Origin of the sequence: Novosphingobium sp. BW1 (assembly GCF_008107685.1) — a bacterium.
Taxonomy (GTDB): Bacteria; Pseudomonadota; Alphaproteobacteria; order Sphingomonadales; family Sphingomonadaceae; genus Novosphingobium.
The window spans coordinates 280,626-381,409 of record NZ_VIRF01000041.1 but is presented as its reverse complement, the minus strand read 5'-3'; the positions used below and the strand labels follow the sequence as shown (position 1 = coordinate 381,409).

Sequence of the window (100,784 nt, the reverse complement as noted above, 5' to 3'; positions counted from 1 at the left end):
GGCAGCCATCAACCGCTTCATCAAAGAGCACAACGAGGATCCGCGTCCCTTCGTCTGGAAAGCCGACCCCCACGACATCATCGCCGCTGTCAGGCGCGGGCACCAAACGTTGGAATCAATCCACTAGCTGAAATAGCGCAATCGAAAAGCGTCGAGCGCGTGACGGGGGTGTCGTTCGCCAAGCCGAAGTAGTGCCCGATTCTGTCGCTGTAGACCTGCCCTTCCTCCATGTGAACGTCCCCTTCGCGCGAGACCGTACGTCAAAAGAATGCAGTGAAAAGCCCCTCATTTGAGGGAGTATGGTCGTTTCTTGCGCGAATCGAGCGCCCGCGCCGCGTTAATCCCGGTTTTGTTCAAGCCATTTGAGCATTGTTGGCTGATCTTGCTCATATGGTTTCCTTCTTGCAAATCTTGGATCCGAAGGCTTGTCGGCACAAGGGGCTCATGCGTTCAGTCGCTCCCGCTGGCGGCACGGCTTGGACTTGCCGGACGCTCACTCGAATATTCAAGTCGATCCGTTCGACCCTTGGGCAAGTCCTTGAGCTCAAGGATGTTGAGATGGCGCCGATCCGCAGCCCGGGGGCATCCGCTGCGTGTACGCCTGTTAGTCCGCGCCGGCTGGTGGCTAGCGTTCTTGCGCGCCTTGAACGCGAGGGATATCACGGTTTCGAGGCGATCGATCTTGGTGTCTCTCCCGAGCTTCCCTTCGTTCTCGTCGGCAAACGGGAACTTGAGCATGCCTTTTTCGGGGTGCTCGCTTCCTTGGCGAATGAGCCGGGGTGGGGGGAGGACGTCTCGATTGATGCTTGGGATAGCGAAGAGGACGTGGCGCTTGGCATATGTATAAACGCTGCGGTTCTGAGCGGAGGTTTGACCTTACTTCGCAAGGCCGTCGAGGCGCATGGAGGAGGTATGCTCTGCCAAAGCGAGAATGCGCGACGATATCAGATCACACTTGTCTTGCCGGCGGTTCGGCACAGTCGCATCTCGATCGCGCGCCAAAGCTGGACGCGATTGACCGTCTCAGCTTGCGGGCGGGAACGCGAACTGCAGGATTGAAAGATCGTCCGGGGCAGACGATATCTCTGCTCGCTTGAGTATCCGGACCAGCAGGTCGTTGGCCAACCGGACATCCGTGAGAGGTTGGCAATGGTGGGGGCGGGAGGTCCATGTCGGAACGCGCATGAGTGTCTCCGTGGGACCAACCGCCATTAGGGCCTTGGTGTAGCGTGATCAGAACCGCCAAGGTGACGGGTTCGATTGTGCTTGCAGAGGTCTGTGATTTCCCCGTCGACAGCATATCGCGGTACGCCAAGCGGTGAGTGAAAGCGCGATTGGCCTCGCGCGGACTTGCCATTTTGATATCGGTTATCTGCTTCCCTTGCGCCGTGTGGATTGCAGGGCCGCGCAGTATGAAACAGCTCAGCCTTGCTACTGATCCCGGTGTCGGGACGGCAGCGCGAACGAACAGTCTAAGTTAGGGCGTTGTTCGAACGGACTGAATGCTTGCTGAGCGAGGAGGTCTAGCAAGCTGGCGTGGCGTGAACATGCCAAGGACCTACGCGTTCATCGGGAGGGCTACCCTGTTTCGGCTACGGCGTCTTATGAGCTGGTTCAGTCGCAGAAATAGAACAGGCCTCATCTTGCGCTCGATCAACGATCCGATAGAACGATCCGATAGACTGAATTTACATCGAAATTCGATGTCGAGGCGTGAGATCCTCGCTTGAGATACTTTCAGCCCGCTTCCTGATGCGGCCGGTTCGCCTCGCCTCGCCTCGCAGTCGGGGATCGGCTGATGATCGCGAGAATTCCATCTGCGGACGGGCAGGGTGGCATAACCACGCCGAAGCTCGGGGCGATCTACACCCCTCTCGAATGGATCGCGCTGAAGGCATCATGGGGGGCGTTCGTTTCGTGCGCCAAGCTTTTACGATTTGTACGGCGTTCAGGCTGCGAACCTCAATCCGATATCCCGGTTCGGGGGTGAGGGCTATGCGCCGGACGCCACGGCACTGCTCGTTTCGGGGGGCAATGCGGGTCTCAAGCCCGAACGCGCCGAGAGCTGGTCGGCCGGTGTCGACATCCGTCCGCAAGCGCTTCCAGGTTTCGGGCTGGAACTGAGCTATTTCGAAACACACTACACCAACCGCGTGGTCACGCCGATCACGCTGACGGCGCAGGCGCTGACGAATTTCGCCTACGCCGCACAACTGACCTATTCGCCCGATGCCAGCCTACTCGAAGACGTCCTTGCCGGAGCCGATACCTTCGTCAACGCCACATCCAGTCCCTATGATCCCGCCAATGTCGCGGTTCTCATCGATAACCGGAATACTGCGCCTTCGTCCCCTCGTGAGGTGCCAGCCTCCGATGTCCAGCATGCCGATGAAGCCGCGGGGCTGAAGATGCCGGGAAGCGAACCTGCCGTCGCATCCGGCAAGGAAGGCTTTGCGCGCCAGCTCGAGACGCGAAGTAGCCGCAATGCCCAGGTCCTCGAGCCTGCGGCCTCGTCGCGTGTTCTCATGGCGGGCAGCGTCATTGCGGCCAGCCTTGTGATTGGCATAAATTCGGACCTTCCCGGCATGGTGATTGCTCAGGTCACCCGCAATGTCTTCGACAGCATCACGGGCCGGGTCCTGCTCATCCCACAAGGATCGCGCCTCATTGGCAACTACGATTCGCAAGTGTCCTATGGGCAAAGTCGGGTCCTGCTGGTCTGGCAGCGTCTGGTCTTGCCTGATGGGCGTTCTCTGCGCCTTGATAACATGCCAGCGAGCGACCCGCAGGGTTTCGCCGGGCTCGAAGACAAGCTGAACGCGCATACCGGCCGGCTGTTGAAGGGGGCTGCGATTGCCACGCTGCTGAGCGTTGGAACCGAATTGAGCCTGAGCGGCGACAGCGATCTTGTCGATGCGATCCGGCAAGGCACGCAAGGCAGTGTCAGTCGGGCTGGCGACAGCATTACCCGGCGCAATCTCGACGTCGCCCCGACGATCGAAGTGCGGCCCGGCGCGCCGGTTCGCCTGCTCGTGCGCCAGGACCTTGTTCTTGGACCCTGGATAAAGGAGAACGCGCAATGAGCGCAATACGCCTCGCCAAGCTTCCCGAAACGACGCCAGTCAAGATTGTGATCCGCATCCTTCCCGATCTTCATCGCGACTTGGAAGACTACGCGAAAGCCTATGCGCAGGCTTATGGCAAACCGATCGAGCTTGCCGAACTCATCCCCGCCATGCTTGCCGGTTATCTCGATGCCGACCGCGCCTTTCGCCAAGGGCAGAAGTCAAAATGATGGCCAAGAGGCGCATATTCGAACCAGAGCCGATCGAGGACGAAGAGCTTTGCCCGGCGCCCGCGCCCAAGCCCGAACGTTTCCTGCGTCTTCACGCGGTGATGGAACGCACCGGGCTCGCGCGAGCAACGCTTTACAGGAGGATCCAGGCCGGCGCCTTCCCGGCTCAGGTCAAGATCTATGCGCGTTGCTCGGCCTGGCGTGAATCCGAGATCGAGGCGTGGATGCGCGACCCCTTCGGCTTTGCGAATTCTCCCCACGACGATGCTTGAGGCGACCTGCGAGATTAGGCTCGTCTGCGCGTCCTGAGCGGGGGGAATGTCTCGAGCGCGGTCGAGCCAAAAGGGCTGGTTACGTTCCCGCGTTCAGACATTCCTCGTGCTTCGGCCTTGTCGAGATAGTCGGCCCACCACTGCATCATCTGACGGCGGTGGGTGAGATATTGCGCGGCGTTGTAGGCTGCGCGCACCCCGCGCGGCTGATGGGCGAGCTGCATTTCAATCCAGTCGGGCTGAAAGCGCCCGCTCTCGTTGAGAACGGTGCTGGCAAGGCCCGAAAACCGTGGACCGTCGCTTTGCCGGGCAGGGCAATCCTGTACATGATGTCGAGCATGCGGTTCTCGCTGATCACCATGCTGCGCGTCCCTGCGACCGGGAACAGGAAGCGGCCATGCCGGGGATTTCCCGCCTTTCGAAAGATGTTTAGCTCGTGGATTTCTTCCAGCAGCGGGATAGCCTGCCGGGGCAGGGGGATGAGGTGCTCGCTGCGCATTTTCATGCGATCGGCACCGATACGCCATAGCGGCTCGGGTCCATCGAGATCCTCGAATTCAGCCCATTGGGCGAATCGGGTCTCTTGCGTGCGCACCATCGTCAGGATCGTCCAGCGAAGGGCCAGGTGGCTCAGTCTGGCACCATCATCACCGTTGAGCCGGGCATAGAAGGCGGGCAGGTCGCGCGCCGAAACCTTCGGGCGGTGACGTGTTGGCGGAGGCTTTCGCAAGGCGGGGCCGATGTCGCGGCATGGATCGCTTTCACAGCGTCCGTCGGGTATCGCGTAGCGAAAGATTTCGCTGCAATGGTTCTTTAGCCTGTGGGCGATTTCCACAGCGCCCCGGTCCTCGATCCGGCGGATCGCCTCAAGGATTTCACGCGGGCGAATGTGCGCGATGTTGCATTTTCCAATGACGGGGAAGATGTCGCTTTCGAGCCGCCCGGTGACGAGATCGGCATAACGCGGCCTCCAGGCGAGGGAACGTGTTTCCAGTCACTCGCGCGCGACATGTTCAAAAGTGTTCGTCACGTCACCGCGCGCCCTGATCCTGGCTTCACGCGGCTCGTGGCAACGTTCCTCCGATGGATCGAGGCCCAACTCCAGTAGCTTCTTCATCTCGTCGCGCCAGGCTCGGGCGGCCAGAAGCGAAACCTTCGGATAGGGACCGGCCGAGATCGTCTTCTGCTTGTCGCCGAAACGGTAGGCTAGATACCAGATTTTCGAGCCGGTGGGATTGACCGCGATGTAGAGCCCTGCCGCATCGGAGCGCTTGTAGGTTTTGTCCTTCGGCTTGAAAGCCTTGATGGCAATGTTGGTGAGCATTGTTGGCAACTCCCGCCGAAGTCACAGGTTCGAATCCTGAGACGCGTTCCGGTGTTGGAAATGGGTGATTTTGTACCAACAAATTGACCAACTAGGGGCCGAGCTGCAAGGCCCCCTCCCGGGACGTAGAGGGACGCGAAGGCCTGGGTAAATGGCGGAATTTCGCCATTTCGGAGAGCCGTCCCTGGACGGCTTGAGAGGTGGTGAGAATCGAGAATGGCTGGGGCGGCAGGATTCGAACCTGCGCATGGCGGTACCAAAAACCGTTTTAGGTTGGCCTCCCGAGCCCGGCTCGCTGCGGAAAGTTCCGATTTTCCACAAGCATGAATCAATAACTTACCAAGAAATTGCGGAACGAAACCGGCGTTCGGCGGTGGCGATTTTCGACGCCGCGTGCGCTTCGTTCGCCTGGCTCACCGTTGCTTATATGCGGCTGTGGGGAGGGCGCGCATGAGCCGCGACTTCTCTCACATCTGCACCTTCCACGACGGCTATTACCGGGCTCATTCGCCCAGTGGGAAGCACAGCGTGCTGTTCGAGGATAGCGACCGCTTCGGTCCGTCACGCGTCAGCTCGCGCACGGGCGATCCGCTCGATGGGAACCTGTGCGTGATCTCGCCTCGGCTGCGCTGGTTCTGGGACTGGTATAGCGATTGGCGCGAGCAGGGACGGGCGCATCACTCGACTCTCCAGAGCCCCTTCGGGCCGATCCACAACGTCTACATCGGGAGGAGTGGCTGATGGCTACCGGCATCCATGTCCCAGAATCCAATTTAACCCTCCGTGCACCGACGCCCGAGGACGCAGCGGCGGGCACAGTCTATGATCTGCAGGTCCACCGCTATCGCGATCTTGACGGCAATCCCAACGTCATCAGCAAGTGGAAGTTCACGCCCGATGAGTTGGCTGATGTCGTGGCGAACGGCGGAGTGTTCTGGTTTAACTGCTGGGGGCACACGCATCCGCCGATCTGCATAACCGGGCACAGCCCGTTTGCGCGCGCCGCAGCCGCTGTAGAGGTCGAGCATCTCGCCATCGACCAAGACAAGCGACGCGAGGCGCTCATCGAGCGGATTGGCGCCATCGCTGATCTTGCCTGCAGCAAGCCGTTGGAGGGCGAACTGGGCGACATCGCCTATGAGCTTCTTCGCCAAGCGGCAGCCCAGATCTCGAGCGACCGCTTGCGCCTGGAAGCGGAGGTCGAACGGCAAGAGGGCCTCGTGAAGGTCTATCGTCAGGCCCAGCTGACAGCCGAGGAGAAGGTCGCGGGGTTGGTGGAGGATGCAGGGCGTTACCGCTGGCTCCGAGATTATAGTTGCCCGCCGCACAATTTCTACATCGGCGTTCCGGACGAGTTCCAAGGGGTTCGCTACGCGCCGCGCGAGGTGGACGCCTATATTGATGAAGCCAGAGCCGCCCTCGCCAAGCACAAAGAGGCCCCCAATGACTGACCAGACCTGGAAACCCAACATCGTCATCTATCACGACAAGTGCGCCGACGGCATCGTCGCGGCCTGGGCGTGCTGGCGCCGGTGGGGCGATGAGCCCGAGTACATCGCCTGCAACTACGGCTTTGCGCCGCCTGCGGATCTGGCCAGCAAGAACGTCCTGATGGTCGACTTCTCGTTCCCGGCCGACGTGCTCGAGGGAATGGCAGAGGCAGGCGCGCGCTCGATTGTGATCCTTGATCACCACAAGACTGCGATGGCAGATTTGCTTGCCTTCACCTTGGACGAGGAAGGCTGGCCGCTGCAGATCAAGGCGGGCAACGTCGACTTCGCGCTGCGGCAGCTCGAGATGGCATGCTGCCCTCCTATAGTCGGTCTCTTCGACATGGACCGGAGCGGAGCGCGCATGGCGTGGGATTTCGCCATGGGCACCGAGCCGGGCCGCCTCGTCGAGCTGGCTGAGCGATACGACCTCTGGCGTTTCCAGCCGGGCACCGGGGATGATGCCGAGGCGCTGCACGTCGAGATTTAGGCGGGCGACATGACCATCGCGCGCATGGAGGCGTTGGACGGGGAGCTGGACCGGCACGACCTGCCGATCGAGCGCGGCCGGGCCATCCTGCGCTGGCGTGATCGGCTCGTGAAGGAGATTGCCGAGCGGGCCCACCGCCGGACCGTTGCTGGCGTCGAGAACGTTATCGCGGTCGAGTGTCCGTATTCGCTCGTCTCGTCGGTAGGGCATTACCTGCTCGACCAGCATCCGGACGCACCGTTCGCTGCGATGGCCGTGAGCGGCGCCACGGCGGTGACCTGGTCACTGCGCAGCCGGGACGATCGAATCGACGTTGGCGTGGTCGCCAAGAGCATGGGCGGGGGAGGGCACCGCAACGCCGCAGGCTTCCGGCGCGCAGCAATGGATCTGAGCCATGCGGTCGAGAGCATGGCCCTTGCTGGACAAAAGCTCCGCGAGGCTTTCAGGCGACCGGAGGTGCAGGCCTGATGGGTTATGAAGTCGAAATCCGCTGCGACGCGCACTGTGGCAATCCGCTGAAGAAAAAACGCTGCCTGTCCGACGCGCAGGCCCGGGTTCCGCCAATGAGGCATGAAGCCCGGACCAGCCGAGAAGCGATCTACGCCGTGGAGAAAAAGGCCCGGAACGCGGGGTGGACCCGTCTGCGCGGCGCTGAGCGACCGAACAGGTGGATTTGTCCTGTGTGCCAGGAGGCGCATGGAGCTGCGTGAGAATTAGCCGGGCGTGGTAATTGGGAGCCGAAGCGCCAAATCGGGCCCAGGTGCGAAGGAACGTGGTCAAGCGCGTCCGGCAACAAAAGAGCCCCGGTGGCTTTAGCTGCCGGGGCTCTCCTGCGCTCGTGCGTGTCTCACCCGCGCAGTTCAGCGCGGCACTCGGCCTGTCGCAAACATTCAATGGCACTGGAACTGATGCCCGATATGGCGGTTCTAACTAAGTCGCTGCGATCTTTACTTTCCGCGAGATAAAGCGATCCGTAGACGCGCCTCCCCTCTGAGGTTTTCCGTGCAGTCAGGGCCGCTGCTGTGTCGAAAGGCCCGCCAACTTTAAACGGCGAAGCGAAATTCAGACTGCATGTGTTGAGGCGGCCTGTCGTGTCATTATGGGGAAAGATCAGGGGCGCTAGCACTCTTGCGATGTGCGCACACTCCAAACGCGACTCGCAGGGCTTTTGATGATTTGTCAGCGACCTTTTTACTGCCTGCGACCTCCTGTGGGCGCTGGTATTTTTTTGCACCGCACAGCGCCCAGCAAAAGGAGAAAACCAACCTTTCAATGGCTCTGCACAGTCAATCGTATTTTAAAGCTTCGCTCATTGCTGTGAGCGCGAAAAGGGATTGCAGAATTTTAATTTGGCGTGAGATAAGAAGTTGAGAACAATTCTCAAGTAAGGTTATTCCGTTGCCCCTCATCCCCAGCATTGCCTGCATTTTTGGGCGACACAGCCCAGTCCGCCATAAGGTAGTTTGGGATGGCATGCAGTTCATTGGCAGCTGCAAGCATTGTGGCACCCCGATCCGGCGGCTACGCAAAGGAAAGTGGCGAACGGACGACAGGAACCTCGCGTCCTAACTTTGGGCGCGTGTGATTAGGGGAGCCGACTGTAGATCGTGACTGAAGACCCTCAATGGCATTACGATATGCTTTGCGAACTGGATGGGCCGGAGACTGTCCGCGAGCGACTGGTCGAGGGGGACTACCCCCGACGGGAATTGCCATATCGGAAGGCTTGGCTGCGCAAAAAAGACGCAGAGATGGTTGCCGGGCTGCGACGTGATGAGCTAATCCGAATGGAGCATTCGGCACGGATTGCGCGCGTCTCCCTGACGGTGAGCCTCGTCGCAGCGGTCACTTCGGTTTTCTCGGCATGCGCAGCTCTCGTGATGGCTCTCACGATGATCAGGTGAGGGGCCGGACGCGGACGCCGTACGCCTCTGTAACGACGCCCGCGTCCAACCAACCGGGGGCGAGCAGCCAGAGGTCAAGAGCCCGCCCTGGCTTCACGCTGGACAGTTGAGGTCTGCGCCTTGGGCGTCGAAGAAGCGGCATAGGCGAGCGCCTGCCGCATGTATCCTGTCACCCCATCCCTCGATCGCTGCATTGTGCCGCGCTGATGCGTTCGGGTCGGTCAGGATCTCAGGCCCGGGCGTGGGCTTGGGCTCGACCAGCGCCTCGATGTCGGCGCGCGCGGGCGTGCTGACAGGATCGTGGGCGCAGGCGGAGAGGGCCGCCGCCAAGGCAACCGTCAAGCAAAACATGACAGTTCGTTTCATCGGCAAAGTTCCTTGTAGGCGGGGCTATCGGTCAACTTGACCTGCTTGAGCCGGGCGCAGTTCAGTGCAATTTCCTGAGGCGATAGCCCTGCGCGTTTTTCGGGCTCCTTGGCCGCCTCGCTCGCTTCGGCTTTCGCAATGGCGGCTTCGCGCTCCTGTTCGGCAATCAGGTTGGTCACCGCGTCCTGGGCCCGGTCCTCGGCCGAGCGTTCGCGCGCGTCGTTGGCCCTGGCCTCGATCTGGCGTTCGTAGTTCTCGATCGCGGCCTGGTTGTCGAAGTGGTTCCAGGTAAAGAAGGCGGCCACGATCAGGACTATTCCGATCGCATACCAGGCCCACTCGGGAAGGGCTTTGAGCCATGCTGCTGCGCCCTTGAATGCGGCGGGGATAGCAAGTGCGGGGCTCATGGCTGTGGTCCTTCCATTTCGACGTGAACCGGATCGCCAGGCCTGCCGGTCGCCTGGTCGCTCAACTCGATACCGTGCCGATCCACATCGATCTTCACGCGCCGGCCGAGCGCCCAGCCAAGCGCGGTCATTCCTACCAGCACCTGGATCTCCGCGCAGATCGCGAGCCAGAAGATGAAACCGGGCTGGTTACGGAGCTGGTACATGCTGGCGACGATGATCGCGGTGAACGTGATCGCGCCGCCCCAGATCGCGAGGAAAGCCCACGCCTTCCGCCCGCCTTCGCTGTCAAAGGACGGAAGCCTCACCGCACATACTCTCCGAAGACCCATCGCCCGGGCGCGATCGAGATCCACTCGCGGCGGCGCTCCAGGATCGGCACGCTCTGCCCGCGCGAAAGCCCGCCGACGACCGGATATGTCGTGCTAGGCCCGCTGCGCACGTTGAGGCTCGAAGCCGTCACCGTGCCGCGCTCCGGCGCGCTGTCGCCGCCGACCTGACCGAGCACCGCCTTGCGGAACGCGGCCATGTCGAAAGCCGGACCCGGGTCCAGCTTACGCGCGGGAGCAATGTCGTCGTGCCCCACGATTTCGTCGATGGGGTGATAGGCCGCGATGGCACGGGCCACCGCCTCGGCCGCGGCGATCTGCGCAGCCGGGTAGACCTCCCACTTGCGCACCGGGCCGCCGTTCTTGTGCGCCGCCTCGATGTAGTCGACCGCCTTGCCTGCCGCCGTGGTGCCGTCGTTGCGCAGCGGTCCCCAGTTCGCCAGTTCGATCCCGATCGAGTAGCTGTTGAGGTTGGTGAGCTCACCCCACTGCGACTTGCCCGCATGCCAGGCGCGCCGATCGACGCTCACACACTGAATCACGGTTCCATCGCGGCAGATCACGAAGTGCGCCGAGGCCCCGGCGTTCGGATTGGCCAGCCATGCCGCGGAACCAGATCCCGATCCGCCGGCGGTGTAGTGCATCACCAACTTGGTCGGCTTGACGCGGTAGGCTCCCGAGACGTTCGGGCTGGGCACCTGGTGCACGGCTGCCCCGTTCAATTCCAAGGTGCCATTGCGAATTGCGTAGCTCATGGTTCAGTCCTCCTCGCGCCGCCGGCGCGCCTGGTAGATCTCTTCCGCGCGCTCCTCGATGAGGCGCTGCTGTGCATCGGCCTGGAGAAGCGAGTTGTTCTGAGTGGTCGCCTCGGTGTTCGCCTCGAGCGCCGCGATGAGCCGGTTGATGAGCGGCTTGTCTCCGACCAGCGTGGCCGAGACGACGGCAACATCCTTGCTTGGGTCCGGCTTGGGCTTGCGCAGGTATTGAACGGCCGCCGCGATCGCGAGGCCGATTCCCACTGCGATACTCGAAACCCAATTGGCGACCTCAGGCACTTCACTTCCGCTTGCCACAGATCGTTGTCCCCGCTTTGAAATTCTCATCAGATCGCCGCGCATCCCGGATCGCGACCAGCATGTTTCGGGTGCTGAAAACGAACAGCCACGGGTAGATCGCCCAGCCCGTATTCGGCAGGCCGGTCGCGAATATCCCGAGGCAGACCTGAAACCAGAACAGCGTCCCGACGCCCGAACAGAAGGCGCGCAGGTGGGGGCTGCGCCGGCGGGTACCGTTCACGTAGAGCGAGGTGAGATGCGCGGCCCCGGCGATGAAAGCGATCCAGCCCCAGGCGCTTTCGTTGCCGATCTGGCGCATCGCGCTCATGAACTGGTTGTTGAAGGCGCCCACGTGCATCAGGAGGATCAGCCCCCAGCTCGTCTTCATCGAGGCCAGCAACCATTCGGTCGCGCGAACGGGAAAGTGATCGGGCCAGCGCAAGTAGATCACGGCAACTGGCCCGGGATGGCAGAGGGACGGGTAGCCACGCTCATAGCCCCGCCACCTCGCTGAGCCAGGACACAACAAGGTTTGCGATCAAGTCGGTAGCGTAGCCGCTGAGATCCTTGTGCGGGTGAAGGCCGTCGAGCAGGAAACGTTCGCGCCGGGTGATGGTCTGCAAAGGCCCTCCGGAAGCGACCCACAGCCCGGTGCCTTCATTCCAATAGCCATTGGTCTGCATGGTGATCTGCGACCAGCCCGTCTTCTCCCAGAGCGCGTGCAACGGGAAGAGGTATTCGTCGGCCATCGCCTGCTGAAGCTGGACGATGTAAGGGCGATACTGGTCGGTGTAGTGGCCGTTGAGCGCGATGCGCAGGGCATCGTTCGCCTTCCAGACCTCCCGGATCAACCAGCGCAGGGCACCGATCGCCGTTGTGCGGTCAAAGGCGCTCGTCGTCGGCTCTGCGATCAGCTCCGCCGCGTGGCCACCTTGCGCGCTGTCGTTGTAGCCCCAGTCGATCACGAGAAGATCGGCACTCGCCATGGTGCCGTCGATGTAGGGCAGAAGCAGGTTTTCGTAGGCCGCGCCCTCGATGGTCGCAATGTCGCTGGCACTGAGCGTGGCAGGCTTGCTGCCCGCGCTGGCTTCGCTGAGTAGGTCCCGGTATTTCGTTTCCCACTTTGCGACCAGCTCGTTGGTCTTGAACCAGGCCGAATGGGTGAGCGACTTGACCGTACGCTCCCAGTCGAGCCCGGTCAGGCCCCAGGGATCGTCGCCGAGGAATATTTCCTCGGAGGCCGAGGTCTGGCTGTCCGCCACGGTCCAGGACGAACCGCTGCCTGCGATGATCGTCGTAGGTGTGCCGATGTTCGGGCCGTAGACGTCCATGCCGACTTCGATCATGCCGGTCTGGAGTTCATCCACGGTCAGAGTCGTGCCGCTGATCGAGCCCACGATGATCGCGCCATCGACGTTCGACGAGACACCGCCACGATACGGCGACTGGCCCAGCGCCTGGTTGTGCATCGTACAGCCGCTCTGGGCCGCAATCTTGTCGGGATAGTTGTTCGCGCCAGAACCGGCAGGTATCGACGTGCCGGACCACAGAACCACCTTGCCCGCAAGGCGGCTGCTTCCGTTCTCCTGAAGGCTGACGATGTCCTGCTTGGCCTGCGACATGTCCTCTCCAAGCATCTCGTTAGGCACGAGGAAGTCGAGTTCGATCGTATCGGCGCTGAGCCCGACAATCGCGATGTAGGCGGCTCCAGCCGGGATCGCGGTTTTGGAGTTGCTCCGCGTCCACTCGACTTCATTCGCCGTCCCGTTGACGTTGATCGCAGGCGCGATGAAGCTGGCAGATCCTGCTCCGAAATTCGGATCCTCTGCGAAGGCCACCGCCATGGGGCACACAGCGCCGCGCGTGGTGGTCACACAGCGAAAGTGCGTGGCGCTCGCCGGGATCTGGAACACCTTGTTGCCGAGCAGCGAACTGGTCGCATAGCCGCCCGTCGAGTTGTAGTAGTTCCCCGCATCAAGCGTTGCTGCAGCTTCTTCCCACCCCTTGATGGCTGCCAGTGCCGTTTGTACGTCGCTCGGAATCGAAGGCGACATGTCGAAGACCTCCGCTGAGGCCGTACCGGCCGAGATGTAGCTGATGATCGCCAGCTCGTAGCAGAAGGCCGGAACGGTGAACTCGTAGTCGGTGAAGACTACGCTGGCACCGGTGCCGGCAGTCGCGCTGTCCGAACGAAGATAGGCTCCGTCGCGATCAAACAGAGTGATAAGGCTGGTCGCCGTTGCACGGGCAACGCCGCTGATCCGCACAACCATACCAGGGCGAACTGGGAAGCGAATGCCGGCGTACGACGAACTCGACACCAGGGTGCCGCCGCTCGTCCCACCTGAGTTACTGTAGTAGCCCGGGATCAGCGTGACATCAGGCGTGAACCATTCGCGCAGAGCTTCGACGCTGCCATCGGTGAAGGCGAGGCTGTCGCCAAGGTTTCCCGATGCCAGGCTCTCGAGAACACAGGCCTTGCCATTGCGACCGTTGACGACAACCTGTGTGGCGCCTGCGGGCGCTATCGCAATGCCACTGTAGGCGACGTCATTACCGGTTGCCCCGACGCCGATCACATCACCAACGATGTTCTCGTCATCGTCCATGAACTGGACGGCGTTGGCCTGAATGCCGCTGATCCATGTCGAATAGCGAACGAAGTCCCCCGGGGAGACGGCAAGCAGTTTATAGCGGAAGTTGGCTCCGGCGGTGAGGACGCTGGGCGCTGCGTTGGAGTAGAAGTAGCCTGTCGCCGCAGTCTGGCTGGCCGAAGCAGCAAAGGCCATGCCTTCCTTGACGTTGAGCGCGGCCGCTTGTGCCTGTCCAGCCGCCTCCTGAGCATCTTCCGACGAGTTCTGGGCGGCGGTGGCGAAGTTGCGCGCGAGCGCGGTGTTCTCGCCATAGCTGACCAGGATCGTCTGGCCACCGAACGATACGTTGATGTCGGTCACTGCGTTACGCTCCCGAGCAGAGGCAGAACCCCTCCGAAAAGAATCTCTTCAGAGCCCCCGGAAGGCGTGAGGAGGACATCGACGGCGAAGCGCTCAACACCATCGAGATCGGCATCACTCGGAAATGCCCCGGTCGAATCCGCACCGGATCCCGCGGCGAGCGAAAGCGTCCAGGTCGAGAGATCGCCGTCGAGAATCGGGCCCACGACAGCAAACGTCGCAATCGGATCGCCGGCGGCATCGGGATATAGACGCGCTTCGGCCCGCATGGTCGCCCCCGTCCAGTCGCCCGGAAGGCTGACCGTCACCGAGAATTCCCGGCCTCGCGTTGCCCCTAAAAAGGACACAGGTCCTTTCTTGGCTACGGCCAATTGCCGCAACCACATATCGAAAGACGTCGCCATGTTGGTTTCCTATTCGGCGGGAATTTGGAGCCAGACCTTTTTTCGCTGACCGCTCGGAGCCCTGGTTTAGGTGCCGGAGATGGCGGTGATGATGCCGCCAACGGTGGTGATTGTGACGCTGCCCACAATGTGGTCGCCGTCGGCGATGGGCGTGGCACCTGCGATCGCGTCGAGATTGGCGCTGGAGGGCTGCCTGCCACCGACCTCGCTCTCGAGGCCCGCTATAGCCGCGTACAGCTCGGCATCATTGGCGTTGATCTTGGCGCCTGCTGCGCGCAAATCATCGCCGGTGCCGTCGTTTGCCGAAGCTCCCAGGTTGATCTCTTGCTGTGCCATTTAGCCCTCGTCGAAGGTAAAGGTGGTCGCGTCGAACTTGACGACGCTGCTGTCGAAGCTTTCGCCACCGGGCCACGCATCTCCATCGGCCTCGCCGGGCGGGACAAGGGTTGGCGGCGGTGGCGCGGTGCCGGTCATGGCGAGCGCCAAGGCGTGTTTGGCCGTCGTCTCGCTCTCGAATGTCAGCGTGACAGTGGCCGTCGCGATGTCCTTGCTGATCGCCGCCACCACGCATAGGTGGTCGAGACCGGTCTCCGGATCGGTCAGCTGATAAGCTTCGCCGAGCCGCGCGTACCAGAGGCGCGTTTTGAGCGGGTAGGAGATGCCGGACAGCTCCCGGCGGTTGAAGAGCTCGTAGGCCGTCAGCTGGGCGGCCTGGTCTTTGCCGGTCACCAGCTCGCAGAGGAACTCTTCTTCCTTCTCCTCTCCGCGATCAAGATCGACGTATTCCTGAAAACGGATCGCCTCCGACTGGACGTATTCCCACTTGTTCGCCTCGGAGCGGTACTTGGGCACCATCGTGTTCACGCGGGCCTGGAAGGTCCGCATGCCCGGCGCCACCCGCTCTCCGGCTGCGAAGTCCTCCACGGCAATCGTGTCGAGCGCGACCTTGGGTGATTGGAACCGGACCGAGAGCAGGCCCCCGGAGATGACGGGTACCGCCGCGCCCGCCGCGCAGATGCGCTTCAGGTTGTCCCACAGGCTGATACCCGGCCCGTCGAAAACATGCCCGTCGCAGTTCCAGCCGTTCGCCTCGCAGGTGTTGGCGAAGGCCACCCATTGGGGCCAGTCGAAGCTGTCATAGGGGAAGCCGCAACCGTTGACGCGGATCGTCTGCTCGCCTGTCTCCGGATCGATCGCGTATCGCCCGCGCGCGTAGGTGATCGCATTCAGGGCAACGTTGCGGTCGAAGGTGTAGGTGTCCTCGTCGTCAAAGCGATGCGCACCGGCGCCGCCTGGGAATGTGTCGTCCTCGCGCGGATCGTAAACCCGGGCCCACCGGCCAATTACGCCGAAAGCCGGGATGCCATTGGCCCAGACCTTGTTGTCGCGGTCGAAGCGGAAGCCAAACATCGTGGCTGCCATGCCCGATAGTTTGTGGGCCGCGCTCCAGTCCGGGATCGCCCCCCAAGGCCCGGTCAGAGCGGTGGGCTCCGGTCGAGCGCCCAGCTGGTGCCGAGCGTAGAGCCAGCTGTTGTAGTAGCCCAGCGCCGAGGTGCCCACAAAGCCGACCGGCTGCCAGTCCATCAGCACCGTCTCGATGCCGTCGATCGGCCCGCCGCCGCTCCAGATGAAGACCTTGGTCAGGTACGGATTCTTCGTCTTGCCGACCTTGCCGCCGTAGCCGACATCATGGATCTGGCTGCCTGCGTAAAAGCTGCGCCCCATCCCATAGGGGATCGCCATGTTAGCGCCGATCGTCACTTCGTTGACGGAGCCCTGCAGGCCAGGCTTCTTCACAAGCGCCTGTGCGCCAAGCGATGCGGCCGCCGCGACCCCTGACGCCACCGTAGCGATCGTTGTCGTGGAGACGCTGGCCGAGATGGCAGCGGTCCCTGCCACAGCTCCGACACCCGTTGCTGCCAGCGCGACGACGCCCGCGATCATGGCAACCGTCCCCAACGCCTTTGCCATCAGACCCTCCAGGCCGCCTTGATAGCTCGAAGCTCCATGTTCACCGGCTCGTTGGCATCCTCGTGCCAGCCGAACACCTTGTGCCCCAGACACAGGACCGCGCAGTCCATGTCGTCGGTGCCCTCGACCAAGGCGATGTCGCCGGGCCACATACGGGCGTAGGGGATGCGCGGCAGGAAGGTGTCGAGCACTGTGTCGATGCCGCCAACGGCCTTCACCGCGCGCCGCGCGCCGATGAAGGACTGGTACCGGGGTAGGACAGGGGGCTTGTGTCCCATCTGCAGTAAGTGAAACCGGATCATGCGGACGCAATCGGCGGTGCGGTAATCCAGCGGACGATGGCGGTATTTGGCCAGCGTGGCTTCTAGCGCGACACGGCGCCGCTCAAGCTCGTTCATGTGTTGGGCGTCGCCGCGCCCCAGGCGGTGGAGCGGGGCATTCCCGTCGCGTTCGCCATGCCAAGTTCTCCGGGATAACAGGACTGGTGGAAGCGATCATTCAGCGCGTTGCCGCGCAGGACCATGAAGAGGCGCTTGGCCGCGCTCTCGAATTCGATGTCGACCGACCGCGTGCCGTTCACCTTGACCGTGGCCGTGTCGATCGAGAGATCTGCCGTCAGGTCGGGAGTGCCGACCACGTGCCCCGTCATCGGATCGTATTCGCCCAGCCAGAAGCGCATGCGCGCGCCCTGGAAGGCAGGGTTTGCCAGCGCTGCGCCCGCCGATGCCGAGGGCGGCAGGAACGTCAGCTTGCCGCCGGGCGCCTCGTCGCCGGTCTTCTCCTCGAAGCTCTCGGCGCCGCCGATGGTGCCGAACAGGCCGTCGAAGCAATCGTATAGGTCGCCGTCCCAGTAGACGAACCCGCCATCGGACATCCGCACGTCGCGGCCCGGCAACTCGATGAGCATCAGCGCCACGAGGTGCAGGAACCTTCCGGTAAAGGCCATGTCAGCGGCTTTCGCGGATCTCGAAGGACAGGCCGATGCAGCGGTTGAGCGCGATCTCCCAGGACACCGGGTCGCCCATCACGAAGCCTTCGATCATGGGCTTTGCGATATGAAGCACCGCGCCATCGGGCGGCGGCTTGCGCAGCATCTGCGTCAGCTGGATCGTGACCGAACCCGCCGCATCGGCAATGGCGTTCTCCGCGATGAAGTCGAGGTAGTGCTGGCCTTCGATCTCCAGGCTGAAAGGCTGTCCTTCGCGGAAGGCATAGTGGGGCGTGAGGTTGCGGATCACCAGGAACTTGCCTGCCTGACCGGCCCCGTCGACTACCACCGGGCTACCATCCGAGCGGTTCGGCGTGCCGGGGTAGAAGTCGAGCAGGGGGTAGGGCATCAGAACGCCCTGGCTCAGGCCTTTCAAGAGGCGGTTCAGCCAGACCCGCCCTTCCTGATCGTTATCGAGAGGGGGGAGGGAGACCGCGATGGCATAGCGGTTGCCCAGCTGGTTCGCGCGCTGTGTCTGAGCACCGGCTGCGCCCTCGAGGAAACCACCGAAGTCGATAACCCGCGCGGTGACCGATGTTGGTCCAGGGTATGAGGGAAGGGCGATAACACTCATGGGATCGTTCTGCTTCCCTTACGCGCAAGCGCGACCTGGGCGCCGGTGCTGCCCGCGACAGCAGCTCTGCTTGCCATGGGCGATGCGACGGCTGCTGCGCGGCCAGTTACTTCGCTCCAGAAGGCGTCAGCACCTGGGCCATAGAAATTGTTCGTAGTTCCGCTGTTCGGCCCATTGTCATTGCCCGGCCGCTCGATATTCACGATTTCACCGGCGGTGGCGCGAAACGAGATCAGGTTGGCGTCGATGCCCGATCGGCCGGCAACCTTGAATGAACCGCCTGTCTTGAACCCAGGCGCCTTCTTCGAACCGAAGATGCCCCCGACGAGCGAGCCGATAGCGCCGACGAGGCCGCCCCCCCCTCCGGATGCGGAACCACTACCAACTTTCGAGAATAAGTTCGAGATCAGGTCGGCGAGGCTGTTCAGGGCCTCTTCCATCCCCTTTGCCACGCGATCCTTCCACCAGTCCTTGATCCATCCCTTAAGGTCGCCGTCCATAGCGGCGCGGACACCGTCCTTGAACGTGTCGCGGAAGACGCCGGCCTGACGGGCCTTCTCCATCTCGTCCCACTCGCGCGAGGCTTGTTCCTGCGCATCTTGCGGGCTCATCTGGAAATCGCGTTCCAACTCGCGCTGACGGTCGCGAATATCGATCTCGCGCTGCAGCTGGCGAATGCGCTCCTCGCTGTCACCGCGCATTTTCGCCAGGGCCAGTTGCCGGTCCTGTTCGTCCTCCGCCAGAAGGCGTTCGCGTATCTGTGAGCGCGCGGCGTCAATCTCAAGCTGCTGGCGCATCGCGCGAGCCGTCGCTTCTTCAAGGGACAGCCCGTCCCGCTGGAAGCTCAGGATGCGATCTTTCAGCTCTTCCTGACGCTCGAGCGTTTCCTCTAAGGTCCGATTCTCGGTGATCCTGGCAAGGTCGATTTGGTGGGCGGCCTCATCCCGCAGGAGATCCTTTTCCAGCCCTTCGCGTCGCGCGGCTTCCAGTACCGCCATATCACGCTTCGCAGCGGCGGTTGCCGCTTCCAACGAGAGGCCAGTGCGTTGATAGGCCGTGATCTGGTCGAGAAGGTCGAGGCGGGCTCGAATAGCCTTCTCAGCCTCTTTGTCTCCGCGGAGACGTGCTGCCTCGAGTTCAATGCTGTTCCGCATCTGCTCGCGCTCGCGTGCATCGGCAGCCGCGTCACGGCCTTTCTTCTTTCGGCCACTGCCCTCCTCATCGAAGTTCACCGATGTCTTCGGCGCTGGCGCAGGTTGCTCGCCGGGTTTCGGCTCCGGGGGGGCTTCGGGGCCATTGTCGTTGGACGCCTCGCCGAGCCCCAGCCGCTTCTTTAGCGCCGCATACTTGTCGCCGATCCATTTCGCGGCATTGCCGATCCAGCGCATCAGCGCGCCAAACTTGTCGACGAGCCAGCCCTTCACGCCCTGGTAGACGCTCTTCGCGGCTGTCACGACATTGGGGAACGCACTCGCTACGAATTCCACGCCGGACTGCACCCATCCGGTGAACCAGCCCACGATAGCCTTAAAGCCATCGGCCAGCCACTTCTTTGCCTCGGTCCAGGCCTGCTGGAGCGGCGCCGAGATCTCGGGAACAAACGCGGCGATGATGTTGATGATCGTGTCGAAAACGGCTTCGACGACGCGGCCTGCGGCCTCCCAGGCGCCGGAGAAATCGCCACTTAGAAGCGCGCTGACTACATCGACGACACCGCTGATAATGTCCACCGCGCCAGAGAATGCCGCAACAACAGCGGAGAGCGCACGCTCGATCACTTCCCCGGCTTCCATGATTACGCCCACGAGCAGCGTGCCTACGACATCGGCCAGACCATCAAGCAGGCTCATCAGGCCTTCGATTGCAGATCCGACCGGACCACCGGTGAGCTTTTCAAACAGCGCGCTCAGCTTCGCGAACAGGGCCTCAATCGGCGGGCCCAGCGTTTCGGTGAGCCGCTTCCAGACTGCCTCCAAGGCGAAGATGATCTCGTCCTTGAAGAGCAGGAAGGCGCTGATGACGAGGCCGACTGGGCCAAGGAGAGCGACGAACCGCGATCCGGCCAACGTCAGTGCCCGGACCAGCCCGGCTTCGCCCAACATCCCGACAAGCGTTGAGATGGGCGAGATAACGAGGGCCAGTGCACGGCCGATCAAGCCGAACTTGGAGGCTGCAAAGTTGGCAAGGATAACTGCGCCAACATGACCGACGATGAATAGCAGCGGGCCAATCGCGGCGCCCAGGGCCGAGAAGGCTGCGCCGATCTTCAGGAAGACGGGCGGCGCCTTGGCGATGGCTTCGAGCATCGTCGCAAAGCCATTCTTGATGGCCGTTACGATATCGAGAAGCCCGGTGTCGACGCCAAGCGCGACCTTCACACTCTCCCAGGCAACAGAGATGCGCTTGCCAGCCGCTTCCGAGCCTTCCAGCCGCTTCGCGATCTTGGCCTCGACGTCGCCACCGGCGATAGCCTCCTGCAGCTTGTTGAAGCCTTCAGCGCCCTGCTCCATGAGGCCGATAGCAGTACGCGAGGCGTCGGATCCAAAGATCGTTTTGAGCGCTTCTGTCTTGCTCTCGTCGGTCAGGTTGCCCAGAGCTTTGCGCAGTATTTCAGACTGCTCGGAAAGTGGCTTCATCTGTCCATTGGCATTGAAGAAAGAGATGCCCAGCTTTTGCATCGCTTGCTTTGCCTGCTTGCTGTTGCCAACCAGGCTCTGGAGATACGTCTTGAACGACGTGCCCGCGTCGGAACCGCTGCTGAACTGGGCACTCGTCGCCGCGACCGCCGTCGAAAAGTCGAGGAAGCTCACGCCCGCTGAGGCCGCAACGCCGCCACCCTGCGCCAGCGCTAGCTGGAAGTCCGCGAAACCGAACTTCGAGGCATCCATGGCGCCGACGACATTGCCGACCACGTCGGGTAGGTCAGCTGTCGAGCGCTTGAACTGGACCATGACGTCGGTGACGAGGTCAGCAGCCGGCGCCAACTCGGTAGCGCCAGCAGCGGCGAGTTCGAGCGAGGATTTAAGGGCTCCTCCCATGATCTGAGCGGCGTTGAGGCCGTTGCGGGCCAGCATTTCGATACCACTCGCGGCTTCAGATGCGCCTTTGCCGACTTCTGGCCCGAAGGTTCGCGCCTGGCCGGAAAGCTGCTTGAGCTCATCGCCGCTGATGCCGGCGAGCGCAGCTTCGACCTTCTTCATCTGCATCTCGAAAGAGCCGGCGCCCTTGTCGACTGCACGGACCATCGCGGCAAACGGCACCGTGATGCCCAGCGTCATGCCTGTGCCGATGGACTTGAGGCGCTGCTCAACCATCTGGAACTTCTCGACCAGGCGGCCAAGGGCGCCCTCGATACCCTTGGCCCCCGCATCGAAATCCGAGGTATCGGCGCCGAATACGACGCGCGCGGCGCCAATCACTGCGGTGTTCATGCAGTGGTCCCCTCAGATGCGATCGCGCCGCGTTCTGCGGCCCAGGAGGCGGCAACGGCGTACATGGTTTGCCAGTTCTGGCGCGTGCGCTTGACCGGCTTGGACAGCAGGAAGTGCTTTAACGGCGGGATCTTCTTCGCTCGCCCAAGCGTGCCTGCCGTCCATGACGCCTGCATCGCCAGATCATGCTTGCTTCTCGCGGCGCGCGCCGCGCCTTCCAGGACGCGCGCCAGTTCACGTGGGGTTTGTCCCCAGTATTGGTCAGGGCTTAAGCCTGCTTCGCACCACGTGATGTGGAGGTCCGACCAGTCCCACGGGCGCCCTTCGCTTTGGGCGCCCGCTTCGGAGGGCTGCCGGTGCCGCCGCGGGCCGCCTCCGGGAAGGCGGTTTCGACGGCGCGCATGATGAGCTCGAGCGAGGGCTCAAGGCCGCCGACTGCTTCCATGATCTGGCCGGCCTCGAGGTCGCTCATCTCCGGGTGGCAATCGGTAAGGCCGATCCGGAACAGCTTGCGGATCGTGCGCAGCGACGGAGAGTCGCTGAGCACCGTTTCGAGCTGGCTGATGTCCTTGAGGTCGAATTCCTCTTCCACGACGCACAGTGCGTTCGTGGTGAAGGCAAAGACCCAGTTCTCGCCGCCGACCTCGAAGCCGAGCTGGCCGCGCTGCGGATTCGCGCTTGTCATACTCAGGCCGCCGGCGTCAGCACGGGCTTGCCCGAGACCTTGAAGGTCGCGGAACCGGTCATCTTGTCGTCCATCGGGGTGGCGCGGCCATGAGCCGTCGCAAAGCCGTTGAATGCGAGAACAGCGCCATTGGGAAAGCGGATTTCCCAGGGCTCGACGACGCGGCTGCCGAGGTGCGTTCCGATCACCGCGTCGTCGAGAAGGCCAGGAACGAGGTTGTAAACGATACTGACTTCACCGGCATCGGTCAGGCCAGGCTTGAACTCGCGGTGCGCATCCGGACTGCCATGGTGGGTGAACTCGACGCTGTCGCGCGACAGTTCCGGGGGATTGAGCTCGGTGACCTCGGCGAAGGCCTCCCAGCCGGCACCGGAGCCTTTGCCGAACGTGGTCAGAAGACCAATGTCGGTATCTTCATGCGTTGCTGCCATTGCGGTTACTCCTTATTGGCGCGACGCGCGCCCTTGGTGGCACTGGGGGCCGCGACCGGCGCGGCCATCTTTTCCAACCCGTCAGGCTCGGCCAGTTCGGCCAGCTTGAGGGCGATGAGCTGGCCGCCACGCTTGGCGGTCACGGTCAATTGTTTGCCGACAAGCACGCGCGCGTCCTTCGGATCGTCGGCTTCCCTGTCGATGAATTCTCGTGTGGCTCTGATCCGCATCAGGCTCTCCTGTTCAGTCTGTGGTGCGGTGCCAGATCATTACGTCCACGCTCGCGCGGTGGACCGGCCCCTTACTGTCAGTGTCGCTGTCGGATCGGCGCCCGATGATGAAGGTTCGCAGCTGCACACCAAGGTTCACGCCGCGATACCCCACCAACAGGCCGCCATCCCCCGCCAGCATGTTCGCCAGATTCCGGGCGGCGAAAAACGTGCCCCCCCAACATTCGAACTGGGCAAGATCGCGGTACCAGCCGCTGGCTCCGCGAAGGTGCATGTCCACCCTGCCGCTGATCTGGTGAATCGTGAGCGCCGGGAGCGGCGCGCCCTGGACGCGCACACCCCAGTCAACGCGCTGGCCCACCAGCCCGGAGATCGGCCCATGGCTGAGCAACAGGTTGCGGATTGCCTCTTCCACGGCTCAGCCCTTCATGATGCGGTTGAATTCCTTGCGCAGGCGGTCGACCGCGACTTCGGTCGCCTCCTCGGCTTTCTGGTCGAATGCCGGTCGAATGAAGGGCTGGGGCGGGGAGTGTACCGTTCCGAATTCGACCATATGGCCGTAGAAGCCGTCGTGCGGCTGCCCCTTGCCCTGACGTGCCCCCACAAAGACTTCGTAGCTTCCTCGTCCGAGCCGACCCGACGCATAATTCAGCGCCTGTGTGCTGACGTCGATGCTGTCGCGCAGGTTGCCTGTGCGCGCGGGCACCAGGATGCGCGCCTCTTCGGCGATCACTTCGGCACCTTCAGTGATTGCCTCTTCCACAACTTCGCGGCGGCTGACCCGCGAGAGCTTCTTCAGGTTGCGCTCCAGATCGCGGGATACGACCAGCTTGACGCTCGGCTTCATGGCAGCGTGTCAGGCCGGGCCGAAGTCGTAATCTCGATCTCGTCCTCGCGCTCAGAGCGCTCCTTGGTACCCGTCACTTCATAGGTAACGCCCTTGTGCTGCAGCACATCCCCGCCCGCGATTGTGCGCGTCAGGCTGTCTGATCGAACGGTCCATCTGGTGGTGAGATCCTGAGCATACTCGGCAGCCTGCATGCGCTCGCCATCGCTGATGTCCGCCTTTTTCGCCCACCGCTTGCCGATTTCGGCCGGCGGGCCTTTTACGGTCGCGGTCCCGTCGTCCACGAGCGCGCTGCGCCAGATCGAGATCCGCCTATCGTATTGAGTGGCTGAGGATCGCGTCATCAGCGATAAACCCGGAACGGCTGAAGAAGCTTTTCGGCGGTCGTTGACATAGGGATCTTCGAAACTGCCTGATCGCTCACCGTCTCGGGAAAGCGGTACATATCGCCCACCATCAAGAGCAGCGCCGCGCGCACAGGCGCCGGCAGTGTCGCGTAGCCAGCAATCCAACGGATCCGCACGGTTTCGCCATCCGCACCGCGCCACGATGCGGCGGGGAAAGTGCCTGGCCATGCAGGGCGCAGCAAATTCCCGGTTAGCTCGTACCCAGAAGGATCAAGTGTGGTGGTGCCCCCATCCGCGTCGATATACTCGATGCTTTCGATCGCTGTAGCCGGAGGGTATGGCAGCTCAATCGCACCGCAAGTGCCGAACGAGGGAAGCCTCGCCTCCAGAGTTTGAACGGCAAATGCTCGGCCGAGCCAACCGTCCGGCCCATCGATGTGCCCGAACGCTGCATCAATATAGCCCTGGATTAGCTGGTCCTGGTCATCATGCTCGACGCGCAGGTGCGCCTTGACGTCCTCAAGTGAGGGCTTGGAGGCAGGCGCTGGCGGCATGATGACGAAAACGCGCATCACGTTAAACCGCGTCAAACGTCCGCTGGATGAGTGCAGGCACGTCAACAACAGCCATGTTCAACCCTCCTTGAGCGCTTTGGTTACAGCCTCGCGAGCCGATAGGGCGGGGTCGTTGAACTGCGGGGAGGGTTGGGTTCGCTTGGAGGTGAGCGCGACCTTCTCATCCTTCTCGTCGGTCTTGGTCTTGGCGACGGCCTTTTTCGCGATGGTCATTGATACACTCCTTCTTCACCCCTCCATGCGCCCGCATCGGCGGGGGCGTGAAGGAGGGCGGGCAGATTGAGCTGCCCGCCGAACCATCAGGCCATCTTGAGCGCCTTCATGAATTCGGGATTCTGCACCCCACCGCCTACGCGCTTGGTGGTGTAGAAGTGCACGAAGGGCTTGTTGGTGTAGGGATCGCGCAGGATCCGAGTACCCACTCGATCGATGACCAGGTACGTCATGCGCATGTCGCCGAAGAGCATCGGAATGGCGCCAGTAGCAGCATCGGGCATGCCCTCGATTTCGGTGGTCGCGTAGCCCAAGATGCGACCCGGCTCGCCATCCTGATAGCCAGGCTGCCAGAGGTAGTTGCCTTCGCCGTCCTTGAGCTTTCGGACCGAGCTCATAGTGCCGTTGTTCATGAAGAACCTGGCACCGGCGCGCCGCGAACTGGGAAGGCTATAGACCAAGTCGACGAGTTCATCGGCGGCAATGTCGGTTGCCGATGTCGCGGCCTTGGCGGTGATGGCACCGAAGGGATGTTTCGCCGCGTTGGCTTCGCCGGTGACGTAGGTCAGGATGCCGAATGGCTTGTTCGTCCCGTTACCACTCAGGAATGCAATGCCTTCCTGATAGGCGAATTCGGTATTGACCTCATCGGCCAGCCATCGCTCGACGTTGACCGCTGCGTCATCGATGAATGCCTGCGTGGCGGCCGGGTTCGCGTAGATTTCGCCGTGGCCGAAGGTCAGTTCCGAGACCCCAGGCGTGGCGGTCTCGGGGCGAGCCGCGGTCTCGCCAACCCAACCAGAGCCGATGGTGCGATCCGAGTACAGCCGTTTGAAGCCAGCCGTGCTGGTAGTGATCACCTGTGCGTGCTGACGGATGGGGGAGATTTCCTTGAGCGCACCCGTGATGGTGCGGTCCCACTCGACAGGGGCGAGATATCCGCCTTCAGCATCAGTCCCGACAGACAGGGCGGCAGAGACATCACCCTTACGGAAGTGCGCATTGAAGGCTGCGCGATATTCCGGGTCGGTCGGCTCCATGTCGCCAGGGAGGCTGTCGCCGAGGCGAGCCGCCGCGAGTTCGGTATTCGCCTTGGTGATTGCTTCCTCGATCTTGCTGATCTCGGCGTTGATACGGTCGACCTGCTCATTCAGCACGGAGTCGTCGACCTTGGATGCGAGAGCCTGCTCGTGCTTGCTGCGCATTTCCGTTACGGCAGCATTCAGCTGGGCGAAGAGGGCCCTGGTGTCATCGCCTTCGGCGCGCACGAGACCGCACAGGGCGCGGGGAGCCGCGCCGATCAAGTGAATCGGCTTCATGTAAGTATCCTTGATTAAGCCCGCAGGCTGTTCAAAAGAGCGGATGCCTCAAGCATCCAGTCGGTTGAGCCAGCGCCAGGCGTGGCGTCGTCGCGGGCAGCGCCAGGCGTACCCTTGATTTTATTGATGCGCTCGCGCGCTTGAGTGCGGGTCGCTCCGGCGTGCACCAATGTGAGCTCCATGGCGCGCAGTTCGTTTACAGAACGATCTGCAGCCTTCGTGGCCTCATCAACCTTCATGGCATCGGCAGGAAGAAGAGCGTCGGCAAAGCCACGCTCGATCGCTTGAGCGCCGGACATGTAAGTCTCTTTGTCCATCCACGCGGCGACCTGAGCGGCATCGTTGCCGGTACGCTCTGTATAGAGTGAGGCCATTGCGGAATCGAACGGCTCGAGCCAGTCGGCGAGGTCGCGCATGTCGTTGCGGTTTCCCATCGCCAGGACCCAGCAATTGTGGATCATCATGAACGATGCGGCACCGATCTCGATCTTGTCACCAGCCATGGCGATGATGCTGGCTGCGCTAGCTGCCATGCCCATCACCTGCACGGTGATGTCCTGCGGGTGTTCTCGCAGCACATTGTAGACGGCGATCCCTTCAAACATGTCGCCGCCGGGCGAATTGATCTGGATCGTTGCCGGCCGGTCGCCGATCGCGCGGAGCTGCTCAGCGACTTTCTTTGCGGTGATACCCCCGCCAGTCCAGTAGTCCTCGCCAACGACATCGAACATTGTGATCGTGGCATCGTCGGCGAGCAGCGCACGAACGCCGGCGGCATCACTGCCCCATTGGTCGTACACCTCAGGCTTCGTAAACGCGCTGACACGCTTCTGCGCAGGCAGGGGGAGGGCGTTAGGACGGGGCATTTGCGGTCTCCGGTGTTGCCCAGGCAGGGCGGTTCATTGCCGGGTCGTCGGATTTGTTCAGGTCCATCACTTCTCGTGCTTCGTTTGGAACCATGTAGCCACCTTGGCCGGGGCCGCCGATCGCCGCTTTGAGGAAGTCCGACTGATCCTTGAGGGATCCACGCAGCAACGCCGCCTCGTTGAACTTGAAGAAATGGGTTTCGCGCTCGGCATCGCTCAACAACGATTGGGCGAGAGCCTCCTCCCACGCAGTAAACCACCCCGCGAGACAGTACGTGATGAAGAATAGCCCAAGCTGCTCGATACCGCTGCCCCAGCTTGTTTCGTCAAACATGAGGAGAGGGCGGGGGACACCGGTACCGCGGGAAACCTCTTCAGCTTGATAGCGGCGGCTTTCGAGGCCCTGGGCATCTTTGCTCGTCATTCCGAATGGTTGGACGTCCATACCTTCCTCGGTAACGATCCAGCGGCCTGCATTTTCAGGGCCCGAATGGCGCTCCGCGAACTGGTCACGCAAGCGTTGCGCGGCCTCGTTACTGATCTGCTTCGGGTGCTTCAGCGCCCCCCCGACATAAGAGCCGTTTTTGATCAAGCGAGAAGCAGCTTCATCAGCAGCCTCAGCGAGGCCCAGCGCCTCGCCCATCAACTTGATGAGGCCATCCCCGGTGAGGCCATCACAGGTCCAGGGCGAGCGAAGATGGACGACCTCGTCAGGTCGAAGGACGCGAATACGGCCCTGCCGTGTGGTCCACTTGTAGGTCAGATTCCAGGCGTCATCGAGGTCAGCGACGACACGGTCAGGATCGAGAGGAATGAGTGCGCCAATTCCACGGACACCAGGTACCTTGAGCGCATAGGCATTGCCCTTAATCAGCGCGCGCCCTTGCATATAGGTCTTGAACTTGAAGGGGTCTTGAAAGCCGTTCGGCCTCCCGCGAGGTTTGAGCAGTTTGTGAACAGGGTGATCGGCGGCCTTGGAAACTTTGCCGGCACCATCCTTAACCATGAGGTTCAGTGGCAGCATGCCCAGCGTCTGGCTGATCACTGTCACCGCCCGGTTGAACGTTGGGTTCTGCATCGCCGAGCGTTCGGTGACGTACTTGCCTGCCGCAGTCGGACTTCCTTCGCGCAGGAACTCAAGTACGCGCGGATCGCTCAGGTCGAAGAATGTGCCTTCGCTAGCTGCGGCGCTCACCTTGGGCGTGTCGCCAAGCGCTATGGCAGGTTCTGGCGCAGTCAGACCATGGATGACGGAAGACCAAAACCCCATCAGAGCACCATGACGCCGCGCGTTTCGTAGATAGACTGCGGCGGTTCAGCATCGAATGCCGAAGCCACGCCGATGGCCATGCAAAGTGCTACAGCAGCGTCGATCTTATTCACGGCGCGCTCCTTTGCCAGCCAACTGTTTTCCCAGCGGTCGGAATCCGTGACCGCACTCATCATCGCCGAAATCAGGACTGGATTTCGAAGTAGCCGAATGCGGCCTTCCAAAAGGGCGTCCTCAAGCTCTCGAAGTGAGCCCGGCATCCAGAGGCCTTCGGGTTCGACCTCGCGGGCCCTGGCCGCTTCGATCATGGCCTCGGTCGGCTTCCCCTTCTTCGTTCCGCCCTGCGGGTGCTCAACGAAGGGCACGCTCAGGCCCAGCTGGTGGCACTCGTTCTCGAACTGCCGAAACGCGTATCGGTCGTAGCCAACCGCTGAGATCTCGAAGCGGCGGTCGTCGTCGGCCAAAGCCTGGGCGACGTGATCGAAACGAATGCTTTGCCCCTTCGGCGCCTCAAGATGCCCGTCTCGGACCCAGACGTCATAGGGGGCCTTGTCGCGCAGCGCACGGGCCTCCAAGGTGTCGCCCGGCGTCCATGCTTCAATCCAAGCATCAAAGGTCGGCTTCGAGACAATCCGCTTCTCGCCCTCGACCTCAACTTCGACGTCCACACTGCCGGTCTGGACGACATTCGCCTTCGCGGTGATGTCCCGGCTCTGCGAAAGGTCGAGGCCGATAGCGCAGCGCTTCCCGTGATGCTCGGCGATATCGAAGTCTGCGATGCAAGGTTCGAGAACCGCGCGCGACATCCACGCCGATTCAGCGTCGGTCCAGACGCAGAAATGCAGGCGCAGAATGCCGTTAAGCTTCCCCGGGATTGCCTTCGCCTGGGCAACGACACCTTCGAGGTATTCGTAAGACAGGATCGTGCCGAGCAGTGGGTTCGCCTTCGCCCAGCACTTCGGATCCTTCAGGGGATCGTCGCCTGGATCAAGCGAGCATACGAAGCTGAAGGTGCTGTCATCTATCGGCTCGCCGACATAGGCGAAATCTTCGCCTGGCGTCGCAGTCCCTGCCGCAACCCTGACGGCGTGTTCATGCTCCTCGTAACAAATCGAATTGCGATCCGAACCGCTGTTGGTGATCATCAGCAGCAGTGGCTGCCGTCGAAATTTGAAGCCGCGCTCGATCATCTCGACCGCGTCGCGGTTCGGGTGTTCGTGCAGCTCGTCCGCGAGGCCTATGTGCGGGCGCAGGCCTGAGCCCGACTTGCCTGCGCTCCTGCTCAGCGGGCGGAAAAATGAGTTCTTAGCCAGCCATGCTAGGTTGAACACGCGCCCAGGGCCGCCGCTTTGGGTGATCCGCTTGGCGAGATCGGGCGACTGGTCGACCATCGCGACCGCGTCATTGAAGAGGATCTTCGCCTGGTCGCGGTGCGCAGCCACAGCGTAGATCTCGGCGCCGGGCTCGCCGTCTGCCATCATCCCGTAGAGGCCGATGCCACCGGCGAACGGCGATTTCCCGTTCCCTTTTCCTTCCTCGATAAAGGCCCGGCGGAACCGGCGGCTGCCGTCTGCGCGCTCCCAGCCGAACAGGTTGCCTAGCTTGAATGCCTGCGATGGGTGTAGCTCGAAAGGCCGCCCCTCAAACTGGCCGCCATTGAGGCGCAGCTTGGTTTCGAAGAACCGGAAGACCCGCTCGGCCTTCTCGACGGAATAGCGCAGCCCGCGTTTGTGCCCGTTCTTCAGATCGTCGAGGTGGCGCCGGCATGCGTTGCGGACATGGGGGCCCGCGATGAATTTGCCGGCGACAACGTCGAGCGCAAACTTGGTGGCCCGGTCACTCGGAACCGAAGAACTCGTCCTCCTCTTCCTTGCCGCCATGGTCCCCTCGGTTGCGCTCGTCCGTGAGACCAAGCTCGCTCATGTAGGCGCGCATCTGGCCATGCTTCGACGCCGGGAACCCGATGGGGTTATGCCGGAACTCGCTCCAGAGCTCGCAGAATGCAATCGCAGCTGGCTCTCGTGATCCGTCGAGCCAGCCTGCCGGTGCGATGAATTTCTTCCAGGCCTTCAGAGCCTCACCCTTAAGCCCGGTCGGCTTGGTCAGCGTGCCGAAGCTGACCGCACTCGCTTGCGCGGCCTCTTTCGTGGCCGCGCTTTCGCCATGACGCGCGGTCCGGTGGGTGCCGTCGACCAGGCGCAGCTGCGCCGGTTTCGGCTTCGCTCCCCTGGTGGCCATATTGGACCTTTCAAAACATCAATCTGGTTTTGTGAAAATTTCAGGCCCACTGCGGTCCCTAGACCGGCAAGTCCTCAACTTTGAGATACCCCCCGGGGGAGGGCGCTTTCATGCCCATTCTTGGTACTTTCGCGATGTTGCGCGACATATTGTTACGCGCCCTCGGGCCATCCGTCCGAGCCGATCCGCGCGCGCTGCCGATGGCCTTGGTCTTCGGCCGTCTTTGCTTCGTGGCAGGGACCGCAGAGCGTTTGCAGGTTATCAGGGGCGTCTGTGCCGCCCTTGGCTTTCGGCGTCTTGTGGTCGACGTGCAGGTGTACCGGCTTACCATCTTCGCCGATCGATCCCTTGGAAGTGATCCGACCTTGCGAAAGGCAGGCTTGGCAAAGGTACTGGTCACGCTCGAGGATTGCCAGGCGCTGTTTGTCCCAGGCGCTTCCGTATCCGCGTTCATGCCGCGACTTGCCATTATGATGCCATGCCTGGCGCGACTGGCGCTGGTGACCTGCTTTGTACGGCAATGGGACATGGGCCATTGATCAAAGCACCTTGCTGAGGTTCTACGCCAGTGGCATCACGCCGCCTCCAATCAATTGGGGGCAACATGAAGTATTCCGCAATTCTCGTAGCATCCTTGGCGTTGGCTGGCTGCGCTTCGACGCAAAAGGTCCTCGACAAAGAACCTACCGAAGTCTTTCACTCTGAGAAGAGCCAGAACGAGGTAGCATTCTGCCTCGCCAACAAGAACAACACTAATGCGATGGATCGCGATGATGGATCCAAGGTTGTTCTGATCAAGAATGGCTATGGCGGCGTTTCGCTCGCTTTCACCGTCTTTGAAGAGGGTGAAGGAAGCCGGATCGAATATCGCCGTCAGTTCGGCACCATCGGAGCTGCATGGAAGCAGTGCATCGGGCTGAAGCCCGAGGAGTAGAACGGGTAGCGCCCGCAAGGCACGAAACCTGCGGGCGCAACTTTAATCATCATTTACGGAAAATTTGCACGATTTGGCGATAGCGTCAAGCTGATCCGTACTGCGCCACAAGGATTTTCCCCGGCTGTCGAGGTGGAGCCAGCACGTCCAGGGCTGCGATTGCTGATCGAAGAACCATCTGGTCGGCTGGGTGCTTTCCCCCAGCGAGAAGGTTGTCCAGCCAGTAGGGCCCTGTGTCGGTGTAGAGCCTCGACAAAAGCTGATCCAGCCAGGGGCGCGTGCCGCTGGCGTCCAGCTCCTTCATCATTTGGAATAGCCAATCCCGGTCGCGCTGATCGTGTTCGCTGATCTCGACTTCGGTCAGGCCACCGCGCGGCGAAGCATCGAGCGCGCACCGGTATGTCTCGCCACCGATCACGCGGTTGTAGATCCTCGCGAAACGCTTGCCAGCGATGTAGCGATCGTCGGCATATTGGGCGTCTTCTCCGAGCAGGCCCGCCGCATAAGCGCGCCCAAGCGCCGTGCTATAGTGTGTGCCGTATTTCGCGCGTCTGCCTTGAACCCACTCACTGCCCTTATCGTGCGTGACCGTCTGGACGATCTTGCCGCAGGCGTGCCGCTTCACGTTGCGCTTCTTCGGTCTGCCTCGACGCGCCATCAGTTGCGTGCCTCCTCTCGAAGAGAGCCGCGGCGTGGCCGCAGCACATAGCTCCCGCAATCACACCGCCAAAGGAGCGAGCGCGTCTCGCCAACCCGCTTCCAGTAGTCGGGCATGGCGTCGATCTCATCCTGGCTGGCCTTCCCGGAGGCGAGGCGCGTCATGGCATCCTCGAAGCGGGCTTGGCGCTCATGGCGGCTGGCGGTGGCTGCCTGCCGCTGCTCCTGCACGGCTGCGTCGCACCGCTCCCAGCGCTTCAGGATCTCGACGCACTCCGAGGTGCTCGGGAAGAACCTGCAATTCCTGAGTGCCTCGGTGACCAGGAACTCGATGGCGGCCTTGGGGCGCTGGCCGATCGCGAGCTCATAGGCGCGCACGCGGAGCTCGCCGCCGACCACGTCGTCCTTGCGACGCGGCAGCGTGTCCAGCATCCGCAGGCACTTCGCCAGGAACTGACCATCGCAGAAGGCGAGCTCGGGCAGCGGGGCCGCAGCGACCGCCTCGACGGCGACCAACTCGGCGTCGCTCAGCCTAGCCGGTGGCGCCGAAGATCCGCTCGTCGAGAGCGCGCTGGAAGCCGTCGCGGTGGTCTGGCTCAGAACGCCCGGAAGCAGCGCGCCAAGCGGCTGGGCCGCGCTGAGGAGTGGAGGCTGGTCTGTCATCGTATTGGCCCTCGAGGATTTTCGTCACGGTGTCGGGTCGGAGGAGGAAGTCGATGTTGGCGCCGGCCCAGTCTCCGGCATCGCCGCGCAGGAACGCGGACTGGGGCACTTGCTGGATTGCCCGCTGGATCGCTTGCAAGCCGTCGTCCTTCAGCCTGGCTCGGCAGTGGCGGCGGCGGGTATCGCTGAGCTTAGCGCAGGTGCGTAGCCCAGCGGCGCGGGCCATGGCGTTCCAGGCGGAAACCACGGTCGCGCAGTCGTCACTCGCCGGAACGGCCTTACGCGTGGGCGGGGATTCTCCCTCCGGGTGGGTATGGGTGGAGGGGTTAGATTTATTTTCATTGGGGAGGAGGGAAAGGGAGGGGCTGTCCTGTGACGTCACGTCCTGTCCTGTGACGTCACGTGACGTCACGTGACCGCGCTCCTCTTTCTCGCGCTCACGCTGCTCCTGCTTGCGGCGGCGATCATTCGCGCGGCGCTCGTCCAGCACTTTGCGTTCGGCCAACAGCATGGCCACTTCGGCAACGAGCTCGGGCGACGTGCCATCGGCAATGAGGCGGGTGAGAAGGTCGCTCATGATCCATCCCCGTCCTTCGGCGCGCCGACCTCGATCTCCACGCGCCCGGATTTCTCCGGCTCCGCGAACTCGTATCTGGGCACGAACCGGCTGTCGTTCACCTTCAGCGCATCAGCGATGCCGTCGAAGATGGGCTTCATGCGGTTGGGGAAGTTGGTGCGATCGCCGCGGCGGTTGGGCGGCACGAAGCGCACGCACAGCACGATGTCGCCAGCCGCCGGGGCGCGGGCGCGCGCCTCCTTCGTCGCCACATGCGCCCAGTGGCGCCATTGCCGCGTGATCTTGGCCTTGCTCCGCCAATGCCCCTTGGCATGGCCTGACAGGCTGGAGGGAGGGAAGGGAAGGACGATCATGGCTCGCCTTTCGCCTGAAGGAGGTCGGTGAACCCGTAGCGGCGCGCCTCGCATTCCAGGGCCGCCACTTTGCGGCGGGCGCTGTCGAGCAGGGCGGGAAGCCTCTTGATCCGGCTCACCTCCTGCGGGCTCAGCTCGCGGGCCTGCATCAGTCCAGCCCCAGCGCGCTGCGATAGGTCTCCAGGACCATGTCCATCTCGCGACGGTCATCGGGCTTCATCTTCCGCAGGCGGACGACCTGGCGCATGATCTTGACGTCATAGCCCACTGCCTTGGCCTCGTTGTAGACGTCACGGATGTCGTCAGCGATGCCCTTGCCTTCCTCAGACAAGCGCTCAATTCTCTCAATTAGCAGGCGCAGGCGGTCATCGGTGGTTTCGGCCATGACTGGCTCCTCACAGCATCAAGGGTTCATCGTTGGGGCAGTTCGCGATCCAGTCGGCGCGATCTGCGGTGGCTGCGTTCAGCGCCGCCACGGCGTCGGTCATTTCAGTCTCGGCGCGCTCCAGCCGCTCCCGCGCGCGCTTCACGCGCTGCGTTGCGCAGCTGACCAGTTCTTCCAGCTGCTCCATGGAGCGGGGTTTGGGTACCAGCCCGCGGGGCAGGGCGCCTTCGGCTGGCATCACGCCGCCGGCTTGAGTTTGGCGAGCTGGGCATCGATGGCGGCCCGGGCCCGCTCCAGGTCAGAGCGGCACTGGCGCACTTCCTCCGGGCTGATCGCGTCGTCATCCTCCAGTGCCTCGGACAGGGCCAGCGCGGCTTTGAGGACGTCCGACTGCGCGCGGCGGTCATGCAGGGCGGCAAGGCCGGGGCGGCTGGTAATGCAAAGCCGGTCCAGCGATCCGGTGAAGCGGCCATTCCACTCGCGCTTCGCGGCGGCAAACGCTACGACGCCCATCTCGGCAAGGCCTGTGCGGTACTTGGCCGCCTGGTCCTCGCTTTTGCCCAGGATGCGGCCGATATCGGCATCGGTCAGGCCATCCTCGGCCTTGATGGCGGTCAGTTCCTGAGCAACCGCGTCAAGAACGGCAGAAGCGGAAAAGATGCTGCGCTGCGGTGTGGATTGCCGGTTCATCGGTGGGGTACCTCGGCTTCATGAACAGGTGGGAAGTTGAAAAGGCCCGGTGGCGGCCAGTCGGAATGCGAGCGATGGGCGCTCGGCCGCCCCGGGCAGGTGCGCACGCCGGTCTATCGTCGGCATGCGGGAGAGAGGAGGACGCACGCTCATCGGCGCTGCGTCCCAGCCGGAACGATCCCGGCGAATTCCAAATCGCTGTGATGGCAGTGCGAAGCTCCGCACACGGCACAGAAGGCCGCGCGATTGCGCGGGATGCGCTCATTGCCAAGGAACCAGCCGACGCTGGTCGTGTCCGAATTTTCGGACATACCCCTGCCCACGATGAGGCGGCGCGTCATGCGGCACCTCCCTGCCGAGCGCAGTTGCCCGCGCCCGGCAGTTCGGTCATCGTGCAGCTGTCCAAAACAGCACGAATGGAATTGAGATGTCTGAACTTGGCTTTGCTAATCACCTGGCGCTGTTTGCGATCGTCAACGGTCTGCGAAAGGCTGGGGAGGTCAGCGAAGCGACGATACTCGCCATCGTCGAAGAGCTCGAAGCTGCGACCGAGATCAGTGACGCATGGGGGCATGGCAGCACGACCGAAGCGCTCAACAAACTCGGGGCTGCAATCAGGAGGGGAAGGCCTAGCTACTGACATCTCACAGCCACCCCTCTGCGCGGGCGGCGGGCACGCCGCGGGCGACAGCTTCGTCGAATCGTTCGCGCAGTGGCGCGCTCAGGCGTTGTCCCGCGTGGAAGAGGGTTACGGGGTCGTAGCCGGCGCCGGGTGTGCCGAGCTCGTTGACGACCGCATCATAGGTCAGCGCGCAAACCTTTGGGCTGGGGTGAACAGGCAGCAGCTGAGCGAGAAGAAAGAGATCTCGATTCGCAGGGCTTGTGCACATCTCATCGCGCACGATCTCGCGAATGCCGTCCAGCACTTCGGTCGGAGCGAAGCTGGAAGCATCGAACGTCAGCTTCACCGTAACAGCACCGACGGCCGCGCCGCCGCGCGGCGTGCTGCGGCGCCGGGTCGCGAACGTCTGCACGCCGGTGCGCTTGGGGATGGGGCGCGGGCGCGGGCGCGTCATGCGGCTGCGTCCTTTGCCAGTGCCTCGAGTGAGAGTTCGAGCCCTTGGGTGCGCGCAATGTCGGCGATATGTAGCCAGTATTTCGCAGGAATTGTTCGTCCGGAAAGCGACCAAGAACGGACCGTCACTTCGGCAACGGGGACGCCGCGAGAGCGGAGCGCATCGGCTACGACTTTCGCCCCGCCCAGCTCCTGGATCGTTGTGCTACGTTTCATGTTGAATTGCGCTACTAAACGTAGCGACATTTTGCAACATGATTTGTAGCGCTGATGCGTGCCAAAGCATGGCCATGACACGATCAGACCTCGATTCGCCTCATGATCGACTTGCGTGGGCGAGAGTGCAGGCTGGCTTCACTGACAAGGCCGACTTTGCGCGTGCTGTAGGCGTCAATCCCACGACCTACAGGGCCTACGAGAACGGCCAAAACGGGTTCGCCAAACATGCGGTGACATTTGCAAAGAAACTTGGTGTCAGCGCTGACTGGCTCTTGGAGGGTGGGGCAGTTCCAAGCATTTCAACTGTCTCTGGCGAGGAGGCTCTGGCTCCTTCACACAGGCGCGCGCCTGATAGCGTCGTGACGCTCCGATCCTTCGACCTGAGCTATTCCATGGGCCCGGGCGCGAACATCGACGACTACGTCGAAGAGGGCACGTACGAGTTCGACGCGAACATGCTGGCCAAGCTCACCAGGGCGCCGGTCGACCGCCTCTTCGTTGCGCGCGGCGATGGCGACAGCATGTTTCCTACATTGGTCAACGATGATACAGTCGTGATCGATACCACCCAGACAGTCCTGAACCTGCAGGACCGCATCTGGGCCTGCTCGGTCTACGGCGCCGGGGCGATCAAGCGCCTTCGCGCGATCGCGGGCGGCAAGGTCCTCGTCCAGTCCGACAATCCGAACATCCCTGATCAGGAAATCATTTCCGATGACCTGCGCATCGTGGGGCGCGTGATTTGGCTTGGCCGGCGGATCTGATCCGAGTTCAAGCATATGCAGATGTACAGGTAAGGAAATCTAACTTCATGTTGCAGAGGGTAGAGGCAGTTCAATTCATCCGTGATGAGATCGGCGGGAGGAATAGGCCGGTTTTAGCCGCTGCAGAGACCAGCGATGGGGAAGTGATCGAGCTTGTTCTCAAATTTGCGTCATTATGTGAACTGCAATCCAAGGCGTTAGCAGTCGAGGTGATATCAGCGTGTCTTGCCGCTGCATTGGAGTTGCCGATCCCGGAGCCGTTCATAGTGGATCTATCGCCAGAGTGGCGGGCATCCTTGCCTGGCAGTGTCCGCGCGCGTGTATCTGAGTTCGATACAGTCGCATTTGGCTCCCGGTTTCTCTGCCCTCAGTGGTCCCTCTGGACAACGGGGCGAACCCTATCTCCTGCGATGCGCCAACAAGGGGCCGAGATTTTAGCCTTTGACGCATTCACTGAGAATTGTGACCGCAAGGATCAGAACCCAAACTGCTTGGTTAGCGGTGATAAGGTGCGAATCATCGACCACGAGCTATGCCTCCCTCGAGGCGTAATCGGAGCCAAGCCATGGGAGACAGGGGGGCTCCAGCCTTTCACCCAGCCCGGCCAGCATATCTTTCGTCGAGAACTACTTGCGAAAAAGATTGACCATGTCAGCATTCGTGAAAAGTGGTTGTCCTTGCAAGACGAGGACATTGACGCCTATGGGGCCGCCGTGCCCTTCGAGTGGTATGAGGATGCGTTCATTTCCGATATCTTAGATAAGATTCGGCATGTTCGCGATAACATCGATGGATGCATGGCTGAACTTGATCGGATCTTGCAATGAGTCGTCGCCCATATAGCTACACCGTTTTGCGCTACGTACATGACATCGTGACGGGTGAGTTTGTGAATGTCGGACTCGTGCTGACAGCGCCAGCTCATAACGGCGATGCTCCAGAAGTCCTTTTCACTTTCGATGAGAAGGTGCAGCGCCTTCGTGTAATGTTCCCGAACCTCGATCGCGTGGCGTTTCTTGAGGCGATCAAAGCTATGCGGCGAAGTGGTAGAGCTTTGGCCAAGCAGGTGGAAAAGGATCACATGTTCTCGAATGAGGACGCGCGGTCGTTGGCGTTGCGCATGCTTCCACGAGATGGAAGTTCGTTGCAATGGTCTGAGATCGGTACTGGCATCGCTCGGGATCTCGAGAAGGAATTCAAACGTATAAGTCACCGTATGCTGGCTCATTACCAGCATAAGGCAGAAGCCAAGCGGGGCGATGAAGACGTGTGGCGGCCGGTCAAGCAAGCGCTCGAAGATCGAGACGTAAAGATCGAACTGGAGCCAAGGGTAATCGATGGGAAAGTAGATTCCGTCGAGTTTCGCTATGCCTGGAAAAATGGCCAGATCCATGCCTATGAACCCGTTTCATTCGATTTGGCGAATGCAAGTCGCATCCGCGATAAGGCGAGGCGCTGGCGTGGAAACCTTGATGCAGCTCGCGGCGGCGCTGCGGAAAAATTCAGGGCACACTTTATCGCCGGCAGACCATCAAACCCTGCGCTGATGGAAGATTTCCATGCCGCGCTCGACATCCTGCGTGATGCTTCTGGAAAGCCGGAAGTGTTCGATGAGAACGATCTGGACCAGCTTGTGTCCAAGATCGAAAAGGATGTGAAAAAGCACGTTCATCCTGCTCATTGATCCAAGTGCGGTCAGGTAGGTTATCCCTCGCAGTCGTAGGCGCTGACTACCCCAACAAGACCGGCCCATCCCGTCGCTTTGAGATTGCTCTTTGCGGCCCGGGTGAGCCGGTCGAGTTGCGTCTGGAGCCTGAGAACCCAGCCGACCCGCGCGCCGTGGCCGTCTATTCCGACCGTGGTGTCCAGCTCGGCTACCTGACTGCCGATCGCGCGCCTTGGATTGGAGCCATGCTCTCCAGGGGCCGGGTCATCACCGCGATATTCCAGGAGCAGGCGCGCTACGGCGCGGTTGTGCGCGTGGCCTTCGACGGCGAAGCCCCGGAGCTGCCGGAGCGCGCCACCGTCGCAGAAGAGTCGGCTGGCGTTGACGCGGATCAGGATCCGGGCTGGTGGCCGGATGATGACTGGATAGATTGACGCTACAAAAAATGTTGACGCGCTATGAAATGTAGCGTTATGTGCCTCTCACCAACCCGCCGGTGAGCCGAAAGCGCAGACCCGCCGGGATCCATGTTGGAGGTTCCGATGTCTGTCCTTACCGCTACCGATTATGCGAAGGCCTACCGCAACGCGCTTGAGAACGACGCGCTGACGCAAGGCGCGTGGCACACCGAACGCGATGGCCGCCAGCTTGCCTGTGCACTGGGTGTGATTGGTCCGGAAGTCGATGGACCGTCGAAGTGCCCTGCCGCGATCATGCCGCGCTGGCTGGCGCAGATGGTCCCTGGCTTCTTCGACCGGCAGAAGGCTGAGGATGCGTTCGCGTGGGGCAAGGCCTTCACCGAGCAGCTTGCGCGTATTGACGGGAAGGTTCCTTTCAGCGTGATCCATGACTGGCAGGGGCATACCGTATGCCAGCTTGGGGTTGATGCAGCGGAGAAGCACGGACGCGATCCCGCACCGCATAAGGCGCTACAGGCGCTTCACCTGCGCGCGCTGGGCGGCGAGGTAATCCCTGCGGATCAGTGGCGGCCTGTCCTGAAAGACGCCTACGCCTACGCCGACGCCTACGCCTACGCCTACGCCAAAGCCTACGCCTACGCCTACGCCTACGCCGACGCCAACGCCTACGCCTACGCCAAAGCCGACGCCTACGCCTACGCCTACGCCTACGCCTACGCCTACGCCGACGCCTACGCCTACGCCGACGCCGACGCCAACGCCAACGCCTACGCCAACGCCTACGCCTACGCCGACGCCAACGCCAACGCCTGGAAGAAGATGGCTGACGGCATGGTAGCAGCGCTTGAGAGGGTGGAGGTCGCGTGATGCGTCGCGCGCGTTCCACGCCCCAGCCGAGCCGAGAGGTTCTTGAGCAGCGCACCGCCGCGGCTGGTCTGCTCCGCAATTTCCTGATCGCCCTCGAAACGGAGGGCGGCCCCAAGACGCCCTGGATGGAATTCGCCAAGGGCCGGGCCGAAATGGAACTGCGCGCCTGGGGAATGGCGCGATGATCCGCCTTCACCGCAAGCGCGGCCACGTCACCTACGACAACTTCTTCGACCTGCTCATGGACGTGCATGAGGCCATGCTGGCGCGTGGAGAGATCTGATGCGCTGCACCGCCATCATCCTTGCGCTCACGCTGGCCGGCTGCACCGCGCACGCCTGGACGCCGGTCCTGCTCGATAGTCCGTCCGTGATGGCCTTCGTCCTGTCGGACCGGTTCTGGCCCACCATCTTCACGCTGGCCCTGGCCTTTGGCGCGATTGCCGCCGCCGCCTGCGCCGCGCTCGTCTTTCACCCCGGGAGCCTCTCGGGTCGCACGCGGCCGGAGGGCGGCGAATGATCGCCCCCGGCCTTACTCTCCCCACCGCAGCACCGATCGGCTTCCTCAACGTACCCCCCGCTGGCCGATTTGCGGCAACCACCCACGGCGCCGGTGCCGCCGTGGGTCACCAACCGGAGGCGCATCGCCATGGCTGACGAACCCAACTCGCTGCACCTGACCTACGAAGAGGCTGAGCGCGTCGCCGCCGATCTCTCGCGCGTCTGGGTGGGCATGACCGGCCTGTGCGAGACGCCCAAGGTCGAATGCATCGCCGACGTAGTCCAGCGCGCGCTTCGTGGGGCGCGCGCCGTTATCGCGGCTCGCCCCGACCAGAGCGAAGACGCAGGAGCCGCGGCTGGCCGCTTGAACCTCTCCGAGAAGGAGCTCCCCTACTGATGCGCCCTGGATACGCCACCCTCCCTGAAATGCGCAAATGGGCCGACGGCATCATGGAGCGCGATCCCGATTTCGTGATCGGTGATGACTACCTGCGCCGCTGGTGGGTCATCCCGCGCAACGAGCAGTGCAACGTCTACCTCCACGTCATCCGCAAGAGCGATGACGACCGCGCCATGCACGATCATCCTTGGGCGAATACCAGCTACGTGATCGCCGGGCGCTACATCGAGCACACGCCGGAAGGATCGTTCCTGCGCAAGGCCGGTGACGTGATCGAGCGGCCAGCCAACGCACTGCATCGGATCGAGCTTGTGCCCGGCTGGTACGCGACTTCCCTCTTCATTACGGGCCCGAAGGTCCGCGAGTGGGGCTTCCAGTGCGAGCAAGGCTGGGTCCACTGGCAGGACTTCACCGCCGAGGACGATTCCAGCCGCACGGGCCGGGGCTGCGGTGAACATGGCGCGCTGTCGCCGGTGTTGGTTGCGGGTGAGCCGCGGGCGGTGCTGGCATGACCCGCCTGTCGTGCTGCTTTTGCATCATGGCAAGCCAGGCGGATCTCACGACCGCCGCCAAGCTCAACCCACCACTGTACCGCCGGTACGTCAAAACAGAACGCCGCTTAGGCTTTACGCTCAGTATGTCGCGCAAAACGCTCCCGGAAATCACAGGGATCGCAGCATGAAAAACAAGCTCACCGACTTGAACGATCACTTGTTCATGCAGCTCGAGCGCCTGGGCGACGAGGGCATGGACGCTGATAAGATCGAGCAGGAGGCCAAACGCGCTGATGCGATGGTCCAGGTTGCCGATCAGATCATCCGCAACGCAGATCTGCAGCTGAAGGCCGCGAACCTCATCGCCAATCACGGCGACCGCTTCCGGCCCATGCTGCCCATGATCGAAGGCAAGTCGGAATGAAGGGCCGGGCCATCCCCTACAGCACTGCCGAGATGGCATGGCTCGAGGCGAACAAGACACTGTCGATCAGCGACTACCATGCCGCGTTCCAGCAGCGCTTCGGGCGCGCCGACGTGACAGCTGCGAACCTCCATGCCCTGCGTAAGCGCAAGGGCTGGCGCACGGGCCGTTCTGGATTCTTCGTGAAGGGGCAGGAGCCCGTGAACAAAGGAAAGAAGTGCGCGCCGGGGAAGGGCGGTCTGCATCCGAATTCGCGTCGGACCCAGTTCAAGAAAGGCCAGATGAGTGGCACTGCCCAGCACAACTACAAGCCAATCGGGTACGAGCGGATTACCGAGGACGGCTATGTCGAGCGCAAGATCAGCGACACCGGCGCCGCGCGGCAGCGATGGCGGGCTGTGCACCTGCTGAACTGGGAGGCCACCCATGGCCCGCTACCGGAGGGGCACGCCCTCAAGTGCCTGGACGGCAACAAGCAAAACACGGAGCCGGGCAACTGGGAACTCGTGCACCGCGGTGTGCTCGCACGCCTCAATGGTGGGAGGTTTCGCAAGACGCTGCCCTACGACCAGGCGCCAGCCGAGTTGAAGCCTACGGTCATGGCCGTGGCGAAGCTGAAGCACGCCGTCAGTGAGCGGAGGCGCGCATGATTGCCACGCTCTCACTCAAAGACGTGAAGCATCCCCAGCGAACGACGGCTGATGGTGAGGTCGAGTGTCTGGAGGCGACGCGAAAAATGCGCCGCGCGGGCGCAGTTGCCCTCTGCCTGGGCGAAAGCCAGATTTTTGCGGGTGCAGGTCTCAATGTCGACCAGCCGCTGAAGGTCCACTGCGTCGTCAATGCTCATGAAACACCTCCTCTCTCCGTGCACTGGATAACACAGAAGGCAGGGGGAAAGCGAATCTGGCCGGGAAGGCGGGCCGCATGACTTGGCCCTTCGGCGCTATGCGCCCGTTTTCCTACTCTGCCTTGTTGGTCGATCCGCCATGGCACTTTCGCAACTTCAGCGGAAAGGGCGAGGCCAAGAATCCGGTGGCGCACTACACCTGCATGTCGCTGGACGACATCGCCGCCTTGCCAGTCGCGCATCTGGCTGCGCCGGACTGCGCCATGTTCATGTGGGCGACGGCTCCGCTGCTTCCCGAGGCCATCGAGGTCATGAAGGGTTGGGGCTTTACCTACAAGTCGGCGGCGCCTTGGGCGAAGCAGTCGAGCACGGGTAAGGCATGGGCTTTCGGGACCGGCTATATTTTCCGCTCGGCGGCCGAGTTCCTGATCGTCGGGACGATCGGCCAGCCGCGCGTGCAGTCGCGGGGCGTGCGAAACCTGATCGTGGCGCCGGTGCGCGAGCACAGCCGCAAGCCTGATGAGCAGTACGAGATGGTCGAGGCGCTCTACGCCGGACCGTACGCCGAGATTTTTAGCCGCACGAACCGCCCTGGCTGGGACAGCTGGGGCAACGAGGCGGGCAAGTTTGATGAGGAGCCGGCATGATTGACACAATCAGCATCGACGTAACCATCAGCTCTGCTGAATACGAGAGCGCCCGTGAACGGGCGATCGAAAATGGATTTTCGACCGAGTACATCGCGCTCATCGGTAATGTGAGCCTTTCCGATGCCCTGGAAGAGGCCACTGTCGACCAGCTTCGTGATCAGCTTGGTCGCGAGCTTCCTGGATATACCCCCGATCAGCTTACCGCGATCGAGGCATGTTTCTCGGCTGCACTCGCCGGTGAGATCAGTAATGCCAGTGCGCTGCTGCCGAGGATCTTCGAGCACGCAGCACAAATCGATGCGGCAGAGCGGGCAATTCACGCAAGCCACTTCCGGAGCATCGCAGCATGAGCCGCCCGACCGATGAAGCCATCCTCCGCCACGCCGTCAATATCGCCACGCCGCGCCGCTCTCGCGGATACCAGCCGCGCTGGGTTGCTGTGATGGATACCTTCGCCGTCGGCGCCACGGTCGCGCAGGAACTGTGCACGCGCTTCGGCTTCAACCCTGACGAGATGGTGCGCCAATGACCGACGATCCATTCGAATGCTTCGAAGACGGCGGCTACATGATCGTCAACGAGCCCGCCGCCTGGGCGGCCATCCCCGACGATCTCAAGCCGAAGGTCGAGATTGCGGCAAAAGCCATGTGCCGTAAGATCTCGGCGCTGCAGGAGGCACAGGCATGACCGAGGCCATCCTCCACATCCTGCAGCATAGCTTGGGCGTCGACCAGTACGGGCGCGGCGAGCAGTACCGCAACCACTTCGTCACTGGCGAAGGATCTGTCGACTTTCCGGCATGCATTGCAGCCACCCTGTTCGGCCTGATGAACCGGCGCCAGGGCAATGTCCTGTCTGGTGGCGACGACGTGTTCAGAGTGACGCCTGAGGGCAAGCGGTGGATGGCCGAGAACAGCCCAGTACCGCCGAAGCTCACTCGTAGTCAGCGGCGCTATCGGGCTTACCTCGATGCTGATTGGTTCACCGGGAATTTCCGAGAGTGGATCGCGTACTGGCGCGACCAGCCGAAGGGGGTAGCCCATGTGTGATTGCGAAGTACCTCAGGCATTCAACGAGCGCTGGCGCACCGCCCGTAAGCCTCACCGCTGCTGCGAGTGCGGAGCCTGGATCAAGCCGGGTGACCGATACAACTACGTCAGCGGAATCTGGGACAACCAGCCGGATAGCCACCACACCTGTGTTGAGTGTGTGCAGGTCCGCGATTGGATCGTCTCGCAGTCGACGCGCTGGGACTGCGAGCCGTGCTTTACCCAGCTTTACGACGACATGCCTCGCGCAGATTGGCCGCCTCACTTGGTTGAGGCTCAGGCGGTGCTGAGGGAAGAGCTTGCAAGGAAGGCCGCATGAACCTTCGCATCCTTAAGAAGCTGTCGAAGCGCGCGATGCCTTACCTGATCGCCCTTGGCGATCGGCAGGTGCATTTTCTCGCTGAGCGCAATGATAACTATCACGGCATGACAATCCGTGATCGCACATGTTGGGAAAGGAACCCCTGCCACCCTTCACGCGAACCAGGTTGGTGCAACTTTGGCGATGAACCCGTCCTCTACGTTGTGGCACGCAAGGGGTACCGATACGTGATGCGCCCTCCGCATCATCCGCTCAAGGGTACTCCGATGGTTGGGGGAATGTCTGGTGGTGAGCAGCCAGAGTGGGACGAGATATGTGCTTACGCCTGTTTGGCATCATGGGTGTGTTCCCACTTCACTGACTGGTCAAATTGGGAGCGGCCGATCCCGACCCGTGATCTGACAACGGTGAGCAAGATTTTCGCTGCTGCCGATGACATGGTTGCCGAAAGGATGGCTGCATGACCCAGCAACGCCTCCAGACCAAAGAGGGTATCTGCGCCTACCTGGGCGACATCAGCCCCACGACCTACGACAAGTGGCAGTCCCGCGGATTAGTCCCGGGCCCGGTGCGTGGAACAAACCGCTACGACCTGCGCGCCCATGACCTGGCGCTTGACCGCGCTTCGGGGCTGGCTGAACCGGTCCATGCGATTGGGCGGCCGCGCTCAGCGCTGGAGGAATTCGAGGCAGGGCATGCGCATTAAGCTCAAGGGCGTCTACAAGAACACCAAGACGCTCGCGAACGGTCGGCGTCAAACCTACTACTTCCTGCGCAATGTGGGGGCGATCCGGCCCCAGCCAGGAGACGAGAACGAGCCGTTCTATCCCGGCAGCTCGGCCTTCATGCGCGCCTACACCACGCTGAACGAAGCGCCGCGCCGGGCCCGCACCGTTGGCACGCTGCAGCAGGTGATCGATGGCTACCAGAAGTCGTCTGCCTTCGTGAAGCTGGCACCGCGGACCAAGCGCGACTACCTGGGCCACCTCGACAAGATCGCCCTGGCAAAGCTTGTGCCGAACGGACCGGACTTCGCCGCCTATCCGCTCGAAGCGATAGACGACCCGAAGATTCGCAAGCGCCTGCTCGACTGGCGAGACGTCATGGCCGAGCGTTCGCCGCGTCAGGCCGATGCCTGTTTCGGTGTTCTGCGCATCATTCTGGAATGGGCGCGCGATCGCGGCATGATAAGCCATAACCATGCGACCCGCCCGAAGAAGGTCTACAAGGCCGACCGATCGGACAAGGTCTGGCTGCCGGAGCACCTGGAGGCGTTTCGCGCCGTCGCGCCGCCGGAGTTGCGCCTGGCGCTGGAGCTGGCCCTGTGGACCGGGCAGCGCGAGACGGACCTGCTCAAGATGCCGTGGTCGGCTTATAAGGACGGGCGCCTGACGTTTCGCCAGGGCAAGCGCAAGCGAAAGGTGGACATGCCGGTCTATTCCGAACTGCGCTCCATTCTCGACGCGACGCCGAAGAAGGCCCTCACGATCCTGACGACGGCGAGAGGCGCGCCGTGGACAACAGATCCCCAGCCGGTCAACTTCCAGCACAAGTGGCGTAAGGTCGTGCTCGAGGCGGGGCTCGATGGGCTCCACTTCCACGACCTGCGAGGGACGACCTGCACGATGCTTTCGGACGCAGGATGCACGCCATCGGAGATCGCATCCGTCCTCGGATGGACCGTCAAAACCGTCAACGACATGCTCGATCGCTACCAGTCGATGACGGCTGCACAGAGCGATTCAGCGGTCGCAAAACTGGAGGCGCGCCGTGTCTAAAGTGCGGAATGAAGTGCGGAATGCCCGGTCATGGGCTGGGCTTGACCAGCCGAGACTCGCGGGAAAGTGCTGGCTGGGGCGGCAGGATTCGAACCTGCGCATGGCGGTACCAAAAACCGCTGCCTTACCGCTTGGCTACGCCCCAGCAGGATCTCGTGGCATCTTGTGCGCACCGCGATCGGACTGCGCGCTTAGCGGCTTATCCCGGCGCTGAAAAGGCCCTTTTCGCATCGGATCTTCTCCGCGCCGGGGAAAAACGGTCAGGCGCCGAGAACGGCGTCGATGTCGGCCGCGCTGTGGCGCTCCTTGATCTTGCCCGGCGCATCGCGGTTAACGACGAGGCCGCGCTTCACGCCGGTGCGCTCGCCCAGTTCCTCGCCCCAGCGCATGAGGTTGGTGTATTCGCGAACGCTCAGGAAAGTTGCCGCGTCGGTGTAGGATTCGCCGCGCGTGAAGCCGCCGAGCCAGCCGTAGGCCGCGATGTCTGCAATGGTGTAGTCATCGCCCGCCAGGTAGCGCGTCTCGGCAAGGCGCTTGTCGGCGACGTCCATGATGCGCTTGGTTTCCATCGCGAAGCGGTTGATTGCGTATTCGAACTTTTCAGGCGCGTAGGCGTAGAAATGGCCAAACCCGCCACCGATGATGGGCGCGGTCGACATCTGCCACATCAGCCAGGACATGCACTCAGTCCGGCTTTCGCCGTCCTTGGGCAGGAACATCCCGAACTTTTCGGCGAGGTGGAACAGGATGGCACCTGATTCGAAGACACGCACTGGAGTCTCGCCCGAACAATCGAGGAGGGCAGGGATCTTGGAGTTGGGGTTTATCTCGACGAAGCCCGAGGTGAACTGCGTGCCTTCGCCAATATTGACGAGCCAGGCGTCGTACTCCGCCTCGCTGACGCCCGCCTCCAGCAGTTCCTCGAACATGATGGTGACCTTCTGGCCGTTGGGCGTGCCCAGCGAATAGAGCTGGAAGGGATGCTCGCCGCGGGGCAGGTCCTTCTGTTCGCGCGCACCGGCGGTGGGGCGGTTGATGCTGGCCCAGGTGCCTCCATTCTCGGCGTCGTGGGTCCAGACCTTGGGGGGGGTATAGGTGGTGTCGGCCATGTGCGCTGAGCTCCTTGTTGCAGGCGCCGGGAGAGAGGGAACGCGCTAGGTAGGTCCCGATCAGGGGCGCAACAAGAGGCGAAGCCGCCAATGTTCGGGGAGCGGCAGGTGCCCTGGCCCAGTGTCTTCGTGCTTTCAGGTCCGAGGGTTAACCCCGATGCCGGGCACAATCGCGCGTCGGTAGAATAGGCCATGCGATCAACACGCTGCGAAGGGATGGAACATATGCAGAGCACGCGCACGCTTGGAGTTTTCGCAGGTGGATGCCTGCTTGCGCTGTCGGGGGGCACGACCACGCCGACAAGCGACACGCGTTCCGCCGCGCCGCCCCCGGTAACGGTGGCGCAGGTTGGTGTGATCTCGCCCGAGGTCCCGCTTCCCAAGGGCTAGCTGGAGATGTCCCAGCTGCCCGACAGCCTAGCCCTCCTGCCTCCGCCGCCAGGGCTGCCGATGAAGCCGCCTGGGAAGCGGCCAAGGGGGCATCATTCGAACGCTTCGCGCTGGCAACCGCAACGCCGATCTCAACTGGCCGGCTATCGTCAGCTCGTTCGAGCCGCTTGTCGGCACCTCGTTGTCGGACGGGAGCAAGCCTCATACCGAGATGCTTCTGCGCCGGGCGATGGCCGACGCGGGGCTCGCCAGTTACAAGGCAAAGAACCACTATCAGCGCGTGCGCCCCTTTGCCGAGAAGGGTGGCGGATCGTGCACGCCCGAGGAGGAGGAGGAGGCCCTGAGCCGCGACGGGGCCTATCCGTCCGGTGACACGACGGCAGGCTGGATGATGGCGCTGGTGCTGGCTGAACTGGTGCCGAGCCGTGCCGACGCGGTGCTTCAGCGGGGGCATGACTTTGGCTTCAGCCGCGTGATCTGCCGCGTCCACTGGATGAGCGACACGGTAGGTGGGCGCGTGGTTGCGGCCGCGACGTTCGCCCGCGTCCAGTCCGATCCCGTGTCTCAGGCGCAGCTTGCCGCCGCGCGCAAGGAAATGGCGGCGGCGGGCCTTTGAGCGCGGGCTTTCAGGCGCCCAGCGCGTAGTCGAGCGCAGCGCAAACGGCGGCGACCTGCGCGGCGTTGCATTCCTCAGGCGTTGCGTTCGGGCTGTCAGGATAGACCTCGGTCGTGGTCGTGAAGCGCGCCCCTGTGATGGCCGCGCACATCCCGTACTTGCTTTGCGGGTATTCGATCACGCCCTTCTGCACGACGGGTGAGCCGATGATGTTGCCCTGCGGGTCCGCGGGCGCGATGTGGGTGACCTTTTCGACCGCTTCGATAATCGTTTCACAGAAGGCGGGCTGGCGGTTGTCGGCATCATCGACGAGGTAGAAGCCATCGGGAATGGTGTCGGGATCGTAGTCCTGGCCATCGCGCGCGGCGAGGGCCGGGCGGAATTCCTCCTCGTCGCTGTCGGTGGTTTCGTGCAGGTCGATGTGGAGCACAAACGGGGTGTCCTGCGCGGCGACAAGCGCGATGAGGGCGCGGCATTCGCCTGCCGGGCTGTCTGCGGTGAAGTTACGATTGGGGTCGATCGCGTCGTAATTCCAGCGGTTGATCCGCTCGTAGGCCCAGGGGCTGACGCAAGGCGCGACAAGCAGGTTGACCCGGCCCACATAGTCCGCAGCGCGCGTTTCGAGAAATTCGAGCGCGCCCATCACGCCGCTCGTCTCGTAGCCATGGACACCGCCGGTCACGAGGGCGGTAGGGAGGGTCGGATCGATCGGGCCGTTCGAGAGCGCGTAGAGTGTGAAGCGCTCGCCTGCGTAGTCGAGCGTGCCGTACTCCTGAAGCGTGAAACGCTTGGCAAGCGCGAGGATGCGCGGCTCCACGTCCCGCCCATAGCGGCGCTGCACGACCTGTGTCTCACGCCAGGCCTCCACCTCGCGATCGCCCCAGGGCGTGCCGGGTGTGCCAATGGGATAGGGGACGGTGGCTGTCATGGCGCTCTCTTCTTCAGGAGGAATCTTCGGTCTCGAGATGGCATGTGGGCGCGGCGAAGCAAGTGGGGCCTGCAGGCTATGCATGAAAAAACCCGGCGGGCGTGGGGCCGGCCGGGTTCTTCACTCGGGCAGGAACCCGCCCGAGATCAGGCGATCTTGCGGACCCAGCCGTGGGTGTCCTCGGCCTGGCCGCGCTGGATGGCGACGAGGCGGGCCTTGACCTTCTCGGTGAGCTGGCCGGGGCCGCCCGAACCGATGGTGAATTCGCCAGCATTGCCCGCGACCTTGCCGACCGCAGTGACGACGGCCGCCGTGCCGCAGGCGAAGGTTTCGACGAGCTTGCCGCTGGTCGCGTCCTCGCGCCACTGATCAAGACTGTAGCGGCCTTCGTTCACAGTCAGGCCCTCTTCGCGCAGCAGCGCGATCAGGCTGCGGCGGGTGATGCCGGGAAGGATCGTACCGGTCAACGCGGGGGTGAGGATCGAGCCGTCATCGAAGACGTAGAACAGGTTCATGCCGCCCAGTTCCTCGATCCATTTGTGCTCGGCAGCGTCAAGGAAGACGACCTGGTCGTGGCCGCGCGCAAGGGCTTCGCCCTGGGGGACGAGGCTGGCCGCATAGTTGCCGCCGCACTTGGCCGCACCCGTGCCGCCCGGAGCTGCGCGGGTGTAGTCCGAGACCCAGATCGAGACCGCAGGGGCGCCCGACTTGAAGTAGTTGCCCGCCGGGCTGGCGATAAGGATGAACTTGTAGGTCTTGGCCGGGCGCACGCCCAGGAACGCCTCGGTCGCGATCATGAAGGGGCGCAGGTAAAGTGAGGCACCCTCGGCGTCCGGGATCCAGGCCCTGTCGAACTCGACCAGCTTCTCGATCGCCTCGATGAAGAGATTCTCAGGCAGCGTGGGCATGGCCAGGCGGGTGGCGGACTGGTTGAAGCGCTCCGCGTTGGCGTCGGGACGGAACAGCGAGATCGAACCGTCGGCCTGCTTGTAGGCCTTGAGCCCCTCGAAGATTTCCTGGGCATAGTGCAGTACCGCGGCCGCCGGATCGAGCGGGATCGGCGCGTAGGCCGAAACCCTGGCGTCATGCCAACCGGTGCCTTCGGTCCAGTCGATCGTGACCATGTGGTCGGTAAAGTGCGTGCCGAAGCCCGGATTGGCCAATATCGCCGCCCGCGTGACGTCGCTGGCAGGGGCGGGGTTGGGCTCAAGGGAAAACGTCAGCGCGGCTTCGGCGGGACTCGCCATGAAAACTCAGTCCTCTGTCTTGGGGTTGTGAGGGTGCGGGTGTATGAAAATTACGCTGCGCGCAACCTTAAAGTAATATTGATACGTGTCATTTCAGGTGTAGCACGCGGTGCGTTGGAGGCAAGAGCTCTGCTCGAAGCGCGCAAATGCAGGAGCTTGCGTCGATAGGCGCTGGCATGCTCTTGCGCGCCGCGCATGCAGCCTTGCGCGATCGTGTAGTGCGCGGGTTTGCTGCTTTAGCGCGCCTGCCAGCCAGAAATGAGAAAGGCCGCACCGGGAGCGCCGGTACGGCCTTTCACATGGTCAGCGGCCGGAAGTGCCGCCAGCGAGTACCTTTATCGCGTATCTGAAATCAGCGATAATGCCTCGCGACGGAAATTGCCGACCTCCATGCTGAACCATGAGACATCGGATCACCTCCTTTCGCGCTGTTGAGCCATAGGGTTCGCCGCCCGAGAGCGACTGGACTTCGGTAGCTCCGGGGAGGGCTTCCTCGGGTTCCGTCGTCCTGAGAGAAAATGTGTCTTATTCCGCAGCGCACCACAAGACTTGAATTCAAGTTTTTTCGCGGCATTATCATGCCTTCGCTGAAGTTTTCCCCAGCTGAAAAGCCCGTGTTTCTGCCGGTTTTTCGCAGTGGTTCGGGCTGCGTCCGGCTTCGCGAATCCTTCCTGTAATGTACTCTTGTTGCCCAAATTGCGCGGGCGTTTCGGCGAGGCGTGCCACGCATGTGGCCGGCCTCGCCTGGCAGGTGCTGTCAGCGGCAGTCCTCGATCACGCGCGACACTTCGGTCCAGCTCGGAATGTAGAGCGTGGGCTGGCCTTGCGTGGACAGCGCAAAGCGGCCGCGGGTGAAGGTCATGTCGTCGAGGATCGGGCTGCGCGCGGGCAGGGTCGCGACATAATAGCCCTGTCGCGCATCGGCCGTGACGGTGTGCGTGTCCTGCATCGTGGTGATGCCCATGGTAACACGGCCCGCAGCACCCTGGGCGCGGCGTTCAAGCGTCACCGTGGCATTGCGCGTGTCACAGCGCATGGTGAACAGACTGCCTCCGAATTCGGCGACCGAGCGGGGGCCGCTCTGCGCCCAGCTCCAGGTGCCCGGCGTCACGGGCGCGTCGCGCCAGTTTGCAGGTTCGGGCAGCGGGTGCGGGGAGGGCGGTGGTGCGGGCGTGGCCGCCTGTTGGACCTGCGGCTGCGCGGGGCGCTGTGCCGGACGCGAGGCGTTGGGCGTGGACGTCGAGGCTGGCGGTCCGGGGATGCAGCCAGCCGCAAACAGGGTCAGGGCGAGAGCCGGTGCCGAAACGAGACGGACGGGGAGAGCGCTACCGCGCGGATTTGCCTTCATGCGCCCGGTATGGAATGACGAGCGCCTCTTCTCAAGTGTGCAGTGCCCCATGTCCGACGCGTCCCAGTCTCCATCCACCGAAAAGTCCAGTGCCCCCGAAAACCGGGGCAAAGGGGCTAAGCCGCATGACAAATCCGCAGGGAAGGCGCGCGTCGACCAGATGCTCGTCGACCGGGGCCTTGTCGAGAGCCGCACGCGCGCGCAGGCGCTGATCATGGCGGGGCACGTTTTTTCCGGGGAAACCAAGATCGCCAAGGCCGGGCAGACCCTCAAGGCCGAGGCGCCGCTGGAAGTGCGCGGGCGCGATCACCCGTGGGTTTCGCGCGGGGGGATCAAGCTCGCCCATGGCATAGAGCACTTCGGGCTCGATCCGGCGGGCGCGGTGGCGATCGATGTCGGCTCCTCGACCGGGGGCTTTACAGATGTGCTCCTCACCAAGGGGGCGACCCATGTCTTCGCGGTCGATTCGGGCACCAACCAGCTTGCCTGGAAGCTGCGCCAGGACCCGCGCGTCACGGTGCTGGAGCAGACCAGCGCCCGCATCCTGACAGATGAGCACATCACGCAGGACTGCAACTGGGTGGTCTGCGATGCGAGTTTCATCAGTCTAGCCAAGGTGCTGGAAGTGCCCCTGAATCTGGCCGGGCCGGATTGCCGTCTCGTTGCGCTCATCAAGCCGCAATTCGAGGTTGGGCGCGGCGAGGTGGGCAAGGGCGGCGTCGTGCGCGATCCCGCGCTCCACGCGCGTGTCTGCGAGGAGGTGCGTGTCTGGCTGGAAGAGGGGGGCTGGACCATCCAGGGGATCGTGGAGAGCCCGATCACGGGGCCGGAAGGCAATGTCGAATTCCTCGTTTCGGCAGCACGCGGCCGCGAGGCCGCAGGCGACATCGGGAGCGGGGCCTGAACGGTGCGGGGCTTTCCTTGCGCGCCAGATTTCCTCAAGTAACGTAATACGAACCATCGGTTAGGGTTGGGCGGCTGTGTCGGTCCCCTGTTTTGAGAGATGATCCGGGTATGAATCTGCTTGCCTCTTCCGGTCAGTTGCGCGCCAGTTTCCTGCGCTGGTCGCTGGTCTGTGTCCCCGCGCTTGTGCTCTGCGGGTTTCTTTCAGGAGCGCTCGCGCCGAGTGGGCCGCAAAATGTCTGGTTCGCCGCACTGGCCAAGCCCGCCGTCTATCCGCCGCCCGCCGCCTTCGGGATCGTCTGGACCATTCTTTATGCGATGATGGGCTTTTCCCTGGCGCTGATCCTGGCCGCGCGCGGAGCGTCCGGGCGTGGCCTGGCTTCTTGCGTCTTCGCGCTGCAGTTCCTGGTGAATCTCGCCTGGTCGCCGGTCTTCTTCGGGATGCACCGCATCACAGGCGCCCTGGTGGTCATCGGCGTGCTCGATGTCCTCGTGGTGGTCACGATTGCGCTGTTCTGGCGCATCCGCGTAAAGGCGGCGCTGCTGCTTTTGCCCTATCTCGTCTGGATCCTTTTCGCGAGCTACCTCAACTACGCCTTCCTCCAGATCAATCGCGACCTTGACGGCAAGGCGTTCTCGGGAGCGGAGATCCGCTACGAGATATGAACCGGGCCTGCCTTGGCCGTGATCTTCTCGGCGAGCGCGTGATTCTCCTCCACCAACGCCATCGAACCCTCTTGCGCAGGGGAGCGGGCTGTACCATTTAGGTTTACATGCAAAGCGAAAACCCTTTCGTCGCCGATTTCGTCAAGATGATGAACAGCGCTGCCGGCACGTTTGCCGGCATGACCCGCGAAGCGCGTGACAACATGCGTGAGCGCGCCAAGGAGTTCATGGGCGACATGGACTTCGTGAGCCGCGAGGAATTCGAGGCGGTCAAGGAAATGGCCGCAACGGCACGCGCGGAATGCGAAGCCCTTAAGGCCCGTCTTGACGAGATCGAAGCCAAGCAGCTGCGCAACGGCTGATCCCTCGCGGGGTGACTCCCGAAGGAATCCAGACGGTGCCGGGCTCGGGATGCGGAAACTCTCGCGCATGACCTGCAGGTGCGGGGCATGATGGAGCTGCGTGCCGAGGCGATCGTCTGCGCCGTGCGCCCGCATGGCGAGGCGGCGGCCATTGTCCGGTTCCTAACCCACGAAGAAGGCGTCGTCGCGGCCTATGTTGCCGGCGCGCGGGGGCGCACCTTGCGGCCCGTACTCATTCCCGGAAACATCGTAGCTGTCGATATCCGTGCGCGTTCGGAAGGGCAGCTTCCTTTCGCGCGCGTCGAGCTCGTGCGCTCGCGCGGCCCCTGGCTGTCCGAGCCGCTACCGGCGGCGGCCTTTTCCTGGTTGACCTCGCTCACCGCCGCCAGCCTGCCCGAGCGGCAGGCTTATCCAGCGCTCCACCAGGCGCTTGGCGGTCTGCTCGAGGCGATTTGCGTGGCACCTTCCGCACGCGGATGGGCGCTGGCGCTTCTCTCCTATGAGGTCCTGCTGCTGCGCGAACTGGGTTATGGCGTGCCCGTGCCGCGTCCGGATGAGAGGGACTGGGACGCGATTCTGCGGACTTTCGACAGGATCGGGCGCGAACTGGCCCGCTATCCGCTTGCCGAACGGCGCAAAGACGTTATGGCGGCCCGCACCCAGCTGCGCGAGCGGTTGGGACGAATTTCTGACTAAGACAGCAGCTAGGGAAACAGGCATGCGCATCGCGGTTTTTGCAGGCGACGGGATCGGTCCGGAAGTCACGGGTGAGGCCGTGCGCGTTCTCGAGAAGCTGGGTCTGCCAAACCTCGAACTGGTCGAGGGTGACGTTGGCGGCGCGGCCTACCGCAAGCATGGCCACCCGCTTCCCGAAGCCACGCTCGACATCGCGCGTTCGGCCGATGCCATCCTGTTTGGCGCGGTCGGCGACTTCGACCTGGACCATCTTGAGCGCCATCTGCGTCCCGAGCAGGCCGTTCTTGGTCTGCGCAAGGAGCTGGGTCTGTTCGCCAACCTGCGTCCTGCGCGCGTGTTCAAGGGGCTCGAAGGTCTAACCTCGCTGCGCCCGGAAGTCGCGCAGGAAATCGACCTCCTGATCGTGCGTGAGCTCAACGGCGACGTCTACTTCGGCGAAAAGGGCATGCGCAGGCTTGAGGACGGCCGCCGTCAGGGCTGGGACATGATGTCCTATGCCGAGGACGAGGTGCGCCGTATCGCGCACGCGGGTTTCAAGGCAGCAATGACCCGTGACAAGAAGCTGTGCTCGGTCGACAAGGCCAACGTCCTGGAAACTTCGCAGCTGTGGCGCGACGTCGTGATCGAAGTGTCCAAGGACTACCCCGAAGTCGAACTCGCCCACATGTACGTCGACAATGCGGCGATGCAGCTTGTGAAGAACCCCGGCCAGTTCGACGTGGTCGTGACCGGCAACCTGTTCGGCGACATTCTCTCCGACCAGGCCAGCATGTGCGTGGGCTCGATCGGCTTGCTGGCTTCGGCGAGCTTAGCGGAGGGCAGCTTTGGCCTTTACGAGCCGATCCACGGTTCAGCGCCTGACATTGCGGGCAAGGGCCTGGCCAACCCGATGGCGACGATCCTTTCGGCCGCAATGATGCTGCGCCACTCCTTTGGCTTGGAAGCCGAAGCCGTGCGTATCGAGGAGGCGGTCGCTGCCGCGCTCGCCGATGGCATCAAGGGCGGGGATCTGGGAGGCAGCGCGGGCACCGTGGAAATCGGTGACGCGGTCCTGGCGCGCCTGTAAGAGCCCGGCGTCGCCCTTGTCTTCATCCGATTACAGTTCCGATTCCATGAACGATATCGCCTCGCCTGCTTTCGTCCCGGCTGATACGCCTCTGGCGACCCGGCCACTCGAACTCGCGATTGTCCTGCCCACCTATAATGAGCGTCGCAACATCGCGACGATGGTGGAGCGGATCGATCGCGAGCTTCAGGGCATCGCTTGGGAAGTTATCTACGTCGATGACAACAGCCCGGACGGCACGTCCGATGAGGTGCGCAAGATCGCACAGGCCGATCCGCGCGTGCGCTGTATCCAGCGTATCGGGCGGCGCGGGCTTGCCAGCGCCGCCATTGAGGGTATGTGCTCGACTTCTGCACCCTACGTTGCGGTGATGGACGCGGATCACCAGCACGACCCTGCGCTGCTCGTGGGCATGCTGGCCTCGCTCAAGACCGGCGAATACGACCTTGCCTACGCCTCGCGTTTTGCCGAAGGGGCGAGCACCGAGGCCTGGGGGCGGCCGGACCGTGTGAGGGTCTCCGGTTTTGCCAACCGGATTGCCAACAAGGTGACCGGCGTCGAGCTGACCGACCCGATGAGCGGCTTCTTCATGCTCCCCGCCGAGATCCTGCGTGCGGATGCGCACCGCCTCTCGGGCGTGGGCTTCAAGATCCTGCTCGATATTCTGGCGACCTCCGAAACGCCCTTGCGCGTCAAGGAATTTCCGCTCAACTTCGCGGCCCGCGCCGAGGGCGAAAGCAAACTGGACCAGACCGTAGTGTTTGAATTTCTCGTAGGCCTCTACGACAAGTGGCTCGGCCGGATCATCCCGACGCGTTTCGCGCTGTTCGGGACCGTCGGCGCTCTGGGCGTTATCGTCCAGTTCGCAGCGCTCTGGGTGCTCCTCCACGTCGTTTTCGGGGAGCGCTTCGTCTACGGTAACTGGTCGGAAAGTGCGGTCTTCAATACCGCGAATACGCTGGCCGCTGTCGTGGCTATGACGTTCAACTTCGTCCTCAACAACGAGCTGACCTATTCCGACAAGCGCCTGCGCGGCTTTAGCGCACTGCTGCGCGGCTGGGCTCAGTTCGCGCTGACCTGCTCGCTTGGCCTGCTGACCAATGTGGGGTCGGCTGCCGTGCTCAAGTCCATCGGTTTCCACGACTTCGTGGCCGTTCTGGTAGGCATCATCCTGGGCGCGGTCTGGAATTTCGCCCTGTCGTCCAAGTTCGTCTGGGGCAAGTACTGATCCTGCTACGCCGGGGGCTCCCCTTGAGCCCCCGGCGGCTTTAGCGCCAGCTCGGCAGCCACATCCAGACGTTGTAGAACTGGCGCGTTGGCAGGGGCAGCCCCGAGAGGATCGGGAAGAAGCTCAGGAACAGCAGGGCCGAAAGCGCCGGAATGCCCACCCCCAACCAGCGCCATCGACCGCGCCGGGCCAGCAGTGGCTCGAGCGCAAAGGCCAGGAGGCCCATCAGGAAGGCGCCTGGCAGAAGGTAGTGGTAATAGAACTGCACGGGCTTGCCGTTGATCGCCCAGACGCCAAGGCAGAGTGTGTAAAGCGCAAGGAGCAGCGCCACGTCCCAGCGCCGCCGGAAGAGGATCGCCCACAGTCCCCAGACCAGCGCGCCAAGACCAGCCAGCATCGAGAGCGGGTTGCCCAGCATCACGATGCCGCGCTGGGAACCATCGATCACTTTGAAAAGATACCAGATATCGCGCCAGTCGGTGACCCACATGTACCAGTACGAGCGGTAGGGGTGGGGCTTCTTAACGCTGTCCTGTAGGCGGATCATGTATTCGTGCTGCTCAATGAAGCCGGTAAACCAGATAGGCCGGTCGGCGTAGAACATCGCGGGCAGGTAGGTCAGCCAGTAGACGCCCAAGGGGAAGAGGCCGAGCCAGAAGGCGGCCTCGAGAAGCGAGATCCCTGGGATCGTTCCGGCACCGCCCTTGCGCCCCTTGAAGAAGGGCCCGCCTTCGGCAAGCCGCAGGGCGAGAAAGGCAAGACCCGGCACCATCAACGCGGGGGCGCTTGACCATTTGGCGCCGAGCGAGAGCCCCATGGCCAGTCCGGCGGCGAGCAGGTGGCCGCGCGCGCTCTTCGTACCCGAGGCTCTGAGCGCGGCGGCAAATTGCCACAGGCCCACCATGCACAGCCCCGCCTCGATCATGTCGAGCATGGCGATGCGGCTCTGCACGAACCACATGAAGTTGGTAGCGAGCAGGACCATGCCCAAGATCGTCGCGCGGCGCCTGTGCGACACATGCCACAGGAATCGCCCGAAACCGAACAGACCCAGCGCACCTGCCAGCACCGGCCCCAGCCGCCAGGCCAGCGGCGTGTCGCCCAGCAGCCAGATGAAGCCTGCGATCACTTCCTTGCCGAACATGGGGTGTTCGCGATTGGCGGGCACCAGGTCCAGGAGCTTGCGGGCTGCGGGCACGTAATGGATCTCGTCGAAGTAGAACTCGACGGGGAAGGTGATGCGCCAGAGCAGCAGCGCCAGGAATGCGAAGGCGATCGCGGTGCACCACAGCAGGGGATCGCGGTCGGGACGGGAATTGAGCGACATCTGTTGAGCGGGATAGGCGTTGGTCGGGGCGGGCGCAAGCAGGGGCGTGTTGCGTTGCAGTCGCTTGCGCCGACTCGTCTGGCCTCCTAGAGCGTTGCACCATGAAACGTACGACTGGACAGGACCGCAGTAAGACCCGCCTCTGGCGCCCCGCAACCAAGGCCATTCGCGGAGGCACCTGGCGCTCCGAAATGGGCGAGACCAGCGAGGCGATGTTCCTGACCTCGGGGTACAGCTACGACAACGCTGGTACTGCCGCCGCGCGCTTCATGGGCGAGGACGACGGCATGACCTACTCGCGCCTGCAGAACCCCACCGTGCAGATGCTAGAAGAACGCATCGCGCTCATGGAAGGGGGCGAGGCGTGCCGCACCCAGGCCTCGGGCATGTCGGCCATGACCACAGCGCTCCTGTGTCAGCTCTCGGCCGGCGATCACATGGTGTCCGCCCGCGCCGCCTTCGGTTCGTGCCGCTGGCTGGGCGACAGTCTGCTGCCGCGCTTCGGCATCGACGTGACCGTCGTCGACGCGCGCGACACCAAGGCCTGGGAAGAGGCGATCCGCCCCAACACCAAGGTCTTCTTCTTCGAAACCCCGGCGAACCCGACAATGGACGTTGCCGATCTGGCCGCCATCGCCGAGATCGCCAAGGCGCATGGCATCACCACCGTCGTCGACAACGCTTTTTGCACCCCCGTACTGCAGCGCCCGCTCGAATACGGCATCGACGTGGTGGCCTATTCGGCAACCAAGATGATGGACGGGCAGGGCCGGGTTCTCGCCGGTGCGGTCTGTGGTTCCGAAGAATTCATCAACGACAAGCTGCTGCCCTTCCAGCGCAACACCGGCCCCAACCTTTCGCCCTTCAATGCCTGGGTGGTGATGCACGGCCTGGAAACGCTGGACCTTCGCGCGAAGCGTCAGAGCGAGAACGCGCTCAAGATGGGCCAGTTCATCGAAGGCCGCGTCAAGCGTGTGCTGCACCCCTGGCTCGACAGCCACCCACAGAAGGGCCTAGCGCAAAAGCAGATGGACGCCTGTGGTCCGATCTTCGCTTTCGAAGTCGAAGGTGGGCGCGAGAAGGCGCATGCGCTCCTCGATGCGCTCGAACTGGTCGACATCTCGAACAACATCGGTGATGCGCGTTCGCTGATGTGCCACCCGGCCTCGACCACCCACCACAACATGGGCCCCGAGGGCCGTGAGGCGATGGGCATTTCCGAAGGCATGCTGCGTTTCAACGTCGGGCTTGAGGATATCGACGATCTGATCGAGGACATCGATCAGGCGCTGAACCGGGCGGGGCTCTGAGCACGCTCGCCCACGGAGCCGACCCGGCGGCGCTTCTTGCAGCCATTGTGGAGTCGAGCGACGACGCCATTGTCGGGAAGAGGCTGGACGGCACGATTCTCAGCTGGAACGCGGCCGCCGAGCGCGTTTTCGGCTGGCCGCACGACGAGATCGTCGGGCGCAACATCCGCACGCTGATCCCCGAGGACCGGCAGGACGAGGAGGACGCGATCATCGCGCGGATTCGGCAGGGCCTGCGCATGCCGACCTTCGAGACCGTGCGCCTGCGCAAGGATGGTAGTCTGGTCGACGTCGCGGTAACCGTCTCACCGCTGCTCGACCGCGATGGCAAGGTCGTCGCGGCCAGCAAGATCGCGCGTGACATTTCGGACCAGAAGGCCACTCAGCGTCGGCTTGCCGAGAGCGAGCAGCGTTTTCGGCTCCTCGCCGACAACATAAGCCAGTTGGCTTGGATCGCGGACAGCAAGGGGGCGATCTTCTGGTACAACAAGCGCTGGTTTGACTACACCGGCACAACGCTGGAAGACATGAAGGGGTGGGGCTGGCAGAGTGTCCACCATCCGGGCTACGTCGAGGGCGTGGTTGCGCGGATCAGCGCCTGCTTCCGTTCCGGCGCGGACTGGGAAGACACCTTTCCCCTGCGCTCGGCCAAAGGGGAATGGCGCTGGTTCCTTTCCCGGGCGAAGCCTATCCGGGATGCGGATGGGGCGATCGTTTTCTGGTTCGGCACCAACACCGACGTGACTGAAATGCGCGATGCCGAACAGCGCATCGAACTGCTCCTTCAGGAGGTCAACCATCGCTCCAAGAACATGCTGGCGATCATCCAGTCGCTGGCGCGGCGCAGCGATGCCAGCCGGCCCGATTTCATCGAGCGCTTGGAGCAGCGTATCCGCGGACTCGCCGCCAACCAGGACGTGCTGGTGCGCCGGGCCTGGTCAGACATTCCAGTCATGGAGATGATCGAGGCGCAGCTACGCTCGCTGGGCGAGCAGCGCGCGCAGGTTTCGTGCGAAGGGCCCGACATGATGCTCTCGCCGGGCGCAGCCGAGGCGCTTGCCATGGCGCTGCACGAGATGGGCACGAACGCGCTCAAGTACGGCGCGCTTTCCGACCCGGGCGGACGGGTCACAATTTCCTGGGCGCGCGAACCGGCACCCTCGGGCCAGGAGGAGGATGCTATCTTCCGTATTCGCTGGTGCGAGCGCGGAGGACCGGCGGTAGAGGCGCCGCAGCAGAAGGGCTTTGGAACCCGCATCATCGTTGACGTGCCGCGGGTCAAACTCAATGCAAACGTGATGACATCTTACGATTCCGCCGGTTTCTGCTGGCAACTCGAATGCCGTGCGGCCGAACTCGACTAGCGTGCACAAGGTACCGGAACGTGGGTAACGAGGTTGTCCCGGCGTGCTTTTGTCGCTACTCTAGATCCATGAAAGAACTGTTTCAGCATGCCGCCATTTCCGAAGGCGTGACGGTTCGCGTCGCGGTGAACTTCCTTCCTGAGCAATCGCGGATCGAAGCGGGCAAATGGTTCTGGGTATACCACATCCGTATCGAGAACGGCACGGAAGGTATCATCAAGCTGATGAGCCGCCACTGGCGCATCACCGATGGCAACGGCGAAGTCAGCGTGGTCGATGGCGACGGGGTTGTAGGCGAACAGCCGGTCCTCGCGCCCGGTGCCTCGCACGATTACGTGTCCGGGTGCCCTTTGCCCACGCCCCAGGGCAGCATGGAAGGTCACTACATCTTCCGCCGCGACGACGGTTCCGAACTGCAGACACAGATCCCGTTCTTTCCGCTCGCCGCTCCCGCGACGGCGGGCTGATTTTTTCGCACGTTACAGGAAGGCCAAAGCGGTGCGGAGCGGCTTGCCCGTGGCCGCGCCTAGGCCTAGAAAAACGCTATGAAGCGTTCGCACCTGCCCTTGAATGCCTTGCGCGTCTTCGACGCGGCGGCCCGACACCTCTCCTTTACCCGCGCAGCGGATGAATTGGCGGTGACGCCTGCGGCCGTCGGCCAGCAGATCCGTGCGCTCGAGGATGTCCTGGGCGTTGTCCTCTTTCGCCGCACCAGCAAGGGCCTTGAGCTCACCGATGAGGCGGGGGCGGGGCTTGCCGCGCTGCGCAGCGGGTTTCTTCAGTTCGAGGATGCGGTGCAGTCGATGCAGGCGGGCCAGTCGAGCCTTGTCTACACGATCGCTGCTCCGCGCGAATTCTTCGCGGCCTGGCTGGCGCCGCGCCTCGCCGCGTTCCGCAAGGCCAACCCGCAGGTGCGCTATGCGCTTGTCGATGGTGAGATGACCGACTTTACCGAGGCCAATCTCGATCTTGCCGTGCGCTGGATCGACGGGCCCGGCGATCTGGAAGGGGTGCAATTGGGCACTGCCGACTGGGTCGAGATCGGCGAGGGCGACTGGATCGGCTGGCCGGGCGATCCCGATCCGTGCGGTCAGGGAGAGGGCAGCGAAGAGAACAAGCCCCCGATCATCGTCAGCGATGCTGGACAGGCCGTTGCTGCGGCGAACGCGGGCATGGGCCGCGTGCGCGTGCCCGCGCTTCTGGCACAAGGACTTGCCAACTGGAGCGCGCAGGAACTGGAAGCAAAGGCTAAGCCCTGTAGGCGCGCGTACTGGCTGCTGGCCCCGCGCCCGCAATGGCGCCAGAAGAAGGTCAAGGACCTGGTGGCGGCGCTGACCACTGCGGATTGAGGCGCGCGGGCATCTGGCATCGCCCGCCCAGTCTGCTATTCCCCTTCCATGAGAACACGACATCTGCTGATGGCTGGCCTTGTCGCCGCCCTGCCGGTTGCCCTGCCGACCCTGTCCTTCGCCAAGGCGGATACCGCCGGAAAGACGTCCATGCCTCAATCGACTTCCGCTGCCACGCTCGATTTCACGCGTGTCTTTGCCAGTCCTGCGCTCAATGGCCTGAGCCCGCGCCAGGTCCGCATTTCGCCTGATGGCCGTTACCTGACGCTGCTGCGCAACCGCCCGGACGACCGTGAGCGCTATGACCTGTGGGGATATGACCGCAAGGGCGGGGAATGGCGCATGCTGGTCGATTCGCTGTCGCTGGGGACGGGCCGCGAGCTCAGCGAGGCCGAGAAGATGCAGCGCGAACGCCAGCGCATTGGCGACCTCAAGGGGATCGTCGACTACGCCTGGAACGAGGATTCGGCCTCCCTGCTGGTGCCGCTCGACGGGGACCTCTTCCTCGCCGGGCTCGATGGCAAGGTCACCCGCCTGACCGACGACGAAGGCGATGAACTGAACCCCGCGCTCAGCCCGTCGGGGACGTATGTGTCCTATGTGCGTGGCGGCCGCCTCCTGGTGGGCAAGACGGGCCGGTCGCAGAAACCGGTCACGCCCGAGGAAACGTCCCAAACTGTCCACTGGGGCGAAGCCGAGTTCGTCGCCCAGGAAGAAATGGCGCGCCTTACCGGCTATTGGTGGGCTCTCGACGAGGCGCACATCGCGGTCGAGCGCTACGACGAGGCCCCGGTCGGGATCGTCCAGCGCGCGGCCATCGGCGCCGAGGGCACCAAGATCTACGCGCAGCGCTATCCTGCCGCTGGCACCCCCAACGTCCTTGTCTCGCTCCATGTGATGAAGCCCGATGGTTCGGCCCGCGTCGAGGTGGACCTGGGCGCGGACCCGGACATATACATCGCGCGCGTCAACTGGTCGCGCGATGGCAAGACGCTTTACGTCCAGCGCCAGAATCGCGCGCAGGACCGGCTCGACATGCTTGCGGTCGATCCCGCAACCGGCACCTCGCAGGTGCTCTTTAGCGAAACGGCGGCTGAGGGCAGCTGGATCAACCTGTCGGACAGCTACCGCTTCCTCAAGGACGGCAGTCTTGTGTGGTGGTCCGAGCGCAGCGGCTTTGGCCATCTCTACCGCTTCAAGGACGGTGCATGGACGGCGCTTACCAGCGGCAACTGGGAAGTCTCCAGCCTTGTCGGCGTGGACGAGGCCAAGGGCCGCGTTATCTTCACCGGAACGCGTGACGATGTGCTGGCGCCCCAGGTCTATGTGATCGATCTGGAAAATCCCGGCACGCCTGAGCGCCTGACCGAGCTCGAATGGGCCAATTCGGCGGCCGCCAGCCAGGACGCCTCGACACTGGTCATCTCGCGTTCCTCGCCCGATCAGCCGCCGCAGAGCTACATTGCCGATGGCACCGGCACGCGTCTCGCCTGGGTGGAAGAGAACAAGCTCGACGCCGAGCATCCTTACGCGCCTTACCTTGCCAGCCACCGGGCTCCCAGCTTCGGGACGGTGGAGGCCGAGGATGGTTCGGACCTGCACTGGATGATGATCACGCCGGAACTGAAGCCGGGCAAGACCTATCCCGTCTTCTTCGAGCACTACGGCGGCCCGCACGTTCAGACTGTGTCGAAGGCCTGGCTGGGCGCGCGTCCGCAGGCGATAGTCGACAAGGGCTTCATCTACTTCCGCCTCGACAACCGGGGCAGTGCGCATCGCGGCGTGGAATTCGAGAAGCAGATTCGTGAGGCCATGGGCACCGTCGAGGTGGCCGACCAGAAGGCGGGTGCGCAGTATCTCAGGACGCTCGACTTCGTCGATCCGGACAAGATCGTGACCTACGGCTGGTCCTATGGTGGCTACATGACGCTCAAGATGCTGGAAGCGGACCAGGGGCTTTACGCCGCCGGTATCTCTGGCGCGCCAGTGACCAAGTGGGAGCTCTACGACACCCACTATACCGAGCGCTACATGGGCGACCCGCGCCAGGTGCCCGAGGCCTATGCCGCGTCGGCCGCCATTGAGGATGCGCCGAAGATTGCCGATCCTCTGCTGCTGATCCACGGCATGGCCGATGACAATGTCGTCTTCGAAAATTCGACCGCGCTGGCTGCAAAGCTCCAAAACGAGGCGAAGCCCTTCGAAATGATGTTCTACCCTGGCCACACCCATTCGGTCGGTGGCCCGAAGATCAGCGTCCATGTCTGGAACACAATCTTCGACTTCCTCGAACGACATGGCATCACGGGCGAGGATTGAGCCTTTTCAACGCGTGCGGACGAGCTTTTGGGAAGGGTTGTCCGCCGGGTTGCGCTTGGCCAGGAACGCGCCGAGCGTTTCGTACCAACTGGCCTTGTTCTTCGATTCCGAGAAACCGTGGCCTTCATCCTGGAAGATCAGCGTCTGCATCGCGACGTTCGCCTGTTTGGCGGCCTTCTCGAGCAGATAGAACTGGCTGTGGGGGACACGGCCGTCCTTCTTGCCATGGGTGACGAGGATGGGGCGCGTACGCCGAGCGATCTGGTAGGTCGGAGATACGTCCTCGAAACGGAAGCTATCCTCGTTTCCCTCCAGCCGTTCCCGCCAGCGCCGCTTCCCACGTGAGAAGAAATGCTGGCGCTGGTGGCGAAACTGGCAGGCCTATTCGGTACCCCCGGCAAAGCTGGCCGCGAAGCGGTAGCGCTCGGGATTGCGGATGACGCCCCCTAGTGCGGCGTAGCTGCCATAGTTGCTGCCACGAGGCACGCGCGCGCCCGATCGGCAATGCCCTGTGCCACCAGCCATTCCATCCCGTCGTCGAGGTCGTCCTGCATGCCGCGTCCGATCTGGTCGCGGCCGAGTTCCTCGAACATTTCGCCATAGCCGTCCGATCCCAGGTAATTGGGTTGCAGGGGCCTTGGGGAGCGTCAGGTCGGCGTGGATCGCCGTGCCGTCGGGCGCGGGATGGGAGACGATGCGGGCTCGGGCGAGGGGCTGTCCAGATCACGCCCCTTGATTGTCTGGACGACTTCGCCGCAGTGTCCAGTGCGCAGGTCAGCGCCAGCGGTTAGGATCGAGTGCGGAGCGCCCGGGTGTGCTCTTGCGCGAGGAGGGTACCGAGGGGCGGTTCCCACCTGCGTTCGCCGACGAGGGCGCGGGAGAGTGCGGCGCCGCCTCGAGGTGTTCGCCCGAGGCGTGGCGCACGATCCGGCTTGCGCCCTCCATTGCCATCAGCGCGGCGATGCGCTTCTCCGTGGCGGGGTGTGTGGAGAAGAGGTCCGAGACGCTGGAGGGAACGATATAAAGCTGCGCCGCCGCCGGGTTGCGTTCCACGGCGGGGTTTCGGGTATGCGCGGCGGGCCCGGCGATCTTGGAGAGCGCCGAGGCAAGCGCCTGCGGGGCGCCGCAGATCTCCGCGCCGGCCTTGTCTGCCCCGTATTCACGAGTGCGACTGATCGCCATCTGGACGATCACCGCAGCAAAGGGAGCCATGAACACGGCGGCAATGGCCGCGACCGGGTTGGGCCGATCCTCCCCCCCGCCATGTCCGAAGAACAGGCCAAAATTGGCCAGCATCGAGATGGCGCCCGCGATCGTCGCAACCATCGTCATGATGAGCGTGTCACGGTTGCGCACGTGGCCCAGTTCATGGGCCATGACGGCGGCCACTTCGTCTTCGTCCAGCATGTCGAGAAGGCCTGCGGTGGCTGCGACAGCCGCGTTTTCGGGATTGCGGCCGGTGGCAAAGGCGTTGGGGGCAGGAGTGTCCACGATGTAGACCCGCGGCATCGGCAGCCCGGCGTTGTGGGCAAGGCGTTCGATCATGCGGTAGAATTGCGGCGCGCTCCCGGCGTCGACCTCGCGCGCGTTGTGCATGCGAAGGACGATGCGGTCCGCATTCCAGAAGGTGAACAGGTTCATGCCCGCAGCCACGAGCAGAGCCAGCATGGCGCCACCGGCTCCTCCGAAGAGGTAGCCCAGCCCCATGAAAAGCGCGGTCAGCGCCGACAGCAGCATGACTGTCTTCAAACCGTTCACGGCTTCATCAACTCCTTGTGTTTCGTGAAACTTCGTCCCGTTGAATCTAGGGTGCGCACGGCCCGTTTCAATCGCAGCAACAATCGGTAAAAATTGGGCAGAAGGCACACTCAGGTCGTGGAGAGCGAGGTCCTGCCGTCCTCTTGTGTACCCTTGCGGGGGGCCACCGATCCGCGTTCGATGAGGCGGGCCCCGAAATGTGGAGGCGCGGCATCGTCCGCGATCTCGCGTGGGTTTGCCTGCAAGCGGCGAACAGCCTCGTGGCCGAGTGCCGCCCACGGGATCTGCATCGAGGTGAGTGGTGGGCAGGTCATCTGGGCCAGCGGGGTGTCGTCGAAGCCGATCACGGAAAGCTCGTCGGGAACCGTGATCCGCGCTTCAGTGGCCGCGTGAAGGATACCGGCGGCCATGGCATCGTTGCAGGCGATGATGGCGCTGGGGCGCGGGCTGACTTCGAGAAGCACCCGGCCCGCCGCGAGCCCCGAGGCGAAGGAATTGTCGCCCGGCTCGATCAGGGCTGCGCCTCGGTCGAGGCCGTGGTCGGCCATGGCATCGAGATAGCCCAGTTCGCGCGCTTGGGCGAGGCGGGCGCCTTCCGGACCGCCGACCAGTCCGATGCGGTCGTGGCCAAGCGCGACAAGCCACGCGACAGCCTGCGCCATCGCCGCCCGGTCCGCGCTGCAAAGTCCCGCGCCATCGGGTGTGGGGCCGAGCCGAATGCAGGGTGTTCCTGCATGCCTGCAGGCCTCCACGATCATATCGTCTTGCGCCAGGGGGGGAAGCAGGACAACGCCGCTGGGATTGTGCCGGGTCAGGAATGTGTGGAGCTGCGCCGGGTGGCGGCCAGCCGGGCCTTGGAGCGGCTGGATGAGAAGCGCAAATTCGCCCCCGGCCATGGCGGCGAGCATTCCGTCCTCCACCTGCTCGACGCGGGCGCGCTCATCCCCGGTGTGAATGAGCGCGAGGAGAAAGTTGCGCCGCAGCGCCAGCGCGCGCGCCTGCGCGTTGGGGACGAAGCCTGTCTCCTCGATCACGCGGCGCACGCGTGCGCGCATCGTATCGCTGAGAAGCGGGCTGTCGTTGAGATAACGGCTGACCGTCTTGGTCGAGACGCTGGCAAGCCGGGCAATATCGTTGATGGTGAGGCGCCCGTCATCCGCCATGCCACCGGTCGCGGACAGGATGTCCGTTGCGGGATCTTCAGCCGGGAGACGCGGCGAGGGGGCTTCCGGTTCAGGGAGAGGCGGCCGGGATGGCGGCGCGTCCGATGTATGTGCGGCGTCGTCCTTGACCGCCGCGTGCGCGGGCACTTCGCAGGGCTCAGGCTCAGGCTCAGGCTCAGGCTCACGCTCACGCTCACGCTCGGGCGCTGCTGCCTGCTCTGACTCCAGAGCCGGTTCCGATGCCTGAGACGCCTCCCTTTCCAGCTGCGGACCTGCGAGCCCGATTTCACGCAGCACGGCCGCGACACGTGTGCGCATACGTGTGCCCAGCAAGGTCGGGTCCTTGAAGAAGCGCCGAATTGTCTGGCCCGAGACGCCGGCGAGACCGGCCAGTTCCGCCACGGTGAGATGGGTGGGTGGGCCGGGCGCTCTGGTGTCTCCGGTTTCGGATGGCGGTTCAGTAGAAGTGGGGTCGGACTTGGCCATGCAGGGACTGGTGCCCCGTCCTGACAGCGCTGGCCAAAGGTGTTCGATCCGAAACGGAACGGTTCGTTCCCACATGGGCGGCCCCATGCGTGCCGAGGCGGCAATTGCGCCGCCTGATGAACCCGCCTAAAGGACCACCTTCCTGCCGCCCGCTCGGCTCTGACATGGTACCTGGATGACTCCCGCCCCTTCACAGCGTCACTACGGAATGGACTGGCTGCGCATTGGTGCGTTCATCCTCCTGATCTTCTACCACGTGGGCTATTCCTTTACTGCCTGGGGTTACCAGACGCCTACGCGGGGCGTGGTGTGGTGGGCCGAGATTCCGCTTCTGGGCATGAGCGCCTGGCGCCTCGCGCTCCTCTTCGCGATCTCGGGCTACGCCAGCGCGGCGCTGCTGGCGCGCGACAAGGGGCAGGTGTCGGAGTTCGGATGGAGCCGGATCAAGCGCCTGGGTATTCCGCTGGCCTTCGGGCTGATCGTGGTGGTTCCGCCCCAGCCCTACATGGGGCTCGTCAACAGCGGGTACGAGCACGACTACGTCTACTACTTCCTGCACGACGCCTTCAGCTTCCAGAAGATCCGCTATGAATACGTACCGCGCATCATGCACCTGTGGTTTGTTATTCACCTGCTGGCCTACACGCTGGCGATGTGCGGGATTATGCTGGTGCTGCCCGCGTCCTGGCAGGCGGCGCTGCGCCTTGGTTTCGAGCGGCTCTTTGCCGGACCGCTGCTGATCCCGGCAGGCATCCTGCTGGTCTACCTGGTGCGCAATTACGTGCCCTATGGCTGGACCGACATGCACAACCTGCTGAACGACCGCGCGGCACACCTCCATTATGGGGGCATGTTCCTGTTCGGCTTTCTCCTGCGCGGCTCGTCCGAGCTGCGCGCTTCGATTGCGCGCCAGTGGCCGATTGCCGCCGTACCCGCGCTGGCCGGGTTCTTCTGGGTCGCGTGCGATTCCTGGCTCTACCCGGGCCGCATCGCGACACCGCAGGAATGGCGCCATGCGCTGATACTCGCCAAGTCGGTGGAGAGTTGGTCTGCGGTCATCGCCCTGTTCGGGATCGCCGACCGCTTCTGGAACTTCAACCACCCTTGGCGCCAGACGCTGTCCGAGGCGGTGTTCCCGGTCTACATCGCGCACCAGACGATCATGGTGCTCGTCATGTACCCGATCCGCGACTGGGGGCTGACCGCGCTCCCCGAATTTGCAATCCTGTGCGGTTCGGTAGCGGTCGGTTCCTGGCTGTTCTACCTTATCGGGCGCGAAGTTGGGCCGCTCCGCCCGCTGATCGGCCTCAAGCGGCACAAGACCCATCGCCTGCCCAAAGCCGATCCGGCGCCCGCGCCCCGCAGTTGAGGCGGACCGGCATCGGTCCATGAAAAAGGCCGCGCCTCCCATGTGGGGGGCGCGGCCTTTTTCGGTTTCACCTTGTCTGCAGTGCTTACATGCGCTCGGCAAAACCGCCGTAACGGCCACGGTGGAAAAGCATGGGGTCATCGTTGCGCACGGTTTCCATGCGCAGGACGCGGCCCAGCACGAACCAGTGATCGCCCGCCTCGGTGACCGAGTAGAGCTCGCACTCGATGCTGGCGATGGTATCGGCGATGACGGGCAGCTTGTTGTCCGAGAGGACATAGTCGACGCCAACGAACTTCTCGGCGCCCTTGGCCGCGACCGAGCGGCACACGTCCTGCTGGTCCGAGCCCATGACATTCACGCAGAAGTGGCCGTGCTTTTCGATCAGCGGCCAGGACGAGGACGACTTGTCCGGGAAGAAGCCGACAAGCGGGGGATCGAGCGAGACAGAGGTGAACGAGCCGACGACCATGCCGGCCGGCTTCTCGCCGTCCAGCGCGGTGATGACGCACACACCCGTCGGGTAGCTGCCGAGGACCTTGCGGAATTCGGCCGGATCGATCGTGGTTGTCGTCAAGATGGGAGTTCCTTTTTACGTGCGTTTTCGGGCGCGGCGCGTGCGCTTCGCGGCATGAGGACCTCCTCGCCCGCACGGACCGTTTCGTCAAGCCATTGCCGGAAGGCGCGGATGCGCGGCAAACGGCGGATATCCTCGTGTGTGACGAACCAGAAGGCGCGTTCTAACCGAACGTCGGACAGCACCGGGACGAGGCGCGGATCGGCGTGTGCGATGAAGGCGGGGAGCACGCCGACACCGGCCCCGTTGGCGATGAGACTGTACTGCGCTGTGATGCTGGGCGCGCGCAGGCTGGCTTTGAGTGCGGGATGGACCTCGTCGAGATAGCGCAGTTCGGGCGCGTGGAGCCGGTCGGGGATGTAGCCCACAAGGCGATGCCCTTCGAGGAGATCGGCGGGCGCCTGGGGAACCCCGTGCCCGGCAAGGTAGTCCGCCGAAGCGTAGAGGCCGAGCGCATAGTCGGCGAGCTTGTGCGCGACGAGCGGGCCCTTGCGTGGCCGGGCCAGGACAATGGCGACATCGGCCTCGCGCCGCCCGGGACTGAGCGCCTCGCCGGGCGCGGAGACAAGGTCGATCGACAGGCCGGGGTGAAGCGACTGGAAATGCGCGAGGCGGGGGCTGAGAAAATCGGTTGCAAAGCCTTCCGGTGTGCCGATCCGCAAGGTGCCGGTCAGCCCGTCCTCGCCTTCGCCCGATCCCGTGATACCGGCCGCAGCGCGGTCCATCTGTTCGACCGCGGTCAGCAGGGTCTCACCCGCTTCGGTGAGGACCTGTCCGGTGCGGGTCTGCTCGAAGAGGGTGGTGCCCAGCGCGGCTTCGAGGCGGCGCAGGCGGCGGCCCATTGTGGTCGGGTTCACGCCGAGGCGGCGGGCCGCACGGGCTAACTGGCCACTGCGGGCGATGGCGAGGAAGGCCTGGTAGTCGCTCCAGTCGGCGTCGGGAATGGGCATGGGGTAGCTTGCGTCCGCGGCTGTGTTAATGGCTGCAAATTTGCAGGTTAGTATTACAAAAACGCACCTTGCCTGCAAATAGTGTCGATCCTATCCCGGCCGTAACCGGACGAAAAAAGAAGCGGTACAGCACATTTGGGGGCGTCATCGAGCGCCACCCATGGCGATGACGAGAGGAAAGAGGATGCGACGGATCGAACACAGGATCGCAGGCGGAGCGGGCGGCGGCTTCGGAGCGCCCCGGACCGGGCCCGTGTACGATCCGAACCGCGGCGTGGTTCAGGCAGAAGTCGTTTTGGGAGATGATGCCGATCTGGACCGCGCCGTCGCGGCTGCGAAGGAAGCCCAGCCGGTCTGGGCCGCGCTCAATCCGCAAAAGCGGGCGCGCGTGATGTTCGCCTTCAAGCAGCTGATCGAGGCAAACATGCAGGAACTGGCCGAGCTCCTCTCCAGCGAGCACGGCAAGGTGGTCGAGGATGCAAAGGGCGATATCCAGCGCGGTCTTGAGGTGGTCGAATTCTGCTGCGGCACCCCGCAGGCGCTCAAGGGCGAATACAGCCTTGGAGCAGGGCCGGGCATCGATGTCTACGCGATGCGCCAGCCGCTGGGCGTGGGGGCGGGGATCACTCCGTTCAACTTCCCCGCGATGATCCCGATGTGGATGTTTGCGCCCGCCGTCGCTTGCGGGAACACCTTCATCCTCAAGCCATCCGAGCGCGACCCTTCGGTACCCAATCGCCTGTGCGAACTGCTGCGCGAGGCGGGAGCGCCCGACGGCGTGCTGCAGGTTGTGCATGGCGACAAGGTCATGGTCGATGCGATCCTCGATCACCCTGACATCGCGGCGGTCAGCTTCGTCGGGTCATCGGATATCGCGCACTATGTCTACAGCCGTGGAAGCGCTGCCGGTAAGCGGGTTCAGGCGATGGGCGGAGCGAAGAACCACGCTATCGTCATGCCCGATGCCGAGCTGGATCGCACAGTCAAGGACCTTGTCGGCGCGGCCTTCGGCTCGGCGGGCGAGCGCTGCATGGCGCTTCCCGTCGTGGTGCCCGTGGGCGAGGAAACCGCGGAGGCCCTGCGTGCCAAGCTGGTGCGCTCAATCGCGAGGCTTAAGGTCGGCATCTCGACCGATCCCGAGGCGCAGTACGGGCCCGTCGTCACCGCGCAGCACAAGGCGCGGATCGAGGACTGGATTGCAACCGGCATCAAGGAAGGGGCTGAACTGGTCACGGACGGACGCGGCTTCACGCTCCAGGGCTATGAGGAGGGTTATTTCCTTGGGCCTACGCTGTTCGACCGGGTGACGCCCGAGATGTCGGCCTACAAGGAGGAGATATTCGGGCCGGTGCTCCAGATCGTGCGCGCGCAAAGTTTCGAGGAGGCGCTCGCGCTTCCTTCGCGCCACCAGTATGGCAACGGCGTGTCCATTTTTACGCGCGACGGCCATGCTGCTCGCGAATTTGCCGCCCGCGTCGAAGTCGGCATGGTTGGTATCAACGTGCCCATTCCGGTGCCGGTTTCCTACCATAGCTTCGGCGGCTGGAAGCGCTCGGCCTTTGGCGATCACAACCAGTATGGGATGGAAGGGCTGCGGTTCTGGACCAAGACCAAGCTTGTCAACCAGCGCTGGCCTGATGGCGGTGGGGCGGGCGACAGCGCCTTCATCATCCCGACGATGGCCTGAGGCCTGGACTTGGAAAGTCGCCGGTCGCGCAGCAAGAAGGAACACGAACGGGTGAACGGGGGTTCTTGTCGCATGTCATCTCGTCGGCCGCTCCGGCCGGCCCAGCCTTGCAGGAGTGCTCCAAGATGTGTCGCGGCCTCGTTCTCACTTTTCCTCTCATGGCGCTGCTTGCGGCCTGCTCGTCCGAACCCGAACCGCAAGAGGCGTCCAGCGAAGTCGCGTCGATCGGGGATGGAGGGATGAGGGAACCTGCGCTACCCGAACCCACGGCCTCGGCGACCGACCTCGTCGACACCAACTCGATCCCGCCGATGCTGCGTGGGCGCTGGGGCTTGGTGAAGCTGGATTGCACCGGCGATCCGGCCGCGGCCAAGGGGCTGATGAAGGTCGGCGCGAAGGACCTGGAATTCTACGAATCGATGGCGGATATGGGCGAGATCGAGTCCATCGCGGAGAATGAAGTGACAGGTGCCTTCGCCTTCGAGGGCGAGGGGGAGACCTGGGACCTCGATGTCACCTTGCGTTCGCCCGATGGGGGCGCCACCCTCGTGCGCACCGACAAGGGCGCGGACGCCGCGCCTGAACAGCTGACCTACACCAAGTGTCCATAAGAGGCACCAGATCCATGAGAGAGTCCTGAACGAAAATGACCGATTCCTTTGCCTTCAGCGAGGACCAGGTCGCGATCCGCGATATGGCCGCGAAGTTCACCGCCGAGAAGATCACCCCGTTCGCGGCCGAGTGGGACGAAAGTGCCCATTACCCTGTCGACGTCTGGAAGGCAGCCGGCGAGCAGGGTTTCGGAGCGATCTATGTCTCGGAAGAAGGTGGGGGCATTGGCCTTGGCCGTCTGGAGGCTGCCCTCATCATGGAGGCCATGGCCTATGGGTGCCCGGCGACGAGCGCCTATATCTCGATCCACAACATGGCGACCTGGATGCTCGACAGCTTCGGTGATGCTGCGCTCAAGGAACGCTACTTGCCCCGCCTGGTCGCAATGGAGGCGATTGCCTCCTACTGCCTCACCGAACCTTCCTCGGGTTCGGACGCAGCCGCGCTCAAGACGACCGCGCGGCGTGAGGGCGAGGACTATATCCTTAACGGCACCAAGCAGTTCATTTCCGGTGGGGGGGTAAACGATATCTACCTCGTCATGGCGCGCACGGGAGAGCACAAGACGCGCGGGATCTCCTGCTTCCTTCTGGAAAAGGGCATGGAGGGCCTCTCCTTCGGTGCGCCCGAGAAGAAGCTGGGCTGGAACGCCTCGCCCACCGCCCAGGTGATCCTCGACGATTGCCGGGTGTCCGCCGCCAACCGCGTGGGCGCGCAAGGCGATGGCTTCAAGTTCGCCATGGCCGGGCTCGATGGTGGTCGTCTCAACATCGGCGCCTGTTCGCTCGGCGGTGCGCAGCGCTGTCTTGATGAAGCGATTGCCTACGTGAAGGACCGAAAGCAGTTCGACCAGCCGCTCGCTACGTTCCAGAATACGCAGTTCCAGCTTGCCGAGATGGCGACCGAACTCGAAGCCGCGCGCGCGCTCCTCTATCTTGCGGCGGCCAAGGTCACGGCCGGGGCGCCCGACAAGACCCGCTTTGCGGCCATGGCCAAGATGATGGCGACCGACACGGGCTCCTCGGTGGTTGACCGGGCGCTCCAGCTTTTCGGTGGCTACGGCTACTTGCGCGATTATCCCATCGAGCGATTCTGGCGGGATCTGCGCGTCCATCGCATCCTCGAGGGGACGAACGAGGTCATGCGCATGATTATCGGTCGCGACCTCCTGAACTAGGCGTTAGGGTGATGAAATGACTGATGAAGTGCTGACCCGGCGCGAGGGTGCTGCCGCCATTATCTCGCTCAACCGTCCCAAGGCCATTCACGCCCTGACGACGGCGATGTGCGAGACCATGATCGAGGCCCTCCAGGCCTTTGCTCAGGATGACAGTGTGGGCGTTGTCATCATTGAGCACGCCGAAGGTCGGGGGTTCTGCGCCGGCGGCGACATCAACCTCCTGCGCCGCTCTGCGCTGGAGGATGGCGGCATTTCGGGCCGCCGCTTCTTCCTTCATGAATACCGCCTCAATCACCTGTTGTTTACGTACGCCAAGCCGGTCGTTGCCTTCATGGACGGGATAACGATGGGCGGGGGCGTGGGTCTCGCACAGCCTGCGACCTACCGCGTGGCGACCGAGAACACGCGCTTTGCAATGCCCGAGACTGGCATCGGTCTTTTCCCAGATGTCGGCGGGGGGTGGTACCTCTCACGACTGCCGGGGCGGATCGGCCACTTCTTGGCGCTGGCCGGCGCGCGGTTTGACGGGGCGGAGTGCCTCCACACCGGCCTTGCCACGCATTATCTGCCCGTTTCGGCGCAGGGTGAGGCCAAGCGCCGGATCGGCGAGGGTGAGGGGATCGAGAGCGTGCTCTCGGACCTGGCCGAGGTGCCGCCAGAAGCCAAGGTCGCAGCTAATGAGGCGCAGATTGCCCGGCACTTCGCCTTCGACACGCTTGAGGAAATTCTCGCCTCGCTCGAAGCTGACGACAGCGATTGGGCTGCGAAGGAATTGGCCACACTGCGCACCAAGAGCCCGCAGGCCTGCAAGGTTGCGCTGCGTGAACTCGCCGAGTCCCTGACGCTGGAGAGCTTCGCTGACGAGATGGCGATGGAATACCGGATCGCCGCACGAGTGCTGGTCCTGCCCGACTTTGCCGAGGGCGTGCGTGCGGTCATCGTCGACAAGGACAATGCGCCGGCCTGGAACCCGGCCACGCCCAAAGGCGTGACAGATGCGGCCATCGCGGCCATCTTCGCGCCGCTTGCCCCAACCGAGGAATGGAATCCCCTATGACCGAGCCCACCTACGAAACCCTCCTGGTCGAGACCCGGGGCGCCGTCACGCTGATCACGCTCAACCGTCCCAAGGCCCTGAACGCGCTCAATTCGACCGTGATGACCGAGATGGTGGCTGCGATGGCCGCGTTCGAGGCAGACCCCACGCAAGGCTGCGCGGTGGTGACGGGCTGGGGCGAAAAGGCCTTTGCCGCTGGCGCCGACATCAAGGAGATGGCGACCAAGTCCGGTGCGGAATTCTTCTCGGAAGACTTCTTCTCCGAGTGGACGAGCAAGGTCGTCAAGGCGACCCGCAAGCCCTGGATCGCGGCTGTCAACGGCTTCGCGCTGGGCGGAGGCTGCGAGGTCGCGATGATGGCTGACTTCATCATCGCCTCGCAGAACGCGCAGTTCGGACAGCCCGAGATTACGCTTGGCGTCATTCCGGGCATGGGCGGCTCGCAACGCCTCGCGCGCGCGGTGGGCAAGTCCAAGGCCATGGACCTGTGCCTGACGGGCCGGATGATGGATGCCGAGGAGGCCGAGCGCGCGGGCCTCGTTGCGCGCATCGTGCCCGCCGAGCAGCTCCTCGACGAGGCGGTGAAGGCGGCCGAGAAGATCGCCTCGCTGCCTCCGCTCGCGGTCAAGGCGAACAAGGAAGCGGTGAACGTCGCCTTTGAAACCACGCTCGATGCCGGGCTCCTGATGGAGCGCCGCATCTTCCAGGTCGTCGCGGGCACCGAGGACAAGGCCGAGGGTATGGCTGCCTTCGTCGAGAAGCGCCCCGGGGTCTGGAAAGGCAAGTAAGGTCCGGCCACCAGGCGGCTAGGGTCGGGAAGTTCACCGGGAGACGGCGAAGACGTCGCCCCCGAAGACGGGAGAGTTGTGCAATGAACATCGCCTTCATCGGGCTTGGCAACATGGGTGGCGGGATGGCCGCGAACCTGGTCAAGGCGGGGCATGCGGTCCGCGCCTTCGACCTGTCGGCCGAGGCATTGGCCCGCGCTGCCGAACACGGCTGCACGCCATGCGCGAGCGTGGAAGAGGCCGTCGCGGGGGCCGAGGCTGTTCTCTCGATGCTGCCCAACGGGGCCATTGTGAAGGCGGTGCTGACGCAGGAGGTGCTCGGGGTGGCGCCCAGAGGCGCGGTGCTGATCGACTGTTCGACCATTGATCTGGAGACCGCGCGCGAAGTCACGGTACTGGCTCGCGAGGCGGGCTACCCGATGGTCGATGCGCCCGTTTCCGGTGGAATCGCGGCGGCCAGTGCGGGAACGCTGACTTTCATGGTCGGCGGTTCGGACGAGGCTTTCGCGCGCGCCGGGCCGGCGCTTGAGCCCATGGCCAAGGCCGTAATCCGTGCGGGTGAAAGTGGCGCGGGGCAGATTGCCAAGATGTGCAACAATATGCTGCTTGCAGTGCATATGATCGGCACCTGCGAGGCGCTCAAGCTGGCCGAAAAGGCCGGTCTCGATCCGCAGACCTTCTACGATATTTCGTCCAGATCAACGGGCTGTTGCTGGTCTCTCAACGATTATACGCCGATGGCGGGGGTGGGCGCGGCAAGTCCGGCTGACAACGATTATGCGGGCGGTTTCGCCGCGGCGCTCATGCTCAAGGACCTGAAGCTGGCGATGGCCGGAGCCAAAGGGGCCGGCGCCAGAGTTCCCATGGCCGAGCACGCCAAGGCGATCTATGAGGCATTTGTCGAGAGTGGCGGCGGGGGCAAGGACTTCGGGGCGATCCTGACGACGCTCTAAAGCGGTTTTCGACCGCTTTGAAGCGTTGGGCGGATTCCCCTCGAAGCTGGATTCTGATTCATATATGGACGCCCCCTTGGCAAGGGCATTGTTGGCGGGACGGGTTTGACCGGTTGTTTTCATCTGTCCGGCCAGTTTATGCGGCATTTGTACTGCCGCTGGCCCTGATCGAAATCCGCCGGTGAGGTCCCTAAACACGCTCCCGCGCCTTGAAGCGCAGTGAATTAGACGGGCTGGTCTCACCATTGGCTCGATCGTTACTCATCATGGAGTGTCATTACCATTTGGGGTGACCTGGCGTGATCAGGTCAGATCGGCGTAGGGGTGATAGGCCTCCTTGCGGGTCGACACGACCCAAACGATCCGGGCGAGTTTGTTGGCAGGGGCCAACGAGACGAGCCGGAAGATCCTTTCTCGGCAAGCTTCCTGATCCAATTCGCCATCGGCGTAGGTATTGATCGCCCTGCCTGGAGATGTCGCCAAGTCTGGTTTTGCCGCCAGTCGAATGCTGCTGTGGTTTCAGCCCAGCCATGCTGCGAACTGTCGGGCCGAGGAGACCTGCTCCGCATCGGTCACGGTTGCAGCAATGGCCGTCGCCGTAATGACCCCGACTTCTGGGATCACCGCAAGCCTGCGACGGGCTTCGCGTTCGGCGTGCCAAGCCATGCGTTGTTGGTCGAGCACAGCAACCTCGCCACTTACCGCCATGATCTGGCGGATCAGTATCTCGATCGCCGTTCGAGCTCGGGACGCTGCACTGCTTCGCAGATCGCCTTGGCATCAAGCGCGTCGCTCTTGCCGCGTTTCCCAAAGGCCTTGCCATAAGATGGCGAGATCAGGCGGATCTCGCGCCCCATCGCGAAACGCGTGCGGGCTCAATAGAATGCCGCTCCGCAAGCCTCCACCGCGATCAGGCAAGGCGGCAGCTTCGAAGCCTGCGTGGCGCAGGTCCTCGCGCCCGAATTGCCGCTCGGCGACGTCGTCATCATGGACAATCTGTCGGGCCACAAACGCCCTGCGGTGCGTGACAGGATCGAGGCAGCAGGGGCAACACTGCGCTTCCTGCCGCCGCGAGTTCAACCCGATCAAGAAGGCCTTCTCCCGCCTCGAGGCTGTGCTCTGAAAAGCAGGCGAGCGCACCGTGAATGGCTTGTGGGGCCTCTTCGGCAAACTCGCCGAGAGTTTCCAGCCCGTTGAACGCGCCAACTACGTCCACTCATGTGGCTATGACCCAGACTGATCGAAAACCGCTCTAAGTTTCGGCATCCTCGCGCCGGGCTGCCGTTGCATCGCGCCGCCGAACAATCTCGAAAGCAGGCAGCTTCATTCTCTTGGTTCGCCCGGTCAGGTGAAAGTCCCCGCACAGTTCGCAGCGGTAGGGGCGCAAGGGGAAGGGCGCCCTTTCGGCCACGCGCAGGGCCTCTTCCTCATTCGCAAAGCGCTTCTTGCGCTGGCATATGCCCGGCCGGGTGCGCATGCTAAGCGTGTCAGCGCAGGAGCGCAGGGCCAAGCAGCGCAAGCATCTTCACATCCATCGCGTAGTCCTTCGCGCGAAAGTGGGCGATGACCTCGCCAATCCGAGACAGGGGCACGCGGTGAACCACGATGTTTTCATCGTCCACGCCGCCGCCCTCGCTGACCTTGACAAGATTGCGGGCGCGAAAGAGCGTGAAGCTCTCGCTCACCATGCCCGGTGAGGAAAAGAACTCGCCCATGTTCTCCATGCTCCCGGCGCGGTAGCCGGTCTCTTCCTCCAGCTCGCGGGTTGCGGCGTGGACGGGATCTTCGCCTTCGGTGCTGGTCTCATCACCGACCAGCCCGGCAGGGAGTTCCAAGCATCGGCGTTGGAGCGGCACGCGATACTGGTCGACAAGGATGACGTGGTCGTCCTCATCAATGGCCAGGATCACCGCGGCCTTGATGCCGCGCGCACGGCCCACGAATTCCCAGCGCCCCCGGGTCTTGGCGGTGATGTAGTCGCCTTGCCATTTGATTTCCTCAGGAGCATTCGCGTCGGGGGGAAGAGTCATACTTCGATCAGCCTGTCAGGTAGTTCATTGATCTCATCGTCGGCGCGCGGGAAGTGGGGCGCAACAATGGCGCCCACCTTGAGAACAGCGGCGCACATGCCATCGGCAACGCGGCCCTCGCGCACATGCTCCAGCATGGCCTGCATGGCATCGCCCCAGACCTCGGGGTCGACCTTGGTGGCGATGGCCTGATCGGCGACGATCTCGGCGCGGTGTTCGCGCATGGAGAGGTAGATGAGGACGCCGGTGCGCCCCACGGTGCGCTGTTCGGCGCCGACGCGGAAGGCGCGCACCGCGCGCTCGTGGACGCGGGCGGTCTTCACCGGGCCGGGGATCACCGCAAACTTGAGCGGCGTCCACAGCTGGAGGAGGTAGGCACCTGCAAACTTGAGCGTGGCAAAGCCTGCGGCCAGACCCACGATCGCGCGCGGCGTCCATTCGTGGCCCCAGTCGGCGAGCGCCCAGTCGTAGAGCCCCATGTAAAACTCGGGGAACAGGGTAAGGGCGGCCAGAGCCAGCAGCGCCAGCCCTGCGCACCACGTCAGCGCGACATCGGTGTAGCCGTCCGAGCGATCCGCGAGAATCGTGACGATCTCGCCCGCGCTTTGCAGTTCGGCCTTGGACACCGCCGCGCTGATCTGCGCGTGATCGGCCTCGGTGAGATAGGTGGGAGCAGGTTTCATTGTCGTGTCTCCTACCAGCTGCCGCTCGCGCCGCCACCGCCGAAGCCGCCGCCGCCGCCGGAAAATCCGCCGCCGCCAAAGCCGCCTCCACCACCGAAGCCGCCACCGCCGCCCCAGTGATCGTCATCATCGCCCCAGCCTCCGCCGGGGATCCAGATGAAACCCGGACCGCTCGACCGGCGCCGTCCGCGCCCGCCCCGGGCCTCGTTGACCATAGGCGCGACCACGAAGAAGAGGACGAGGAGAATGAAGAAAACAGTGCCGGCCGAGATGCCGCTGCCGCCCTCGCGCGCCTGTTGGTCGGCCTGTTCGGCCAGTTTGCGCGCCTCTTCGGGCGGGAGCATGATGAGCTTGGCAATGGCCGCCGTTCCTGCCGCAATCCCGCCGGGGTAGTCCCCCTTCTTGAAGGCTGGCAGGATGTTCTCGTCGATGATGAGGCGGCTCATGCCGTCGGTCAGGATCGGTTCCAGGCCATAGCCGACTTCGATGCGGACCTTGCGCTCATTGGGCGCGACGATGAGGAGGGCGCCATTGTTCGTCTCCTTCTGGCCGATCCCCCAGGTACGGCCCAGCTGGTAGCCATAGTCAGCGATGTCGTAGCCGTCGAGATCGGGAATCGTGGCGACGACAAGCTGCCGACCGGACTGCTTCTCCAGCGCGGCAAGCTGCTGGCTGAGTTGTGCCTCCTGGGCATCGGGAATAATCCCGGCCTGGTCGACGACACGGCCCGTAAGCTTGGGGAACTGCGGTGCGGCCTGCGCCCCTTGCGCAAGCACGAGGGTGCACAGGGCCAGCGCAAGCGCGGCGAAAACCTGCCGGAGACGGGTCACCGGATCAGAGCTTGCCTTCGAGGGAAGGGGCTACGTCCGCGTTGGGCGTGGTTGCCTTGTAGGGGACCAGCGGATCTGCGCCGCGCAGCTGCGCGCCGATCATCGAGGGGAAGGTGCGCACCTCGGTGTTGTAGTCCTGAACGGCTGCGTTGTAGTCGCGGATCGAGACCGCGATGCGGTTCTCGGTGCCTTCAAGCTGGCTTTGCAGCATACGGTAGTTCTCGTTCGACTTGATGTCGGGATAGGCCTCGAAGCTGGCCATAAGACGGCCCAGACCTGCCGAGAGCTGGCTCTGGGCCTGCGAGAACTGCTCCATCTTGGCGGGATCGCCCAGGTCGTCACCGCTGATTTGGATCGAGGTCGCCTTGGCACGCGCTTCGGTGACACCGGTGAGGATTTCCTTCTCCTGCTCGGCCGCGCCCCTGGCTACGGCGGCGAGGTTGGGGACCAGGTTGGCGCGGCGCTGGAAGTTGGCTTCCACGTCGGCCCACTTGGCCTTGGCCGCTTCCTGCTTGGTGGGCACCGAATTGAAGCCGCAGGCCGCGAGTGAGAGCGCCATGAGACCAACGAGCAGGGTACGTCCCTTGCGGGCCGCGTTCGACAGGGTCATTGGGGTGTTTCCTCCACTTGAAGTCCTCGCGCGGGAAGGCGAAAACTCTCCACGATCCCACCAAGATAGCGTTCCCCCGTGATGGTTCAACCGCAGGCGGGAGGGCTGTGAGCAACAAATCGCAGGGCTGTGCGTTGCTGCAGGCCAACAATCCTTTGTGCCGGTCGGCACTCTGTGCATAGTCGCTCCAGAATGTTCACTATGGGGCAAAGGCATGACAGTCTTCGAAGAATTCAAGAAGTTCATTTCGCGCGGCAACGTGCTCGACCTGGCGGTCGGCGTGATGATTGGCGCCGCGTTCGGCAAGATCGTGACCTCGCTCACTGAAAACGTCATCATGCCCGTCATCGGGGCGCTGATGGGCGATCTCGATTTTTCCAAGTATTTCATTCTTTTGGGAGATATTCCTGCGGATTATACCGGCGCACTGACCGACTACACCGCGCTCAAGGCCGCGGGCGTCGCGATGCTCGGGTATGGCGTGTTTATCACGCAGATCATCAACTTCCTTATCATCGCCGCGGTGCTCTTCATGCTCGTGCGTACGATCAACAAGGTGATTGACGAGATGGAAGCCAAGAAGAAAGAGGCTGAGGTCACCGCTGAGGCGCCAGCTGTTCCCACCGATCCCCAGCTCGACACGCTGCGCGAGATTCTCGAGGAACTGCGCAAGTCAGGGAAGGCGCCTCCGATGGCGTGACACATGCCCTTCACATTCCGGGAAAAGGCTCTATATGGGCAGTTGTCGGTTTCGGCCGACTATGACGATAAAGTGTACCGTGCAATAGGCACAGCGGACCCGGGGGCGGTACCCGGCGGCTCCACCATCACCCGTCCTGCAGCTTCTTGCGAAGGTCAGGGCAACCCTGTTGTCGCAGGGGTGTTGACGGGGCCGAACTAGGATCGACGTGTGTTGAAAAGCGGTGTTTTCGTCCGGGCTGAGTAACCCGTTAAAGGCTCAAAACTCATAAGTGCCAACGACAACGAAGCACTCGCTCTCGCCGCGTAATTCTAGGGGCTAACGCCCTGAAGTTACAAAGCTAAAGCGCGGTTGGACCCACCGGGCAACAGAAGCGGATTCCAGGGGCCCGGGGTGAGCCTGGCAACAGAATCACCCCACCGTCTCCCTATCCAGCATTAGTGATCCAGACGGCGTCCGCGCGGGGCCGTCAGGCTGCTTCGCGCTCGGCCGCTCCCGCGTTCTCGTTGGGCGCTTTGAAGTGGGCTTGTGCGCACGTCCTTGCGCTAGTTGCGCGCCGGGCCAGCACGGCAGCCTTTTCATACTTGATGCAATCGAGGATCTTGGCCCCGGCCATGAAAACCGCGCCGGTGCAGGCAAGGAAAAGCAACTCTCCGCCGGTACCTGGAAACTGCGTCAGATAGGCCTGCCCACGTTGCACCGCACCGGTCGCCAAAGCGTAGATGATCATGTACGCTTCCCAATGGGTCTTGATGACGAACAGGCGGGCGACTTTTCGAAGCATTTCCATCCTCTTGGCGCTGCTCCTGTCAAGCAAGGGGCGTGCCAGTGCCGCCATCCCGGGGGAGTCGATCACTAACAGCTCCTTACTTGTAAGGCATACCGACGCCCGGTGTAATACGAGGCTACACCGTTTCCGATGGAACGTGCGGGCCTTGCGTCTTGCCGAGACTTGCGCATCGCGCGAATTTGCGACATAAAGCACTCAATCCTCCCCAGGACATACATGGTACTGTCTGAAGTGCGCCCGGCTCAGTTGGAGGTCGCGCGCATCATGGTGTGAGGATTTATGACCAAGAGGATCGAACGCTGCGGCATTCGCGTCGATGCGGCTCTCGCGCAGTTCATCGAGAGCGATGTTCTGCCCCCGATCGGCCAGGACGCGGATGCGTTCTGGAGTGGCTTTGCCGCACTCGTGGGCGAATACGCGCCGCGTAACTGCGCGCTGCTTCAAACCCGTGAGGATCTGCAGGCGGCCATCGATGCCTGGCATGGAGAGCGTGCAGGCCAGCCGCTTGATGCGCAGGCCTACGAGGCGTTCCTGCGTGAAATCGGCTACCTCGTCCCCGAGCCGGGGGACTTCACCATCACCACGAAGAACGTCGATCCAGAGATTGCGACGATGGCCGGGCCTCAGCTGGTCGTGCCCGTTCTCAACGCGCGTTTCCTCTTGAACGCAGCCAATGCACGCCGGGGCAGCCTCTACGATGCGTTCTATGGCACCGATGCCCTTGACGCGCCGTCCGCGCAGGGCCCGGACTATGACGCGCAGCGCGGGGCGGCTGTAATCGCGGCCGGACGCGAATTCCTGGACCGTGCGATCCCGCTGGCACGCGGCTCCTGGGCCGACCTGGGCGATGTTGCGGAGCGCGAACTTGCCGACGATACCCAGTATCTGGGCGAGACGGAAAAGGGCCTGGTCTTCATCAACAACGGCCTCACCATCGAGCTTGTCTTCGATAGCCAAAGCCCGGTAGGCCAAGGGGATCGCATGGGCCTGTCCGACATTGTGCTCGAGGCCGCGCTTACGACGATCGTTGATCTGGAGGATTCGGTTGCGGCGGTTGATGCCGAGGACAAGATCGCGGCCTACGCGAACTGGCTGGGCGTTATCCGCGGTGATCTGTCCGACACCTTCGAGAAGGGCGGAAAGACGCAGACTCGCACGCTTGCTTCCGACACGCAGATGGTTACGCGTAAAGGAGAACGCACCGCGCTTCCCGGCCGCTCCCTGCTGTTCGTTCGCAACGTTGGGCATCTGATGACCAATCCGGCGGTCCTCATGCCCGACGGCAGCGAGATCCCGGAAGGTATTCTCGATGCCGTCGTGACCAGCGCGATCTCGACGCTGGACGTGAAGGGGCTGACGAGGCACGGAAACAGCCGCAAGGGCTCGATTTACATCGTGAAGCCGAAGATGCACGGGCCCGAGGAATGCGCCTTCACCAATGATCTGTTCAACGCGGTGGAGGATCTCCTTGGTCTTGATCGTCACACCATCAAGGTTGGCGTCATGGACGAGGAGCGTCGCACCTCGGCGAACCTCGCGGCCTGCATCGCGGCGGTGAAGGAGCGTGTCGTATTCATCAACACCGGCTTCCTCGACCGCACGGGCGACGAGATCCACACTTCGATGCGGGCCGGGCCGATGATCCGCAAGGCCGACATCAAGGGCTCGAACTGGATTGCCGCCTACGAGACGCGCAACGTCGCGATCGGCCTCAGGCATGGCCTGTCCGGCATCGCGCAGATCGGCAAGGGCATGTGGGCTGCACCTGACAGGATGCACGACATGCTCGCGCAGAAGATCGGCCACCCGCGAACGGGTGCGAACACCGCGTGGGTTCCCTCGCCGACCGCGGCGACGCTCCATGCCATGCACTACCACCAGGTCGACGTCTTCGGACTGCGCGAGGAGATTGCGCAAGAGGCGATCCCGGGGCTTGATCAGTTGCTCCAGATCCCGCTTGCAAACGGGGCCAACTGGTCGCCGCAGGAGATTCGCGAGGAACTGGACAACAACGCACAAGGCCTGCTTGGCTATGTTGTGCGCTGGATCGACCAGGGCGTCGGTTGCTCCAAGGTTCCCGACATCAATGACGTGGGCCTGATGGAAGACCGCGCGACTTTGCGTATTTCCAGCCAGCACATGGCCAACTGGCTGCTGCACGGGGTGTGCACCCGCGAACAGGTCCTGGATTCGTTGCAGCGCATGGCGGCCAAGGTCGATGCGCAGAACGCAGGCGATCCCGTCTACGAGCCGATGCATGGCAACCGGGAGCGCAGCCTTGCCTTCCAGGCGGCGTGCGACCTTGTGTTCAAGGGTGCCGAGCAGCCGAGTGGATACACCGAGCCCTTGCTGCATGCCTGGCGCCTCAAGAAGAAGTCGCCGCTCCTGGCGGCCTGATCTCTGTGTGGGCCTGGCCCTGGCCGCATGGCAGGGCTAGGCGCGGCGCCTCATGAAAGGTATCTTCCCGCGCACAAGGCCCGTCAAGGGCTGCTGCCGGGAAGATATTTCATGGCTCTACGACGTTTTTGTCGCCTGTCGCTCGGCGTGTTGCTGGGAAGCGTGGCTCTTTGCGCAGGCGGTGCGGTTTCGGGGCAAGGCGATCCTGAAGTCGCGCTGGTTGCGGTCGAGAGCGAGCACCTGTCTACGTCCGTCCCGATGCCGCGCTTCAAGGCGGATGCGAGCTGGCCGCGGCTTCCGGCCGATACCATCCTGGGGCAAATACCCGGCCTCTCGGTCGGGCCCGACGACAGCGTGTGGATCGTCCAGCGGCCCAATTCGCTCGACGTGCACGAGGCGGGGCTGGCCGCCGATCCACCTACGACGCTCGGTTGCTGTCGCCCCGCGCCCCACGTCATCAACTTCGCGCCAGATGGCAGGATACGCCGGGCCTGGGGCGGGGAAAGTCACGCACCCGAAATCGGGGGGACCTCGCAGTGGCCAGCCAATGTCCATGGGCTCTTTGCCGCGCGCGACGGCACGGTCTGGATCGGCGGTAATGGGAAGGACGATCACGTCGTCCTCCAATTCACCGCCGAGGGACGGTTTCTTCGGCAGTTCGGCCAGCGCGGGAAAAGCGCAGGCAACGAGAGTTCGCGCTATCTGGGCAATCCGTCGGATGTCTTCGCCGATGCGGACAGCGTGCTGGTGTCCGATGGTTATATCAATAAGCGGATCGTGCAGCTGAGGCAGAAGGACCTGTCGTTCCTGCGGCTCTGGGGCGCTTATGGCGCCAAGCCCGGGGGCGAAACGCGCGCGCAGCCTTTCGACCAGAGCCAGGCCGCCAGTACCGGCGATGGGGGCGCTGATCCTGCCTCGCGCTCCTTCGGCGATATCGTGCATTGCGTGGAGAGGGGGCCGGAGGGGCACATCTACGTCTGCGACCGGCGCAACAACCGCATTCAGGTCTTTCGGGAAACACAGGGTGAGGGGGATCTATCGGGCGGGGTGGAGTTTGTCCGCGACATCGTCATCGCGCCGGGTACCGGAGGGCTGCGCTCGGCCTCGGACGTCGCGTTTTCACCCGACGGGACCTATATGTACGTCGCCGATATGGCCAATGCGAAGGTCTGGATACTGGGGCGCGAGAGCGGGGAGTTGATCGGGAATTTCGGCCGGGTCGGGCGCTATCCGGGCCAGTTCTTTTGGCTTCACTCGGTCGCGGTCGACAGCCGCGGCAATGTCTATACAACCGAGGTTGGAACCGGGCGCAGGGTGCAGAAATTCGTGCAGGTTGGTCTGATCCGATAGTTCAGTTTTTATGTAGGTTTACGTTTTTTAATCTGCAGGATAGCATTTTCTGGTAGATTGGCGGGCAGACGCAGCTGGCGCGTTACGCAAAAGGGTCTTGCCATGCCGTTTCACAAACAGCGTCGCGAAGAGCGGATCGACGTGGCTCTGGAAGCCATTCTCGAGGTTGGTGATCGCGACATCTCCGTGACCCTGGTGAATGCCGCGTCGGGGGGCGTCCTCGCTCTCCTCGATACGCCGCCTCCGCGCGGTACGGCGGTTTCCCTGCGGGTGGCCGGGCGGCATCTTGATGGGCAGGTACGCTGGCGCGGGGCGGATCGCTGCGGTATCGCGTTTCGCGAGCCGATCGATGTTGCGGCCTTGCAGGCGGGGCGCTTGCTGCGTGCCGGTCCACTGCCGATGGCGCATCCCGGCGACAGTTATCGTGGCCCTCGGGGTTTCTTACGCACTATCCTTGACGACGCCCCACCATCGGGGCGCGTTCTCAATTTAGCGTTCCTCGTTCTGGCATTGCTGTGCACGCTGCTGGCGATCTCGCGTCTGAGCACGCCGCCCGTCACGGGCTTGCAGACGGTCTCTTACGCCCCTTTCGACTGATCCAGTGTGTGGGCAATAGCCACGAACTCGGCGACCGTGAGCGTTTCTGCGCGGCGCTGGGGATCGATGCCGATCTCCTCGAGCGCGGCGAGCGCGCCGGGCAAGCCCTTCAGGCTCTGCCGCAGCATCTTGCGGCGCTGCCCAAAGGCGGCCTCTGTCACGCGTTCGAGCAGGCGCATCGAGACGCCTTCTGGCGCCTCGCCGGGCACCACGTGCACGATGGCGGACATGACCTTGGGCGGCGGCGTGAACGCGCTGCGGTGGACCTTCAGCGCCAGTTTTGCCTTCGCACGCCACTGCGCAAGCACAGCGAGGCGTCCATACGCTGAGGTGTTGGTCTGCGCGACGATGCGCCGGGCGACCTCTTCCTGGAACATGAGCGTGAGCGAACGCCACTGCGGCGGCCATTCCTCGCCTGAAAGCCAGCCCGTGAACAGCGCTGTACCCACGTTGTAGGGCAGGTTTGCGACGATGTGGTAGGGCCCGTCGAAGAGCGTGGCGGGCGCGATCTTCATCGCATCGCCCTCAATGACCTTGAGCTTTCCGGGAAAGGCGGCTTCCACTTCGGCCAGTGCGGGCAGGCAGCGCCGGTCCATCTCGATCGCGGTAACCTCGGCTCCTGCGCGCAGAAGTGCACGGGTCAGGCCGCCGGGGCCCGGGCCGACCTCGAGCACCTTCTCACCCTCGAGCGATCCGGGAATGGCGGCAATGCGGTCGAGCAGCTGCTCGTCGAAGAGGAAATTCTGGCCCAGCGCCTTCGAGGCAGAGAGGCCGTGGCGGGCGATGACCTCGCGCAAAGGGGGAAGCGTGCTCATGGCAGGGGATCGCTCATGGAAGAAGGCCCGCAGTGCGGCGGGCGGCGCAGTCGCCGGCCATGCGCAGCGCCGCGATCATGGCGCCGGGGCTCGCGATGTTGCGCCCCGCGATGCCGAAAGCGGTGCCGTGGTCGGGCGAGGTGCGGATGATGGGAAGGCCGAGCGTCACGTTGACGCCCGCGTCGAAGTCGAGCGTCTTGATCGGGATCAGCGCCTGGTCGTGGTACATGCACAAGGCCACGTCGTAGCTCCCACGTTCGTGCGCGGCGAACAGCGCGTCGGCCGGGTGCGGGCCGGTGACGGCCAGTCCCTCGGCCTGGAGCTGGGCAATTGCGGGCGCGATGACCTGGATTTCCTCCTTGCCCATGCGCCCGCCTTCGCCCGCATGCGGGTTGAGCCCGGTGATGGCAATACGCGGCGCTGCAAGGCCGAAGTCGCGCACCAGCGCGCGCGCAACGATGCGGGCCTTGTGGGTGATAAGGTCCGGTGTGATCAGCGCGGGAACGCGGGCAAGCGGCTCATGCACGGTCAGCGGCACGGTGCGCAAGTTGGGCCCGGCCAGCATCATCACGGCATCGTTGGGGCCAAGCGCGCACGCCTCGGCCAGGAACTCGGTCTGCCCGGGATGGGCGAACCCGACGGTCGCAAGGCGCGCCTTGGCGATCGGGCCGGTGACGACCGCGCCTGCCGCGCCGGTGCGGGCAAGGTCGGTCGCCTCGGTCAGCGAATAAAGGGCAAGACGTGCGCCGGCCTCGTCGGGCTCGCCGAACCGGGGCGCGCAGTCGGCTTCGCCCAGGACGGGCAATGCCTCTTCGAAGATCTCGAGCGCTTCGGCTGGACGCTCGATCTGGCGCACCGGCAGGGCATGTCCGCGCGAGGCTGCGGCCATGCCCAGCGTCAGTGCGCCGCCAACCGCGAAGAAGGGCGAGAGGCCCGCCTCGCGGCGCTGCAGCCAAGCCTCGACGATCAGTTCGGGGGCGATCCCCGCCGGATCGCCGAGCGAGACAGCGACAGGCGCTGCGCTTGGCCTGGTCACGGTCGGAGCGGGGGCAGGGCTGTCCATCGGCTCAGCGTTTCGGCCTTGCGTCAGTTGTACTCGATGACGGCATCGCGGCGAAGGTCGCGCAGGTACATCTGCGCGCGCTTGTTGATGCGTTCGTCTTCCATCTGCGCCATGAGCTGGTCGAAGTTGGGACCGCTGCTGGTCTGGGGATCGTCGCGGCCGCACAGCATGAGCATGCGCACGCCGTCTTCGAGCGAGCCGAACGGGGGCAGGCTTTCACCCGGCGACAGCTGGAGGATCGCCGACTGGATCTGGGCGGGCAGATCGCGCGCCTTGACCTGGTCGTTGGTCACGACCTGCGCGCCGATGGTAGCGGCGACTTCCTCGACGTTGCCGCAGCCCTTGGCGCTCTGGATCGTCTTGGCGAACTCCTCGGCACGCTGGCCGGCCTGGGCCTCGGTGGTGCCCTTGGGGAAGGTGATCGAGATCTGCTTGAGCGAAAGGATCGCATCGCGCGGATCTGCGGTCAGGACCTGGCGCTTGTCGATGAGGTAGAGGATGTCGAAGCCGCCGGGAACCTCGACCGGGCCGACGAGCTGGCCGGGCTGCATCTCACGCGCGACAGTGGCAAGCTCGGCAGGAAGCTGCGCGAGGCGAATCCAGCCAAGGTCACCGCCGACCGCGGCGGTCGAGGCCTGCGAGTACTGGCGCGCATAGGCGACGAAGCTTCCGCCCTCGCGGATCTGCTGCACGATCTGCGAGGCGTTGTTGTAGACCTGCTCGCGCGCTTCGGCAGGAGCGGCAAGGTAGATCTCGCCGATGCGGTATTCCTCGGTGCCCTTGGAGGCTTCGAGGCGCTGGATCGTCTCGTTCACCTCATCCTCGGAGACGTTGATGAAGGGGGCGATGTTGCGCTGGAGCAGGCGCTGCCACGACATTTCGCCGCGGATCTGGCGCTTGAGCGATTCGGCCGAGGAGCCGATGCGCTTGAGGTAGGCGTCCATCGCCGAGGTGTCCTGGTCGAAGTTCTGCGCTGCGACGCGGGCGTAGGACTGGTCGATCTCGGCCTGGGCGACCTCGACCTCGTTGGCCTCGGCTTCCTGGATCTGGAGCGTTTCGTCGATGAGGTTGCGCAGGACCTGGAGGCGCAGGCGCTTCTGGTCTTCCGCGCTCAGTTCGTTCTGATTGGCCGCGAGGATCAGCGCGAGGCGCTGGTCAACGTCGGTGCCGGTGATGACGTCACCGTTCACCACCGCGGTTGCCTTGCGCACATTGGGGTTGTCGTTGCCGAAAATCTTGACGTCGTCGGGGATGACGATCGCGCCCTGGGGGGCGGACTGCGCGCTCGCAGCGCCCGTGCCCAGCACGCCCGCAAGGACGGCGAGCGAGGCAACGCCGGCCAGAGTGCGCTTCAGGAACCTGTTGCGATTGACTGCTACCACCGTGATTTCAATCCCGTATTCGGCCGCCCCCGAAGGGTGGCTCCGCCCAAGGCGGAAAAATGTGTCGTCCGCTTGCTGAGTGCGGACATGGATGCGTCTACCTGCCGCAAAACGGCTTAACGCAAGCTGTCGCGGCGGGGCTTATCGGAAAATGCGCTCACCCGATAGCGGCTTTGTGGACCGCTGCCAACGCCGGGCGTGGCAGGCGGCCCGCGCAGGACCGTTCAATGCTGGCCCCTCAATGCAGGCCAATGTTCTTGAGGCTGAAGCTGATCAGGAACGAGTTGCCGCGACGGGCGTCGCCGTTCGAGACATAATCGCGCCGCCAGGTGAAGCCGACGCGCAGGCAGTCGTCCTCGTAGGAGGCGCCGAAGCGGGTGCGCAGGGGCTGGAAGCCGTCTGACCCCGAAACGGGATCCTCACTGGCATCGGTCAGGTTGATGACGGCCGAGCCGAACAGCGACCAATGGCGGGCGAAGGCAACGCGGCCCGCGGCGCGAAGCTCCTGTCGGTCACGAAGGTCTTCCACGCGGCCCAGCTCGGAATCGTCAGGCAGGTCTACGGCGTAGATGTTGCGGTTGAGGTCGGTGTAGCCGACTTCGAGATACGTTTTGGAATTGCCGATCACGGCATCGATCTCGTTGCGGCGCACCGCCAGGCTGGATTTGTCGAGGCGGAAGCGGTGAATGAGCCGCACGAAGTTGCGATAGCGCAGTTCGGTGCGGCCCACGATATCCGAGAAGGTGCCGGTGAAGCCGGTGCCGTCAGGGGCGATGTTGTCATCGCCCGACATACGGATGCTCTGGCCGATCTGCGAAGTGATGCGCCAGCGCGAGCGTTCGAACCGCCAGTCCAGACCATAGGTCATGCGCGTGCCGTCCTCTATCCGGTCATAGCCGGGGAAGCGGTTAAGCGCGAAGAGGTTGCTCGTCTCCAGCTCGATCGCGCGCGCATCTTCGTTGGGGATGGCGAGATTGCGCGTGTCGGGTGCGGCGACGAACTGGACACGCGGGGTCAGGACCTGGTGGCCGCCGAAGACTTCACCAACCATCGGCCATTCCACATCCAGCGCGGCCAGGGCCACGCCGCGAGTCTGCCAGCCCGGGTCGCCGCGGTAGAGAAGGGTGTTCGTCCCGTAGTTTTCGTCGGAATGGTAGATGTCGCCGCGCACGAGCCCGGTCGCGGTGACGACCTGGCCCATTCCGGTGATTTCGCGGCGCGACCACTGCGCGCTGGCAAAGGCGCGCTGGGTGTCCTGCCCAGCGGTGCGGGTGAGCGCGAGGGCGTTGAGCTGGGTCTCGATGCGTCCGCCTGCCACCGGGTCCGTGAAGCGGCGGCGGTAGTCGATAGCCGGCAGCGCAATCGGGATCTGGCCTTGGTCGCGGGTCGATTGCATGGTCTGTGTGGCATAGCCGGCAATCGAGAGGTAGCTCTTCGCGTCGATCCGTTCGAGCTCGACGAGCGAGCGCAAACGGTCATCGCGGCTGATGTCGTAGCGGCGCAGGAACGTGCGGTCGGTCGCGCGGCGCAGGAACCCGGTCACGCTCCAGTGCTCGCTCAGCTGGAACTTGCCGTTGGCCTCGACGTAGCCACGGAACGCGCTGCTGCCGGTCGGGCTGCCGTTCGAGCCATAGATCGGGATGCGTTCGCTCGAGGTCGCGTAGCCGGTGATCTGGTAGGCGCCCTTGTCGGTCAGCGCGCGGTATTCGACCGAGCCCATCGGAGCGGATTCGGTGAAGAGGTGCAGTGTCCCCGTGATGTCGCGGTTCTTGTCGATCTTCCAGTAGTAGGGAATGCCGACTTCGATGCCGTTGGAAGGCGAGGAGCGCAGGTCCGGGATGAGGAAGCCCGAAACCGCATCGCCGTCGGTGCTGATGGTGAGGCCCAGCAGCGGCAATTGCACCGTGCCAAACAGTTCGAGGCGCGCATCGCTGAAGCGCACGCGCTGTTCGGCCTCGGAATAGGTTACGCTCTTGGCAACGACTTTCCAGGTCGGCTCCTTGGGGCAATCGCCGCGGCCCACGACCGAGCAGCCGGTGTAGGCGGCATGGTTCAGGATGACATCGCCGTTGCCCAGGCGCTGGCCGTCCTTGGCGGCAAGGCGTCCACCCTCGCGCAGGACCAGCAGCAGGTTTTCCAGCATGCCGGTCTTCAATTCGTCGGTGAGTTCGACCTCGTCGCTAAAGACCTGGTTGCCGCGTTCGTCGACGAGGCGCACGTTGCCGTTCGCCAGGATCTTGCCGCTGGTGCGGTTCCAGGTGACCGAATCGGCGCGGACCGATTGCCCGTCGCGGCGCAGCACGACGTTGCCGCTGGCGGTCACGCTCTCGCCGTTCTCGTCGTATTCCACAATATCGGCTTCGAAGGCGACCGGGACCGCCTCTTCGGTCGCGGGCGCGGGTTCGGGGGGCGCCTCGGTGATCGGGGCCGTTCCCGGCGTGCGGGTCAAGTCCTGCGCTGCGGCGCTTGCAGGCAGAAACGCAGCGGCTCCCCCCGTGGCAAGGGCAAGCGTGAGAGCGTTCAGCGAAACAGGTCGCAAGCGGGAGAAAATGGCTTGCAGGGGAGACGATGCGGCTGGGAGCATGGCTTGCCTATCGCACCGCCTGTGCCTAACTGCAATCCATGCTTGCGGTGAAGCGCACAGCCCTGCTGCTCATCCGGCGCCGGGGCAGTGCGCTTCACCTGCAAAAAGGTACGAGTTCAGGAGAATTCATGAATATCCAGTTTCTTGACGCGGCGTCCCCCTCCAGCGCGCGTCTCGTTGTCCGCTTTGTAAACCAGGACGCAGTACCCGCCGATCTCGAGCCGGTGCTGGCAGAAGGTGCAAAGCTCTCGCGCTTTGCGGGCAAGCCGGGCCAGGTCTTCGACGGGTTCGTGGAACGTGGCGGCGCAACCGTGCGTGCGGTTCTGGCCGGGATCGGTGGTCCCGATGCCGCCGACCGCAGCGCCGCGATCGAGCGTGCCGCGGCAGCCGTGACGGCGAGGTTTCTGACCTCGGGCGAGGAGGCGATCGCCTTTGATCTGACCGGCGCAGGGTTCTCCGCTGAGGATGCCGTGGCGGCCTTGACAGGCGCCAAGCTGCGGTCGTGGACCTGGACCAAGTACCGCACCACTCTCAAGGACGAGCAGAAGGTCAGCCTGACCTCGCTCGACCTTGTTGGCGCACCTGAGGGAGCCGAAGCGCTCTGGGCCGTGGAAAAGGGCGTGGCCGAGGGCGTGGCCTTCACCCGTGAACTGGTAACCGAGCCGGCCAACACGATCTACCCCGAAAGTTTTGTCGAGCGTTGCCAGGCGCGCATGGAGGGCAGCGGCCTCGTCATCCGTGTTCTGGACGATGCCGAGATGGCCGAGCTGGGCATGGGCGCTCTTCTCGGCGTCGCGCAGGGCTCGGTGCGCCCCGCGCGCCTGCTCGTCATGGAGTGGAATGGCGGCGCCGAGGGCGACAAGCCGGTGGCCTTCGTGGGCAAGGGCGTGACCTTCGATACGGGGGGCATCAGCCTCAAGCAGCCCGGCGGAATGGAAGACATGAAGTGGGACATGGGCGGCGCCGGTGCGGTCGCGGGTGCCATGCTCGCGCTCGCCAAGCGCAAGGCCAAGGCCAACGTGGTCGGCCTGTGCGGCCTGGTCGAGAACATGCCCGACGGTAATGCGCAGCGTCCCGGTGACGTGGTCACCACGATGTCGGGCCAGACCGTCGAGGTCATCAACACCGACGCCGAAGGCCGTCTGGTCATGTGCGATGTCCTGACTTACGCGCAGCAGACCTACGACCCTGTCCGCATCCTCGACGTGGCGACGCTGACCGGCGCGATCCTGATCTCGCTTGCCCATGAATACGCAGGCCTTTTCAGCAATGACGACGATCTTGCGGCGGATCTCGACGCGGCGGGCGCGGCCTCGGGCGACAAGGTGTGGCGCATGCCGATGGGCGCGGCCTACGACAAGCAGCTCGACAGCGCGATTGCCGACATGAAGAACGTGGGCACGCGTTTCGGGGGTTCGATCACCGCTGCGCAGTACCTGCAGCGCTTCATCGACAAGGGGCGTCCTTGGGCGCACCTCGACATTGCGGGCATGGCCTGGGCGGACAAGCCCGGCGCTACCTGGGGCAAGGGCGCGACGGGCTACGGCGTGCGCCTGCTCGACCGCCTTATCCGCGACACGGCGGAAGGCTGAGACAGGGCAGGGGGCGGGGCCGATGCGCGTGATGTTCTACCAGCTCAGCCGTGACCCCGCCCACGCCGTGGTCCCGCTTCTGGCGAAGAAATCGCTGGAGGCGGGCGCGCGCGTTCTCGTTGTCTCGGGAGAGGAACGCCAGCGCGCGGAAATCTCGCGTGGGCTCTGGACGCTTTCCCCGCAGAGCTTCCTGGCCAATGGCGAAGCGAGCGAACCTCACGCTGAGCGCCAGCCCATCCTGCTGTCGGGCGAGGTCGCTCCTGCCAACGGCGCACGCTTCCTGTTCCTCGCCGACGGTCACTGGCGTGAAGGTGCAGGGGTGGCCCCCTTCGAGCGCGTCTTCTATCTGTTCGACAACGATACCGTTGAGGAGGCCCGGCAGGTCTGGAAGGACCTGCGCGGGCGTGAGGGCGTGACCAAGGAATACTGGGCGCAGGAAGACGGACGCTGGGCAAAGAAGGCATCCGAATAGTTCGGTTTAGACCCCGGTCTTGACGCGAGCGGACGGTCCTGATCTGCTGCACTGACTGGATAGGCTGGGGGCTAATAGGCATGATCAGAACGGCTTCAACAGGCTTCTCGCTGGGGGTCGTGGGTGGTCTCGTTGTCGGCGTGATCATCGACAATATCGCTCTGGGCCTTCTTCTCGGGCTGATGCTTGGTGCGGGAGGTGCGAAGCTTGGCAAGGCGGGCGAGGACGGCGCTGATCAGGATAGCGGCACGCCCGCCGATTGACATTGGCGCAGCCGGTGCCCACAGGCTCTCGCGCGCTTGGCTGGCCTTCGGGTCCAATTCCCGCGCGGCGAACTTCCCAGCGCGGCGACAAGGGCCTCGATTTCATGACATCCCAGGAACAGCTTACCCTTTTTACCCGCGCGGTTGAGGCGCTTGGCGGTGTGCGCGCCGTCGCGCAGATTCTGGGGTGCTCGGAGCGCAGCGTGGGCCGTCTGCTCACCGGAGAGATGGCGCTGCACGAAGGCTGGCTGCGCGGGGTGTCCAGCGCGCTGCTGGAACATGCCGTGCTGTGCCGCAAGCTGGAGCGCACTCTCTCGCCCGACTTTCCTTCGAACCTTCTCGCAGGCCAGGCGCGACCGGCGGGCGGCGGACGCCATGAGAACGGCTCTCTGGACGCTGACTGAGCGGATTGAGCAGTTCCTTGCGCGCTACACGGAGGTGGCGCGAATAGGGCGCTTGGACGAACCTGTTCTTGCGAATGCTTGCGAAGCGGGCTAGTGGCGCGCGCAAGAGTTCCCCCGTTCACTTTTCAAGGACAGATCCCATGGCGGTTACCCGCACGTTCTCGATCATCAAGCCCGACGCTACCCGCCGCAACCTCACCGGCGCGATCACCAAGATGCTCGAAGATGCCGGACTGCGCGTCGTTGCTTCGAAGCGCATCCAGATGACCAAGGAACAGGCCGAGGGCTTCTACGCGGTCCACGCCGAGCGTCCGTTTTTCAACGACCTCGTCTCGTTCATGATCTCGGGTCCCGTGGTCGTGCAGGTTCTTGAAGGCGAAGACGCCGTGAAGGCCAACCGCGACGTGATGGGCGCTACCAACCCGGCCGACGCCGCCGATGGCACCATCCGCAAGACCTTCGCCGAATCGATCGAAGCCAACTCGGCGCACGGTTCGGACTCGGACGAGAATGCCGCGATCGAAATCGCCTACTTCTTCAAGCCCGAAGAAATCGTCGGCTGATTGAGCAGGGGCGCAGGCCAGCGGCCAGCGTCCCGCCCCATCTCATTGCGGTTGAAAAAGGGGCTGCTCGCAAGGGCGGCCCCTTTTTTGCGGGCATGCGCCGAGCGGGCAGGTGAACAAGTTTTCACTTCGCGTTGCGAACGGGGGCTGAGATGCAAAAGGGGGACAAGAAGGTGGCCTGCAGATGCAGGCCGGATGGGGCATCAATGCACGTAAAGACGTTCCTGAGTGTAGGTTTTCTGTCGTTCCTGGCCTCTTTCGCCTTTTCGCATCTGGCCCAAGCTGGCGCAAAGGGGGATGAAGAGGCGCGCCAGAGGGTGGCCGCACAAGAGCGGCAACTGGCCACCAGAGGCCACCAGGGCCATGCGATCCTGCCGTAAGTGGGCGCAGGGCGTCGCGATGCCGCGCCCTGACAAAGCCCGTTTTCAGAATTCCTCAGCGGCGCCCTGCAGGCGCGTAAGCCGCTTGGGTGCGGCGCTGCGCCAGCTGCGTTCGAGCCATTCGCGCACGCTGTCCCAATCCATGCCCGGACGGTTGAGCACGACCCCGACCCAGCCCGAAGCGCCATAGTACGCGGGCTTGAAATAGACTTCAGGGTTGCGCTCTGTCAGCGTCTCGATCTCGTCCGCGCCGCTGGTGCGGGCCAGGAGGGCGATGTGCGGTGTGCCGTGGTGCTGGTCGCTGAAGTGGGCGAAGTACTTGCCGCCGACGCGCCATCCCGGGCTTCCGTGCGATTCGCGTTCCTCCACCTCGGGCAGGGCGAGTGCCAGTTCGCGGACCCTTTCAAGCAGCCATGCCGGATCGCGCTCACGGCTGACGAGCGCGGCCAGGCAGCGTGAATAGAGCTGGTGCTCGGCAATGAGAACACGGGCGCCCAGCGTGTCGGGCGTGTCACCGGGCACAATGGCCACCGGCGTCTGGCCCAGGATCGGCCCGTCGTCGAGTTCGGCGGTGACGAGGTGGACGGTGACACCGCCATGGCTGTCACCCGCCTCGATCGCGCGCTCGTGGGTGTGGAGGCCCGTGTACTTGGGCAGGAGCGAGGGGTGTATGTTGACCATCCGGTCCGCCCAGCCCGACACGAATTCGGCCGTCAGGATGCGCATGTAGCCTGCCAGCGCGACCCATTCGGCCCCGCTCTCGCGGATGGCCTTGTCCATGACGGCATCATGCTCGGCGCGCTTCATGCCCTTGTGCGAATGGGCAAAGGTCGCCACGCCCTCGGCGGCGGCCAGGGCAAGGCCCTTGGCCTCCGGATCGTTCGAGGCGACCAGTACGATCTCGTAAGGGCAGTCCGCCGCGCGGCTGGCGTAGAGGAGGGCAGCCATGTTGGTGCCGCTGCCCGATATGAGGACAGCCACCTTCGCCTTCTCGATGCCTGCCTGCGCGCCGGACACGCCGCGGGTGTCAGCCAAGGTGGACGGCCTGCCAGGGCTCGCGCGCGGACCAGGCTTCGGCCGACCCTTGCACGGTGCAGCCCTTTTCGCCAGCCTCAATGGCGCCGATCACGTGCACAGTCTCGCCGGCGGCTTCGAGGTCGCCCTTGAGCGAGGCGGCCTCGTCGGCGCTGACGGCCAGGACCATGCCGATGCCGCAGTTGAAGGTGCGGGCCATTTCGGCGGGCTCGATGTTGCCCTGGGCCTGGAGGAAGGCCATCAGGCGCGGCTGCGCCCAGGCGTCGGCGTCGATGCGGGCATGAAGGCCCTTGGGCAGGACGCGCGGGACGTTCTCGAGGAGGCCGCCGCCGGTGATGTGCGCGAGCGCGTGGATGCGGCCGGAACGGATGAAGGGTAGCAGGCTTTTCACGTAGATGCGCGTGGGCGCGATCAGCGCGTCGATCAGCAGGGTTTCCTGGTCGAAGAGAGCCGGGCGGTCGAGCTTCCAGCCTTTGTCTTCGGCCAGGCGGCGCACCAGCGAGTAGCCGTTGGAATGGACACCCGAGGAAGCCAGGCCAAGCAAGACGTCGCCTTCCTGGACTTTGTCGCCGGTCAGCTGTTCGCCACGCTCGACGGCGCCGACGCAGAAGCCGGCGAGGTCGTAGTCACCTGCTGCGTACATGCCCGGCATCTCGGCGGTTTCGCCGCCGATGAGCGCGCAGCCCGAAATCTTGCAGCCCTCGGCAATGCCCGCGACGACGCGCTCGGCAACGCCGTTCTCAAGCTTTCCGGTGGCGAAGTAATCAAGGAAGAAGAGGGGTTCGGCGCCCTGGACGATAAGATCGTTCACGCACATTGCGACCAGGTCGATGCCGATGTGGTCGTGGCGGTCGTGATCGATGGCCAGCTTGACCTTCGTACCCACGCCGTCGTTCGCGGCGACCAGCAGCGGGTCTTTGTACCCGGCTGCCTTGGGGTCGAAAAAGCCTCCGAAGCCGCCCAGGTCGGCATCGGCGCCTGGACGGGCGGTGGCACGCGCCATCGGTGCGATGGCTTTGACGAGCGCATTGCCGGCGGCGATCGACACACCGGCCTGCTCGTAGGAGTAGCTCTTCTGAGAGTTATCGTCGGACATTGCGGCCGCATAGTGCTTTGTGACTTGGATTTCCATTCCCGTTTGGGCAAAAGGCCCACGGTTTTGAAAATGACACGATCGATTTCCTCCTTCTCACCGCGGCCCGACCGCACGGGCGCGGGCTCTATCTCGCGCAAAACGCTAGGTTATGTACTGGCTGGCATGGCCGTGCTGGGCCTTGGCGGGCTGGGCGTTTCCAGCCTTGTCGCGCAGGTCGAAGGTGATCGCGGGATCCCGCCTCTCGCCAATTCCGCGGATATCCAGGTTGATGGAATCACCGTGGACGTTACCGGCAAGACCGGCGCGGAAGCGCGCCTGAAGGGGTGGAAAGAAGCGCAGAAGCTCGCCTGGAAGAAGCTGGGCGGCCCCGACATGCCCACCGAATCGATTGACGCGATGGTTTCCTCGGTTGTGATCGAGAAGGAACAGGTCGGCCCGCACCGCTACATTGCGACGCTGGGCGTGATCTTCGACAAGGCGAAATCCAGCCAGTACGTCGGCGGCGCGGGCAGTGTCGCCCGTTCGGCGCCCTTGCTGGTGATTCCCGTGCTCTATTCGGGCGGCGTGCAGCAGGTATTCGAGGTTCGTGGCCCCTGGCAGCGCGCCTGGGCCGAGTTCCAGGCCGCCGCGACTCCGGTTGACTATGTCCGGCCCTCGGGCGCGGGCGGCGAATCGCTCATCCTGACCGCCGGGCAGCCTGGTCGGCGCAGCCGCCTGTGGTGGCGTACGATCCTGGGCCAGTTCGACGCCTCGGACGTGCTCATGCCCATGGCGCGTCTTGAACGGCAGTGGCCGGGCGGCCCGGTCAAGGGCACCTTCACGGCGCGATATGGCCCGGATAACACGTATCTTGGCAGCTTTACCCTTGAAGCGCCGTCCGAGCAGGCTCTGCCCGACATGATGGACCAGGCGGTCGAGCGTATGGACGGTCTTTACCGCGAGGCGCTCGCCCGCGGTGATCTCAAGCCCGATTCGACTCTTACAGGTGGTAACGCGCCGCTGGAACGCGCGTTCGCGCAGTTGCGCGAGAAGCTCCTGCCCGCCGGTGGTGTACCTGAAATACCCGTCGCCGAGCCCGCCGTGCCGCAGGCCCCGACCATCGTGACCGAGGAGCCCGCAGGAGCGCCGGTCGAAACGGTCAACGTCCAGTTCGTGACGCCCGATGCCGCTGCGGTCGATGCAGGGCTTGCCGCCGTGCGCGGTGTGCCCGGCGTCGACGGCGCGGCCACGGTCAGCCTTGCGATCGGGGGCACCTCGGTCATGCGGGTCTCGGTGCGGGGCGGTTCGAACCGTCTCGCCAGTGCCTTGCGGGCGCAGGGTTGGCAGGTGTCCGGTTCGGGCGCGACCATCCGGATTTCGCGGTAGGTCCTAGATATGCCCAAGCAGATTGCCCTTCCGCTGTCCGCCTCGAGCGACAGCCCGCCGCGTATCGTGGTGGGCGAGGCCAACGCGGCCGCCATCGACGCGCTGACCGATCCGGGCCGCTGGCCCTTCCACACCGCGATTCTCTATGGCCCGCCGCGTTCGGGTAAGTCGCTGCTGGGCAACTGGTTTGCCGATGGCGGGGGCGGCGTGGTGATCGACAACGCCGAGACGGTGGATGAGGACGTGCTGTTCCACGCTTGGAACCGCGCCCAGGAAACCGGCCAGGCGCTGCTGCTCATAACCAACCGCAAGCGTGCCCCGCAGAAGAAGGCGAAAGGCAAGGCCGCGGCCAAACCCAAGGTGCCTGTGAAGTCCCGGGCAAAGAAGAACGACGGGCTGTGGCACGTGGGTCTTCCCGACCTTGCCTCGCGCCTTGGCGCCGCGCTTCAGCTGGAAATCGAAGAGCCGGACGATGAGATGCTCGCCGAGCTGATCGACGTTCACGCGCAGATGCGCCACCTCGTTCTCGATCCGTCGGCGAGCGCCTATCTTGTACCCAGGGCCGTGCGTAGCCATCTGGGTGCGGAACGTCTGGTCGCGGCCATCGACCGGCTCAGTCTCGAGCGCAAGCAACCGCCTACTCTGGCGATCTGGCGCGAGGCACTGGCCGAGTTCGGGAAGAGCGCCCAGACCTGATCCTGAGACTTGCATGCAGGGGCTTTCGTGGCTGGAACTTGCATCGCACACCGATTGATGGGAGATTCGGGCCATGTTGGGAAAACTCGTCCGTTACCTTGATTCCGTAGTCGCGCGCGATCCTGCGCCGCGCTCGCGTTGGGAAGTTCTGCTCTATCCGGGCGTATGGGCGCTGTTCTTCCACAAGATCTCGCACCGACTTTTCAACGCACGGCTCTTTTTCCTGGCGCGGGCGGTGAACCACTTCTCGCGCTTCATGACCGCGATCGAT

General features: G+C 63.7%; 127 protein-coding genes, 1 tRNA gene, 1 other RNA gene and 6 pseudogenes (1 of these 135 only partly in view). 69 read left to right on the top strand and 66 right to left on the bottom strand.

From position 1 onward, the window contains the following. The 6 genes and pseudogenes from FMM79_RS03540 to FMM79_RS21770 form a co-directional block, all read left to right on the top strand. Window positions 1-127: pseudogene (locus tag FMM79_RS03540) on the top strand (IS630 family transposase); the annotation flags it as partial. Between the two features lie 431 nt (window positions 128-558). After that, window positions 559-1,059, top strand: coding sequence for a hypothetical protein (locus FMM79_RS03535; protein WP_148626154.1), 501 nt, complete (start codon window positions 559-561; stop codon window positions 1,057-1,059). A gap of 857 nt (window positions 1,060-1,916) precedes the next feature. Continuing rightward, window positions 1,917-2,174 (top strand): annotated as a pseudogene (locus FMM79_RS22190) (TonB-dependent receptor); the annotation flags it as partial. 234 nt (window positions 2,175-2,408) lie between these two features. Then, window positions 2,409-3,083 carry a TrbI/VirB10 family protein gene (locus FMM79_RS22185; protein WP_371710738.1) on the top strand — a complete coding sequence of 225 codons (675 nt, stop codon included), beginning with the start codon at window positions 2,409-2,411 and terminating at the stop codon, window positions 3,081-3,083. After that, window positions 3,080-3,295, top strand: a complete 216-nt coding sequence (locus FMM79_RS03525) for a DUF2274 domain-containing protein (RefSeq protein WP_039394798.1) — start codon at window positions 3,080-3,082, stop codon at window positions 3,293-3,295. The genes FMM79_RS22185 and FMM79_RS03525 overlap by 4 nt, the downstream gene beginning before the upstream one ends. Continuing rightward, window positions 3,292-3,567 carry a helix-turn-helix transcriptional regulator gene (locus FMM79_RS21770; protein ID WP_371710725.1) on the top strand — a complete coding sequence of 92 codons (276 nt, stop codon included), beginning with the start codon at window positions 3,292-3,294 and terminating at the stop codon, window positions 3,565-3,567. The genes FMM79_RS03525 and FMM79_RS21770 overlap by 4 nt, the downstream gene beginning before the upstream one ends. Window positions 3,568-3,712: 145 nt before the next feature. Here the strand turns inward: FMM79_RS21770 and FMM79_RS03515 are convergent, their stop codons facing one another. Together FMM79_RS03515 and FMM79_RS03510 are read right to left on the bottom strand one after the other, a co-directional pair. Beyond that, entirely contained in the window at window positions 3,713-4,561 is an 849-nt protein-coding gene (locus tag FMM79_RS03515) for a tyrosine-type recombinase/integrase (protein ID WP_371710736.1), read from the bottom strand. Next, window positions 4,562-4,891 (bottom strand): Arm DNA-binding domain-containing protein, encoded by a 330-nt coding sequence (locus FMM79_RS03510; RefSeq protein ID WP_148626150.1) that lies wholly within the window; start codon window positions 4,889-4,891, stop codon window positions 4,562-4,564. 151 nt (window positions 4,892-5,042) lie between these two features. Here FMM79_RS03510 and FMM79_RS03505 point away from each other — a divergent pair, with 151 nt between their 5' ends. Genes FMM79_RS03505 through FMM79_RS21755 form a run of 5 tightly spaced genes read left to right on the top strand, consistent with a single transcriptional unit; the run spans window position 5,043 to window position 7,339 of the window. Next, entirely contained in the window at window positions 5,043-5,345 is a 303-nt protein-coding gene (locus FMM79_RS03505; RefSeq protein ID WP_148626148.1) for a hypothetical protein, read from the top strand. Then, window positions 5,342-5,632 carry a hypothetical protein gene (locus FMM79_RS03500; protein ID WP_148626146.1) on the top strand — a complete coding sequence of 97 codons (291 nt, stop codon included), beginning with the start codon at window positions 5,342-5,344 and terminating at the stop codon, window positions 5,630-5,632. The genes FMM79_RS03505 and FMM79_RS03500 overlap by 4 nt, the downstream gene beginning before the upstream one ends. Beyond that, window positions 5,632-6,342: a hypothetical protein gene (locus FMM79_RS21765; protein ID WP_240338948.1), complete on the top strand. Its 711-nt coding sequence runs from the start codon at window positions 5,632-5,634 to the stop codon at window positions 6,340-6,342. Before FMM79_RS03500 ends, FMM79_RS21765 begins: the two co-directional genes overlap by 1 nt. Beyond that, entirely contained in the window at window positions 6,335-6,871 is a 537-nt protein-coding gene (locus FMM79_RS21760; protein WP_148626144.1) for a hypothetical protein, read from the top strand. Before FMM79_RS21765 ends, FMM79_RS21760 begins: the two co-directional genes overlap by 8 nt. A gap of 9 nt (window positions 6,872-6,880) precedes the next feature. Next, the gene (locus FMM79_RS21755; RefSeq protein WP_148626142.1) at window positions 6,881-7,339 is read left to right on the top strand and encodes a DHH family phosphoesterase; all 459 of its coding nucleotides are present in this window, start codon (window positions 6,881-6,883) and stop codon (window positions 7,337-7,339) included. A gap of 1,529 nt (window positions 7,340-8,868) precedes the next feature. On the opposite strand, the gene FMM79_RS03480 is transcribed toward FMM79_RS21755, so the two are convergent. The 28 genes from FMM79_RS03480 to FMM79_RS22180 all read right to left on the bottom strand — a co-directional run bounded on the left by FMM79_RS03480 (window position 8,869) and on the right by FMM79_RS22180 (window position 30,811). Further along, the gene (locus FMM79_RS03480; RefSeq protein WP_148626140.1) at window positions 8,869-9,141 is read right to left on the bottom strand and encodes a hypothetical protein; all 273 of its coding nucleotides are present in this window, start codon (window positions 9,139-9,141) and stop codon (window positions 8,869-8,871) included. Beyond that, the gene (locus FMM79_RS03475; protein ID WP_148626138.1) at window positions 9,138-9,548 is read right to left on the bottom strand and encodes a hypothetical protein; all 411 of its coding nucleotides are present in this window, start codon (window positions 9,546-9,548) and stop codon (window positions 9,138-9,140) included. Before FMM79_RS03475 ends, FMM79_RS03480 begins: the two co-directional genes overlap by 4 nt. Next, complete coding sequence (locus tag FMM79_RS03470) at window positions 9,545-9,856, bottom strand: hypothetical protein (protein WP_148626136.1); 312 nt, start codon at window positions 9,854-9,856, stop codon at window positions 9,545-9,547. The genes FMM79_RS03475 and FMM79_RS03470 overlap by 4 nt, the downstream gene beginning before the upstream one ends. Next, window positions 9,853-10,632 carry an N-acetylmuramoyl-L-alanine amidase gene (locus tag FMM79_RS03465; protein ID WP_162528430.1) on the bottom strand — a complete coding sequence of 260 codons (780 nt, stop codon included), beginning with the start codon at window positions 10,630-10,632 and terminating at the stop codon, window positions 9,853-9,855. Before FMM79_RS03465 ends, FMM79_RS03470 begins: the two co-directional genes overlap by 4 nt. A gap of 3 nt (window positions 10,633-10,635) precedes the next feature. Next, the gene (locus tag FMM79_RS03460) at window positions 10,636-10,896 is read right to left on the bottom strand and encodes a hypothetical protein (protein ID WP_148626135.1); all 261 of its coding nucleotides are present in this window, start codon (window positions 10,894-10,896) and stop codon (window positions 10,636-10,638) included. A 37-nt stretch (window positions 10,897-10,933) separates the two neighbouring features. Beyond that, window positions 10,934-11,383 carry a hypothetical protein gene (locus tag FMM79_RS03455; RefSeq protein WP_148626133.1) on the bottom strand — a complete coding sequence of 150 codons (450 nt, stop codon included), beginning with the start codon at window positions 11,381-11,383 and terminating at the stop codon, window positions 10,934-10,936. A gap of 40 nt (window positions 11,384-11,423) precedes the next feature. After that, on the bottom strand, window positions 11,424-13,886 hold the full coding sequence (locus FMM79_RS03450; RefSeq protein ID WP_148626131.1) for a hypothetical protein: 2,463 nt from the start codon (window positions 13,884-13,886) through the stop codon (window positions 11,424-11,426). Then, window positions 13,883-14,194 (bottom strand): hypothetical protein, encoded by a 312-nt coding sequence (locus FMM79_RS03445; protein ID WP_148626129.1) that lies wholly within the window; start codon window positions 14,192-14,194, stop codon window positions 13,883-13,885. Before FMM79_RS03445 ends, FMM79_RS03450 begins: the two co-directional genes overlap by 4 nt. Before the next feature lie 162 nt (window positions 14,195-14,356). Continuing rightward, window positions 14,357-14,626: a hypothetical protein gene (locus FMM79_RS03440; RefSeq protein WP_148626127.1), complete on the bottom strand. Its 270-nt coding sequence runs from the start codon at window positions 14,624-14,626 to the stop codon at window positions 14,357-14,359. Next, window positions 14,627-16,261 carry a hypothetical protein gene (locus FMM79_RS03435; protein ID WP_148626125.1) on the bottom strand — a complete coding sequence of 545 codons (1,635 nt, stop codon included), beginning with the start codon at window positions 16,259-16,261 and terminating at the stop codon, window positions 14,627-14,629. Beyond that, window positions 16,261-16,659 carry a hypothetical protein gene (locus FMM79_RS03430; protein WP_148626123.1) on the bottom strand — a complete coding sequence of 133 codons (399 nt, stop codon included), beginning with the start codon at window positions 16,657-16,659 and terminating at the stop codon, window positions 16,261-16,263. The genes FMM79_RS03435 and FMM79_RS03430 overlap by 1 nt, the downstream gene beginning before the upstream one ends. Beyond that, the gene (locus FMM79_RS03425; protein ID WP_148626121.1) at window positions 16,656-17,207 is read right to left on the bottom strand and encodes a hypothetical protein; all 552 of its coding nucleotides are present in this window, start codon (window positions 17,205-17,207) and stop codon (window positions 16,656-16,658) included. Before FMM79_RS03425 ends, FMM79_RS03430 begins: the two co-directional genes overlap by 4 nt. A gap of 1 nt (window position 17,208) precedes the next feature. Continuing rightward, window positions 17,209-17,823 (bottom strand): hypothetical protein, encoded by a 615-nt coding sequence (locus FMM79_RS03420; protein WP_148626120.1) that lies wholly within the window; start codon window positions 17,821-17,823, stop codon window positions 17,209-17,211. Then, window positions 17,820-21,137, bottom strand: a complete 3,318-nt coding sequence (locus FMM79_RS03415) for a phage tail tape measure protein (RefSeq protein ID WP_240338947.1) — start codon at window positions 21,135-21,137, stop codon at window positions 17,820-17,822. The genes FMM79_RS03420 and FMM79_RS03415 overlap by 4 nt, the downstream gene beginning before the upstream one ends. 385 nt (window positions 21,138-21,522) lie before the next feature. Further along, the gene (locus tag FMM79_RS03410) at window positions 21,523-21,939 is read right to left on the bottom strand and encodes a hypothetical protein (protein WP_148626116.1); all 417 of its coding nucleotides are present in this window, start codon (window positions 21,937-21,939) and stop codon (window positions 21,523-21,525) included. A gap of 2 nt (window positions 21,940-21,941) precedes the next feature. Further along, entirely contained in the window at window positions 21,942-22,370 is a 429-nt protein-coding gene (locus FMM79_RS03405; RefSeq protein WP_148626114.1) for a phage tail tube protein, read from the bottom strand. A 5-nt stretch (window positions 22,371-22,375) separates the two neighbouring features. Beyond that, entirely contained in the window at window positions 22,376-22,600 is a 225-nt protein-coding gene (locus FMM79_RS03400) for a hypothetical protein (protein ID WP_148626112.1), read from the bottom strand. Between the two features lie 13 nt (window positions 22,601-22,613). Then, complete coding sequence (locus FMM79_RS03395; RefSeq protein WP_148626110.1) at window positions 22,614-23,015, bottom strand: DUF3168 domain-containing protein; 402 nt, start codon at window positions 23,013-23,015, stop codon at window positions 22,614-22,616. A 3-nt stretch (window positions 23,016-23,018) separates the two neighbouring features. Continuing rightward, a complete protein-coding gene (locus tag FMM79_RS03390) occupies window positions 23,019-23,447 on the bottom strand; it encodes an HK97-gp10 family putative phage morphogenesis protein (RefSeq protein WP_148626108.1) in 429 nt (142 codons plus the stop codon). Further along, on the bottom strand, window positions 23,444-23,791 hold the full coding sequence (locus tag FMM79_RS03385) for a head-tail adaptor protein (protein ID WP_148626106.1): 348 nt from the start codon (window positions 23,789-23,791) through the stop codon (window positions 23,444-23,446). The genes FMM79_RS03390 and FMM79_RS03385 overlap by 4 nt, the downstream gene beginning before the upstream one ends. Then, the gene (locus tag FMM79_RS03380; protein WP_240338955.1) at window positions 23,791-24,366 is read right to left on the bottom strand and encodes a head-tail connector protein; all 576 of its coding nucleotides are present in this window, start codon (window positions 24,364-24,366) and stop codon (window positions 23,791-23,793) included. Before FMM79_RS03380 ends, FMM79_RS03385 begins: the two co-directional genes overlap by 1 nt. 60 nt (window positions 24,367-24,426) lie before the next feature. Further along, on the bottom strand, window positions 24,427-24,582 hold the full coding sequence (locus tag FMM79_RS21155) for a hypothetical protein (protein WP_153269309.1): 156 nt from the start codon (window positions 24,580-24,582) through the stop codon (window positions 24,427-24,429). An 86-nt stretch (window positions 24,583-24,668) separates the two neighbouring features. Beyond that, window positions 24,669-25,886, bottom strand: a complete 1,218-nt coding sequence (locus FMM79_RS03375) for a phage major capsid protein (protein WP_205466443.1) — start codon at window positions 25,884-25,886, stop codon at window positions 24,669-24,671. Window positions 25,887-25,915: 29 nt separating this feature from the next. Then, on the bottom strand, window positions 25,916-26,767 hold the full coding sequence (locus FMM79_RS03370) for a head maturation protease, ClpP-related (RefSeq protein WP_148626100.1): 852 nt from the start codon (window positions 26,765-26,767) through the stop codon (window positions 25,916-25,918). Beyond that, the gene (locus tag FMM79_RS03365; RefSeq protein ID WP_148626098.1) at window positions 26,754-28,037 is read right to left on the bottom strand and encodes a phage portal protein; all 1,284 of its coding nucleotides are present in this window, start codon (window positions 28,035-28,037) and stop codon (window positions 26,754-26,756) included. The genes FMM79_RS03370 and FMM79_RS03365 overlap by 14 nt, the downstream gene beginning before the upstream one ends. After that, entirely contained in the window at window positions 28,037-29,917 is a 1,881-nt protein-coding gene (locus FMM79_RS03360; RefSeq protein ID WP_148626096.1) for a terminase large subunit, read from the bottom strand. The genes FMM79_RS03365 and FMM79_RS03360 overlap by 1 nt, the downstream gene beginning before the upstream one ends. Further along, complete coding sequence (locus FMM79_RS03355) at window positions 29,874-30,275, bottom strand: hypothetical protein (protein ID WP_148626094.1); 402 nt, start codon at window positions 30,273-30,275, stop codon at window positions 29,874-29,876. The genes FMM79_RS03360 and FMM79_RS03355 overlap by 44 nt, the downstream gene beginning before the upstream one ends. A gap of 152 nt (window positions 30,276-30,427) precedes the next feature. Then, window positions 30,428-30,811: an HNH endonuclease gene (locus FMM79_RS22180; protein ID WP_148626092.1), complete on the bottom strand. Its 384-nt coding sequence runs from the start codon at window positions 30,809-30,811 to the stop codon at window positions 30,428-30,430. 68 nt (window positions 30,812-30,879) lie between these two features. On the opposite strand from FMM79_RS22180, the gene FMM79_RS03345 reads away from it, so the two are divergent. Further along, window positions 30,880-31,209 (top strand): hypothetical protein, encoded by a 330-nt coding sequence (locus FMM79_RS03345; protein ID WP_148626090.1) that lies wholly within the window; start codon window positions 30,880-30,882, stop codon window positions 31,207-31,209. A gap of 85 nt (window positions 31,210-31,294) precedes the next feature. Here FMM79_RS03345 and FMM79_RS03340 read toward each other — a convergent pair whose 3' ends face one another. The 9 genes from FMM79_RS03340 to FMM79_RS03310 form a co-directional block, all read right to left on the bottom strand. Next, complete coding sequence (locus FMM79_RS03340; protein WP_148626088.1) at window positions 31,295-31,867, bottom strand: hypothetical protein; 573 nt, start codon at window positions 31,865-31,867, stop codon at window positions 31,295-31,297. Next, the gene (locus FMM79_RS03335) at window positions 31,867-32,382 is read right to left on the bottom strand and encodes a hypothetical protein (protein WP_148626086.1); all 516 of its coding nucleotides are present in this window, start codon (window positions 32,380-32,382) and stop codon (window positions 31,867-31,869) included. Before FMM79_RS03335 ends, FMM79_RS03340 begins: the two co-directional genes overlap by 1 nt. Before the next feature lie 16 nt (window positions 32,383-32,398). Further along, entirely contained in the window at window positions 32,399-33,106 is a 708-nt protein-coding gene (locus tag FMM79_RS03330; protein WP_148626085.1) for a hypothetical protein, read from the bottom strand. Continuing rightward, window positions 33,103-33,459: a hypothetical protein gene (locus tag FMM79_RS03325; protein WP_148626082.1), complete on the bottom strand. Its 357-nt coding sequence runs from the start codon at window positions 33,457-33,459 to the stop codon at window positions 33,103-33,105. The genes FMM79_RS03330 and FMM79_RS03325 overlap by 4 nt, the downstream gene beginning before the upstream one ends. Further along, complete coding sequence (locus FMM79_RS21150) at window positions 33,456-33,608, bottom strand: hypothetical protein (protein ID WP_153269308.1); 153 nt, start codon at window positions 33,606-33,608, stop codon at window positions 33,456-33,458. Before FMM79_RS21150 ends, FMM79_RS03325 begins: the two co-directional genes overlap by 4 nt. Then, window positions 33,608-33,844 (bottom strand): DUF2312 domain-containing protein, encoded by a 237-nt coding sequence (locus FMM79_RS03320; protein WP_148626080.1) that lies wholly within the window; start codon window positions 33,842-33,844, stop codon window positions 33,608-33,610. Before FMM79_RS03320 ends, FMM79_RS21150 begins: the two co-directional genes overlap by 1 nt. Window positions 33,845-33,854: 10 nt before the next feature. Next, a complete protein-coding gene (locus tag FMM79_RS21145) occupies window positions 33,855-34,031 on the bottom strand; it encodes a hypothetical protein (protein WP_153269307.1) in 177 nt (58 codons plus the stop codon). A 50-nt stretch (window positions 34,032-34,081) separates the two neighbouring features. Continuing rightward, entirely contained in the window at window positions 34,082-34,534 is a 453-nt protein-coding gene (locus tag FMM79_RS03315) for a hypothetical protein (protein WP_148626078.1), read from the bottom strand. 149 nt (window positions 34,535-34,683) lie between these two features. Then, complete coding sequence (locus FMM79_RS03310; RefSeq protein ID WP_148626076.1) at window positions 34,684-34,875, bottom strand: hypothetical protein; 192 nt, start codon at window positions 34,873-34,875, stop codon at window positions 34,684-34,686. An 86-nt stretch (window positions 34,876-34,961) separates the two neighbouring features. Here FMM79_RS03310 and FMM79_RS03305 point away from each other — a divergent pair, with 86 nt between their 5' ends. Further along, window positions 34,962-35,174: a hypothetical protein gene (locus tag FMM79_RS03305; protein WP_148626075.1), complete on the top strand. Its 213-nt coding sequence runs from the start codon at window positions 34,962-34,964 to the stop codon at window positions 35,172-35,174. Window positions 35,175-35,178: 4 nt separating this feature from the next. On the opposite strand, the gene FMM79_RS03300 is transcribed toward FMM79_RS03305, so the two are convergent. Together FMM79_RS03300 and FMM79_RS03295 are read right to left on the bottom strand one after the other, a co-directional pair. Then, on the bottom strand, window positions 35,179-35,610 hold the full coding sequence (locus FMM79_RS03300; protein ID WP_148626073.1) for a hypothetical protein: 432 nt from the start codon (window positions 35,608-35,610) through the stop codon (window positions 35,179-35,181). Continuing rightward, a complete protein-coding gene (locus FMM79_RS03295; protein WP_148626071.1) occupies window positions 35,607-35,825 on the bottom strand; it encodes a hypothetical protein in 219 nt (72 codons plus the stop codon). Before FMM79_RS03295 ends, FMM79_RS03300 begins: the two co-directional genes overlap by 4 nt. 38 nt (window positions 35,826-35,863) lie before the next feature. Between FMM79_RS03295 and FMM79_RS22175 the strand changes: the two are divergent. The 13 genes and pseudogenes from FMM79_RS22175 to FMM79_RS03235 all read left to right on the top strand — a co-directional run. Beyond that, window positions 35,864-36,088: pseudogene (locus FMM79_RS22175) on the top strand (helix-turn-helix domain-containing protein); the annotation flags it as partial. 99 nt (window positions 36,089-36,187) lie between these two features. Then, entirely contained in the window at window positions 36,188-36,592 is a 405-nt protein-coding gene (locus FMM79_RS21745; RefSeq protein ID WP_240338945.1) for a S24 family peptidase, read from the top strand. A 47-nt stretch (window positions 36,593-36,639) separates the two neighbouring features. Further along, window positions 36,640-37,419: a HipA family kinase gene (locus tag FMM79_RS03285; RefSeq protein WP_148626067.1), complete on the top strand. Its 780-nt coding sequence runs from the start codon at window positions 36,640-36,642 to the stop codon at window positions 37,417-37,419. Next, window positions 37,416-38,276, top strand: a complete 861-nt coding sequence (locus FMM79_RS03280; RefSeq protein WP_148626065.1) for a DUF3037 domain-containing protein — start codon at window positions 37,416-37,418, stop codon at window positions 38,274-38,276. Before FMM79_RS03285 ends, FMM79_RS03280 begins: the two co-directional genes overlap by 4 nt. A 5-nt stretch (window positions 38,277-38,281) precedes the next feature. Then, a complete protein-coding gene (locus FMM79_RS03275) occupies window positions 38,282-38,692 on the top strand; it encodes an HIRAN domain-containing protein (RefSeq protein WP_148626064.1) in 411 nt (136 codons plus the stop codon). Window positions 38,693-38,800: 108 nt separating this feature from the next. After that, on the top strand, window positions 38,801-39,544 hold the full coding sequence (locus FMM79_RS21360) for a hypothetical protein (protein WP_162528428.1): 744 nt from the start codon (window positions 38,801-38,803) through the stop codon (window positions 39,542-39,544). Further along, window positions 39,544-39,729 carry a hypothetical protein gene (locus FMM79_RS03265; protein ID WP_148626062.1) on the top strand — a complete coding sequence of 62 codons (186 nt, stop codon included), beginning with the start codon at window positions 39,544-39,546 and terminating at the stop codon, window positions 39,727-39,729. Before FMM79_RS21360 ends, FMM79_RS03265 begins: the two co-directional genes overlap by 1 nt. A 97-nt stretch (window positions 39,730-39,826) precedes the next feature. Further along, the gene (locus tag FMM79_RS03260; RefSeq protein WP_240338944.1) at window positions 39,827-40,063 is read left to right on the top strand and encodes a hypothetical protein; all 237 of its coding nucleotides are present in this window, start codon (window positions 39,827-39,829) and stop codon (window positions 40,061-40,063) included. Window positions 40,064-40,192: 129 nt separating this feature from the next. Further along, complete coding sequence (locus FMM79_RS03255) at window positions 40,193-40,441, top strand: hypothetical protein (RefSeq protein ID WP_148626058.1); 249 nt, start codon at window positions 40,193-40,195, stop codon at window positions 40,439-40,441. Continuing rightward, window positions 40,441-40,956: a cupin domain-containing protein gene (locus FMM79_RS03250; protein WP_148626055.1), complete on the top strand. Its 516-nt coding sequence runs from the start codon at window positions 40,441-40,443 to the stop codon at window positions 40,954-40,956. Before FMM79_RS03255 ends, FMM79_RS03250 begins: the two co-directional genes overlap by 1 nt. Continuing rightward, window positions 40,953-41,126, top strand: a complete 174-nt coding sequence (locus FMM79_RS03245) for a hypothetical protein (protein ID WP_205466441.1) — start codon at window positions 40,953-40,955, stop codon at window positions 41,124-41,126. Before FMM79_RS03250 ends, FMM79_RS03245 begins: the two co-directional genes overlap by 4 nt. Then, window positions 41,123-41,362 carry a hypothetical protein gene (locus FMM79_RS03240; protein ID WP_039392928.1) on the top strand — a complete coding sequence of 80 codons (240 nt, stop codon included), beginning with the start codon at window positions 41,123-41,125 and terminating at the stop codon, window positions 41,360-41,362. The genes FMM79_RS03245 and FMM79_RS03240 overlap by 4 nt, the downstream gene beginning before the upstream one ends. Further along, the gene (locus tag FMM79_RS03235) at window positions 41,359-42,012 is read left to right on the top strand and encodes an HNH endonuclease (RefSeq protein WP_148626052.1); all 654 of its coding nucleotides are present in this window, start codon (window positions 41,359-41,361) and stop codon (window positions 42,010-42,012) included. The genes FMM79_RS03240 and FMM79_RS03235 overlap by 4 nt, the downstream gene beginning before the upstream one ends. Before the next feature lie 11 nt (window positions 42,013-42,023). Here FMM79_RS03235 and FMM79_RS03230 read toward each other — a convergent pair whose 3' ends face one another. Next, window positions 42,024-42,209: a hypothetical protein gene (locus FMM79_RS03230; protein WP_148626049.1), complete on the bottom strand. Its 186-nt coding sequence runs from the start codon at window positions 42,207-42,209 to the stop codon at window positions 42,024-42,026. Window positions 42,210-42,286: 77 nt separating this feature from the next. On the opposite strand from FMM79_RS03230, the gene FMM79_RS03225 reads away from it, so the two are divergent. From FMM79_RS03225 to FMM79_RS03195, 9 genes are read left to right on the top strand one after another with little or no spacing between them, the layout of a single operon-like run. Then, on the top strand, window positions 42,287-42,856 hold the full coding sequence (locus tag FMM79_RS03225) for an MT-A70 family methyltransferase (protein WP_148626047.1): 570 nt from the start codon (window positions 42,287-42,289) through the stop codon (window positions 42,854-42,856). Next, window positions 42,853-43,209, top strand: coding sequence for a hypothetical protein (locus FMM79_RS03220; RefSeq protein ID WP_148626044.1), 357 nt, complete (start codon window positions 42,853-42,855; stop codon window positions 43,207-43,209). The genes FMM79_RS03225 and FMM79_RS03220 overlap by 4 nt, the downstream gene beginning before the upstream one ends. After that, complete coding sequence (locus FMM79_RS03215; protein WP_148626042.1) at window positions 43,206-43,388, top strand: hypothetical protein; 183 nt, start codon at window positions 43,206-43,208, stop codon at window positions 43,386-43,388. Before FMM79_RS03220 ends, FMM79_RS03215 begins: the two co-directional genes overlap by 4 nt. Beyond that, entirely contained in the window at window positions 43,385-43,546 is a 162-nt protein-coding gene (locus FMM79_RS21140) for a hypothetical protein (protein WP_153269306.1), read from the top strand. Before FMM79_RS03215 ends, FMM79_RS21140 begins: the two co-directional genes overlap by 4 nt. Continuing rightward, complete coding sequence (locus FMM79_RS03210; RefSeq protein WP_148626039.1) at window positions 43,543-43,908, top strand: hypothetical protein; 366 nt, start codon at window positions 43,543-43,545, stop codon at window positions 43,906-43,908. Before FMM79_RS21140 ends, FMM79_RS03210 begins: the two co-directional genes overlap by 4 nt. Further along, window positions 43,901-44,227, top strand: a complete 327-nt coding sequence (locus FMM79_RS03205) for a hypothetical protein (protein WP_148626037.1) — start codon at window positions 43,901-43,903, stop codon at window positions 44,225-44,227. Before FMM79_RS03210 ends, FMM79_RS03205 begins: the two co-directional genes overlap by 8 nt. Next, window positions 44,224-44,694 carry a hypothetical protein gene (locus FMM79_RS03200; RefSeq protein ID WP_148626034.1) on the top strand — a complete coding sequence of 157 codons (471 nt, stop codon included), beginning with the start codon at window positions 44,224-44,226 and terminating at the stop codon, window positions 44,692-44,694. The genes FMM79_RS03205 and FMM79_RS03200 overlap by 4 nt, the downstream gene beginning before the upstream one ends. Continuing rightward, window positions 44,691-44,936 (top strand): hypothetical protein, encoded by a 246-nt coding sequence (locus tag FMM79_RS21355; RefSeq protein ID WP_162528427.1) that lies wholly within the window; start codon window positions 44,691-44,693, stop codon window positions 44,934-44,936. The genes FMM79_RS03200 and FMM79_RS21355 overlap by 4 nt, the downstream gene beginning before the upstream one ends. Beyond that, complete coding sequence (locus FMM79_RS03195; protein ID WP_162528426.1) at window positions 44,926-46,008, top strand: tyrosine-type recombinase/integrase; 1,083 nt, start codon at window positions 44,926-44,928, stop codon at window positions 46,006-46,008. The genes FMM79_RS21355 and FMM79_RS03195 overlap by 11 nt, the downstream gene beginning before the upstream one ends. Window positions 46,009-46,078: 70 nt before the next feature. On the opposite strand, the gene FMM79_RS03190 is transcribed toward FMM79_RS03195, so the two are convergent. Both FMM79_RS03190 and yghU read right to left on the bottom strand, forming a co-directional pair. Continuing rightward, a tRNA-Gln gene (locus FMM79_RS03190) sits at window positions 46,079-46,153 on the bottom strand. A gap of 115 nt (window positions 46,154-46,268) precedes the next feature. Beyond that, a complete protein-coding gene (yghU, locus tag FMM79_RS03185; protein WP_148626029.1) occupies window positions 46,269-47,117 on the bottom strand; it encodes a glutathione-dependent disulfide-bond oxidoreductase in 849 nt (282 codons plus the stop codon). A gap of 225 nt (window positions 47,118-47,342) precedes the next feature. On the opposite strand from yghU, the gene FMM79_RS21740 reads away from it, so the two are divergent. Beyond that, window positions 47,343-47,507 carry a hypothetical protein gene (locus FMM79_RS21740; RefSeq protein ID WP_240338943.1) on the top strand — a complete coding sequence of 55 codons (165 nt, stop codon included), beginning with the start codon at window positions 47,343-47,345 and terminating at the stop codon, window positions 47,505-47,507. Between the two features lie 211 nt (window positions 47,508-47,718). Next, window positions 47,719-48,123: a phosphatase PAP2 family protein gene (locus FMM79_RS21735; protein WP_240338942.1), complete on the top strand. Its 405-nt coding sequence runs from the start codon at window positions 47,719-47,721 to the stop codon at window positions 48,121-48,123. Between the two features lie 10 nt (window positions 48,124-48,133). Here the strand turns inward: FMM79_RS21735 and FMM79_RS03175 are convergent, their stop codons facing one another. From FMM79_RS03175 to FMM79_RS03165, 3 genes are all read right to left on the bottom strand, one after another. Beyond that, window positions 48,134-49,051 (bottom strand): M14 family metallocarboxypeptidase, encoded by a 918-nt coding sequence (locus FMM79_RS03175; protein ID WP_148626027.1) that lies wholly within the window; start codon window positions 49,049-49,051, stop codon window positions 48,134-48,136. Between the two features lie 146 nt (window positions 49,052-49,197). Beyond that, window positions 49,198-50,298: a branched-chain amino acid aminotransferase gene (locus tag FMM79_RS03170; RefSeq protein WP_148626025.1), complete on the bottom strand. Its 1,101-nt coding sequence runs from the start codon at window positions 50,296-50,298 to the stop codon at window positions 49,198-49,200. Window positions 50,299-51,055: 757 nt separating this feature from the next. After that, window positions 51,056-51,646: a hypothetical protein gene (locus FMM79_RS03165; RefSeq protein WP_148626024.1), complete on the bottom strand. Its 591-nt coding sequence runs from the start codon at window positions 51,644-51,646 to the stop codon at window positions 51,056-51,058. 160 nt (window positions 51,647-51,806) lie between these two features. Between FMM79_RS03165 and FMM79_RS03160 the strand changes: the two genes are divergently transcribed. From FMM79_RS03160 to FMM79_RS03135, 6 genes are all read left to right on the top strand, one after another. Continuing rightward, window positions 51,807-52,550, top strand: a complete 744-nt coding sequence (locus FMM79_RS03160; protein WP_240338954.1) for a TlyA family RNA methyltransferase — start codon at window positions 51,807-51,809, stop codon at window positions 52,548-52,550. Window positions 52,551-52,660: 110 nt separating this feature from the next. Beyond that, window positions 52,661-53,215 carry a TspO/MBR family protein gene (locus FMM79_RS03155; protein WP_148626020.1) on the top strand — a complete coding sequence of 185 codons (555 nt, stop codon included), beginning with the start codon at window positions 52,661-52,663 and terminating at the stop codon, window positions 53,213-53,215. A 107-nt stretch (window positions 53,216-53,322) separates the two neighbouring features. Beyond that, a complete protein-coding gene (locus FMM79_RS03150; RefSeq protein WP_039394780.1) occupies window positions 53,323-53,577 on the top strand; it encodes an accessory factor UbiK family protein in 255 nt (84 codons plus the stop codon). A 90-nt stretch (window positions 53,578-53,667) separates the two neighbouring features. After that, window positions 53,668-54,273, top strand: a complete 606-nt coding sequence (gene recO / locus FMM79_RS03145) for a DNA repair protein RecO (protein WP_148626185.1) — start codon at window positions 53,668-53,670, stop codon at window positions 54,271-54,273. Between the two features lie 22 nt (window positions 54,274-54,295). Further along, window positions 54,296-55,339 carry a 3-isopropylmalate dehydrogenase gene (gene leuB, locus FMM79_RS03140; protein WP_148626018.1) on the top strand — a complete coding sequence of 348 codons (1,044 nt, stop codon included), beginning with the start codon at window positions 54,296-54,298 and terminating at the stop codon, window positions 55,337-55,339. A gap of 46 nt (window positions 55,340-55,385) precedes the next feature. Beyond that, window positions 55,386-56,567: a glycosyltransferase family 2 protein gene (locus tag FMM79_RS03135; RefSeq protein WP_148626016.1), complete on the top strand. Its 1,182-nt coding sequence runs from the start codon at window positions 55,386-55,388 to the stop codon at window positions 56,565-56,567. Window positions 56,568-56,607: 40 nt separating this feature from the next. Here the strand turns inward: FMM79_RS03135 and FMM79_RS03130 are convergent, their stop codons facing one another. Next, window positions 56,608-57,894 (bottom strand): phospholipid carrier-dependent glycosyltransferase, encoded by a 1,287-nt coding sequence (locus tag FMM79_RS03130; RefSeq protein ID WP_148626014.1) that lies wholly within the window; start codon window positions 57,892-57,894, stop codon window positions 56,608-56,610. 101 nt (window positions 57,895-57,995) lie between these two features. On the opposite strand from FMM79_RS03130, the gene metZ reads away from it, so the two are divergent. The 5 genes from metZ to FMM79_RS03105 all read left to right on the top strand — a co-directional run bounded on the left by metZ (window position 57,996) and on the right by FMM79_RS03105 (window position 64,236). After that, window positions 57,996-59,204, top strand: a complete 1,209-nt coding sequence (gene metZ / locus FMM79_RS03125; RefSeq protein ID WP_148626012.1) for an O-succinylhomoserine sulfhydrylase — start codon at window positions 57,996-57,998, stop codon at window positions 59,202-59,204. Beyond that, on the top strand, window positions 59,201-60,568 hold the full coding sequence (locus tag FMM79_RS03120; RefSeq protein WP_162853534.1) for a PAS domain S-box protein: 1,368 nt from the start codon (window positions 59,201-59,203) through the stop codon (window positions 60,566-60,568). The genes metZ and FMM79_RS03120 overlap by 4 nt, the downstream gene beginning before the upstream one ends. A gap of 68 nt (window positions 60,569-60,636) precedes the next feature. After that, entirely contained in the window at window positions 60,637-61,035 is a 399-nt protein-coding gene (apaG, locus tag FMM79_RS03115; RefSeq protein WP_148626008.1) for a Co2+/Mg2+ efflux protein ApaG, read from the top strand. Window positions 61,036-61,113: 78 nt separating this feature from the next. After that, entirely contained in the window at window positions 61,114-61,917 is an 804-nt protein-coding gene (locus tag FMM79_RS03110) for a LysR family transcriptional regulator (protein ID WP_148626006.1), read from the top strand. 48 nt (window positions 61,918-61,965) lie between these two features. Beyond that, window positions 61,966-64,236 (top strand): S9 family peptidase, encoded by a 2,271-nt coding sequence (locus tag FMM79_RS03105; protein WP_148626004.1) that lies wholly within the window; start codon window positions 61,966-61,968, stop codon window positions 64,234-64,236. 6 nt (window positions 64,237-64,242) lie between these two features. Here the strand turns inward: FMM79_RS03105 and FMM79_RS22045 are convergent. The 4 genes and pseudogenes from FMM79_RS22045 to FMM79_RS03085 form a co-directional block, all read right to left on the bottom strand. Further along, window positions 64,243-64,554 (bottom strand): annotated as a pseudogene (locus tag FMM79_RS22045) (alpha/beta hydrolase family protein); the annotation flags it as partial. A gap of 128 nt (window positions 64,555-64,682) precedes the next feature. Next, window positions 64,683-64,829, bottom strand: coding sequence for a hypothetical protein (locus FMM79_RS22170; protein ID WP_148626001.1), 147 nt, complete (start codon window positions 64,827-64,829; stop codon window positions 64,683-64,685). Window positions 64,830-65,010: 181 nt separating this feature from the next. After that, window positions 65,011-65,994 carry a zinc metalloprotease HtpX gene (htpX, locus tag FMM79_RS03090; protein WP_205466437.1) on the bottom strand — a complete coding sequence of 328 codons (984 nt, stop codon included), beginning with the start codon at window positions 65,992-65,994 and terminating at the stop codon, window positions 65,011-65,013. A gap of 110 nt (window positions 65,995-66,104) precedes the next feature. Then, on the bottom strand, window positions 66,105-67,643 hold the full coding sequence (locus tag FMM79_RS03085) for a LacI family DNA-binding transcriptional regulator (protein WP_162528425.1): 1,539 nt from the start codon (window positions 67,641-67,643) through the stop codon (window positions 66,105-66,107). Window positions 67,644-67,818: 175 nt separating this feature from the next. Between FMM79_RS03085 and FMM79_RS03080 the strand changes: the two genes are divergently transcribed. Next, complete coding sequence (locus FMM79_RS03080; RefSeq protein ID WP_148625997.1) at window positions 67,819-69,012, top strand: acyltransferase; 1,194 nt, start codon at window positions 67,819-67,821, stop codon at window positions 69,010-69,012. Between the two features lie 85 nt (window positions 69,013-69,097). Here the strand turns inward: FMM79_RS03080 and FMM79_RS03075 are convergent, their stop codons facing one another. Next, on the bottom strand, window positions 69,098-69,589 hold the full coding sequence (locus tag FMM79_RS03075) for a flavin reductase family protein (protein WP_148625995.1): 492 nt from the start codon (window positions 69,587-69,589) through the stop codon (window positions 69,098-69,100). Continuing rightward, window positions 69,586-70,539 (bottom strand): LysR family transcriptional regulator, encoded by a 954-nt coding sequence (locus tag FMM79_RS03070; protein WP_148625993.1) that lies wholly within the window; start codon window positions 70,537-70,539, stop codon window positions 69,586-69,588. Before FMM79_RS03070 ends, FMM79_RS03075 begins: the two co-directional genes overlap by 4 nt. 184 nt (window positions 70,540-70,723) lie before the next feature. Here FMM79_RS03070 and FMM79_RS03065 point away from each other — a divergent pair, with 184 nt between their 5' ends. The 6 genes from FMM79_RS03065 to mmsB all read left to right on the top strand — a co-directional run bounded on the left by FMM79_RS03065 (window position 70,724) and on the right by mmsB (window position 76,816). Next, window positions 70,724-72,226, top strand: a complete 1,503-nt coding sequence (locus tag FMM79_RS03065) for a CoA-acylating methylmalonate-semialdehyde dehydrogenase (protein WP_148625992.1) — start codon at window positions 70,724-70,726, stop codon at window positions 72,224-72,226. A 239-nt stretch (window positions 72,227-72,465) separates the two neighbouring features. After that, window positions 72,466-72,837, top strand: a complete 372-nt coding sequence (locus tag FMM79_RS03060; RefSeq protein WP_240338940.1) for a hypothetical protein — start codon at window positions 72,466-72,468, stop codon at window positions 72,835-72,837. A 35-nt stretch (window positions 72,838-72,872) separates the two neighbouring features. After that, window positions 72,873-74,015, top strand: coding sequence for an acyl-CoA dehydrogenase family protein (locus FMM79_RS03055; protein WP_148625990.1), 1,143 nt, complete (start codon window positions 72,873-72,875; stop codon window positions 74,013-74,015). A gap of 16 nt (window positions 74,016-74,031) precedes the next feature. After that, window positions 74,032-75,075, top strand: coding sequence for an enoyl-CoA hydratase/isomerase family protein (locus FMM79_RS03050; RefSeq protein ID WP_148625988.1), 1,044 nt, complete (start codon window positions 74,032-74,034; stop codon window positions 75,073-75,075). Beyond that, window positions 75,072-75,863, top strand: coding sequence for an enoyl-CoA hydratase-related protein (locus FMM79_RS03045; protein WP_162853533.1), 792 nt, complete (start codon window positions 75,072-75,074; stop codon window positions 75,861-75,863). Before FMM79_RS03050 ends, FMM79_RS03045 begins: the two co-directional genes overlap by 4 nt. After that, on the top strand, window positions 75,848-76,816 hold the full coding sequence (mmsB, locus tag FMM79_RS03040; protein ID WP_240338953.1) for a 3-hydroxyisobutyrate dehydrogenase: 969 nt from the start codon (window positions 75,848-75,850) through the stop codon (window positions 76,814-76,816). The genes FMM79_RS03045 and mmsB overlap by 16 nt, the downstream gene beginning before the upstream one ends. A 277-nt stretch (window positions 76,817-77,093) precedes the next feature. Here the strand turns inward: mmsB and FMM79_RS21725 are convergent. Next, window positions 77,094-77,482 (bottom strand): annotated as a pseudogene (locus tag FMM79_RS21725) (transposase). A gap of 252 nt (window positions 77,483-77,734) precedes the next feature. Here FMM79_RS21725 and FMM79_RS03030 point away from each other — a divergent pair. After that, window positions 77,735-78,056 (top strand): annotated as a pseudogene (locus FMM79_RS03030) (transposase); the annotation flags it as partial. 247 nt (window positions 78,057-78,303) lie between these two features. Here the strand turns inward: FMM79_RS03030 and FMM79_RS03020 are convergent. Genes FMM79_RS03020 through FMM79_RS03005 form a run of 4 tightly spaced genes read right to left on the bottom strand, consistent with a single transcriptional unit; the run spans window position 78,304 to window position 80,969 of the window. Beyond that, the gene (locus FMM79_RS03020) at window positions 78,304-78,846 is read right to left on the bottom strand and encodes an NUDIX hydrolase (RefSeq protein WP_148625981.1); all 543 of its coding nucleotides are present in this window, start codon (window positions 78,844-78,846) and stop codon (window positions 78,304-78,306) included. Further along, on the bottom strand, window positions 78,843-79,529 hold the full coding sequence (locus FMM79_RS03015; protein WP_148625979.1) for a TPM domain-containing protein: 687 nt from the start codon (window positions 79,527-79,529) through the stop codon (window positions 78,843-78,845). Before FMM79_RS03015 ends, FMM79_RS03020 begins: the two co-directional genes overlap by 4 nt. An 11-nt stretch (window positions 79,530-79,540) precedes the next feature. Further along, a complete protein-coding gene (locus FMM79_RS03010) occupies window positions 79,541-80,359 on the bottom strand; it encodes a YgcG family protein (protein ID WP_148625977.1) in 819 nt (272 codons plus the stop codon). A gap of 4 nt (window positions 80,360-80,363) precedes the next feature. After that, complete coding sequence (locus FMM79_RS03005) at window positions 80,364-80,969, bottom strand: LemA family protein (protein ID WP_148625975.1); 606 nt, start codon at window positions 80,967-80,969, stop codon at window positions 80,364-80,366. Window positions 80,970-81,183: 214 nt separating this feature from the next. On the opposite strand from FMM79_RS03005, the gene mscL reads away from it, so the two are divergent. Together mscL and ssrA are read left to right on the top strand one after the other, a co-directional pair. Continuing rightward, entirely contained in the window at window positions 81,184-81,669 is a 486-nt protein-coding gene (gene mscL, locus FMM79_RS03000) for a large conductance mechanosensitive channel protein MscL (RefSeq protein WP_148625974.1), read from the top strand. 5 nt (window positions 81,670-81,674) lie between these two features. Then, window positions 81,675-82,090: a transfer-messenger RNA gene (gene ssrA / locus FMM79_RS02995) on the top strand. Window positions 82,091-82,138: 48 nt separating this feature from the next. On the opposite strand, the gene FMM79_RS02990 is transcribed toward ssrA, so the two are convergent. Next, window positions 82,139-82,453, bottom strand: a complete 315-nt coding sequence (locus FMM79_RS02990; RefSeq protein WP_240338952.1) for a hypothetical protein — start codon at window positions 82,451-82,453, stop codon at window positions 82,139-82,141. A 285-nt stretch (window positions 82,454-82,738) separates the two neighbouring features. On the opposite strand from FMM79_RS02990, the gene FMM79_RS02985 reads away from it, so the two are divergent. The 3 genes from FMM79_RS02985 (at window position 82,739) to FMM79_RS02975 (ending at window position 86,803) form a co-directional block, all read left to right on the top strand. Continuing rightward, entirely contained in the window at window positions 82,739-84,856 is a 2,118-nt protein-coding gene (locus FMM79_RS02985; protein WP_148625972.1) for a malate synthase G, read from the top strand. Between the two features lie 111 nt (window positions 84,857-84,967). Beyond that, complete coding sequence (locus FMM79_RS02980; RefSeq protein WP_148625970.1) at window positions 84,968-86,206, top strand: hypothetical protein; 1,239 nt, start codon at window positions 84,968-84,970, stop codon at window positions 86,204-86,206. 102 nt (window positions 86,207-86,308) lie between these two features. Continuing rightward, entirely contained in the window at window positions 86,309-86,803 is a 495-nt protein-coding gene (locus tag FMM79_RS02975; protein ID WP_148625967.1) for a PilZ domain-containing protein, read from the top strand. Here the strand turns inward: FMM79_RS02975 and rsmA are convergent. From rsmA to FMM79_RS02955, 4 genes are all read right to left on the bottom strand, one after another. Further along, on the bottom strand, window positions 86,785-87,618 hold the full coding sequence (gene rsmA / locus FMM79_RS02970; RefSeq protein WP_148625965.1) for a 16S rRNA (adenine(1518)-N(6)/adenine(1519)-N(6))-dimethyltransferase RsmA: 834 nt from the start codon (window positions 87,616-87,618) through the stop codon (window positions 86,785-86,787). The genes FMM79_RS02975 and rsmA overlap by 19 nt on opposite strands. Window positions 87,619-87,631: 13 nt before the next feature. Further along, on the bottom strand, window positions 87,632-88,681 hold the full coding sequence (pdxA, locus tag FMM79_RS02965) for a 4-hydroxythreonine-4-phosphate dehydrogenase PdxA (RefSeq protein ID WP_148625963.1): 1,050 nt from the start codon (window positions 88,679-88,681) through the stop codon (window positions 87,632-87,634). Between the two features lie 23 nt (window positions 88,682-88,704). Next, window positions 88,705-90,063, bottom strand: a complete 1,359-nt coding sequence (locus FMM79_RS02960) for a peptidylprolyl isomerase (RefSeq protein WP_148625961.1) — start codon at window positions 90,061-90,063, stop codon at window positions 88,705-88,707. Between the two features lie 238 nt (window positions 90,064-90,301). Further along, the gene (locus FMM79_RS02955) at window positions 90,302-92,647 is read right to left on the bottom strand and encodes an LPS-assembly protein LptD (protein ID WP_148625959.1); all 2,346 of its coding nucleotides are present in this window, start codon (window positions 92,645-92,647) and stop codon (window positions 90,302-90,304) included. 128 nt (window positions 92,648-92,775) lie between these two features. Here FMM79_RS02955 and FMM79_RS02950 point away from each other — a divergent pair, with 128 nt between their 5' ends. The 5 genes from FMM79_RS02950 (at window position 92,776) to ndk (ending at window position 95,941) form a co-directional block, all read left to right on the top strand. Further along, complete coding sequence (locus FMM79_RS02950; RefSeq protein WP_148625957.1) at window positions 92,776-94,239, top strand: leucyl aminopeptidase; 1,464 nt, start codon at window positions 92,776-92,778, stop codon at window positions 94,237-94,239. Window positions 94,240-94,261: 22 nt separating this feature from the next. Then, on the top strand, window positions 94,262-94,711 hold the full coding sequence (locus tag FMM79_RS02945) for a DNA polymerase III subunit chi (protein WP_148625955.1): 450 nt from the start codon (window positions 94,262-94,264) through the stop codon (window positions 94,709-94,711). Window positions 94,712-94,791: 80 nt separating this feature from the next. After that, window positions 94,792-94,974, top strand: a complete 183-nt coding sequence (locus tag FMM79_RS02940) for a hypothetical protein (RefSeq protein WP_148625953.1) — start codon at window positions 94,792-94,794, stop codon at window positions 94,972-94,974. Between the two features lie 104 nt (window positions 94,975-95,078). After that, a complete protein-coding gene (locus FMM79_RS02935) occupies window positions 95,079-95,378 on the top strand; it encodes a helix-turn-helix domain-containing protein (protein WP_240338939.1) in 300 nt (99 codons plus the stop codon). A 140-nt stretch (window positions 95,379-95,518) separates the two neighbouring features. Further along, on the top strand, window positions 95,519-95,941 hold the full coding sequence (ndk, locus tag FMM79_RS02930) for a nucleoside-diphosphate kinase (RefSeq protein WP_148625952.1): 423 nt from the start codon (window positions 95,519-95,521) through the stop codon (window positions 95,939-95,941). A 425-nt stretch (window positions 95,942-96,366) separates the two neighbouring features. On the opposite strand, the gene purN is transcribed toward ndk, so the two are convergent. Both purN and purM read right to left on the bottom strand, forming a co-directional pair. Then, a complete protein-coding gene (gene purN, locus FMM79_RS02925) occupies window positions 96,367-97,356 on the bottom strand; it encodes a phosphoribosylglycinamide formyltransferase (RefSeq protein ID WP_256376768.1) in 990 nt (329 codons plus the stop codon). After that, on the bottom strand, window positions 97,349-98,452 hold the full coding sequence (purM, locus tag FMM79_RS02920; protein WP_148625950.1) for a phosphoribosylformylglycinamidine cyclo-ligase: 1,104 nt from the start codon (window positions 98,450-98,452) through the stop codon (window positions 97,349-97,351). Before purM ends, purN begins: the two co-directional genes overlap by 8 nt. A gap of 69 nt (window positions 98,453-98,521) precedes the next feature. Between purM and FMM79_RS02915 the strand changes: the two genes are divergently transcribed. The 3 genes from FMM79_RS02915 to epsC form a co-directional block, all read left to right on the top strand. After that, window positions 98,522-99,817, top strand: a complete 1,296-nt coding sequence (locus tag FMM79_RS02915; protein ID WP_148625948.1) for a heavy-metal-associated domain-containing protein — start codon at window positions 98,522-98,524, stop codon at window positions 99,815-99,817. A 9-nt stretch (window positions 99,818-99,826) separates the two neighbouring features. After that, entirely contained in the window at window positions 99,827-100,513 is a 687-nt protein-coding gene (locus tag FMM79_RS02910; protein ID WP_148625946.1) for an ATPase, read from the top strand. A 73-nt stretch (window positions 100,514-100,586) separates the two neighbouring features. After that, window positions 100,587-100,784, top strand: the 5' end (the start) of a protein-coding gene (gene epsC / locus FMM79_RS02905; RefSeq protein WP_148625944.1) for a serine O-acetyltransferase EpsC. It continues 531 nt past the right edge of the window; only the first 198 of its 729 coding nucleotides appear in the window; its start codon is at window positions 100,587-100,589; its stop codon lies off the right edge, out of view.

What these genes read in the sequence shown, in the direction of transcription:
- FMM79_RS03325 (WP_148626082.1), bottom strand. Translation starts at nt 33,459, where the DNA reads ATGATCGTCCTTCCCTTCCCTCCCTCCAGCCTGTCAGGCCATGCCAAG.
- FMM79_RS03355 (WP_148626094.1), bottom strand. Translation starts at nt 30,275, where the DNA reads ATGGCCACCAGGGGAGCGAAGCCGAAACCGGCGCAGCTGCGCCTGGTC.
- FMM79_RS03390 (WP_148626108.1), bottom strand. Translation starts at nt 23,447, where the DNA reads ATGAAGCCGAGCGTCAAGCTGGTCGTATCCCGCGATCTGGAGCGCAAC.
- pdxA (WP_148625963.1), bottom strand. Translation starts at nt 88,681, where the DNA reads ATGGACAGCCCTGCCCCCGCTCCGACCGTGACCAGGCCAAGCGCAGCG.
- FMM79_RS03525 (WP_039394798.1), top strand. Translation starts at nt 3,080, where the DNA reads ATGAGCGCAATACGCCTCGCCAAGCTTCCCGAAACGACGCCAGTCAAG.
- metZ (WP_148626012.1), top strand. Translation starts at nt 57,996, where the DNA reads ATGAAACGTACGACTGGACAGGACCGCAGTAAGACCCGCCTCTGGCGC.
- FMM79_RS03170 (WP_148626025.1), bottom strand. Translation starts at nt 50,298, where the DNA reads ATGGCGAGTCCCGCCGAAGCCGCGCTGACGTTTTCCCTTGAGCCCAAC.
- FMM79_RS03105 (WP_148626004.1), top strand. Translation starts at nt 61,966, where the DNA reads ATGAGAACACGACATCTGCTGATGGCTGGCCTTGTCGCCGCCCTGCCG.
- FMM79_RS21740 (WP_240338943.1), top strand. Translation starts at nt 47,343, where the DNA reads ATGCAGAGCACGCGCACGCTTGGAGTTTTCGCAGGTGGATGCCTGCTT.
- FMM79_RS03305 (WP_148626075.1), top strand. Translation starts at nt 34,962, where the DNA reads ATGTCTGAACTTGGCTTTGCTAATCACCTGGCGCTGTTTGCGATCGTC.
- FMM79_RS03225 (WP_148626047.1), top strand. Translation starts at nt 42,287, where the DNA reads ATGACTTGGCCCTTCGGCGCTATGCGCCCGTTTTCCTACTCTGCCTTG.
- FMM79_RS03370 (WP_148626100.1), bottom strand. Translation starts at nt 26,767, where the DNA reads ATGCCCCGTCCTAACGCCCTCCCCCTGCCTGCGCAGAAGCGTGTCAGC.
- FMM79_RS02945 (WP_148625955.1), top strand. Translation starts at nt 94,262, where the DNA reads ATGCGCGTGATGTTCTACCAGCTCAGCCGTGACCCCGCCCACGCCGTG.
- FMM79_RS03110 (WP_148626006.1), top strand. Translation starts at nt 61,114, where the DNA reads ATGAAGCGTTCGCACCTGCCCTTGAATGCCTTGCGCGTCTTCGACGCG.
- FMM79_RS21155 (WP_153269309.1), bottom strand. Translation starts at nt 24,582, where the DNA reads ATGACCATCGCGAAAAAGGCCGTCGCCAAGACCAAGACCGACGAGAAG.
- FMM79_RS02910 (WP_148625946.1), top strand. Translation starts at nt 99,827, where the DNA reads ATGCCCAAGCAGATTGCCCTTCCGCTGTCCGCCTCGAGCGACAGCCCG.
- FMM79_RS03280 (WP_148626065.1), top strand. Translation starts at nt 37,416, where the DNA reads ATGAGTCGTCGCCCATATAGCTACACCGTTTTGCGCTACGTACATGAC.
- FMM79_RS03475 (WP_148626138.1), bottom strand. Translation starts at nt 9,548, where the DNA reads ATGAGCCCCGCACTTGCTATCCCCGCCGCATTCAAGGGCGCAGCAGCA.
- FMM79_RS02990 (WP_240338952.1), bottom strand. Translation starts at nt 82,453, where the DNA reads ATGCTTCGAAAAGTCGCCCGCCTGTTCGTCATCAAGACCCATTGGGAA.
- FMM79_RS03080 (WP_148625997.1), top strand. Translation starts at nt 67,819, where the DNA reads ATGACTCCCGCCCCTTCACAGCGTCACTACGGAATGGACTGGCTGCGC.
- FMM79_RS21140 (WP_153269306.1), top strand. Translation starts at nt 43,385, where the DNA reads ATGACCGACGATCCATTCGAATGCTTCGAAGACGGCGGCTACATGATC.
- FMM79_RS03175 (WP_148626027.1), bottom strand. Translation starts at nt 49,051, where the DNA reads ATGACAGCCACCGTCCCCTATCCCATTGGCACACCCGGCACGCCCTGG.
- FMM79_RS03285 (WP_148626067.1), top strand. Translation starts at nt 36,640, where the DNA reads ATGTTGCAGAGGGTAGAGGCAGTTCAATTCATCCGTGATGAGATCGGC.
- FMM79_RS03505 (WP_148626148.1), top strand. Translation starts at nt 5,043, where the DNA reads ATGGCGGAATTTCGCCATTTCGGAGAGCCGTCCCTGGACGGCTTGAGA.
- FMM79_RS03165 (WP_148626024.1), bottom strand. Translation starts at nt 51,646, where the DNA reads ATGAAGGCAAATCCGCGCGGTAGCGCTCTCCCCGTCCGTCTCGTTTCG.
- FMM79_RS03380 (WP_240338955.1), bottom strand. Translation starts at nt 24,366, where the DNA reads ATGCGCGTTTTCGTCATCATGCCGCCAGCGCCTGCCTCCAAGCCCTCA.
- FMM79_RS03020 (WP_148625981.1), bottom strand. Translation starts at nt 78,846, where the DNA reads ATGACTCTTCCCCCCGACGCGAATGCTCCTGAGGAAATCAAATGGCAA.
- FMM79_RS03220 (WP_148626044.1), top strand. Translation starts at nt 42,853, where the DNA reads ATGATTGACACAATCAGCATCGACGTAACCATCAGCTCTGCTGAATAC.
- FMM79_RS03045 (WP_162853533.1), top strand. Translation starts at nt 75,072, where the DNA reads ATGACCGAGCCCACCTACGAAACCCTCCTGGTCGAGACCCGGGGCGCC.
- FMM79_RS03065 (WP_148625992.1), top strand. Translation starts at nt 70,724, where the DNA reads ATGCGACGGATCGAACACAGGATCGCAGGCGGAGCGGGCGGCGGCTTC.
- FMM79_RS22185 (WP_371710738.1), top strand. Translation starts at nt 2,409, where the DNA reads ATGCCGGGAAGCGAACCTGCCGTCGCATCCGGCAAGGAAGGCTTTGCG.
- rsmA (WP_148625965.1), bottom strand. Translation starts at nt 87,618, where the DNA reads ATGAGCACGCTTCCCCCTTTGCGCGAGGTCATCGCCCGCCACGGCCTC.
- FMM79_RS22170 (WP_148626001.1), bottom strand. Translation starts at nt 64,829, where the DNA reads ATGTTCGAGGAACTCGGCCGCGACCAGATCGGACGCGGCATGCAGGAC.
- FMM79_RS03300 (WP_148626073.1), bottom strand. Translation starts at nt 35,610, where the DNA reads ATGACGCGCCCGCGCCCGCGCCCCATCCCCAAGCGCACCGGCGTGCAG.
- FMM79_RS03215 (WP_148626042.1), top strand. Translation starts at nt 43,206, where the DNA reads ATGAGCCGCCCGACCGATGAAGCCATCCTCCGCCACGCCGTCAATATC.
- ndk (WP_148625952.1), top strand. Translation starts at nt 95,519, where the DNA reads ATGGCGGTTACCCGCACGTTCTCGATCATCAAGCCCGACGCTACCCGC.
- FMM79_RS03440 (WP_148626127.1), bottom strand. Translation starts at nt 14,626, where the DNA reads ATGGCACAGCAAGAGATCAACCTGGGAGCTTCGGCAAACGACGGCACC.
- FMM79_RS03330 (WP_148626085.1), bottom strand. Translation starts at nt 33,106, where the DNA reads ATGAGCGACCTTCTCACCCGCCTCATTGCCGATGGCACGTCGCCCGAG.
- FMM79_RS03365 (WP_148626098.1), bottom strand. Translation starts at nt 28,037, where the DNA reads ATGGGGTTTTGGTCTTCCGTCATCCATGGTCTGACTGCGCCAGAACCT.
- FMM79_RS21735 (WP_240338942.1), top strand. Translation starts at nt 47,719, where the DNA reads ATGCTTCTGCGCCGGGCGATGGCCGACGCGGGGCTCGCCAGTTACAAG.
- FMM79_RS02915 (WP_148625948.1), top strand. Translation starts at nt 98,522, where the DNA reads ATGACACGATCGATTTCCTCCTTCTCACCGCGGCCCGACCGCACGGGC.
- FMM79_RS21760 (WP_148626144.1), top strand. Translation starts at nt 6,335, where the DNA reads ATGACTGACCAGACCTGGAAACCCAACATCGTCATCTATCACGACAAG.
- FMM79_RS03320 (WP_148626080.1), bottom strand. Translation starts at nt 33,844, where the DNA reads ATGGCCGAAACCACCGATGACCGCCTGCGCCTGCTAATTGAGAGAATT.
- FMM79_RS03425 (WP_148626121.1), bottom strand. Translation starts at nt 17,207, where the DNA reads ATGGCCTTTACCGGAAGGTTCCTGCACCTCGTGGCGCTGATGCTCATC.
- FMM79_RS03420 (WP_148626120.1), bottom strand. Translation starts at nt 17,823, where the DNA reads ATGAGTGTTATCGCCCTTCCCTCATACCCTGGACCAACATCGGTCACC.
- FMM79_RS21755 (WP_148626142.1), top strand. Translation starts at nt 6,881, where the DNA reads ATGACCATCGCGCGCATGGAGGCGTTGGACGGGGAGCTGGACCGGCAC.
- FMM79_RS03060 (WP_240338940.1), top strand. Translation starts at nt 72,466, where the DNA reads ATGAGGGAACCTGCGCTACCCGAACCCACGGCCTCGGCGACCGACCTC.
- FMM79_RS03385 (WP_148626106.1), bottom strand. Translation starts at nt 23,791, where the DNA reads ATGACGCGATCCTCAGCCACTCAATACGATAGGCGGATCTCGATCTGG.
- FMM79_RS03230 (WP_148626049.1), bottom strand. Translation starts at nt 42,209, where the DNA reads ATGAGCATTGACGACGCAGTGGACCTTCAGCGGCTGGTCGACATTGAG.
- FMM79_RS03055 (WP_148625990.1), top strand. Translation starts at nt 72,873, where the DNA reads ATGACCGATTCCTTTGCCTTCAGCGAGGACCAGGTCGCGATCCGCGAT.
- apaG (WP_148626008.1), top strand. Translation starts at nt 60,637, where the DNA reads ATGAAAGAACTGTTTCAGCATGCCGCCATTTCCGAAGGCGTGACGGTT.
- FMM79_RS03005 (WP_148625975.1), bottom strand. Translation starts at nt 80,969, where the DNA reads ATGACCCTGTCGAACGCGGCCCGCAAGGGACGTACCCTGCTCGTTGGT.
- FMM79_RS03255 (WP_148626058.1), top strand. Translation starts at nt 40,193, where the DNA reads ATGGCTGACGAACCCAACTCGCTGCACCTGACCTACGAAGAGGCTGAG.
- FMM79_RS03435 (WP_148626125.1), bottom strand. Translation starts at nt 16,261, where the DNA reads ATGGCAAAGGCGTTGGGGACGGTTGCCATGATCGCGGGCGTCGTCGCG.
- FMM79_RS03260 (WP_240338944.1), top strand. Translation starts at nt 39,827, where the DNA reads ATGCGCTGCACCGCCATCATCCTTGCGCTCACGCTGGCCGGCTGCACC.
- FMM79_RS03500 (WP_148626146.1), top strand. Translation starts at nt 5,342, where the DNA reads ATGAGCCGCGACTTCTCTCACATCTGCACCTTCCACGACGGCTATTAC.
- mscL (WP_148625974.1), top strand. Translation starts at nt 81,184, where the DNA reads ATGACAGTCTTCGAAGAATTCAAGAAGTTCATTTCGCGCGGCAACGTG.
- FMM79_RS03315 (WP_148626078.1), bottom strand. Translation starts at nt 34,534, where the DNA reads ATGAACCGGCAATCCACACCGCAGCGCAGCATCTTTTCCGCTTCTGCC.
- FMM79_RS21150 (WP_153269308.1), bottom strand. Translation starts at nt 33,608, where the DNA reads ATGCAGGCCCGCGAGCTGAGCCCGCAGGAGGTGAGCCGGATCAAGAGG.
- FMM79_RS03130 (WP_148626014.1), bottom strand. Translation starts at nt 57,894, where the DNA reads ATGTCGCTCAATTCCCGTCCCGACCGCGATCCCCTGCTGTGGTGCACC.
- FMM79_RS03265 (WP_148626062.1), top strand. Translation starts at nt 39,544, where the DNA reads ATGCGTCGCGCGCGTTCCACGCCCCAGCCGAGCCGAGAGGTTCTTGAG.
- FMM79_RS22180 (WP_148626092.1), bottom strand. Translation starts at nt 30,811, where the DNA reads ATGGCCCATGTCCCATTGCCGTACAAAGCAGGTCACCAGCGCCAGTCG.
- FMM79_RS02940 (WP_148625953.1), top strand. Translation starts at nt 94,792, where the DNA reads ATGATCAGAACGGCTTCAACAGGCTTCTCGCTGGGGGTCGTGGGTGGT.
- FMM79_RS03340 (WP_148626088.1), bottom strand. Translation starts at nt 31,867, where the DNA reads ATGGCGCGTCGAGGCAGACCGAAGAAGCGCAACGTGAAGCGGCACGCC.
- recO (WP_148626185.1), top strand. Translation starts at nt 53,668, where the DNA reads ATGGAGCTGCGTGCCGAGGCGATCGTCTGCGCCGTGCGCCCGCATGGC.
- FMM79_RS03205 (WP_148626037.1), top strand. Translation starts at nt 43,901, where the DNA reads ATGTGTGATTGCGAAGTACCTCAGGCATTCAACGAGCGCTGGCGCACC.
- FMM79_RS21770 (WP_371710725.1), top strand. Translation starts at nt 3,292, where the DNA reads ATGATGGCCAAGAGGCGCATATTCGAACCAGAGCCGATCGAGGACGAA.
- FMM79_RS03415 (WP_240338947.1), bottom strand. Translation starts at nt 21,137, where the DNA reads ATGGTTGAGCAGCGCCTCAAGTCCATCGGCACAGGCATGACGCTGGGC.
- FMM79_RS21145 (WP_153269307.1), bottom strand. Translation starts at nt 34,031, where the DNA reads ATGGAGCAGCTGGAAGAACTGGTCAGCTGCGCAACGCAGCGCGTGAAG.
- FMM79_RS03345 (WP_148626090.1), top strand. Translation starts at nt 30,880, where the DNA reads ATGAAGTATTCCGCAATTCTCGTAGCATCCTTGGCGTTGGCTGGCTGC.
- FMM79_RS03235 (WP_148626052.1), top strand. Translation starts at nt 41,359, where the DNA reads ATGAAGGGCCGGGCCATCCCCTACAGCACTGCCGAGATGGCATGGCTC.
- FMM79_RS02980 (WP_148625970.1), top strand. Translation starts at nt 84,968, where the DNA reads ATGGCTCTACGACGTTTTTGTCGCCTGTCGCTCGGCGTGTTGCTGGGA.
- purM (WP_148625950.1), bottom strand. Translation starts at nt 98,452, where the DNA reads ATGTCCGACGATAACTCTCAGAAGAGCTACTCCTACGAGCAGGCCGGT.
- FMM79_RS02985 (WP_148625972.1), top strand. Translation starts at nt 82,739, where the DNA reads ATGACCAAGAGGATCGAACGCTGCGGCATTCGCGTCGATGCGGCTCTC.
- FMM79_RS03510 (WP_148626150.1), bottom strand. Translation starts at nt 4,891, where the DNA reads ATGCTCACCAACATTGCCATCAAGGCTTTCAAGCCGAAGGACAAAACC.
- FMM79_RS03430 (WP_148626123.1), bottom strand. Translation starts at nt 16,659, where the DNA reads ATGAACGAGCTTGAGCGGCGCCGTGTCGCGCTAGAAGCCACGCTGGCC.
- FMM79_RS03155 (WP_148626020.1), top strand. Translation starts at nt 52,661, where the DNA reads ATGAATCTGCTTGCCTCTTCCGGTCAGTTGCGCGCCAGTTTCCTGCGC.
- FMM79_RS03070 (WP_148625993.1), bottom strand. Translation starts at nt 70,539, where the DNA reads ATGCCCATTCCCGACGCCGACTGGAGCGACTACCAGGCCTTCCTCGCC.
- FMM79_RS03410 (WP_148626116.1), bottom strand. Translation starts at nt 21,939, where the DNA reads ATGACAAGCGCGAATCCGCAGCGCGGCCAGCTCGGCTTCGAGGTCGGC.
- FMM79_RS03210 (WP_148626039.1), top strand. Translation starts at nt 43,543, where the DNA reads ATGACCGAGGCCATCCTCCACATCCTGCAGCATAGCTTGGGCGTCGAC.
- FMM79_RS03295 (WP_148626071.1), bottom strand. Translation starts at nt 35,825, where the DNA reads ATGAAACGTAGCACAACGATCCAGGAGCTGGGCGGGGCGAAAGTCGTA.
- FMM79_RS03135 (WP_148626016.1), top strand. Translation starts at nt 55,386, where the DNA reads ATGAACGATATCGCCTCGCCTGCTTTCGTCCCGGCTGATACGCCTCTG.
- FMM79_RS03050 (WP_148625988.1), top strand. Translation starts at nt 74,032, where the DNA reads ATGACTGATGAAGTGCTGACCCGGCGCGAGGGTGCTGCCGCCATTATC.
- FMM79_RS02950 (WP_148625957.1), top strand. Translation starts at nt 92,776, where the DNA reads ATGAATATCCAGTTTCTTGACGCGGCGTCCCCCTCCAGCGCGCGTCTC.
- FMM79_RS03195 (WP_162528426.1), top strand. Translation starts at nt 44,926, where the DNA reads ATGCGCATTAAGCTCAAGGGCGTCTACAAGAACACCAAGACGCTCGCG.
- yghU (WP_148626029.1), bottom strand. Translation starts at nt 47,117, where the DNA reads ATGGCCGACACCACCTATACCCCCCCCAAGGTCTGGACCCACGACGCC.
- FMM79_RS03245 (WP_205466441.1), top strand. Translation starts at nt 40,953, where the DNA reads ATGACCCGCCTGTCGTGCTGCTTTTGCATCATGGCAAGCCAGGCGGAT.
- FMM79_RS03360 (WP_148626096.1), bottom strand. Translation starts at nt 29,917, where the DNA reads ATGGCGGCAAGGAAGAGGAGGACGAGTTCTTCGGTTCCGAGTGACCGG.
- FMM79_RS03150 (WP_039394780.1), top strand. Translation starts at nt 53,323, where the DNA reads ATGCAAAGCGAAAACCCTTTCGTCGCCGATTTCGTCAAGATGATGAAC.
- FMM79_RS03465 (WP_162528430.1), bottom strand. Translation starts at nt 10,632, where the DNA reads ATGAGCTACGCAATTCGCAATGGCACCTTGGAATTGAACGGGGCAGCC.
- FMM79_RS03240 (WP_039392928.1), top strand. Translation starts at nt 41,123, where the DNA reads ATGAAAAACAAGCTCACCGACTTGAACGATCACTTGTTCATGCAGCTC.
- FMM79_RS03160 (WP_240338954.1), top strand. Translation starts at nt 51,807, where the DNA reads ATGCTCGTCGACCGGGGCCTTGTCGAGAGCCGCACGCGCGCGCAGGCG.
- FMM79_RS03405 (WP_148626114.1), bottom strand. Translation starts at nt 22,370, where the DNA reads ATGGCAGCAACGCATGAAGATACCGACATTGGTCTTCTGACCACGTTC.
- FMM79_RS02955 (WP_148625959.1), bottom strand. Translation starts at nt 92,647, where the DNA reads ATGCTCCCAGCCGCATCGTCTCCCCTGCAAGCCATTTTCTCCCGCTTG.
- FMM79_RS21765 (WP_240338948.1), top strand. Translation starts at nt 5,632, where the DNA reads ATGGCTACCGGCATCCATGTCCCAGAATCCAATTTAACCCTCCGTGCA.
- FMM79_RS03310 (WP_148626076.1), bottom strand. Translation starts at nt 34,875, where the DNA reads ATGACGCGCCGCCTCATCGTGGGCAGGGGTATGTCCGAAAATTCGGAC.
- FMM79_RS03400 (WP_148626112.1), bottom strand. Translation starts at nt 22,600, where the DNA reads ATGCGGATCAGAGCCACACGAGAATTCATCGACAGGGAAGCCGACGAT.
- FMM79_RS03250 (WP_148626055.1), top strand. Translation starts at nt 40,441, where the DNA reads ATGCGCCCTGGATACGCCACCCTCCCTGAAATGCGCAAATGGGCCGAC.
- leuB (WP_148626018.1), top strand. Translation starts at nt 54,296, where the DNA reads ATGCGCATCGCGGTTTTTGCAGGCGACGGGATCGGTCCGGAAGTCACG.
- FMM79_RS21355 (WP_162528427.1), top strand. Translation starts at nt 44,691, where the DNA reads ATGACCCAGCAACGCCTCCAGACCAAAGAGGGTATCTGCGCCTACCTG.
- FMM79_RS03535 (WP_148626154.1), top strand. Translation starts at nt 559, where the DNA reads ATGGCGCCGATCCGCAGCCCGGGGGCATCCGCTGCGTGTACGCCTGTT.
- FMM79_RS03085 (WP_162528425.1), bottom strand. Translation starts at nt 67,643, where the DNA reads ATGGCCAAGTCCGACCCCACTTCTACTGAACCGCCATCCGAAACCGGA.
- FMM79_RS02975 (WP_148625967.1), top strand. Translation starts at nt 86,309, where the DNA reads ATGCCGTTTCACAAACAGCGTCGCGAAGAGCGGATCGACGTGGCTCTG.
- FMM79_RS02935 (WP_240338939.1), top strand. Translation starts at nt 95,079, where the DNA reads ATGACATCCCAGGAACAGCTTACCCTTTTTACCCGCGCGGTTGAGGCG.
- FMM79_RS03480 (WP_148626140.1), bottom strand. Translation starts at nt 9,141, where the DNA reads ATGAAACGAACTGTCATGTTTTGCTTGACGGTTGCCTTGGCGGCGGCC.
- FMM79_RS21360 (WP_162528428.1), top strand. Translation starts at nt 38,801, where the DNA reads ATGTCTGTCCTTACCGCTACCGATTATGCGAAGGCCTACCGCAACGCG.
- FMM79_RS03200 (WP_148626034.1), top strand. Translation starts at nt 44,224, where the DNA reads ATGAACCTTCGCATCCTTAAGAAGCTGTCGAAGCGCGCGATGCCTTAC.
- FMM79_RS03015 (WP_148625979.1), bottom strand. Translation starts at nt 79,529, where the DNA reads ATGAAACCTGCTCCCACCTATCTCACCGAGGCCGATCACGCGCAGATC.